The 110,535-nt window shown below is 68.1% G+C and carries 111 protein-coding genes, 2 pseudogenes and 1 riboswitch (2 of these 114 only partly in view); of the genes and pseudogenes, 62 read left to right on the forward strand and 51 right to left on the reverse strand.

Annotated features, from left to right (window positions below; genetic code table 11):
- Window positions 1–266, forward strand: the end of a protein-coding gene (locus tag AC1DBE_RS05420; protein ID WP_476969848.1) for a TspO/MBR family protein. Its footprint begins 274 nt before the window's first position; 266 of the gene's 540 nt are visible here — the last part of the coding sequence; its start codon lies beyond the left edge, outside the window; its stop codon occupies window positions 264–266.
- 72 nt (window positions 267–338) lie between these two features.
- Here the strand turns inward: AC1DBE_RS05420 and AC1DBE_RS05425 are convergent, their stop codons facing one another.
- The 5 genes from AC1DBE_RS05425 to AC1DBE_RS05445 form a co-directional block, all read right to left on the reverse strand.
- Window positions 339–836, reverse strand: a complete 498-nt coding sequence (locus tag AC1DBE_RS05425) for an SRPBCC family protein (protein ID WP_476969849.1) — start codon at window positions 834–836, stop codon at window positions 339–341.
- 12 nt (window positions 837–848) lie between these two features.
- The gene (locus AC1DBE_RS05430; protein WP_476969850.1) at window positions 849–1,238 is read right to left on the reverse strand and encodes an ArsR/SmtB family transcription factor; all 390 of its coding nucleotides are present in this window, start codon (window positions 1,236–1,238) and stop codon (window positions 849–851) included.
- 58 nt (window positions 1,239–1,296) lie between these two features.
- Complete coding sequence (locus AC1DBE_RS05435; protein WP_476969851.1) at window positions 1,297–3,255, reverse strand: ATP-binding protein; 1,959 nt, start codon at window positions 3,253–3,255, stop codon at window positions 1,297–1,299.
- Between the two features lie 68 nt (window positions 3,256–3,323).
- Window positions 3,324–3,746: a DUF7793 family protein gene (locus AC1DBE_RS05440; RefSeq protein WP_476879040.1), complete on the reverse strand. Its 423-nt coding sequence runs from the start codon at window positions 3,744–3,746 to the stop codon at window positions 3,324–3,326.
- A gap of 72 nt (window positions 3,747–3,818) precedes the next feature.
- The gene (locus AC1DBE_RS05445; protein WP_476969852.1) at window positions 3,819–6,221 is read right to left on the reverse strand and encodes a glycosyltransferase family 2 protein; all 2,403 of its coding nucleotides are present in this window, start codon (window positions 6,219–6,221) and stop codon (window positions 3,819–3,821) included.
- Window positions 6,222–6,465: 244 nt separating this feature from the next.
- Here AC1DBE_RS05445 and AC1DBE_RS05450 point away from each other — a divergent pair, with 244 nt between their 5' ends.
- Complete coding sequence (locus AC1DBE_RS05450; RefSeq protein WP_476903194.1) at window positions 6,466–7,974, forward strand: chitinase; 1,509 nt, start codon at window positions 6,466–6,468, stop codon at window positions 7,972–7,974.
- 322 nt (window positions 7,975–8,296) lie between these two features.
- Window positions 8,297–8,503: a hypothetical protein gene (locus AC1DBE_RS05455; protein ID WP_476880205.1), complete on the forward strand. Its 207-nt coding sequence runs from the start codon at window positions 8,297–8,299 to the stop codon at window positions 8,501–8,503.
- Between the two features lie 97 nt (window positions 8,504–8,600).
- Here the strand turns inward: AC1DBE_RS05455 and AC1DBE_RS05460 are convergent, their stop codons facing one another.
- A complete protein-coding gene (locus AC1DBE_RS05460) occupies window positions 8,601–8,750 on the reverse strand; it encodes a hypothetical protein (protein ID WP_476969853.1) in 150 nt (49 codons plus the stop codon).
- A 194-nt stretch (window positions 8,751–8,944) separates the two neighbouring features.
- Between AC1DBE_RS05460 and AC1DBE_RS05465 the strand changes: the two genes are divergently transcribed.
- Window positions 8,945–9,976 (forward strand): DUF6454 family protein, encoded by a 1,032-nt coding sequence (locus tag AC1DBE_RS05465; RefSeq protein ID WP_476969854.1) that lies wholly within the window; start codon window positions 8,945–8,947, stop codon window positions 9,974–9,976.
- Window positions 9,977–10,202: 226 nt separating this feature from the next.
- Complete coding sequence (locus AC1DBE_RS05470; RefSeq protein WP_476969855.1) at window positions 10,203–11,732, forward strand: phospholipase C; 1,530 nt, start codon at window positions 10,203–10,205, stop codon at window positions 11,730–11,732.
- 98 nt (window positions 11,733–11,830) lie between these two features.
- Here AC1DBE_RS05470 and AC1DBE_RS05475 read toward each other — a convergent pair whose 3' ends face one another.
- Together AC1DBE_RS05475 and AC1DBE_RS05480 are read right to left on the reverse strand one after the other, a co-directional pair.
- A complete protein-coding gene (locus AC1DBE_RS05475) occupies window positions 11,831–12,499 on the reverse strand; it encodes a response regulator (protein ID WP_476969856.1) in 669 nt (222 codons plus the stop codon).
- Window positions 12,477–14,153 (reverse strand): ATP-binding protein, encoded by a 1,677-nt coding sequence (locus tag AC1DBE_RS05480; protein ID WP_476969857.1) that lies wholly within the window; start codon window positions 14,151–14,153, stop codon window positions 12,477–12,479. Before AC1DBE_RS05480 ends, AC1DBE_RS05475 begins: the two co-directional genes overlap by 23 nt.
- A 202-nt stretch (window positions 14,154–14,355) precedes the next feature.
- Between AC1DBE_RS05480 and AC1DBE_RS05485 the strand changes: the two genes are divergently transcribed.
- The 5 genes from AC1DBE_RS05485 to AC1DBE_RS05505 all read left to right on the forward strand — a co-directional run bounded on the left by AC1DBE_RS05485 (window position 14,356) and on the right by AC1DBE_RS05505 (window position 19,537).
- Window positions 14,356–15,213: an ABC transporter ATP-binding protein gene (locus AC1DBE_RS05485; protein ID WP_476969858.1), complete on the forward strand. Its 858-nt coding sequence runs from the start codon at window positions 14,356–14,358 to the stop codon at window positions 15,211–15,213.
- Window positions 15,210–16,091 (forward strand): ABC transporter permease, encoded by an 882-nt coding sequence (locus tag AC1DBE_RS05490; protein ID WP_476969859.1) that lies wholly within the window; start codon window positions 15,210–15,212, stop codon window positions 16,089–16,091. The genes AC1DBE_RS05485 and AC1DBE_RS05490 overlap by 4 nt, the downstream gene beginning before the upstream one ends.
- A 69-nt stretch (window positions 16,092–16,160) precedes the next feature.
- Entirely contained in the window at window positions 16,161–17,267 is a 1,107-nt protein-coding gene (locus AC1DBE_RS05495) for an ABC transporter substrate-binding protein (protein WP_476969860.1), read from the forward strand.
- 237 nt (window positions 17,268–17,504) lie between these two features.
- The gene (locus AC1DBE_RS05500) at window positions 17,505–18,968 is read left to right on the forward strand and encodes an FAD-dependent oxidoreductase (protein WP_476969861.1); all 1,464 of its coding nucleotides are present in this window, start codon (window positions 17,505–17,507) and stop codon (window positions 18,966–18,968) included.
- Complete coding sequence (locus AC1DBE_RS05505) at window positions 18,965–19,537, forward strand: MOSC domain-containing protein (RefSeq protein WP_476969862.1); 573 nt, start codon at window positions 18,965–18,967, stop codon at window positions 19,535–19,537. The genes AC1DBE_RS05500 and AC1DBE_RS05505 overlap by 4 nt, the downstream gene beginning before the upstream one ends.
- Before the next feature lie 18 nt (window positions 19,538–19,555).
- Here AC1DBE_RS05505 and AC1DBE_RS05510 read toward each other — a convergent pair whose 3' ends face one another.
- The 3 genes from AC1DBE_RS05510 to AC1DBE_RS05520 all read right to left on the reverse strand — a co-directional run bounded on the left by AC1DBE_RS05510 (window position 19,556) and on the right by AC1DBE_RS05520 (window position 23,298).
- Window positions 19,556–20,359, reverse strand: a complete 804-nt coding sequence (locus AC1DBE_RS05510) for a creatininase (protein WP_476969863.1) — start codon at window positions 20,357–20,359, stop codon at window positions 19,556–19,558.
- Between the two features lie 90 nt (window positions 20,360–20,449).
- Window positions 20,450–21,706 (reverse strand): aminopeptidase P family protein, encoded by a 1,257-nt coding sequence (locus tag AC1DBE_RS05515; protein ID WP_476880562.1) that lies wholly within the window; start codon window positions 21,704–21,706, stop codon window positions 20,450–20,452.
- 44 nt (window positions 21,707–21,750) lie between these two features.
- Window positions 21,751–23,298: a purine-cytosine permease family protein gene (locus AC1DBE_RS05520; RefSeq protein ID WP_476969864.1), complete on the reverse strand. Its 1,548-nt coding sequence runs from the start codon at window positions 23,296–23,298 to the stop codon at window positions 21,751–21,753.
- Window positions 23,299–23,440: 142 nt separating this feature from the next.
- Between AC1DBE_RS05520 and AC1DBE_RS05525 the strand changes: the two genes are divergently transcribed.
- The gene (locus AC1DBE_RS05525; protein ID WP_476969865.1) at window positions 23,441–24,925 is read left to right on the forward strand and encodes a helix-turn-helix domain-containing protein; all 1,485 of its coding nucleotides are present in this window, start codon (window positions 23,441–23,443) and stop codon (window positions 24,923–24,925) included.
- Here the strand turns inward: AC1DBE_RS05525 and AC1DBE_RS05530 are convergent.
- On the reverse strand, window positions 24,922–25,485 hold the full coding sequence (locus tag AC1DBE_RS05530; RefSeq protein WP_476969866.1) for a GNAT family N-acetyltransferase: 564 nt from the start codon (window positions 25,483–25,485) through the stop codon (window positions 24,922–24,924). The two genes, AC1DBE_RS05525 and AC1DBE_RS05530, sit on opposite strands and share 4 nt — an antisense overlap.
- Before the next feature lie 122 nt (window positions 25,486–25,607).
- On the reverse strand, window positions 25,608–26,279 hold the full coding sequence (locus AC1DBE_RS05535; protein WP_476969867.1) for a GntR family transcriptional regulator: 672 nt from the start codon (window positions 26,277–26,279) through the stop codon (window positions 25,608–25,610).
- A 161-nt stretch (window positions 26,280–26,440) separates the two neighbouring features.
- Here AC1DBE_RS05535 and glyA point away from each other — a divergent pair, with 161 nt between their 5' ends.
- The 13 genes and pseudogenes from glyA (at window position 26,441) to AC1DBE_RS05600 (ending at window position 40,765) form a co-directional block, all read left to right on the forward strand.
- A complete protein-coding gene (gene glyA, locus AC1DBE_RS05540; RefSeq protein WP_476969868.1) occupies window positions 26,441–27,751 on the forward strand; it encodes a serine hydroxymethyltransferase in 1,311 nt (436 codons plus the stop codon).
- Entirely contained in the window at window positions 27,748–28,968 is a 1,221-nt protein-coding gene (locus AC1DBE_RS05545) for a sarcosine oxidase subunit beta family protein (protein ID WP_476969869.1), read from the forward strand. Before glyA ends, AC1DBE_RS05545 begins: the two co-directional genes overlap by 4 nt.
- A 30-nt stretch (window positions 28,969–28,998) precedes the next feature.
- Window positions 28,999–29,280, forward strand: a pseudogene (locus tag AC1DBE_RS05550) (sarcosine oxidase subunit delta); the annotation flags it as partial.
- Between the two features lie 20 nt (window positions 29,281–29,300).
- A complete protein-coding gene (locus tag AC1DBE_RS05555) occupies window positions 29,301–32,252 on the forward strand; it encodes a sarcosine oxidase subunit alpha family protein (protein ID WP_476969870.1) in 2,952 nt (983 codons plus the stop codon).
- A complete protein-coding gene (locus tag AC1DBE_RS05560) occupies window positions 32,245–32,874 on the forward strand; it encodes a sarcosine oxidase subunit gamma (protein WP_476969871.1) in 630 nt (209 codons plus the stop codon). Before AC1DBE_RS05555 ends, AC1DBE_RS05560 begins: the two co-directional genes overlap by 8 nt.
- Window positions 32,874–34,247, forward strand: a complete 1,374-nt coding sequence (locus tag AC1DBE_RS05565) for an L-serine ammonia-lyase (protein WP_476969872.1) — start codon at window positions 32,874–32,876, stop codon at window positions 34,245–34,247. The genes AC1DBE_RS05560 and AC1DBE_RS05565 overlap by 1 nt, the downstream gene beginning before the upstream one ends.
- A gap of 3 nt (window positions 34,248–34,250) precedes the next feature.
- Complete coding sequence (gene purU / locus AC1DBE_RS05570; protein ID WP_476969873.1) at window positions 34,251–35,147, forward strand: formyltetrahydrofolate deformylase; 897 nt, start codon at window positions 34,251–34,253, stop codon at window positions 35,145–35,147.
- Between the two features lie 154 nt (window positions 35,148–35,301).
- Complete coding sequence (locus AC1DBE_RS05575) at window positions 35,302–36,078, forward strand: electron transfer flavoprotein subunit beta/FixA family protein (protein WP_476969874.1); 777 nt, start codon at window positions 35,302–35,304, stop codon at window positions 36,076–36,078.
- Window positions 36,079–36,089: 11 nt separating this feature from the next.
- Window positions 36,090–37,073, forward strand: coding sequence for an electron transfer flavoprotein subunit alpha/FixB family protein (locus AC1DBE_RS05580; protein WP_476969875.1), 984 nt, complete (start codon window positions 36,090–36,092; stop codon window positions 37,071–37,073).
- Between the two features lie 839 nt (window positions 37,074–37,912).
- Window positions 37,913–38,773: a cytochrome b/b6 domain-containing protein gene (locus AC1DBE_RS05585; RefSeq protein WP_476969876.1), complete on the forward strand. Its 861-nt coding sequence runs from the start codon at window positions 37,913–37,915 to the stop codon at window positions 38,771–38,773.
- Window positions 38,774–38,838: 65 nt separating this feature from the next.
- On the forward strand, window positions 38,839–39,168 hold the full coding sequence (locus tag AC1DBE_RS05590) for an ArsR/SmtB family transcription factor (protein WP_476969877.1): 330 nt from the start codon (window positions 38,839–38,841) through the stop codon (window positions 39,166–39,168).
- Window positions 39,165–40,082, forward strand: coding sequence for a cation diffusion facilitator family transporter (locus AC1DBE_RS05595; protein ID WP_476969878.1), 918 nt, complete (start codon window positions 39,165–39,167; stop codon window positions 40,080–40,082). The genes AC1DBE_RS05590 and AC1DBE_RS05595 overlap by 4 nt, the downstream gene beginning before the upstream one ends.
- Window positions 40,082–40,765 (forward strand): DsbA family protein, encoded by a 684-nt coding sequence (locus AC1DBE_RS05600; protein ID WP_476969879.1) that lies wholly within the window; start codon window positions 40,082–40,084, stop codon window positions 40,763–40,765. The genes AC1DBE_RS05595 and AC1DBE_RS05600 overlap by 1 nt, the downstream gene beginning before the upstream one ends.
- Before the next feature lie 9 nt (window positions 40,766–40,774).
- Here AC1DBE_RS05600 and AC1DBE_RS05605 read toward each other — a convergent pair whose 3' ends face one another.
- The 4 genes from AC1DBE_RS05605 to AC1DBE_RS05620 form a co-directional block, all read right to left on the reverse strand.
- The gene (locus AC1DBE_RS05605; RefSeq protein ID WP_476969880.1) at window positions 40,775–42,016 is read right to left on the reverse strand and encodes an RNA polymerase sigma factor; all 1,242 of its coding nucleotides are present in this window, start codon (window positions 42,014–42,016) and stop codon (window positions 40,775–40,777) included.
- A complete protein-coding gene (locus AC1DBE_RS05610) occupies window positions 42,013–42,336 on the reverse strand; it encodes a YciI family protein (RefSeq protein ID WP_476969881.1) in 324 nt (107 codons plus the stop codon). The genes AC1DBE_RS05605 and AC1DBE_RS05610 overlap by 4 nt, the downstream gene beginning before the upstream one ends.
- A gap of 132 nt (window positions 42,337–42,468) precedes the next feature.
- Complete coding sequence (locus tag AC1DBE_RS05615; RefSeq protein ID WP_476969882.1) at window positions 42,469–44,472, reverse strand: vWA domain-containing protein; 2,004 nt, start codon at window positions 44,470–44,472, stop codon at window positions 42,469–42,471.
- 26 nt (window positions 44,473–44,498) lie between these two features.
- Entirely contained in the window at window positions 44,499–45,887 is a 1,389-nt protein-coding gene (locus AC1DBE_RS05620) for a sigma 54-interacting transcriptional regulator (RefSeq protein ID WP_476969883.1), read from the reverse strand.
- 92 nt (window positions 45,888–45,979) lie between these two features.
- On the opposite strand from AC1DBE_RS05620, the gene AC1DBE_RS05625 reads away from it, so the two are divergent.
- Together AC1DBE_RS05625 and AC1DBE_RS05630 are read left to right on the forward strand one after the other, a co-directional pair.
- Window positions 45,980–46,654 carry an MSMEG_4193 family putative phosphomutase gene (locus tag AC1DBE_RS05625; RefSeq protein ID WP_476969884.1) on the forward strand — a complete coding sequence of 225 codons (675 nt, stop codon included), beginning with the start codon at window positions 45,980–45,982 and terminating at the stop codon, window positions 46,652–46,654.
- A 27-nt stretch (window positions 46,655–46,681) separates the two neighbouring features.
- A complete protein-coding gene (locus AC1DBE_RS05630; protein ID WP_476969885.1) occupies window positions 46,682–47,383 on the forward strand; it encodes an SCO1664 family protein in 702 nt (233 codons plus the stop codon).
- A gap of 61 nt (window positions 47,384–47,444) precedes the next feature.
- Here the strand turns inward: AC1DBE_RS05630 and AC1DBE_RS05635 are convergent, their stop codons facing one another.
- The 4 genes and pseudogenes from AC1DBE_RS05635 to AC1DBE_RS05650 form a co-directional block, all read right to left on the reverse strand.
- Window positions 47,445–48,326 (reverse strand): hypothetical protein, encoded by an 882-nt coding sequence (locus AC1DBE_RS05635; protein WP_476969886.1) that lies wholly within the window; start codon window positions 48,324–48,326, stop codon window positions 47,445–47,447.
- The gene (locus tag AC1DBE_RS05640) at window positions 48,323–49,687 is read right to left on the reverse strand and encodes an AAA family ATPase (RefSeq protein ID WP_476969887.1); all 1,365 of its coding nucleotides are present in this window, start codon (window positions 49,685–49,687) and stop codon (window positions 48,323–48,325) included. The genes AC1DBE_RS05635 and AC1DBE_RS05640 overlap by 4 nt, the downstream gene beginning before the upstream one ends.
- Window positions 49,688–49,967: 280 nt before the next feature.
- Window positions 49,968–50,852: pseudogene (locus AC1DBE_RS05645) on the reverse strand (ABC transporter ATP-binding protein); the annotation flags it as partial.
- A gap of 24 nt (window positions 50,853–50,876) precedes the next feature.
- A complete protein-coding gene (locus AC1DBE_RS05650; protein WP_476969971.1) occupies window positions 50,877–51,890 on the reverse strand; it encodes an Lrp/AsnC family transcriptional regulator in 1,014 nt (337 codons plus the stop codon).
- A gap of 271 nt (window positions 51,891–52,161) precedes the next feature.
- Here AC1DBE_RS05650 and AC1DBE_RS05655 point away from each other — a divergent pair, with 271 nt between their 5' ends.
- The 7 genes from AC1DBE_RS05655 to AC1DBE_RS05685 all read left to right on the forward strand — a co-directional run bounded on the left by AC1DBE_RS05655 (window position 52,162) and on the right by AC1DBE_RS05685 (window position 58,754).
- Window positions 52,162–53,082 (forward strand): polysaccharide deacetylase family protein, encoded by a 921-nt coding sequence (locus AC1DBE_RS05655; RefSeq protein ID WP_476969888.1) that lies wholly within the window; start codon window positions 52,162–52,164, stop codon window positions 53,080–53,082.
- Complete coding sequence (locus AC1DBE_RS05660; RefSeq protein WP_476969889.1) at window positions 53,079–54,392, forward strand: MFS transporter; 1,314 nt, start codon at window positions 53,079–53,081, stop codon at window positions 54,390–54,392. Before AC1DBE_RS05655 ends, AC1DBE_RS05660 begins: the two co-directional genes overlap by 4 nt.
- A complete protein-coding gene (locus AC1DBE_RS05665; RefSeq protein WP_476969890.1) occupies window positions 54,389–55,186 on the forward strand; it encodes an SDR family NAD(P)-dependent oxidoreductase in 798 nt (265 codons plus the stop codon). Before AC1DBE_RS05660 ends, AC1DBE_RS05665 begins: the two co-directional genes overlap by 4 nt.
- A 4-nt stretch (window positions 55,187–55,190) precedes the next feature.
- Window positions 55,191–56,207: a ketopantoate reductase family protein gene (locus AC1DBE_RS05670; protein WP_476969891.1), complete on the forward strand. Its 1,017-nt coding sequence runs from the start codon at window positions 55,191–55,193 to the stop codon at window positions 56,205–56,207.
- Complete coding sequence (locus AC1DBE_RS05675; RefSeq protein WP_476969892.1) at window positions 56,204–57,403, forward strand: M20 family metallopeptidase; 1,200 nt, start codon at window positions 56,204–56,206, stop codon at window positions 57,401–57,403. Before AC1DBE_RS05670 ends, AC1DBE_RS05675 begins: the two co-directional genes overlap by 4 nt.
- 223 nt (window positions 57,404–57,626) lie before the next feature.
- Window positions 57,627–58,232: a PadR family transcriptional regulator gene (locus AC1DBE_RS05680; protein WP_476969893.1), complete on the forward strand. Its 606-nt coding sequence runs from the start codon at window positions 57,627–57,629 to the stop codon at window positions 58,230–58,232.
- Between the two features lie 57 nt (window positions 58,233–58,289).
- Window positions 58,290–58,754 carry a phage tail protein gene (locus AC1DBE_RS05685; RefSeq protein ID WP_476969894.1) on the forward strand — a complete coding sequence of 155 codons (465 nt, stop codon included), beginning with the start codon at window positions 58,290–58,292 and terminating at the stop codon, window positions 58,752–58,754.
- A gap of 13 nt (window positions 58,755–58,767) precedes the next feature.
- Here AC1DBE_RS05685 and AC1DBE_RS05690 read toward each other — a convergent pair whose 3' ends face one another.
- Window positions 58,768–58,944 carry a hypothetical protein gene (locus AC1DBE_RS05690; protein WP_476969895.1) on the reverse strand — a complete coding sequence of 59 codons (177 nt, stop codon included), beginning with the start codon at window positions 58,942–58,944 and terminating at the stop codon, window positions 58,768–58,770.
- 387 nt (window positions 58,945–59,331) lie between these two features.
- On the opposite strand from AC1DBE_RS05690, the gene AC1DBE_RS05695 reads away from it, so the two are divergent.
- The gene (locus AC1DBE_RS05695; RefSeq protein WP_476969896.1) at window positions 59,332–59,703 is read left to right on the forward strand and encodes a hypothetical protein; all 372 of its coding nucleotides are present in this window, start codon (window positions 59,332–59,334) and stop codon (window positions 59,701–59,703) included.
- 156 nt (window positions 59,704–59,859) lie between these two features.
- On the opposite strand, the gene AC1DBE_RS05700 is transcribed toward AC1DBE_RS05695, so the two are convergent.
- The 4 genes from AC1DBE_RS05700 to AC1DBE_RS05715 form a co-directional block, all read right to left on the reverse strand.
- Window positions 59,860–60,717 carry an aldo/keto reductase gene (locus AC1DBE_RS05700; RefSeq protein ID WP_476969897.1) on the reverse strand — a complete coding sequence of 286 codons (858 nt, stop codon included), beginning with the start codon at window positions 60,715–60,717 and terminating at the stop codon, window positions 59,860–59,862.
- Entirely contained in the window at window positions 60,714–61,148 is a 435-nt protein-coding gene (locus tag AC1DBE_RS05705; protein WP_476969898.1) for a cupin domain-containing protein, read from the reverse strand. The genes AC1DBE_RS05700 and AC1DBE_RS05705 overlap by 4 nt, the downstream gene beginning before the upstream one ends.
- A gap of 281 nt (window positions 61,149–61,429) precedes the next feature.
- Window positions 61,430–63,508: an ABC transporter ATP-binding protein gene (locus tag AC1DBE_RS05710; protein ID WP_476969899.1), complete on the reverse strand. Its 2,079-nt coding sequence runs from the start codon at window positions 63,506–63,508 to the stop codon at window positions 61,430–61,432.
- Window positions 63,505–65,241 carry an ABC transporter ATP-binding protein gene (locus tag AC1DBE_RS05715; RefSeq protein ID WP_476969900.1) on the reverse strand — a complete coding sequence of 579 codons (1,737 nt, stop codon included), beginning with the start codon at window positions 65,239–65,241 and terminating at the stop codon, window positions 63,505–63,507. Before AC1DBE_RS05715 ends, AC1DBE_RS05710 begins: the two co-directional genes overlap by 4 nt.
- Window positions 65,242–65,580: 339 nt before the next feature.
- Here AC1DBE_RS05715 and AC1DBE_RS05720 point away from each other — a divergent pair, with 339 nt between their 5' ends.
- Genes AC1DBE_RS05720 through AC1DBE_RS05730 form a run of 3 tightly spaced genes read left to right on the forward strand, consistent with a single transcriptional unit; the run spans window position 65,581 to window position 66,233 of the window.
- Window positions 65,581–65,787, forward strand: a complete 207-nt coding sequence (locus AC1DBE_RS05720) for a DUF4177 domain-containing protein (protein ID WP_476969901.1) — start codon at window positions 65,581–65,583, stop codon at window positions 65,785–65,787.
- A gap of 8 nt (window positions 65,788–65,795) precedes the next feature.
- On the forward strand, window positions 65,796–65,921 hold the full coding sequence (locus tag AC1DBE_RS05725) for a hypothetical protein (RefSeq protein ID WP_476969902.1): 126 nt from the start codon (window positions 65,796–65,798) through the stop codon (window positions 65,919–65,921).
- A gap of 39 nt (window positions 65,922–65,960) precedes the next feature.
- Window positions 65,961–66,233 (forward strand): VOC family protein, encoded by a 273-nt coding sequence (locus AC1DBE_RS05730; RefSeq protein WP_476969903.1) that lies wholly within the window; start codon window positions 65,961–65,963, stop codon window positions 66,231–66,233.
- Window positions 66,234–66,273: 40 nt separating this feature from the next.
- Here AC1DBE_RS05730 and AC1DBE_RS05735 read toward each other — a convergent pair whose 3' ends face one another.
- Genes AC1DBE_RS05735 through AC1DBE_RS05745 form a run of 3 tightly spaced genes read right to left on the reverse strand, consistent with a single transcriptional unit; the run spans window position 66,274 to window position 67,732 of the window.
- Window positions 66,274–66,615: a YciI family protein gene (locus AC1DBE_RS05735; protein WP_476969904.1), complete on the reverse strand. Its 342-nt coding sequence runs from the start codon at window positions 66,613–66,615 to the stop codon at window positions 66,274–66,276.
- Entirely contained in the window at window positions 66,612–67,298 is a 687-nt protein-coding gene (locus AC1DBE_RS05740; RefSeq protein WP_476969905.1) for a haloacid dehalogenase type II, read from the reverse strand. The genes AC1DBE_RS05735 and AC1DBE_RS05740 overlap by 4 nt, the downstream gene beginning before the upstream one ends.
- Window positions 67,295–67,732 carry a VOC family protein gene (locus AC1DBE_RS05745; RefSeq protein WP_476969906.1) on the reverse strand — a complete coding sequence of 146 codons (438 nt, stop codon included), beginning with the start codon at window positions 67,730–67,732 and terminating at the stop codon, window positions 67,295–67,297. Before AC1DBE_RS05745 ends, AC1DBE_RS05740 begins: the two co-directional genes overlap by 4 nt.
- Before the next feature lie 147 nt (window positions 67,733–67,879).
- On the opposite strand from AC1DBE_RS05745, the gene AC1DBE_RS05750 reads away from it, so the two are divergent.
- Window positions 67,880–68,242, forward strand: a complete 363-nt coding sequence (locus AC1DBE_RS05750) for a VOC family protein (protein ID WP_476969907.1) — start codon at window positions 67,880–67,882, stop codon at window positions 68,240–68,242.
- A gap of 24 nt (window positions 68,243–68,266) precedes the next feature.
- On the opposite strand, the gene AC1DBE_RS05755 is transcribed toward AC1DBE_RS05750, so the two are convergent.
- Window positions 68,267–69,187 carry a 2-hydroxyacid dehydrogenase gene (locus AC1DBE_RS05755; RefSeq protein WP_476969908.1) on the reverse strand — a complete coding sequence of 307 codons (921 nt, stop codon included), beginning with the start codon at window positions 69,185–69,187 and terminating at the stop codon, window positions 68,267–68,269.
- 136 nt (window positions 69,188–69,323) lie between these two features.
- Entirely contained in the window at window positions 69,324–69,485 is a 162-nt protein-coding gene (locus AC1DBE_RS05760) for a hypothetical protein (RefSeq protein WP_476969909.1), read from the reverse strand.
- Window positions 69,486–69,648: 163 nt separating this feature from the next.
- Here AC1DBE_RS05760 and AC1DBE_RS05765 point away from each other — a divergent pair, with 163 nt between their 5' ends.
- Both AC1DBE_RS05765 and AC1DBE_RS05770 read left to right on the forward strand, forming a co-directional pair.
- Window positions 69,649–70,485, forward strand: coding sequence for an alpha/beta fold hydrolase (locus AC1DBE_RS05765; RefSeq protein WP_476878565.1), 837 nt, complete (start codon window positions 69,649–69,651; stop codon window positions 70,483–70,485).
- 269 nt (window positions 70,486–70,754) lie between these two features.
- Entirely contained in the window at window positions 70,755–71,231 is a 477-nt protein-coding gene (locus AC1DBE_RS05770; protein WP_476969910.1) for a hypothetical protein, read from the forward strand.
- A gap of 139 nt (window positions 71,232–71,370) precedes the next feature.
- Here the strand turns inward: AC1DBE_RS05770 and AC1DBE_RS05775 are convergent, their stop codons facing one another.
- Both AC1DBE_RS05775 and AC1DBE_RS05780 read right to left on the reverse strand, forming a co-directional pair.
- Window positions 71,371–72,045, reverse strand: coding sequence for a uracil-DNA glycosylase (locus AC1DBE_RS05775; RefSeq protein WP_476969911.1), 675 nt, complete (start codon window positions 72,043–72,045; stop codon window positions 71,371–71,373).
- A gap of 4 nt (window positions 72,046–72,049) precedes the next feature.
- On the reverse strand, window positions 72,050–72,352 hold the full coding sequence (locus AC1DBE_RS05780; RefSeq protein WP_476969912.1) for a helix-turn-helix transcriptional regulator: 303 nt from the start codon (window positions 72,350–72,352) through the stop codon (window positions 72,050–72,052).
- 66 nt (window positions 72,353–72,418) lie between these two features.
- On the opposite strand from AC1DBE_RS05780, the gene map reads away from it, so the two are divergent.
- The 5 genes from map to AC1DBE_RS05805 all read left to right on the forward strand — a co-directional run bounded on the left by map (window position 72,419) and on the right by AC1DBE_RS05805 (window position 75,274).
- Window positions 72,419–73,204: a type I methionyl aminopeptidase gene (gene map, locus AC1DBE_RS05785; RefSeq protein ID WP_476969913.1), complete on the forward strand. Its 786-nt coding sequence runs from the start codon at window positions 72,419–72,421 to the stop codon at window positions 73,202–73,204.
- Window positions 73,205–73,208: 4 nt separating this feature from the next.
- Window positions 73,209–73,370 (forward strand): hypothetical protein, encoded by a 162-nt coding sequence (locus tag AC1DBE_RS05790; protein WP_476878570.1) that lies wholly within the window; start codon window positions 73,209–73,211, stop codon window positions 73,368–73,370.
- 31 nt (window positions 73,371–73,401) lie between these two features.
- The gene (locus AC1DBE_RS05795) at window positions 73,402–74,202 is read left to right on the forward strand and encodes a hydroxypyruvate isomerase family protein (protein ID WP_476969914.1); all 801 of its coding nucleotides are present in this window, start codon (window positions 73,402–73,404) and stop codon (window positions 74,200–74,202) included.
- Between the two features lie 78 nt (window positions 74,203–74,280).
- Window positions 74,281–74,760, forward strand: a complete 480-nt coding sequence (gene bcp, locus AC1DBE_RS05800; protein ID WP_476878572.1) for a thioredoxin-dependent thiol peroxidase — start codon at window positions 74,281–74,283, stop codon at window positions 74,758–74,760.
- A gap of 79 nt (window positions 74,761–74,839) precedes the next feature.
- Window positions 74,840–75,274 (forward strand): DUF6855 family protein, encoded by a 435-nt coding sequence (locus AC1DBE_RS05805; RefSeq protein ID WP_476878573.1) that lies wholly within the window; start codon window positions 74,840–74,842, stop codon window positions 75,272–75,274.
- A gap of 45 nt (window positions 75,275–75,319) precedes the next feature.
- Here AC1DBE_RS05805 and AC1DBE_RS05810 read toward each other — a convergent pair whose 3' ends face one another.
- Window positions 75,320–76,168 (reverse strand): class I SAM-dependent methyltransferase, encoded by an 849-nt coding sequence (locus tag AC1DBE_RS05810; RefSeq protein ID WP_476878574.1) that lies wholly within the window; start codon window positions 76,166–76,168, stop codon window positions 75,320–75,322.
- Between the two features lie 136 nt (window positions 76,169–76,304).
- Between AC1DBE_RS05810 and AC1DBE_RS05815 the strand changes: the two genes are divergently transcribed.
- The 3 genes from AC1DBE_RS05815 to purM all read left to right on the forward strand — a co-directional run bounded on the left by AC1DBE_RS05815 (window position 76,305) and on the right by purM (window position 79,551).
- Window positions 76,305–76,634 carry a hypothetical protein gene (locus tag AC1DBE_RS05815; protein ID WP_476969915.1) on the forward strand — a complete coding sequence of 110 codons (330 nt, stop codon included), beginning with the start codon at window positions 76,305–76,307 and terminating at the stop codon, window positions 76,632–76,634.
- A gap of 77 nt (window positions 76,635–76,711) precedes the next feature.
- Window positions 76,712–78,385 carry an amidophosphoribosyltransferase gene (gene purF, locus AC1DBE_RS05820; RefSeq protein WP_476903216.1) on the forward strand — a complete coding sequence of 558 codons (1,674 nt, stop codon included), beginning with the start codon at window positions 76,712–76,714 and terminating at the stop codon, window positions 78,383–78,385.
- Entirely contained in the window at window positions 78,382–79,551 is a 1,170-nt protein-coding gene (gene purM, locus AC1DBE_RS05825; protein WP_476903217.1) for a phosphoribosylformylglycinamidine cyclo-ligase, read from the forward strand. Before purF ends, purM begins: the two co-directional genes overlap by 4 nt.
- 29 nt (window positions 79,552–79,580) lie before the next feature.
- Here the strand turns inward: purM and AC1DBE_RS05830 are convergent, their stop codons facing one another.
- Together AC1DBE_RS05830 and AC1DBE_RS05835 are read right to left on the reverse strand one after the other, a co-directional pair.
- Complete coding sequence (locus AC1DBE_RS05830; protein ID WP_476969916.1) at window positions 79,581–80,360, reverse strand: VOC family protein; 780 nt, start codon at window positions 80,358–80,360, stop codon at window positions 79,581–79,583.
- A 129-nt stretch (window positions 80,361–80,489) separates the two neighbouring features.
- The gene (locus AC1DBE_RS05835) at window positions 80,490–80,723 is read right to left on the reverse strand and encodes a DUF3073 domain-containing protein (protein ID WP_476878584.1); all 234 of its coding nucleotides are present in this window, start codon (window positions 80,721–80,723) and stop codon (window positions 80,490–80,492) included.
- 337 nt (window positions 80,724–81,060) lie between these two features.
- Between AC1DBE_RS05835 and AC1DBE_RS05840 the strand changes: the two genes are divergently transcribed.
- Window positions 81,061–82,092 carry a hypothetical protein gene (locus tag AC1DBE_RS05840; protein WP_476969917.1) on the forward strand — a complete coding sequence of 344 codons (1,032 nt, stop codon included), beginning with the start codon at window positions 81,061–81,063 and terminating at the stop codon, window positions 82,090–82,092.
- A gap of 131 nt (window positions 82,093–82,223) precedes the next feature.
- Window positions 82,224–82,526 (forward strand): DUF4193 domain-containing protein, encoded by a 303-nt coding sequence (locus tag AC1DBE_RS05845; RefSeq protein ID WP_476878580.1) that lies wholly within the window; start codon window positions 82,224–82,226, stop codon window positions 82,524–82,526.
- Window positions 82,527–82,562: 36 nt separating this feature from the next.
- On the opposite strand, the gene AC1DBE_RS05850 is transcribed toward AC1DBE_RS05845, so the two are convergent.
- Window positions 82,563–82,796: a hypothetical protein gene (locus tag AC1DBE_RS05850; protein ID WP_476969918.1), complete on the reverse strand. Its 234-nt coding sequence runs from the start codon at window positions 82,794–82,796 to the stop codon at window positions 82,563–82,565.
- Window positions 82,797–82,980: 184 nt separating this feature from the next.
- Between AC1DBE_RS05850 and AC1DBE_RS05855 the strand changes: the two genes are divergently transcribed.
- Both AC1DBE_RS05855 and AC1DBE_RS05860 read left to right on the forward strand, forming a co-directional pair.
- On the forward strand, window positions 82,981–83,913 hold the full coding sequence (locus AC1DBE_RS05855) for an ABC transporter ATP-binding protein (protein ID WP_476878582.1): 933 nt from the start codon (window positions 82,981–82,983) through the stop codon (window positions 83,911–83,913).
- Window positions 83,914–83,918: 5 nt separating this feature from the next.
- Window positions 83,919–85,256: an ABC transporter permease gene (locus AC1DBE_RS05860; protein WP_476969919.1), complete on the forward strand. Its 1,338-nt coding sequence runs from the start codon at window positions 83,919–83,921 to the stop codon at window positions 85,254–85,256.
- Window positions 85,257–85,330: 74 nt separating this feature from the next.
- On the opposite strand, the gene clpB is transcribed toward AC1DBE_RS05860, so the two are convergent.
- Complete coding sequence (gene clpB / locus AC1DBE_RS05865) at window positions 85,331–88,000, reverse strand: ATP-dependent chaperone ClpB (RefSeq protein WP_476969920.1); 2,670 nt, start codon at window positions 87,998–88,000, stop codon at window positions 85,331–85,333.
- A 727-nt stretch (window positions 88,001–88,727) separates the two neighbouring features.
- On the opposite strand from clpB, the gene AC1DBE_RS05870 reads away from it, so the two are divergent.
- On the forward strand, window positions 88,728–89,237 hold the full coding sequence (locus AC1DBE_RS05870; RefSeq protein WP_476880072.1) for a carboxymuconolactone decarboxylase family protein: 510 nt from the start codon (window positions 88,728–88,730) through the stop codon (window positions 89,235–89,237).
- 39 nt (window positions 89,238–89,276) lie between these two features.
- Here the strand turns inward: AC1DBE_RS05870 and AC1DBE_RS05875 are convergent, their stop codons facing one another.
- The 5 genes from AC1DBE_RS05875 to AC1DBE_RS05895 form a co-directional block, all read right to left on the reverse strand.
- Window positions 89,277–90,359, reverse strand: a complete 1,083-nt coding sequence (locus tag AC1DBE_RS05875; RefSeq protein WP_476903222.1) for an SDR family oxidoreductase — start codon at window positions 90,357–90,359, stop codon at window positions 89,277–89,279.
- Between the two features lie 92 nt (window positions 90,360–90,451).
- Window positions 90,452–91,555, reverse strand: a complete 1,104-nt coding sequence (locus AC1DBE_RS05880; RefSeq protein WP_476880074.1) for a sulfate/molybdate ABC transporter ATP-binding protein — start codon at window positions 91,553–91,555, stop codon at window positions 90,452–90,454.
- A complete protein-coding gene (locus AC1DBE_RS05885; protein ID WP_476903223.1) occupies window positions 91,552–92,355 on the reverse strand; it encodes an ABC transporter permease in 804 nt (267 codons plus the stop codon). Before AC1DBE_RS05885 ends, AC1DBE_RS05880 begins: the two co-directional genes overlap by 4 nt.
- Window positions 92,352–93,140 (reverse strand): molybdate ABC transporter substrate-binding protein, encoded by a 789-nt coding sequence (gene modA / locus AC1DBE_RS05890; protein ID WP_476903224.1) that lies wholly within the window; start codon window positions 93,138–93,140, stop codon window positions 92,352–92,354. Before modA ends, AC1DBE_RS05885 begins: the two co-directional genes overlap by 4 nt.
- Window positions 93,137–93,547, reverse strand: coding sequence for a TOBE domain-containing protein (locus AC1DBE_RS05895; protein ID WP_476880337.1), 411 nt, complete (start codon window positions 93,545–93,547; stop codon window positions 93,137–93,139). The genes modA and AC1DBE_RS05895 overlap by 4 nt, the downstream gene beginning before the upstream one ends.
- A gap of 183 nt (window positions 93,548–93,730) precedes the next feature.
- On the opposite strand from AC1DBE_RS05895, the gene AC1DBE_RS05900 reads away from it, so the two are divergent.
- Both AC1DBE_RS05900 and AC1DBE_RS05905 read left to right on the forward strand, forming a co-directional pair.
- A complete protein-coding gene (locus AC1DBE_RS05900; RefSeq protein WP_476880338.1) occupies window positions 93,731–95,065 on the forward strand; it encodes an FAD-binding oxidoreductase in 1,335 nt (444 codons plus the stop codon).
- A 9-nt stretch (window positions 95,066–95,074) separates the two neighbouring features.
- Window positions 95,075–95,944 carry a DUF4031 domain-containing protein gene (locus AC1DBE_RS05905; protein WP_476880339.1) on the forward strand — a complete coding sequence of 290 codons (870 nt, stop codon included), beginning with the start codon at window positions 95,075–95,077 and terminating at the stop codon, window positions 95,942–95,944.
- An 8-nt stretch (window positions 95,945–95,952) separates the two neighbouring features.
- Here AC1DBE_RS05905 and AC1DBE_RS05910 read toward each other — a convergent pair whose 3' ends face one another.
- The 4 genes from AC1DBE_RS05910 to AC1DBE_RS05925 all read right to left on the reverse strand — a co-directional run bounded on the left by AC1DBE_RS05910 (window position 95,953) and on the right by AC1DBE_RS05925 (window position 98,273).
- Complete coding sequence (locus AC1DBE_RS05910; protein WP_476880340.1) at window positions 95,953–96,444, reverse strand: SRPBCC family protein; 492 nt, start codon at window positions 96,442–96,444, stop codon at window positions 95,953–95,955.
- 56 nt (window positions 96,445–96,500) lie between these two features.
- Window positions 96,501–96,902 (reverse strand): YccF domain-containing protein, encoded by a 402-nt coding sequence (locus AC1DBE_RS05915; RefSeq protein ID WP_476903225.1) that lies wholly within the window; start codon window positions 96,900–96,902, stop codon window positions 96,501–96,503.
- A 75-nt stretch (window positions 96,903–96,977) separates the two neighbouring features.
- Window positions 96,978–97,529, reverse strand: a complete 552-nt coding sequence (locus AC1DBE_RS05920; protein WP_476878602.1) for a YceI family protein — start codon at window positions 97,527–97,529, stop codon at window positions 96,978–96,980.
- Between the two features lie 144 nt (window positions 97,530–97,673).
- Window positions 97,674–98,273, reverse strand: a complete 600-nt coding sequence (locus tag AC1DBE_RS05925; RefSeq protein ID WP_476903226.1) for a phosphoribosylanthranilate isomerase — start codon at window positions 98,271–98,273, stop codon at window positions 97,674–97,676.
- Between the two features lie 86 nt (window positions 98,274–98,359).
- Between AC1DBE_RS05925 and AC1DBE_RS05930 the strand changes: the two genes are divergently transcribed.
- The 5 genes from AC1DBE_RS05930 (at window position 98,360) to AC1DBE_RS05950 (ending at window position 101,705) form a co-directional block, all read left to right on the forward strand.
- Window positions 98,360–98,974 (forward strand): HutD/Ves family protein, encoded by a 615-nt coding sequence (locus tag AC1DBE_RS05930; protein ID WP_476878600.1) that lies wholly within the window; start codon window positions 98,360–98,362, stop codon window positions 98,972–98,974.
- An 84-nt stretch (window positions 98,975–99,058) separates the two neighbouring features.
- Window positions 99,059–99,124, forward strand: a riboswitch (guanidine-III (ykkC-III) riboswitch).
- Window positions 99,125–99,133: 9 nt separating this feature from the next.
- Window positions 99,134–99,457, forward strand: coding sequence for a DMT family transporter (locus tag AC1DBE_RS05935; RefSeq protein WP_476878599.1), 324 nt, complete (start codon window positions 99,134–99,136; stop codon window positions 99,455–99,457).
- Window positions 99,457–99,831: a DMT family transporter gene (locus tag AC1DBE_RS05940; protein WP_476878598.1), complete on the forward strand. Its 375-nt coding sequence runs from the start codon at window positions 99,457–99,459 to the stop codon at window positions 99,829–99,831. The genes AC1DBE_RS05935 and AC1DBE_RS05940 overlap by 1 nt, the downstream gene beginning before the upstream one ends.
- A gap of 192 nt (window positions 99,832–100,023) precedes the next feature.
- Complete coding sequence (locus tag AC1DBE_RS05945) at window positions 100,024–101,034, forward strand: aldo/keto reductase (RefSeq protein WP_476878597.1); 1,011 nt, start codon at window positions 100,024–100,026, stop codon at window positions 101,032–101,034.
- A 20-nt stretch (window positions 101,035–101,054) separates the two neighbouring features.
- Complete coding sequence (locus AC1DBE_RS05950) at window positions 101,055–101,705, forward strand: MBL fold metallo-hydrolase (RefSeq protein WP_476878596.1); 651 nt, start codon at window positions 101,055–101,057, stop codon at window positions 101,703–101,705.
- A gap of 80 nt (window positions 101,706–101,785) precedes the next feature.
- On the opposite strand, the gene AC1DBE_RS05955 is transcribed toward AC1DBE_RS05950, so the two are convergent.
- The 3 genes from AC1DBE_RS05955 to AC1DBE_RS05965 all read right to left on the reverse strand — a co-directional run bounded on the left by AC1DBE_RS05955 (window position 101,786) and on the right by AC1DBE_RS05965 (window position 106,562).
- Window positions 101,786–103,684, reverse strand: coding sequence for a DEAD/DEAH box helicase (locus tag AC1DBE_RS05955; protein ID WP_476969921.1), 1,899 nt, complete (start codon window positions 103,682–103,684; stop codon window positions 101,786–101,788).
- Between the two features lie 341 nt (window positions 103,685–104,025).
- The gene (locus tag AC1DBE_RS05960; protein ID WP_476969922.1) at window positions 104,026–105,444 is read right to left on the reverse strand and encodes an MFS transporter; all 1,419 of its coding nucleotides are present in this window, start codon (window positions 105,442–105,444) and stop codon (window positions 104,026–104,028) included.
- Window positions 105,445–105,530: 86 nt separating this feature from the next.
- Window positions 105,531–106,562 (reverse strand): Lrp/AsnC family transcriptional regulator, encoded by a 1,032-nt coding sequence (locus tag AC1DBE_RS05965; protein WP_476969923.1) that lies wholly within the window; start codon window positions 106,560–106,562, stop codon window positions 105,531–105,533.
- 151 nt (window positions 106,563–106,713) lie between these two features.
- On the opposite strand from AC1DBE_RS05965, the gene AC1DBE_RS05970 reads away from it, so the two are divergent.
- Complete coding sequence (locus AC1DBE_RS05970) at window positions 106,714–107,973, forward strand: M20 metallopeptidase family protein (RefSeq protein WP_476969924.1); 1,260 nt, start codon at window positions 106,714–106,716, stop codon at window positions 107,971–107,973.
- Between the two features lie 24 nt (window positions 107,974–107,997).
- Window positions 107,998–109,287, forward strand: a complete 1,290-nt coding sequence (locus AC1DBE_RS05975) for an MFS transporter (RefSeq protein ID WP_476969925.1) — start codon at window positions 107,998–108,000, stop codon at window positions 109,285–109,287.
- 104 nt (window positions 109,288–109,391) lie between these two features.
- Here the strand turns inward: AC1DBE_RS05975 and AC1DBE_RS05980 are convergent, their stop codons facing one another.
- Window positions 109,392–110,535, reverse strand: the 3' portion of a protein-coding gene (locus AC1DBE_RS05980) for an MFS transporter (protein ID WP_476969972.1). 98 nt of this gene lie beyond the right edge of the window; 1,144 of the gene's 1,242 nt are visible here — the last part of the coding sequence; the start codon falls outside the window, past its right edge; its stop codon occupies window positions 109,392–109,394.

The following is a 110,535-nucleotide window of genomic DNA, read 5'->3' on the forward strand; positions in this document are numbered from 1 at the left end:
CGCGCCGGACGGCACTGAGGGTCTACGCCGGCCTGTTGCTGCTGAATCTGTCGTGGCCGCTAATGTTCTTCGGCATGTACCCGATGTTGGGGGCGGCCGCCCTGTGGCTGGCGCTGCTGGTGATCGCTGCCCACGCCGTGATTGCGACCTTCGCCGTCCTGCATTTCGGGCCGATCAGCACCGCCGCCGGGTTACTGATGCTGCCCTACGTTTCGTGGCTGGTGTTCTCGGCCAGCCTCAACCTGTACGCGGCCCTGAACAACTAGGCCGACGCCAGCGTCCTGGGCGGCGCAAGGCGACGACGACGGCGCTGCACCGCCGTCGTCGTCCGCCGCAGTTTAGGCGTTGACGTGCTCGGCAAGAATGGCGTCCACCTGGCCGAGCGCTTCCTTCATGCCTTCCTCCATGCCCATGGCGACAATCTTCTCCATCTGGTCCTCGTTTTCGAAGGTGGAAAGGACGGTCATCCGGGTCCGGTCACCGATCGGCTCGAGCGTCACGACGCCGTGGATGGTTCCCATCTCGGCCACGGGATCCCCGTTGTCATCCGAAAACCCGTCGTCGAACTCAAGGCGGTGCGGGGCCTCAACGGCGACGAAACGCCACCAGCCGCGGGCCTTCTCCCCGCCGGGCCCGGTCATGTAGTAGCTGGCCTCGCCGCCGGGAACGAAGTCGTGCTTCTCGAAAGTGGCGGGCCAGGTGGGCGGGCCCCACCAGCGCTCCAATTGGCGCGGATCCTCCCAGATCTGCCAGACGCGCTCGACGCCCGCGTCGAACTCGGCGACGATGCTGAGGCTCAATGCCTCAAGGTTCTTGACTGAACTCGTAACGGTCATGTCCAACCCTTCCTATTCCCCTGCTTCGCTGTCTTCTGCCTTCCGGGCCACTGGCTGGCCGGAATGAAGATTTCCGTCGGCGAGCAAATCGGCGATCCTATCGGTCCGCTGCCGCCAGATGACCTCGTACTCATCGAGCAGCTTGCGGGCCCTTCGCAGTCCCTCGTGGCTGGCCCGCACAATCTGCTCCCTTCCGCGCTTCTCCTTGGTCACCAGGGAAGCGCGTTCCAGCACCGCCACATGTTTCTGGACGGCGGCGAAACTCATGGCATAGAGCGCAGCAAGCCCGGAGACCGAGAACTCTGCCACGGTCACGCGGCGCACAATGTCGCGACGGGTCGTGTCGGCAAACGCCTGGAAGAGGCGGTCGACGTCTTCATCACTCCACTGATCTACAACCATTTGGTTGTAGAATATGGCCTCCGCTCAGGGGTGTCAAGGGGTCTCCGAAAGAGCCCGCTCACCCCAGGAACGAGCGGTGGATGTCGCTGCCGTACCGGCGGATGATGTCGCGTTTGGCCGCCTTGAAGGCCTCGAGATCCCCGGGCCGGCCGTGCTGCTCGGTGTGCCGCCGGGCGAGCTCGTCCGCAATGACGTCCAGGAAGAGCTCGGCCAGCAGCAGCCGGGCTGAATCCCGGAACCGCCCGCGGCCATCGACGTAGAGCTGGACGGTGGGGGCGGCGGTGTTGATGATGACCTTGCGTTCGCCCGGGCTGTAGACGGCACGGTCGGCACTGTTGTGCAGGCTGCGGAACTCGTAGCCGGTGAAGAGGTCGACGCCGTGGTCCCGGGTCGGCCTGTGTGCCTTGTGATTGTGCGCCGCCTCCCGCAGCGGCGCCGTGGCTCCCAGCGCGTCCGGTCCTCCCCCGGCTCCGTGCGGACCCTGGCCGGCACCATGGTGCGACGCGTGCTCGGCAATGACGATCTCGCACAGCGCCCAGAAGTCGCCGGCCCGGGCGGTGAGCTCACCCCGGTCCCCGGGCCGTTCCCCCGTCACCGCCCATTCGAGCCGGTCCGCTGCGCCCAGCGTGCCGACGTCGACCGGTACCGGGACCGGTTCGATCCGCACGGAGGCGGGCAGTTCGGCCTCGAAGGTCAGGGTCGCGCCGTCGGGCAGTTGGGCGGCATCAAAAAGCAGCGACACGTGGAACGGATGGCCCGGCGGGCGGTAGTAGAAGGGCGTGGTGAAGCGCAGCGCCGCGGGCTGGTCCCCCGCCGCCGGGCCCGTCCCGGGCGGCGGGGACGTTGCCAGCCCGAGGTCGACGACGGCGGCCTCGCTCATGTGCCGCAGGAGATGCTCGATCATGTCCGCGGTGCGGCCGGACGTGGTGGCCCGCTCCAGGTGCGTTAGTTTCTCCTTCTCAGCCTGGACCGCGCCGGCAATCATCGCGCTGACGGCTTCCGAGAACGCGGCGACGAAGGCGTCCCGGGGATTCAGGCCCTCCCGTTCGTCGCTGATGATCGCCCGGCCCCGCCCCAGCATCCCCGTCAGCGCATCACAGGACACCTCGCCGAACAGGTACTCGGTCCCCACCTGGTTTTCGAAGGCGAAGAGCTGGCAGTCGAGGACAGCTTTCCCGGACAGGACCACCAGGCCGTTGGTCCGTTCGTCCCCGCTGAGAGTCAGTTCGGTGTCCGCGGCCCGCTTCAGGGTCAGGGTGAAGGGGTAGTCCGCGCCGTCGAAGCTGACGGTTCCGGGCCGGTCCGGCCCGAGCAGCACCTCCGCCGGCGGTTCCAGGAAGCGGACCTGCCGGGTGTGGTGCTCCGTGGAGCCGGGCTGTCCGTGTTCCAGGTCCACTGTCCGGCGGCCCAGGACGGCGCGCAAGTAGAAGTTGGCGGACAGGGACTGCAGCAAGGTGTTGTACTGCGTGATCCGGGCGCGGGGGTTGTCCACCACCACCGTTACGCGGGTGCCGCTGCCGGCAGGGGCCTCCGGTACCCCGAGCCGGGCGTAGTCGGCGGGGTAGGCACGGCGGTCCTCCCCGCCGTCGTCGTAAAGATACCCGCCGTTATCGCCCCGGAAGACGTCGATGCGGGTGAAGCGGCCGGACTGGATGGTCTCGATCCAGCCGTGCCCCAGCCCGAAGATGGCCTGCTTGAGGCCCCGGCCGAAGTAGCCGCGGCCGTCGCCTTCACCGCGGGCCAGGGGACTGTGGGCGCCGCCGTAGCTGAGGATCCGCCGGGCCTGCCCAAAGGACATGCCCTCCGCCTGGTCGCTGACCGTCAGCACGGCCCCGGTGTGATGGCGTTCGTAGCCCACGGTGATCCGGCCCGGCACCGCGGCTCCGGCGTTTTCCGCCCGGGCGTAGCTGTCGTCGCTGTTGGTGATCAGTTCCACCAGCGCCTTCTCCACCGAGGCGAAGCGCCGTGAGTCGATTCCGATCACACGCTGGTCAACCTGGATCCGGGCAACCGTCATGCTGATTCCCTCGCCGCTACTGCCGCTTCCCCTCTTACGGGGAGACTAGCAGTCCGCCGGAAGACCGCCTAGGGCGTAGTGGAGGCAGGCTGCAGGTGGAGCGCATCCGCCGGGTTCCCGCCGCGGACAAAGGCGCCCAGCCAGGCCATGGCCGCTTCGCGGGACGTGAAGAATTCGTGCGGATACTTGGTGTCCCGGCTGGTGGCGGCCGCCACCACACGGTCCACCGCACTCGATCCGAGGACGGCGATGGCAATAACGTCTGCTGATTTGGCGAACTCGTAACGGGCCGCGGCGCTGATGACGACGTCGGTCATTTCGGAGAGCATCGGCACTTGCCTGCCCTGGCAGAGTTGTTTGGTTGCGCGCATGGCATCGCGGGCATCGCTGACGTCGACAAAGGAGCCGGGCACCCACACCGACTCGAGGATGCCGCCACTAATGCGCAGGGCGTTTTTACCGTCTGCGGCAAGGAGTGGTTCGGGCGTCATTTGGCCCATTCTAAACGTGCCAAAGCCGGGCACCTTGTCAACACGGCAGCGACCCTGTCATAAATAGGGCCGTCACTTCACCCCGGCCCTCTTACGGCGGTCTTCTTTACCGCGGAGGTCGCGGTTGAGGCGGCGGTCGCCGTGGTACAGAATCGACTCCCAGTTAATCTCCTCCGGCGCCTTCGGGATGATCTGCGGAGGTGCGGGCGCGGCGGCTTTCGGCTTGACGTAAAGCCAATTCAGCACGCCCAGGAAGATATCGACGATTGAGTTCCGGATCCCCATGTAGGCGCGGATGGCGTACGCGGCCATAACCGCGTTGAAGGCCGCGAACGCCGCGTTGGTCCAGTTTTGCTGCAGGACATCACGCCAGACCGTGAACAGCGAGAAAGCGACGATCGCGTATGGCGCGATCACATAGATCGCGGGGGCGGCCGTCCGGTCCTTGACCTTGGGCGTGCGGGCGAACGGAATCTTGTCACCGGTCAGGGCCTGCTGGAGTGATTTCAGTACTCCGGCGAGGTTCACCGGCATCAGCACCAGGTTGAACCCGTAGATCCGGAAGATGTCACTGAAGCGGTGCCCGGACTCGCGCAGATCGCTGCCCATGGCCAGGAAGTAGGGCAGCGCGGCGGCGAAGACCAGCGGGCTGAGGAGCCTGCTGTCATAGGGGTAGGCCAGCAGGAAGAGGAGCCCGAAGCTGGCCCAGGTCAGCGACGCCATGTAATTGACGCGGAGCATGATTTCTCGGGCCCTGACGTCCTTGTCGAGGCCGCGGCGGTGCCGGATGGTGTCCCAGAGTTTGGGCAGGATCAGCAGGCCGCCGTTGGCCCAACGCCGCCGCTGCACCACCAGGGAACCGAAGTCCGGTGGGGTGGCGCTGTAGCTGAGCCGTTCGGGGTAGTTGACGAGGTCCCAGCCTTCCCGGCCCAGGTCCACGCTGGATTCGGTGTCCTCAATGACGGTTCGGTCCTGGATGTAGGTCCGGACCTCGAAGCCACCCTCGGAGGAGACCTCCACAATGTCCTCGAGGGCAACCTTGCGGATCACGGCGTTGGCACCCACCCAGAACGTCGCCCCGTAGCGCGTCATGCCCTGGTGTTGGATGTGCTGCAGGTCCGTGGTGGCTCCGGCAACGCGTTCGATGCGCGTGGGGGCGCCGCGGAAGGAGGAGTACGGGGTCTGGGTCACGGCCACCCGCTCGTTGCCCGGTGATTCCAGGAAGTGGACCAGGCGCAGGCAATAGTCCCGCAACAGCAGCGAGTCGGCGTCGAGGGTCAGGACGTAGGTGCTGTCGGCGATGACCAGGTCGCCGGCGGCGGACTCCACGGCGGGTTCGACGGCGGGCCCGACGGCGGGTTTTGCGGCCTTTGCTGCGGGCTCGGCGGCGGGTTTGGCGGGCGGCTCTGCGGCTAGCCGCAGGACAGTTCCATCGGCTGTCTGTTCCTGCCGCCACCGGTGCCCCATCAGGCTCAGGTAGGAGTTGAGGTTCATGGCCTTGTTGGCCTCGTGCGACAGGCTCGCGTACTTCTTGCGCTCGAAGGTGGAGACCCGGACGTTGAAGATCCAGGTCAGCCGGGCGTAGAGCTCCCGCATGCGCGGCAATTCCGGGGCGGTCTGCTGGGCGCGGGCAGCGTAGAGCGCGGTCAGGACGAGGCGCAGTTCGCGGGCCAGGCCCATCAGCACCAGGTCAACGAAGAATTCGTCGACGTGGTCTTCCACCTGCTCGGCCTCGGCCATGCCCTCAAGCCAGCCGGCCGCGTATTCGTATTCCTCGATGAGGGCGGGCAGTTCCGCCCCTGCTGAGAGCTTGCCGGCGCGTTCGTTGAACGCCGCGCTCGCGGCGTTCAGGCGGGACGACGGCTCCTTGAGGGTTCTGGTGATGCCGGCGGCGAGGTCGCGGGTGGCCTGCAGCCGTGCCTGCTCATCGGGGTTGTCCGGGAACGGCGGGTCATCCAGGAGCAACACCACGGAAAGGTCCGGGAACTCCTGCAGGGCCGCGGACCAGAGCGTCGCCCGGACCACCTGCGGCTCTTCCGCGTAGGACGGGACAAGGACGGTGACGGCATCCGTGTAATCGGTGAAGTGACGGTCCAGTTCGCCGCGGGGAACCCTGCGGTGGTCGCGGAAGCGGTTGAGGGCGCCCTGGCGTGCCAGCAGGTACATCAGGGCCGAGAACGTCAGGAAGGTGACGACGATGACGTAGGAGACGGCTTCCGCCCGGAACCTGAATCCCGCAGTGGGGTCGTTGATCAGGGCCCTGATCACGGTGGTCACCACATAGCCAGCCCACGCAAGGACCGTCACGACGATGCCCACACGTCCGAGGATGATTTTCCGGCGGGATGGTTCGGGATGAACGATGGCCAGCGGTTCGGAGCGCCGTTCGGCTCCCCATTGCCGTTTGCGGACCTTTGTGGCCTGATCGTCGGCCGCGGAATCTTCAGGCCGCGAAACGGCCAGGAGGTCGGACATAAATCCCCATCTGCATCATGTGCACCCCCAGCGGACACACTTCAGGCCGGCCTCGTCATTAGGCGGTGCGGTCTGCCCATATAATAAGCGCACGACCCCACATATCGTGACCCCGGCTTCGTCTTAATATCGGGAATCAACATATTTGGCCGCAATTCCGCGCACAGGGCGTTGAGCAGGACTCTTGGACAAGTATTGGGGTAAATCTGTGTCGAACCGCTTTCCCGGGCGCCGCCTCTCTAAATTGCGGCTCGGAATTCTGGTAATTGTTCTTCTCGCCCTCACCGGCGGGTCGTATTTAGGCCTTCGCTCATTCCAGGACGCCAACGCGGCGTCGTCCATTCCGTCGGTCTTCTCCGGTTATGTCGACGTCACGGCCACACCGCGGTTTGCGTTCGAATCCCCGGGCAGCCCCGAAGCCAAGGGCGCCGTTCTTTCCTTCATCGTTTCGGACAAAGCTGACCCTTGTTCGCCGTCGTGGGGGGCCGCATACAGCCTCACGCAGGCAGAATCCGACTTGGACCTGGACCGCAGGATCGCCCGGCTCCGCCAGGTCGGCGGCGCCGTCTCCGTGTCCTTCGGTGGGCAGAGCAACAGCGAACTGGCCGTCGGCTGCACCGATCCGGACAGGCTCGCGGGCGCCTACCGCGACGTGGTGGAACGCTACGACCTGCGCTCCATTGACCTCGACGTCGAGGGCACGGCCCTGGCGGACACCGCGTCGATCGACCGCCGCGGCAAGGCCGTCGCGGCCCTCCAGCAGGACCGCCGGAACGGCGGGAAAAGCCTCGAGGTGTGGCTGACCCTGCCCGCGGACCCGGCGGGGCTGACGGCGGCGGGCCGCGACCTCGTGTCCCGGACCCTCCGCGCCGGCGTCGACGTGGCCGGGGTGAACATCATGACGATGGACTTTGGCGGGAGTAAAGCGCCCGGCCAGTCCATGTCCCAGGCCTCCATCTCCGCGGCCGAAGCCACCCACACGCAGCTGCAGGCACTATTCCGGCAAAACGGCGAGGACCTGGGCACCGACACCGCCTGGCGCAAGCTGGGTCTCACCCCGATGATTGGGCAGAACGATGTCCCCGGGGAAATTTTCACGCTCGACGACGCCGCATCCCTGAATGCCTACGCCAAAGCGAAGGGCGTGGGCCGGGTGTCCATGTGGTCGCTCAACCGCGACCGGACCTGCGGCAGCAACTACCCGGACGTCGCCAAGGTTTCCGACAGCTGCAGCGGCATCCAGCAGGGCGACGCCCTTTTCGCCACGGTCCTGGGCGCCGACGTCATTCCCACGGCATCGGCCGTTCCGCAGCTGACGGCCGCCTCCGCCACCCCCACGGCGACCGACGACCCGTCCACCAGCCCCTACCCCGTGTGGAGCGAGACCGCACGGTACGTCGGCGGCGACCGCACGGTGTGGCACGGCAACGTTTACGAAGCCAAGTGGTGGACGCAGGGCGACAGTCCGGACAACCCCGTCGACCAGGGCGCCACGGTCCCGTGGAAGCTCATCGGCCCGGTATTGCCCGGCGACCGCCCCAGCCCCCGGACCACGGTCGCCGCCGGCACCTACCCGGAGTGGTCTGCTGCCACCGTCTACAAGCGCGGGTCACGGATCCTGTTCGACGGCTACGCGTTCGAGGCCAAATGGTGGACGCAGTCGGACAGCCCCCAGGCCATGCTTGAGGGCGCCCCGGACTCGCCGTGGATGAAGCTGACCGCCGCCCAACTCCAGTCCCCCGCGGCCAAGTAGCGGGCCGTCGGGGGGCGGCATCCGGGCCGGCTGTGACCAGTCTCACCAGCAATAATCGTCCTCCGGCTTGAGTCGCCAGCCGCCCGCTGTGCATCATAAAAAGGCAGCCGGAAGCGAGAGCTCCCGGCCCGCACCGCCCCCAAACGAGCTTCGACGCCCCGCGCCCGAAGCCCGCGGGGGCCCATCCTGGTGGACGCAACGAGGCCAAACCGGTGAGCTCATAGAGCTGCCCATGGTCTCCGGCGTTCCCGGTGTGGACTACGGCGGCTCCGCATCGGTGCGGCAGCCGGACACCCGGATTCATGAATGGAAGCACTGAACAATGACGTTTGAAACTGCCACCCACGCTGTCACCCACAAGCTCTGGGACCGCTCCACGATGCACCACGAGCTGGACACCCTGATCCACGACCTCTCCGTCCGCCACAACACCGCGAAGTCCAACATCGCGGTGCACGCCAGCGGGCCGAACACCTTCACGCTCAGCCTGAGCAACGGCGCAGCCGATCTGGGTTCGGCCTCCGCTTAACGGCACCAACCCCCAGCAACACCACGACGACGGCGGGAGCTTCCCGCCGTCGTCGTCGCGTTTCTGGCGCCCACGGCACCCTCGCAGCCCCGGGATCCTAGCCGCCGATCTGCACCACAGTGATCTCGACGGTGCACGGCCGCGGGCCGAGGTACTGCCGGACTGCGCCGGCCACTGCCCTGGTGACGTCGGGGGCCGGGCGGCTCGCCCCGACGCCGATCCGGGCCTTCACCGTGAGGCGGCCCACCGCTGCAATGATCTGCTGGAGCTGAACCGGCCTTGGGTAAGACGGGGCCGGGAGAGGAAACGTCACGGTGAAGCCGACGTGAGCTGCGTCACATGGAGAGTGTCCCCTGCTGTTCATCTGGGAGCCACAACCGGTTAATTACCGGCCAGTAAGTTGGCGGGGTCCTATTTGACATCCCCTGAGAGGCTCCCCCCATGAGCGCGACCCGCACCCGAGGCATCCTCACGGCCGCCGCCGCCATTCTCCTGGCAGCGTCCGCAATCGGCGGCACAGCTGCCGCCCAGGCCGCCGGTACCACCGGCCAGAACGGCGGAAACGGCGCCGCCCCCACCCGCGGGACGGACTCCGCCCTGGCCGCGGCGTTCAACGGCGTGGACCGGTCCACCAACTGGCAGCAGACCAGCAAATTGAAGCTGGATTTCCCCACCTACCACACCGAGGGAATCGCCTTCAGCCAGGACCACATCTTCCTGTCGTCGGTGCAGATCATCGAGCCGACCAAGAAGTTCCCGGCCCCGCAGGGCGGCTACGACCGCACCCCCGGCAAGGGCATCGGCCACCTGTTCGTGATGGACAAGGCCGGAAAGCTGCAGAAGGACATCATCCTGGGCGAGGGCGACATGTACCACCCCGGCGGCATCGACTTCGACGGCACCAACGTCTGGGTCCCGGTGGCCCAGTACCGTCCCAACAGCAGCGCGATCGTCTACCGCGTGGACGCCAGCACCCTCGCGGTGCACAAGCAGTTCGAGGTCAAGGACCACTTCGGCGGCATCGTGATGGATAAGCAGACCGGCCACTTCGTCGGCAACACCTGGGGCTCGCGGCGCTTCGCCGAATGGGACCTGCGCGGCCGCCAGCTCTCCACGTGGCAGAACACCGACTACTTCATCGACTACCAGGACTGCCAGTACGTGCCGGCCTCCAAGATGCTCTGCGGCGGCATCACCAACCTCCCGCAGACACCGGCGGCCGGCGGCACCGGCGCCACCTACGAACTCGGCGGGATGGCCATGATCGACCTCAAGTCCCGCAGCGTGATCCGCGACGTGCCGTTCCAGCAGTGGTCCACTGCCGGCCACGTCGCCACCCGGAACCCCTTCAAAATGACCGCCGAAGGCAACCACCTCACCCTGAAGGTGGCGCCCGATAACGGCGATGAAGGCAACGGCACCGAAATCCTCACCTACGAAGCCACCGCGCCCACCGCGGCAGCCACCAAGTAACGGCCCCAGCACAGGAACGATTGGATACCCCCATGTCTCGTCCAGCCCCACGCATCACCCGGTGCCGCGTCGCCTCCGCCGCCTGCGCCACCGCCCTCGCGGCCTCAGCCCTGGCCGCCGGCCTGGTCGGCGCAGGCCCCGCGGCGCCGGCCCCGCAGCTGCCGGCCCCACAGCCGCCAGCGGCACGGACCACGCCCGCACGGCCACTCCGATCAAGCACGTGGTGGTGATCTTCCAGGAGAACGTCTCCTTCGACCACTACTTCGCCACCTACCCGAAGGCCGCCAACATCCCCGGCGAAACCCAGCAGGGCAGCGGCACGAAGGCAGCCGCCTTCACCGCGGCCAAGAACACGCCCAAGAAGATCGACACACTGGCCACCGCGGGGCTCCTGGCTCCGAACAACCCCAACGCGGTCCAGCCCTCGCGGCTCTCCCCCGCCCAGGCGGTCACCTGCGACCAGGACCACAACTACGGCGCCGAGCAGAAGGCGTACAACGGCGGCCTGATGGACAAGTTCGTCGAGTACACCAGCCGGGACGCCTGCGGCACCAACCAGTATGGCCGCAACGGGCTCACCATGGATTACTACGACGGAAACACTGTCACGGGGATCTGGAACTACGCCCAGAACTACGCCATGAGCGACAGCCACTTCAGCACCGTCTTTGGCCCCTCCACCCCCGGCGCGCTGAACCTGGTTTCCGGGCAGACCCACGGCGCCAGCGAGTTCACCGCCGCGGGGCAGCCCGTCACGCCGGCGGCCAGCGACTACACCGTGCGCCAGCCCGACGCGAACGGCGTAGGCACGGTCATCAACGATCCCGATCCGGTTTATGACGACTGCTCCAACAGCAGCCACGCCAAGACCAACAACCTGGCAGGCATGAACGGGAAGAACATCGGCGATCTGCTCAACGCGAAGGGCACCTCCTGGGGCTGGTTCCAGGGCGGCTTCACCCCCACCGCCCCCGCCACCGGCACCGCCCCGGCGTCGTGCCTGTCCAGCCACACCAACGCCGCCGGCGCCAGCGTAGTGGACTACTCCCCGCACCACCAGCCTTTCCAGTACTACGCCTCCACCGCCAACCCGCACCACCTGGCCCCGGCGTCGGACGCGGAGATCGGCCACAACGGCCAGGCGAACCACCAGTACGACCTCACCGACTTCAACAAGGTGGTCAACACGGACAACATGCCTGCGGTGTCCTTCCTGAAGGCCGGCATGTACCAGGACGGCCACGCCGCCTACTCGGACCCGGTCGATGAGCAGAACTTCGTCACCAGGACCGTGAACCAGATCCAGAAGTCCAAGAACTGGGAGGACACCGCCGTGGTGCTCGCCTACGACGACTCGGATGGCTGGTACGACCACGCCGCGGCCAAGGTGAAGAACTCCTCCAACACGGCCGACGACGCCGAGTGGGGCCAGAAGGCCGCTGCCAGCGGCGTTCCGATGGCCGGCGGCTACGCGGACCGCTGCGGCCCCGGCCCGCGCCAGCCGCTGGTGGTCATTTCCCCCTACGCCAAGAAGAACTTCGTTGACCACACTCAGACCGACCAGGCCTCCATCCTGCGCTTCATCGAGGAGAACTGGCAGACCGGCCAGATCGGCGACGCCTCCGCCGACGCCGCAGCCGGCTCGGTGAACGCGATGTTCGACTTCCATAAGCAGCGCCCGGGCAAGGTCCTGCTCAACGAACAAACCGGTGCGGTCGCCTCCATCACCAAAGAGGACGACGGCGGCCGCCACTAGCGCCGGCACCTAATCCCACACAGAAACGCCACCCGGCCGATGCCGGGTGGCGTTTTTGTGTGGAGCGCGAGCTGCGAGCGACAGGGCCGCCCTCTCGGCTACGGCACGCTGTAGGAGTTCAGCGGCCGTCCGGTGGTGCCGTACGTGAGGTCGAGGAGGAGAAGGCCCTTCCGTTCGAGGGCGCTGAGGTAGCGCTGGGCCGTCGGACGGCTGACGCCGAGCTGGTCGGCGATTTCGGCCGCGCCGATCGGGCCCCCGGCGGCCCGGACGGCGTCGAGGGCTTTCTGCATGGTCGGCTGCAGCCGGGGACCCGGGGCGGTCGCCCGCACCCCGGCCGAGCGCGCGTTGTAGAGACTGTCAACGGTGGCCTGGTTGGCGGTGGACACGGAATCGAGCTCCTGCCGCCACTTCCGGTAGGCCTCGAGTTGGGTTCGGAGCCGGTCGAAGGTGAACGGTTTGACGAGATAGTAGACCGCCCCGCTGCTCATCGCTGACTTGACCGTGGCCAGGTCCTGGGCGGCGGTCACGATGATGCAGTCAACCGGGGTCCCGGCCGCCTGCAGCGAGCGCAGCAGGGACAGCCCGTCCTCGTCCGGGAGGTGGACGTCCAGCAGGAGCAGGTCCGGGTTGAGGCGCGTGATGGCCTCCCGCGCCGCGGCCGCGCTGGTGACCTGGCCGACGCACTCGAAACCGTCCACCCGGGCAACGCGGGCGGCGTGGATCCCGGCGACCCGGAAGTCGTCGTCAACCACCAATGTTTTGATCAACGTCAGCGCTCCTGTCCTCGTCTGCAATGCTCGCCCCTGCCGGCAGCCACACCTCGAAATTGCCGCCGGGGCCGGGGAACACATCCAAGGTTCCCCCCGCCCGGTGGACGATCCTTCGCACCAGCGCCAGCCCGATGCCGCGGCGCATGCCCGGCCGCGGATCCTTGGTGGAATAGCCGTCCACCACCACCTGGTCAATCTTGTCCAGGGGGACGCCCGCGCCGTTGTCACGCACCGCGATGAACACGCCGTCGGTGTCGTCAAACTGTACCGTCACCAGGCGCGGCCGCGGTGTGTTTGCCAGCGCGTCCACGGCATTGTCCAGAAGGTTGCCGACGATGGTCAGCAGCTCCCCCTGGTCCACCTGGGGGCGCTCCAGCCGGGACTCGGCCGTCACCTCCACCAGCACATCGTGCTCGGCCGCCACCGTGATCTTGGCGAGCAGGAGGGCGGCGAGCTCCGGCGGCGCGATCCGGGCCCGCAGCCCCTCGCCGAGTGATTTGGACATCGACGAAATCTGCGAGACGTAGCTCCTTGCCTGATCCACGTCGCCCATCTCCAGCAGCCCGTCAACAATGTGGAGCCGGTTGGCGTACTCGTGCTCCAGGGCGCGCATGGCCTCCATCAAGCCCTGGATGGAGTGCAGGTCGCGGACCAGGCCCTCGATTTCCGTCCGGTCCCGCAGCGTCACCACCGACCCGATGCTCCGCCCGGCGGTCGAAACCGGCATCCGGTTGACCACCAGCAGGGACTCCTCCGTCAGTGCCACCTGGTCGGCGCCCGAGAGTTTGCCGGTGAGGAGGTCCCGCAGCCGCCCCTCCGGAACGAGGTCCGCGACCGGCCGTCCCAGCGCCGTCCCGTCGATGTGCAGCAGCCGCCGGGCCTCCCCGTTGATCACTGTCACCTTGCCGTCGTCGTCGACGCCGACGACGGCCTCGCGGATTCCGTGCAGGAGGGCCTCACGCTCCTGCAACAGGGAGGCGATCTCGGCGGGTTCAATGTTGAACGTGACGCGCTTGATCCGGCGGGACAGCAACAGGGAGCCGCCGACCCCCAGGGCCAGGACCAGCGCGGAGAACCCGACGATCAGCCAGATGTTCTGGACCTGGTTGTCCAGAACCTTGGTTTCGGCAATTCCCACGGACACCTGGCCGATGACCGAACCCGTCGGCCCGAAGATGGGGGCTTTGGCGTTGGCCGACATGCCGAGGCTTCCCGGGTCGAATCCCACGTGGGTGTCGCCGTCGAGCACGGCAACGGGCTCCTCCAGTCTCCGGCCGATGAGGCCGGGGTCGGGGTGTGAGAAGCGGACGCCGTCGCGGTCCGAAACCACCACGTAGGCCGGCTGGGCGGCCGACGCGATCTCCCGGGCCAGCCCGTCAATGACATGTTTGGGATCCCCGGCCGCCAGCGCGGAGCGGATCTCCGGCATCTGCGCCGTGGTGGTCGCAATGCCCAGGGCGCGCAACTGGTACTGCCGGTCCAGGGTCTGGTTGCTGATGAGCGTAAAAAGGAACCCGCCCAGGACCACCGTCAGCAGCAGCAGCGACAGCGAGGCCAGCAGGATCTGGGTGATCAGGGCCGAGGACCGGCCCCTGGCCCGCAGCGGAGCGGCCAGGGATGAGGGCCGCGGAAGCCTCAACGGGATCCGCATCCGGGCAGCGCCCCGCCGCTAGCGCAGAAAACGCACAAAACATGCAGTTTCGCTGTTAAGGCACACAACTTACCGAAGCCTTCTTCCATAAAAGATCACTTTCTAAGCTTCACATAGTTTCCGTGATGGAGATCACGTCAACCCCCGATATCACCCGGCTCCGCCGGTCACAAGAAACGAAAGACGAAGAGGTCTTAGCAGCATGGATGCTAACAATCCCACGCGTACCACCGCGGATGCCGAGAAAGCCGAGGTCGCGGCAGGCATTGACATTACCGGTCTGACCAAGCGGTACCTCACGCCCAAGGGTGAGACCTTCACCGCGATCCGCGACGTGACGCTGAAAGTGGAACCCGGCCAGTTCTGCGCAATCGTCGGACCCACCGGGTGCGGCAAGTCGACCACCCTGGCCCAGGTCTCCGGCCTGGAACGTCCCAGCGCCGGCACAGTGAGCGTCCACGACCAGATCGTCGACGGCATCACCAAAGGGGTCAGCTACATGTTCCAGGCGGACGCACTGTTTCCCTGGAAGACAGTCCTGGGCAACGTCTCGATCGGCCCGATCCTGCTCGGAACACCCAAGCGCGAAGCGACCCTGCTCGCCATGGACTGGCTGCGGCGCGTTGGCCTGGCCGGCTTCGAGGACCGCTATCCGCACCAGTTGTCCGGCGGTATGCGCAAGCGCGTTGCCATGGCCGCGGCGCTGATCAACAACCCGAGGATCCTGTTGATGGATGAGCCGTTCGGCGCCCTCGACGTGCAGACCAAGGCCATCATGCAGAACGAGCTCCTCCAGCTCTGGGAGGACCTGCGCCCGTCCGTCCTGTTCATCACCCACGACCTCGACGAGGCCGTGGCGCTCGCGGACAAGGTGGTCATCATGACCAGCAGCCCGGGCACCATCAAGGATGTCTTCGACATCGATCTTCCCCGCCCCCGCGGCGATGTCCAGCAGATCCGCCACGAGGGCCGCTTCCTGGAACTCCAGGGCCAGATCTGGGAATCCCTAAAGGACGAGGTCACCCGGGCCTACAACCAATCGGCAGGTGCAGCAGCATGACCACCACCACAACCACCACCCTCGGCGGCGCTTCGGCCACCGACCGGGCCGTCGAGCCCCAAGTTTCCGCCCGGCGGGCCATGACGCGCCGCACGGCGTGGGTCTGGGCCGGCCGGGCCATCCTCGCGGTGATCATCGTCGGCGGCTGGCAGTGGTTCACTGCAGCCGGCTGGGTCGACAAGTTCTTCTTCGGACAACCGACCGAAATCTGGAACAGCCTGGTCAACCTCTTCACCCAGGGCACCGCCTTCGGCACCATCTGGGAAAACCTCTGGATCACCGTGCAGGAGGCGATCTACGGGTTCCTCCTCGGCACGCTGGTCGGCGTCATCCTCGGGATCCTCCTGGGCTCCAACCGGTACCTGTCCGAAGTCGTGGGCCCCTACATCCGGATTGTGAATTCCATTCCGCGCATCGTGCTCGGCTCCATCTTCATCGTGGCCTTCGGCCTCGGAGTCTTCCCGAAGGTGCTGCTCGCCGCGGTCCTGGTCTTCTTCGTCGTGTTCTTCAACGCCTTCCAGGGCGTCCGCGAGGTGGACCAGAACCTGATCGGGAACGTGCGGGTCTTCGGTGCGTCACCGCTCCAGGTCGCCATCCACGTGACGATTCCCTCGGCCATGACCTGGATCATCGCGAGCCTGCACACGGCGTTCGGCTTCGCCATCATCGGCGCCCTCGTCGCCGAGGTTCTTGGCGCCCAGCAGGGCATCGGCCTGATCATCAGCCAGGCGCAGGGGACCTTCGATCCCAACACCGTCTTCGCCTGCATGGTGATCATCGCCGCCGTCACCCTCGGCGCGGAATACCTCATCGGGCTGCTGGAGCACTCCCTGCTCAAATGGCGGCCGCCGAACAAGTCCGAAGCCCAGACGGTCTGATGCGTCCCGCGTCCCCCTCGACCCACCCATCGCTCCAAACCTCAGAATAAGCAAAGGAAAAGTACACCCATGATGAAGAACAAGATCTACGCCGTCGGCGCTGCCGGAGTGATCGCCCTCAGCCTCGCCGCCTGCGGCACCAGCCCGGCGAGCAGCACCAGCCCGGCAAGCGGCAGCGCTGCCGCCGGCGCCGGCTCGATGCCCACCGTGAAGCTTATGGTTGGCGGCATCGACAAGCAGATCTACCTGCCCTACCAGCTGGCGCAGCAGCTCGGTTACTACCAGAAGTACGGCGTCAAGGTGGAGCTGTCCACCGAGTCGCACGGCGGCGTCGGCGCCGAGGACGCGATGGCATCCGGACAGGTCGACATGGCCGGGGCGTGGTACATCCACACCATCGATTTCCAGGCCAAGGGCAAGGCCGTCACCAACCTCGTGCAGCTCTCCGGCGCACCGGGCGAACGCATCATGTGCAGCCCCAAGGCCAACGTCCACTCTGCTGCGGATCTCCGGGGCAAAACCGTCGGCGTCACCGACCTTGGCTCGGGCACCGATGAACTCACCCAGTTCATCGCCTCGAAGGCCGGACTTTCCAAGAGCGACTACCACACCCTGGCCGTCGGCGCCGGTGCAACGGCCATCGCCGCCATCCAGCGCGGCTCCGCCGACTGTGTCATGACCACCCAGCCCACCGTCGGCGCACTGGAGAGCAAGAACCTCGCCGTTTCCGCGATCGACCTCGCCACGACCGACGGCGCCAAGGCCACGCTGGGCGGCCTCTCGCCGGCCGCCGGCCTGCTGGCCCAGTCCGACTGGGTCAAGACGCACGAGGACTCGGCCCAGAAGGTGGTCAACGCGCTGGTCGACACCATGCACTGGATCAGCAGCCACTCCGCGCAGGAAATTGCCGACAAGCTGCCCGCCTCCTACGTCCAGAACAGCACCATCAGCAAGGACCAGTACGTGTCCGCGCTGAACCAGGACAAGGGCCAGTTCCTGCCGGACGGCATCATGCCGGCCGGCGGCCCGAAGGTCATCTTCGACATGGAGAAGACCATCGGCGTCGACACCTCCAAGGTGACCATGTCCAACACCTTCAACAACAAGTACGCGCTCGCCGCGAACAAGCTGGAGGGCTACACCACCACCACGACGCCGGCCGGCAACGACGGCTGACACACCCGTCTCCCAGCGGTTGCCGGTCCGGCAGCCGCTGGGAGGCACTCCTCACGATCGGCCCGCGTGGTTCGCCACGCGGGCCGATCGTGTTTGTCCGGCCCGACGGCGTTGGGCTTTAAGTCAGCTGCGGCCAAACGCCCTTGTATTTTCAAGATATCTCCCAGGGCAGGGCTTGCGGCAAGGCCAGCCGGGTGCGGCATACTGGCCGTCGGTGCCAACAGGAGGGAGATCGACATGCACGATGTGGTGATCGTCGGGAGCGGGCCGACAGGATTGATGCTGGCCGCCGAACTGCGGCTGGCGGGGGCCGACGTCGTCGTCCTGGAGCGGCGCGAATCGCAGGAGCTGGCCGGTTCGCGGGGCGGCGGGATCCATGCCCGCACCCTCGAACTGCTGGACCAGCGCGGAATCGTCGACCGGTTCCTGGCCGAGGGCACCAAGCTCCATGCCGCGACGTTCGGCAGCACGGCGATCGACCTGGCCGGCCTTCCCACCCGCCATCCCTACACGCTGGCGCTGTTCCAGAACCACATCGAGCGGCTGCTCCTGGGCTGGGCCGAGGAACTCGCGGTCCCGATCCGGCGCGGCGTCGAGGTCACCGGCGTGAGCGCGGACGACGACGGCGCCCGGGTCCAGCTCGCGGCCGGCGGCCCCGTGCGGGCACGCTATGTGGTGGGCGCCGACGGCGGGCGCAGCGTGGTCCGGCGCTCGGCGGGGATCGGATTCGAGGGCCCGGACGCCACCCGGAGCAGCCTGATCGCGGAAGTGGAAGCCACCGGCGACCTGCCGCCGGCCGCGAAGATTGACGCGCGCGGCATCCATGGGCTGCACCGGATGCAGGACGGCATGGTGCGGGTGGTCCTCACCGAGTCCCGGCTCGGCCCCGCGGCCGAGCCCACTCTGGAAGAGCTGCGGCAGGGCCTGACCGAGGTGTTCGGGACCGACTTCGGTGTGCGCAATCCCCGCTGGCTGTCCCGCTTTACCAATGCCACCCGCCAGGCCGTGGCCTACCGCAAGGGTCCGGTGCTACTGGCCGGCGATGCGGCCCACGTGCACTCCCCCACGGGCGGGCTCGGGATCGGGCTGGGGCTGCAGGACGCCGTCAACCTCGGCTGGAAGCTCGGGCAGGTGGTGCGCGGTGTCTCCGGCGCGGAACTGCTGGACACCTACCACGCGGAACGGCACCCGGCCGGGGCGCGGGCGCTGAAGTACACCATGGCGCAGTCGCTGTTCCAGCAGGCCGATCCGAGGCAGGAGGCGCTGCGCGACCTGCTCGGCGAGGTCCTCGGCATCCCCGGCGCGGGCACGGTGGTGGCCGGGCTGATCACCGGACTGGACGTGGCATACGGTCCGGCTGCGGGGCATCCGCTGCTGGGACGCCGGATGCCGGACCTTGCCCTCACCACCCCTGAGGGACCGGTCCGGGTGTTCGAACTGTTGCGCCGGGGCCGGCCCGTGCTGCTGGAATTCGGCGGCCCGGGACTGGACGCGGGCCCCTTGACGGGCCGTGTCCAGCGGGTGGCTGCGACGTACGACGGCGCGTGGGAGCTTCCGGTGATTGGCACGGTGTCCGCGCCCACGGCTGTCCTGGTCCGGCCCGACGGGCACGTGGCCTGGGTCGGCGAAGGCAGCGCTGCCGGTCTCGACGAGGCGCTGGCCGCCTGGTGCGGCGCCGGGAGCGGTAGCGTGGATACATGACCGCCAGCCACCGCTACGACGTCGAGATTGTGCATCTGCTGGTCTCGCCGGCGCACGCCTACTTCGGCCGGGCCCGCGAGGGTGCCGCGGACGTGCCGACCACCGACGCCGCGGAAGCCGCCGTCGTCGCCGGCAAGGGAATCGTCGGTGACCGGTTCTTCGGGAAGGCCGCGCACATGGACGCCGCCGTCACCCTGTTCGCCCTTGAGGCGCTCGACGCTATCGCCGCCGAACTGGGTGCGGCCCCGTTCGATCCGCTGCTGACCCGCCGCAACGTCCATCTCCGCGGAGCCCAGCTGGCGCCGCTGCTCGGCCACGAATTCGTCATTGAATCCCGTGGCGAATCGGTGCGGTTCAGGGCCGGGCGGCCGGCCCACCCGTGCGCCTGGATGGACGCGATGCTTGCCCCCGGCGCCCACAAGGCCATGCGCGGGCGGGGCGGGGTGCGCTGCCAGGTCCTCTCCGACGGCGTCCTGCGGCGCGGACCGGGGGTGCTGGTGAGCCCAGTGCCCCTGGATCCGGCCCGGGCGGGCGAGGCGACGGCGTTGCGCCCCTCAAGGCTGCCGTAGCCCGCCCCCGCCGCTCTGCTACTGCGGGACAGCCGTCCGGGCCGTCTCGCGGACGAGCTCGCTGACGATGGTCGCCACGAGGTCCTCCACCACCTGGCCGTACAGCAGGCTGCCCTTGGCCGCACTCGATCCGGCCGCCGAGGAGAGGCAGCCGGAGGCCGGGGTGCGCTCGGGCACCACCGGTAGCCGGTCGAAGCGGGGCAGGACGGCTGCGGGTCCGTCGACCAGCCGGTCCATGGCCACCCTGGCTGGTTCGAGGTGGAGCATCAGTGAGGTCTCGAGGACGCCGCCGTGCTCGATGTCCCAGCCGGGGAAACCGTCCGGGTAGACCTGCGCAAGCGTTTCCTGGCTGACGAAGTCCCAGTAGGAGAGCAGCAGCACGCTTTGCCCGGCACCGGGTTTGATCCCCAGGTCCTCCAGGGCCAGGTCGATGCCTTCATAGAGGAACTGGTAATTCTCGAAGTGGCCGTTCACCAGGATCAGGTGCCTGACGCCCTGGCCCAGGAACGACTTGACCAGGTTGCGGACCACTCCGATGAGGGTGGTTCCGTCCAGGCTGGTGGTTCCGGGGAGGTGGTTGCCGCCGCCGGATTTCTGCTGCGACTTGTATCCGTACGCGATCGGCTGGGCCACCAGTGCCCCCAGCTGCCGGGCGATGCCCTCGGCGAAGCGGGACGAGAGGATGGTGTCCGTTCCCAGCGGGAGGTGCGGTCCGTGCTGTTCGAGGGACCCGACGGGGATGAGGACAACGCCCTCCCCGGACTCCAGGGCCTCGCGGTAGGCGAAGGCGTCCAGGTCTTCGAGGAATACTGAGGTGTTCATGCTGGTGGTGCTCCTTGGTGGGTGCGTCCGCGGGTGCGGCGCCACGGTGGCCGTGGCGCCGCACCCGCAGGGTGTGCGCAAACGCTGCTGTCAGGCGCCGATGATGTTGTATTCGGGGCCGAACGGGAACTTGGTGATGTTCTCGGCGCCGTCGTCACCGACCACCAGGATGTCGTGCTCGCGGTAGCCGCCGGCGCCGGGCTGGCCGTCCAGGACGGTGATCATCGGTTCCATGGACACCACCATGCCGGGCTCCAGCACGGTGTCGATGTCCTCGCGGAGCTCCAGTCCGGCTTCGCGGCCGTAGTAGTGGCTCAGGACGCCGAAGGAGTGACCGTAGCCGAACGTCCGGTTGGCCAGCAGCCCGTGGCCGACGTAGATTTCGTTCAGTTCCGCGGCGATGTCCTTGCAGACGGCGCCGGGCTTGATCAGTTCCAGGCCGCGCTTGTGGACCTCGACGTTGATGTTCCACAGCTCCAGGGAGCGGGCATCCGGTTCGCCGTAGAACAGGGTCCGTTCCAGGGCGGTGTAGTACCCGGAGGTCATGGGGAAGCAGTTCAGGGACAGGATGTCGTGTTCCTGGATCTTGCGGGTGGTGGCCCAGTTGTGGGCGCCGTCGGTGTTGATGCCGGACTGGAACCACACCCAGGTGTCGCGGATTTCCGAGTCGGGGAACGTGCGGGCGATCTCGTGGACCATGGCCTCGGTGCCGATCAGGGCGACCTCGTACTCGGTGATCCCGGCGGTGATGGCGTTGCGGATGGCTTCGCCGCCGAGGTCGCCGATCCGGGCACCGTGCTTGATGACCTCAATCTCCTCGGCTGACTTGATCATCCGCTGCCGCATGGCGGCCTGGGCGACGTCCACCAGGGTTGCCGAGGCAAAGGCCGCCTGGATCTTGTTCCGGTTGTCCAGAGGCAGGGAGTCGTCTTCGACGCCGAGCCGGCGGGGGCTGATGCCGCGGGTCCGCAGCGCCTCCTGGATGGCGAAGATGTAATTGTCCCGGCGCCAGTCCGTGTAGACCACGTTGTCGCCGTAGCTGCGCCGCCAGGGCATGCCGGCGTCGATGTTCGCCGTGACGGTCACGGTGTCGTCCTTGGTGACCACCATGGCGTAGGAGCGGCCGAAGTAGGTGAAGAGGAAGTCGGAGTAGTACTTGATGGAGTGGTAGCTGGTGAGGACGACGGCGTCGAGGTCCTTCTCGGCCATGATGCTGCGGAGGCCGGCCAGGCGGCGCTCAAACTCGCTGTCGGAGAACGTCAGGCTGACCTTCTGCCCGTTGTTCAAGGTCTTCAGTCGCTCCAGCTCGGAGACGTTCGAGGCGGGGGCGGAGGTTGTGATGGTCACAGGTATTCCTTTGCGTGGTGGTGGATAGTCAGGTGGCGTGGGGGTTAGGAGCCGACGGCGGCCGGTGCGGGGGCGCTGTGCTTGTCCTCGCAGGCGTCTCCGTGTTCGGCCAGGACGGCTTCTTCCTCGAGGTCGAGGCGGATGCCCAGGGGTACGCCGGCCCTGATGCGGCGGCGGAAGCGGGCGTAGCCGAGGGCGAAGTAGATGGCGGCGGAGGTGACGGTCCCGGCGAGCCAGGAGAAGTCGACGCCGCCCATGGCTGTTGCGATGGGTCCCTGCAGCGCGGGGATGCCGCCGTACATAAAGAGCCAGGTCATGAGGATTCCGGCGAAGAAGGCGACGAACGCTGCCGGGTTCACGGACTTGAGGGCGGTCTTCTTTGAGTCGAGGAAGAGGTAGGAGAAGTCCTTGTGGTGCCGCTCGAAGATGAAGTAGTGGACGGCCATGATGCCGCCCCAGGTTGCCACCCAGGCCACGATGGCGCCCAGCCAGGTGTCCAGGATCATCGCGAAGTCTTCGGCGAACATAAATCCGATGACCGCGAACATGGACAGGATCCCGACCATCACGGACAGTTTGCGCCGCGAGATCTTCACATCGAGGGCCTGGAAGGCGACGCCGAAGGTGTAGAGGTTGATGATGTTGGTGGCAATGGGCCCGTGGATGACCAGCAGGATCACCGGGATGGCCAGGGTGCCGAAGTTTGAGACGATCAGTTCGCCGGGGTCGGCCTGGCCGTTTTTCGTGGCGAGGCTCGCGCCGAGGACACCCAGCCAGACCACCGGCAGGAACTGTCCCAGGACGCTGACGATGAACAGCTTGGCGGGTTTGACCTTGCGGCTGACGAACCGGGAGTAGTCCGGTGCGTACGTGAACCAGCCGATGCCCCAGCCGATGCCGATGACGGTCATGATCGAGGACATGGCCGCCAGGCGCGGCAGCCCTTCCAGGACCGCGCCGGCCGGGCCGGCGTAGCTCCAGTTGATGTCCAGCTGCGTCCAGGCGACGATCGACATCCCCACCAGCACCAGGATGGTGGGCGGCATGGTGATCCGCTCGAACTTCGAGATGGCGCGGTAGCCGCGGTAGCAAATGGCCACCTGGACCGTCATGATGACCGCGGCGACGAGGATGCGGACCATGATGTTGGGCTGGCTGGGGTCGACCCAGCCGATCATGCCGAAGAGCGCCAGGATCAGGTCCAGGATCACCCAGGTGTTGACCGCTGACCAGCCGATGGCGATGGTGGCCTGGATGGCGGCCGGAAGGTAGGCCCCGCGGCGGCCGAAGGCACCGCGGGCCAGCAGCATGCCGGTTGCGCCGGTCCGCTGGCCGAGGATGACGAAGAAGCCGAAGCCCGCCATCCCGATGATGTTGCCGACGATCAGGACCAGGAGGGTGTCCCCCAGGCCGAGGCCGAGCTGGATGCCGAGGGCTCCGAGGATCCAGTTGATGGGGGCGACGTTGGCGCCGGCCCAGATCCAGAACTGGCCGGAAAGTTTGGTGGTCCGTGCGGACTCAGGAATGGGTTGGAGGACATCTTCAACCTCCACAGTGGCCGCTTCGTGCGTGCCGTGTTGAGCTTGGGACATGCTGTGCCTCAATTCACTTCGTTGTGATGAAGAACGGGGAGTGGATCCAGTTTATTAGTGACCCGGCCCACAAAGTAGAGTCGTTTTGATTACACTGAAGACCTATCGAGTGACAATATGACGCAACCCCAGGGGATTCACGATGCTTACGCTTGCCGACGTGCTGGCCACGACGCCGATGACTGCCGCCAGTCCGCTGGTGCGCAGCAACCTGCCCGGGACCCTGGAACGGACCGTCCGCTGGGTGCACTCGAGTGAGGTGCTGGAGATCGCCCCGCTCCTGCGCGGCGGGGAACTGCTGCTCTCCGGCGGGGAGTCGCTGCTGGCGCTGCCGGCGGAGGAGCAGGAGGCCTACGTCCGGAGCCTCGCGGCCCGGCACATTGCGGCCCTGGCCCTGCAGACCGCGGGACAGCTGGCTCCCCTGCCGGAGGCGCTGGTGGCTGCCGCCAACACCCACGGGCTGCCGCTGATCGAATTGCGCGCTGTGGCGCCCTTCGTGGACATCGCCGAGGCGGTCAACCGCATGGTGGTCAACGAGCAGGCGGCCGCCCACCTGGTGGTTGATGACCTCTCCAGGCGGATCGCGCGGCTGATCACAGACAAAGGGCCGCACCTTCCGACCATCCTTGAGCTGGTGGCAGCGGCGTTGGAGGCCGACGTCGAACTGGCCGCGCCGGACGGATCGCTGCTGGGCCGCGCGGGGGAGCCCGTCGCCGACGGCGGCTCAGCCGCCGAAGCCGGCATCGTCGTCGGCGGCCAGCACGCGGCCCAGCTGACGCTCCGCTCCCCCGGCGATCCGATGCTGCTGGAGCTTGCCGCCGAACGGCTGTCCGGAATCCTGGCAGTCGCCCTCTCGCAGGCCTTCCGTCCGACGCCCGCGCAGGTGGCCGAAGCGCGCCTGCTGGAGGCGGTGATCGAGGGCGGTGATGCCGATTCCCTCCAGCGGCTCTGGCTGCAGGCCGGGCTCCACCCCGGCCATGCGGCAATGGTGGCGGTATTCCGGACCGCCGGACGCGACACCAAATTCCCCGCCGTCGAACGGGCCCTGCAGGTCCGCGGGGTGCAGGTGAAGTCGCACCTGCGGGACGGCGAGCGCGCGGTGCTGCTGGCACTGCCGCACCAGGGCGCCCGGGCCGCCCGGGAAGTGCTCCTCCGCGCCGCCCGGGAAGCCCTGGCGGATTCCGACACCTGCGCCGCCTTCGGTCCCAACGTCGCGGACGGGGCCCGGGCGCACGACTCCTATATCGAGGCGCGGGAAGTCCTCAGGCTGGGCACGCCCGGGGCCGGCGATGCCCTGGATGCCATGGACTTCCTGGGGCGCCGGATTCTTTCCGCGGTGCCGCACCCTGCTTTTCTGGACTCCTACGTCGAATCCGCACTCGGCGAGGTGCTTGGGTGGGACCGGAAACACGGGACGGCCCTGCTGGCCACCCTCCTGTGCTGGCTCGATTCGGGGTGCAACACAACGGCCTCGGCCGTGGCGCTGAACGTTGAGCGGCAGACCATGCACAAGCGGCTCAGCAAGATCCAGGCGCTGCTGGGCGGGGACCCGCGGACCTCCGGCAGGCTCTTCAGTATCCACATTGCCGCGGCGGCGGCAGCCGCGACTCCGCCTGGCCGGAGCTAGCTCGCCGCGGCAGGCTGCACGGCAGCCCATTCGGAGCGGAGGATCGAAAAGACTACCTTGTCGTAGCGGTTTCCGTCGTAGACCCAGCTGCTGCGAAGGACCCCGTCCGAATGCATACGCAGCCGCTGCGCGACGGCGACGCTGCGGTCGTTGTCGGTGCGGCACCGCCATTCGACGCGGGACATCCCCCGCTCGGCGAAGGCCCACTCGATGAGCAGCTCCACCGAGCGCGTGATGAGGCCGCGGCCCACCGCATCGGGTTCGAGCCAGCAACCGATCTCGCAGATGCCCCAGACGGGGTCGAACGTCACAAACATCACGCCCCCAAGGATCCTGCCGTCGTCCCACAGGCCGTAGATGCGCGCTCCGTCGTTGGCGGCTGCAGTGGCATAGCGCTGCAGGGTGGCGCGGGCGCCCTCGACGGTGTCGGTGACGAATGCAGGCCCCACCCACGGGCGGATATGTTCCCGCGCCCTGCCCATGTGCTCGGCAAACTCGGCGGCATGCCAGGTCTCAAGGGGCTTCAGGACGACGCCGTCGCGCACGGCTGTTTCAAACATGGCTGCTCCGAGGGGTCTGGCCGGGACTGGCTGCCCCGGGGGTGGTGATCATGCGTGGGCGGCGGCCGGTAACCGCCTCCGAACCTGCGGGACGAATCAAGAACCCGCCCGCCTCACTGATCCTAGAGGACGCTGCGGATGGTCTTTTCGAAACTTGAGACGTGTTCGTAGGCCAGCTTTCCGGCCAGCTCCGCGTCGCCGTCGGCCACGGCCTCGAGCAGCTTCACGTGTTCGGTGATGTGGCCCTTCACCGACGGGACCTTGTCCAGGACCAGGCACCAGATCCGGGTGGCCAGGTTGTCGAAACGGACCAGGGTGTCTTCCAGGTGCGGGTTGCCGGCGGCGCGGTAGATCAGCCGGTGGACCGTGAGGTCGTACCGCATCAGGTCCCGCTTGTCATCGGGCCGGGTGTCAATGGCCGAAATTGCCTCCGCCACCTGGCGCAGCTGCCCCCGCATCTCGGTGCTGGCATTGGCCGCGGCGCGGCGGGCCGCGAGGGGTTCCAACAGCTCCCGCACGTCGGAGACATCCGCGAGTTCGGTGATATCCACAACGGTGGCGAACGTCCCCCGCCGCGGGTACGAGACCACTAGGTGGTCACCCTCGAGCCGCTTCAACGCCTCCCGCACCGGAGTGCGGCCGACGCCGAGTTCAACGGACAGCTGGCCCTCGTTGATCGCCTCGCCGGGACGGATCTCCAGCATGATCAGCCTGTCCCGCAGGTGCTGGTACGCCCGGTCAGCGAGTGACAGCTCGGGGCTTCCCGCGGGCTCGTTCTCGAGCACCATGCTCATCTGGGTTCCTTTTCCTCGGGCCGGGAGCCATATTACGGCCGGCCCGAACGCCACTGTTGACGACTTGTGATCTGCAACATACTATTCCACTACAGCTAATATATCAGTCCTAGATCAGTTGATGATCAGCATTTTTGGGCGACTGCGTAAGGAGATTTCATATGTTGGAAGCACTCACCGGTTCACTCGCTGAAGCGGACGCGGACATTGCATCCGCCATTGCCCGCGAGCTGGAGCGCCAGCAGTCCACGCTGGAAATGATCGCCTCGGAAAACTTCGCACCAACGGCGGTGATGGAGGCCCAGGGGTCGGTCCTGACCAACAAGTACGCGGAGGGCTACCCGGGCAAGCGCTACTACGGCGGCTGCGAACACGTTGACGTGATCGAACAGCTCGCCATCGACCGGGTCAAGGCCCTCTTCGGTGCCGAGGCGGCGAATGTCCAGCCGCACTCCGGGGCGCAGGCCAACGCCGCCGCCATGTTCGCGCTGCTGGAACCCGGCGACACCATCATGGGGCTGGACCTCGCCCACGGCGGGCACCTGACCCACGGAATGAAGATCAACTACTCGGGCAAGCTCTACAACGTTGTTCCGTACCACGTGCGCGAATCCGACATGACCGTGGACATGGCCGAAGTGGAGGCACTGGCGCTCGAACACCGGCCCCGGCTGATCGTGGCCGGCTGGTCCGCCTACACCCGGCAGCTCGATTTCGCCGAGTTCCGCCGCATCGCCGACGCGGTGGGCGCCTACCTGATGGTGGACATGGCGCACTTCGCCGGGCTGGTGGCCGCGGGCCTGCACCCGAACCCGGTTCCGTACGCCGACGTCGTGACAACCACCACGCACAAAACCCTCGGCGGTCCCCGCGGAGGCGTCATCCTCAGCCGCGAGGCCCTCGCCCGCAAGATCAACTCCGCCGTCTTCCCCGGCCAGCAGGGCGGCCCCCTGGAGCACGTGATCGCCGCGAAGGCCGTGTCCTTCAAGATCGCCGCCAGCGACCACTTCAAGGACCGCCAGCAGCGCACCCTCGAGGGCGCCCGGATCCTGGCCGAGCGGCTGCTCGCCCAGGACGTCGCGGACTACGGGATCTCCGTCGTCGGCGGCGGAACCGACGTCCACCTGGTCCTGGTGGACCTGCGCCGCTCGGAACTGGACGGCCAGCAGGGCGAGGACCGCCTGCACCGGATCGGCATCACCGTCAACCGCAACGCCGTCCCCTTCGACCCCCGGCCGCCGATGGTGTCCTCCGGGCTCCGGATCGGCACCCCGGCACTGGCAACCCGCGGATTCGGCCGGGCCGAATTCACCGAGGTCGCGGACATCATCGCCGAGGCCCTCAAGGGCGAACTCACCGAGGAGTCTGCCGTCCTGCTCCGCGACCGGGTCACGGTCCTGGCCGACAAATTCCCCCTCTACCCCAACCTTTCCGGCGATTCCGGAACCACCACGAACGGAGTTGCCCAGTGAGCACCCCCCACCTTCCGGAGCACCCGGACTTCCTCTGGCGCAACCCGGAGCCCAAGTCCTCCTACGACGCCGTTATTGTCGGCGGCGGCGGCCACGGCCTCGCTACCGCCTACTTCCTGGCAAAGAACCACGGCATGACCAACATCGCGGTCCTGGAAAAAGGCTGGCTGGCCGGCGGCAACATGGCCCGGAACACCACCATCATCCGCTCCAACTACCTGTGGGACGAGAGCGCGGCCATCTACGAGCACGCGCTGAAGCTCTGGGAAATCCTGCCCGAGGAACTGGAGTACGACTTCCTGTTCAGCCAGCGCGGCGTGATGAACCTGGCGCACACCCTCGGCGACGTCCGCGAGAGCATGCGCCGGGTGGGGGCGAACAAGCTCAACGGTGTGGACGCCGAATGGCTGGACCCGCAGCAGGTCAAGGAACTCTGCCCCATCCTGAACATCAGCGACAACATCCGCTACCCGGTCATGGGCGCCACCTACCAGCCCCGGGCCGGCATCGCCAAGCACGACCACGTCGCCTGGGCGTTCGCCCGCAAATGCGACGAACTGGGCGTGGACATCATCCAGAACTGCGAAGTCACCGGCTTCGTCAAGGACGGCAACCGGGTGGTGGGCGTCAAGACCAACCGCGGCACCATCCACACCGAAAAGGTGGGCCTCGCCGCGGCCGGGCACAGCTCAGTCCTGGCGGAAATGGCCGGCTTCCGGCTGCCCATCCAGTCCCACCCGCTCCAGGCCCTCGTCTCGGAGCTGCACGAGCCGGTCCACCCCACGGTGGTGATGTCCAACCACGTGCACGTCTACGTCTCCCAGGCCCACAAGGGTGAACTGGTCATGGGCGCCGGTGTCGACTCCTACAACGGCTATGGCCAGCGCGGTTCCTTCCACGTGATCGAGCACCAGATGGCCGCCGCCGTCGAACTCTTCCCCATCTTTGCCCGCGCCCACGTGCTCCGGACCTGGGGCGGGATCGTGGACACCACCCTGGACGCGTCCCCGATCGTCGGCACCACCCCGGTGGAGAACATGTTCGTCAACTGCGGCTGGGGAACCGGCGGGTTCAAGGCCACCCCGGCGGCCGGGCTCACCTTCGCCCACACCATCGCCACCGGGACCCCGCACCAGCTGAACAAGCCGTTCGCGCTGGAGCGCTTCGAAACCGGAGCCCTGATCGACGAACACGGCGCCGCCGCCGTGGCCCACTAGCCGCCGCCCCCCAGAAAGAAGAAGACGCACATGCTGCTTATTTCCTGCCCCAACTGCGGCTCCCGCGACGAGACCGAGTTCCACTACGGCGGCCAGGCCCACGTGCCCTACCCCGAGAACCCGAACGAACTCAGCGACCGTGAATGGGCCGAATTCCTGTTCTACCGCGACAACACCAAGGGCGCCTTCGCCGAGCGCTGGCTGCACAGCACCGGGTGCCGGCAGTGGTTCAACGTGCTCCGCGACACCGTCACCTACGACATCCAGGCCGTCTACCCGATGGGCGCACCCCGCCCCGGCACCAGCACCACCGCCCCGGAAGGAGCAACCAAGTGACGTCCCAGAACGCCCGACTCGCCGCCGGCGGCCGCATCGACCGCACCATCTCCTGGCGTTTCACCGTGGACGGCGAGGAATTCACGGGCCACCCCGGCGACACCCTCGCCTCGGCCCTGCTCGCCAACGGCCGGATCAGCGCCGGCAACTCGCTCTACGAGGACCGCCCCCGCGGCATCCTGTCCGCCGGGGTGGAGGAACCCAACGCCCTGGTCCGGGTGGAACCCCGGTTCCCGGGCCACGTGGCCGAGTCCATGCTCCCCGCCACCACCGTCACCCTGGTGAACGGCCTCCAAGCGCAGTGGCTCAACGGCCTGGGCCGCCTCGATCCGGCCGATGACCGGGCCGAATACGACAAGAAGTACGTCCACACCGACGTCCTGGTGGTCGGCGGCGGTCCCGCCGGGCTGGCCGCAGCCCGCGAGGCAGCCCGCACCGGGGCACGCGTGATCCTGATGGATGACCAGCCCGAGCTCGGCGGCTCGCTCCTGTCCGGCCCGGCCGCTCCCGAACTGGCCGAAACCATCGAAGGCAAGCCGGCACTGGAATGGGTCGCGGACGTCGAGGCCGAGCTCATCTCCGGCGCCGAAACCACGGTCCTGAACCGCACCACCGCCTTCGGCGCCTACGACGCGAACTACGTCATCGCCGTGCAGAACCGCACGGACCACCTCTCCAGCCCGGCCGCCCCCGGGGTCTCCCGGCAGCGCATCTGGCATATCCGTGCCGCGCAGGTGGTGCTGGCCCCCGGCGCCCACGAGCGCCCGCTGGTCTTCGAGAACAACGACCGGCCCGGCATCATGCTCGCCTCCGCCGTCCGCAGCTACCTGAACCGGTATGCCGTGGCGGCGGGGACTCGGGTGGTCATCGGCACCACCAACGACAGCGCCTACGCCCTGGCCGCGGACCTGCGCGCCGCCGGCGTCAAGGTTGCCGCCGTCGTCGACGCCCGGTCCCGGCTGAGCGACGTCGCCGCGGCCGCCGCCGAATCCGGCACCCGGGTGCTGATCGGCAGCGCCGTCGCCGACACCGGCACGGACCCCGCCACGGGCACCGGCCGGCTGGCCTCCGTTACCGTCCGCAGCATCAACGACGACGGCGAGCTCACCTCCGGCATCGAGGAGATCGCCTGCGACCTGCTGGCCGTCTCCGGCGGCTGGAGCCCGCTGGTCCACCTCCACTCCCAGCGCCAGGGCAAACTGCGCTGGGACGATGACCTCGCGGCCTTCGTTCCCAGCACCGTGGTTCCGGCCCAGCAGATCGTGGGATCCGGACGCGGCAGCTTCGAACTGGCCGACTGCCTCGCCGAGGGCGTCTCCGCCGGCGCCGCGGCCGCCATCGCCGCCGGCTTCGACTCCCCCACCGTGCCCGCTACGCTGCGCGAGCCGCAGGCTTCCGCCCCGACCCGCCAGCTGTGGCTGGTCCCCGGCCAGGCCGGCACGGCCGACGACTGGCACCACCACTTTGTGGACTTCCAGCGGGACCAGAGCGTGGCCGACGTGCTGCGCTCCACCGGGGCCGGCCTGCGGTCCGTGGAACACATCAAGCGCTACACCTCCATCAGCACCGCCAATGACCAGGGCAAGACCTCCGGCGTCAACGCGATCGGCGTGATCGCCGCAGCCCTCCGCCAGGCCGGCGAAGCGTCCAGGGGCATCGGCGACATCGGCACCACCACCTACCGGGCACCCTTCACCCCCGTGGCCTTCGCGGCCCTGGCCGGACGCCAGCGCGGCGAACTGTTCGACCCCGCCCGCAAGACCTCCATCCACCCGTGGCACGTCGCCCAGGGCGCTTTGTTCGAGGACGTCGGCCAGTGGAAGCGCCCCTGGTACTACCCACAGGCCGGCGAGGACATGGACACGGCCGTCCTGCGCGAATGCGCCGCCGTCCGGGAATCCGTGGGCTTTATGGACGCCACCACACTCGGAAAGATCGAAATCCGCGGCAAGGACGCCGGGGAGTTCCTCAACCGGGTCTACACCAACGCGTTCAAGAAACTGGCGCCGGGATCAGCCCGCTACGGGGTGATGTGCATGGCCGACGGCATGATTTTCGACGACGGCGTGACCCTGCGCCTCGACGAGGACCGGTACTTCATGACCACCACCACGGGCGGCGCCGCGAAGGTGCTCGACTGGCTCGAGGAGTGGCTGCAGACCGAATGGCCTGACCTGGATGTGCACTGCACCTCGGTGACCGAACAGTGGACCACCATCGCCGTCGTCGGGCCCAAATCCCGGGCGGTGCTCGCGAAGGTGGCGCCCGCGCTGGCCGCCGGGGGCGGACTGGACGCCGAGGCTTTCCCATTCATGACCTTCCGCGAAACCACCCTCGCCTCCGGCGTGCAGGCACGGGTCTGCCGGATCTCCTTCTCCGGCGAACTGGCCTACGAAATCAACGTCCCGGCCTGGTACGGGCTCAACACGTGGGAGGCCGTCGCGGCCGCCGGCGCCGAGTTCGGCATCACCCCCTACGGCACCGAAACCATGCACGTGCTCCGGGCCGAGAAGGGCTACCCGATCGTGGGCCAGGACACCGACGGCACCGTCACCCCGCAGGACGCGGGGATGGAGTGGGTGGTCTCCAAGGCCAAGGACTTCATCGGCAAACGCTCCTACGCCCGGGCCGATGCGCAGCGGCAGGACCGCAAGCACCTGGTCAGCGTCCTTCCGGTGGACAAGTCCCTGCGGCTTCCGGAGGGCACCCAGCTCGTCGAACAGGGAATCAGCACGAATCCCGCGTTCGGTCCGGTCCCGATGCAGGGATTCGTGACCTCGAGCTACCACAGCGCCGCGCTGGGCAGGTCATTCGCGCTGGCGCTGATCAAGAACGGCCGCAACCGCATCGGCGAGACCCTTGTGGCCGCCGCGGGCGACCAGCTGGTGGACGTCGTCGTCGCCGAAACCGTACTTTTTGACTCCGAAGGGACCCGCAAAGATGGCTAACACAGCAGCACTCACCGGCAGCAACGCGCTCCGGGAAATCCGCCGCAGCCCCGCCTCCAGCCTGGCCGCCGCCCGGGACGCCGGCTCCATCGCCGGCACCGTGTCGCTCCGGGAACTTCCGTTCCAGACCATGGCCGGGGTCCGCGTCGCCCCGCACACCGCGGATGCCGCACGGATCGCCGCCATCACCGGCGGGCTGCCGGCCGGCTGCGGCGACGTCGCCGGCAACCTGCCCGTCCAGGTCCTGTGGCTCGGCCCGTCCGAGTTCCTGGTGGTCGCCCCGGAAGAGGCCGCCCTGGACGGCGGCCTCGTGAGCTCCCTCACCGCGGCCCTGGGCGATGCCCCGGGCCAGGTGGTGGACCTCTCCGCGAACCGCACTACGTTCGAGCTCTCCGGCCCGCGGGCCCGGGCGGTGCTGGAAAAGGGCTGTGCCCTGGACCTTCATCCGCGCGCCTTCACCCCCGGGACAGCCCTGGCCACGGAGGTCGGCAACATCCCGGTGGTGCTGCTGAAGACCGCCGAGGACAGCTTCCGGCTCTTCCCCCGCGCGTCCTTCGCGGACTTCCTGGGCCGCTGGCTGCTGGACGCCATGAGGGAGTTCGCTTCCCCCGAGGTGCCCTGATGGCCCTCAGCGTCCTGGACCTGTTTTCCGTTGGCATCGGGCCGTCGTCCTCACACACGGTCGGCCCGATGCGGGCGGCGAAGCTGTTCGCCGACGGCCTCAAGGGCGACGGCCAGCTCAGCGCGACGGCCCGCGTTCAGGCCGAACTGTTCGGCTCACTCGGTGCCACCGGGCGCGGCCACGGCTCGGACAAGGCCGTGGTGCTGGGGCTGCAGGGCCTGGACCCGGAGACCGTGGACACCGCCACGGCCGATGACCAGGTGGCCGCCGCGGCCCTGGACGCCGAACTCCGGATCGGCGGGGACCACCGGGTGGACTTCAACTGGGACGAGGACGTGGTCCTGCACCGCCGCAAGTCCCTGCCGGCCCACCCGAACGGCATGACCTTCCGGGCCCTGGACCATACCGGGGCCGTGCTAAGCGAACGGAGCTTCTATTCCGTTGGGGGCGGCTTCGTTGTGGACGGCGACGCCGACGGCGCGGACAAGGTGGTCCCGGATGACACCGTGCTGCCGTATCCCTTCACCACGGCGGACGAACTCCTGGCGGTGTGCCGGCGGGAGGGCATGTCCATCTCCGAGGTAATGCTTGCCAACGAGCTCGTCTGGCACAGCGAGGCCGAAGTCCGGCAGAAGCTCCTGGCCCTCTGGGTGGTCATGCGGGAGTGCGTGGACAACGGCTGCGCCGCGGAAGGCATCCTTCCCGGCGGGCTGAACGTCCCGCGCCGTGCGCCATCGCTCTTCCGGACCCTGGCGGCGGACACCGGCACAACGGATCCGCTCCGGGCCATGGAATGGGTGAACCTCTTCGCGCTGGCCGTGAATGAGGAAAACGCGGCCGGCGGCCGGATCGTCACCGCCCCGACCAACGGCGCGGCCGGCATTGTTCCCGCGGTGCTGCACTACTACGCCAAGTTCGTCCCGGGGGCGGACGACGACGGTGTGGTCCGGTTCCTGCTGGCGTCGGCCGCCGTCGGGATCCTGTTCAAGATCAATGCCTCCATCTCCGGCGCGGAAGTGGGTTGCCAGGGCGAAGTGGGATCCGCCTGCTCGATGGCCGCCGCCGGGCTCTGCGAGGTACTGGGCGGCAGCCCCGAACAGGTGGAAATCGCCACCGAAGTCGGCATTGAACACAACCTGGGCCTGACCTGCGACCCCGTGGGCGGCCTGGTGCAGATCCCCTGCATCGAACGGAACGCGATCGCGAGCGTGAAGGCCATCAACGCCGCGAGGCTGGCGCTACACGGCGACGGCAGCCACAAGGTATCCCTGGACAAAGCCATCAAAACCATGCGCGAGACAGGAGCGGACATGAAGACCAAATACAAGGAGACCTCCCGCGGGGGCCTCGCCGTCAACGTGATCGAGTGCTGACCCATGACCGCCATCCAGATTGAAACGTTGCGTACCGGTCCCGCCACCACCGTTGAGCATGTCCTGACGCTGGACTGCCCGGAGACGCCAGGCATTGTGCACGCCGTCTCCGGCTTCCTGCTCGAACACGGCTGCGACATCATCGACAACAAACAGTTCGGTGAGCGCTCCAAGGGGCACTTCTTTATGCGCGTGCACTTCGCGTCCGACGGCGATGCCTCCACCGCCGCTGCCCTGCGGACCGCTTTCGCCCCCATGGCGGAGCGGTTCGGGATGAGCTGGCGGCTGGAGCCACAGGGATCCAAGCGCCGGGTGCTGATCATGGTCTCCAAGTTCGGGCACTGCCTCAACGACCTGTTGTTCCGGGCCCGGATCGGCGAACTCCCTGTGGACGTGGTGGCCGTGGTCTCCAACCACACGGACCATCAGGCGCTGGTGGAATGGCACGGCATCCCGTTCTTCCATGTCCCTGTCACCGCCGCCACCAAACCGGAGGCGGAGGGGCGGCTGCTGGAGCTCATCGACCACTTCGACGTCGAGCTGGTGGTCCTGGCCCGCTACATGCAGGTCCTCAGCGACGCCCTCACCCGGAAGCTGGACGGGCGGGCCATCAACATCCACCACTCGTTCCTGCCCAGCTTCAAGGGCGCCAAGCCGTACCACCAGGCCTACGCCCGCGGCGTGAAGACCGTCGGGGCCACCGCGCATTACGTCAACGCGGAGCTGGACGAGGGGCCCATCATCTCCCAGCAGGTGGTGGAGGTGGACCACACCTACGGGCCGGAGGACCTCGTTGCGGCTGGCCGGGACACGGAGTGCAAGGCGCTCAGCAACGCCGTGCGCTGGCACTGCGAGGGCCGGGTAATCCTGCAGGGGAACAGGACGGTGGTGCTGCGGTAGCTCCGCCCGGCCGGCCGGACCGCACCGGGTCCGGCCAGCCACTTTTCCCGGCGGCACGCGTCCTGCATGCCGGGACGGCTGCACTTTCGTAGACTCTATGGAGATTCGACATGTCTCCGCTATGGCGGCATGCCCGCCACAGGAAGAGCCATCGATGAAGATTGTCGTCCTAGTCAAGGAAGTCCCGGACACGTACGGAGACCGAAAACTGAGCCTCGAGACCGGCCTCGCAGACCGAGGCGCCAGCGACGCGGTCATCGACGAGATCGGTGAGCGGGCCCTGGAACTGGCGCTGACCTACGCCGACGCTCACGAGGGCACCGACGTCGCCGTCCTCTCGCTCGCACCCGAAGGCGCCACGGCGACCATCCGCAAGGGCCTGGCCATGGGCGCCGGCAGCGCCACCCATGTCACGGACGAGGCACTCCGGGGCGCGGATCTGGGGCTCACCGCCGAGACCCTGGCCGCCGCCATCCGCCGCATCGGATTCGACCTGGTGGTCACCGGCAACGTCTCCACCGACGGATCCGGCGGCATGATCCCCGCCATGCTGGCCGAACTGCTGGATGTGCCGCTCGCCTCCGGCCTGAGCGCCGTGGACATCGGCGACGGCACCGTGTCCGGGACCCGGCCCGTCGACTCCGGGGTGCAGCAGGTCTCGACACCCCTGCCTGCGGTCATTTCCATCACCGAGGCGCTTCCCGGCCCCCGCTTCCCGAACTTCAAGGGCATCATGGCCGCGAAGAAGAAGCCCCTCGAAGTCCTCACCCTGGCCGACCTGGGCGTCACCGCCGACAACCCGGACGCGGCGCGATCGATCATGCTGGCTGTCGCGGAAAAGCCCCCGCACACCGCGGGCGTCAAGATCACCGACGACGGCGACGCCGGCGAGAAACTCGCCGACTTCCTGATCGAAAACCGCCTGGCGTAAGGAGCACGGACATGACTGATTTCCCGAGTGATGCAATCCTCGTTGTCGTCGAAGCCGGGCCCTCCGGCGAACTGGAGAAGGCGGCCCCCGGACTCCTCGGCGCAGCCGCGTCGGCCGGCACACCGGTTGCCCTGGTCCTGGCCGCTCCCGGTACCGGGAGCGCCGCCGCCGCCGAAGCCGCGGGCCTCGGCGCCGCGCACGTCCTGATCGCTGAGACCCCGGACCCCGCCGCCCTGGGGACGCCGGCCGTGGACGCGCTGGCCGCCGCCGTGGAGCGGACGGGCCCGGATGCCATCCTGATCTCGCATTCCCTGAACGGACGTGACCTGGCCGGCCGGTACGCCGCCCGCACCCGTGCCGCCGTGTCGGCCGACGCCGTCGGGGTGGCCCGCGACGAGGAGGGCGTGGTGGCGCATCATTCGGTCTACGGCGGCGCCTACAACGTAACGTCCACTGCCACGTTCGGGGCGCCGGTCATCACGGTCCGGCAGGGTGCGATCGACGCACGTGCCACGGCCCAGCCGCCGGCGTCGGAGACCCTGGAGGTGCCGGCCTCCGGGAAGCCGTCCGCCCGCATTGACTCGTTCGAGGAAGCGGTCGCCGCCACCTCACGGCCCGAACTGCGCGGGGCCGCAAAGGTGGTTGCCGGCGGCCGCGGCCTCGGCTCGGTGGAGCAGTTCGCCCTCGTGGAGCAGCTGGCCGACACCCTGGGCGCCGCGATCGGAGCCTCGCGGGCCGCGGTGGACGCGGGTTACATCCCCCAGGCGCACCAGGTGGGGCAGACCGGGGTTTCGGTGTCCTCGCAGCTCTACATTGCGCTCGGGATTTCCGGTGCGATCCAGCACCGGGCCGGCATGCAGACCGCGAAGACGATCGTCGCCATCAACAAGGACCCGGACGCCCCCATCTTCGACATCGCCGACTACGGCGTGGTGGGCGACCTCTTCAAGGTGGTCCCCCAGCTGATCAGCGCCCTCGAGGCCCGGAAGAAGTAGCGATGGCAACCCAGTCCCGGTCCCTCCGGCGGGGCCTGCCGCGCGTGCCGGGCGGCGAGCCCTGGCCGCCCGCCGGCGAAGCGCCCGCACGTCTGGCCGCAGCCCCGGCTGCGGTCCCCGAAACGTCACCGGCGACGACGGCAGCGCCGGCACCGGCCGTTCCCGCGCCTGAAGCCCCCGCGTTTGGGGCCCCCGCCCCCGCGGCCGCTCCCCCAGTGGGCGCCGGCGGATCAAGGAAGCTGCGCCGCGGCCTGCCCCGTGTGCCGGGCGGCGAGCCCTGGCCGCCCGCCGGCGACGTTCCGGCAGTGGCCTCGGCACGGCCCACAGCACCGCCGGAACCGACGGGCGGAGCGGCCGCCGCGCCAGCCGCCGCGGCCAGTGCCCTGGAACCCACGCCTGCCCCCGCCGCCACAAACGAAACGGACACGGCGACGTCACCAGTTACCGTGGCTCCCCCGGCTGCAGCGACGGCGGGAGCCGGCCAGCTTCGCCGCGGACTCCCGCGTGTGCCAGGCGGAGAGCCGTGGCCGCCCGCCGGTCCCGCGCCGGCACCGGCCGTCGCTCCCGCGGCGCAGGCCGCACCAGTGACCGCGCCGACAGCTGAGCCGGCACCCGAGCCGGCACCTGAGCCGCCGGTCATAGTGGCGGCAGCCCCCGCACCGCCGTCGCCAGTCACTCCGACGCCCGAGGCTTCTCCGGCCGCACCCGCGGCACAGGCCGCTTCCTCGGCGGCGCCGCACGAACCAGCGCCCCAAAAACCTTCACGACAAAAACCAGCGCCACCGAAGGCTGAGGCCCGGCTTTACGGCTCCCGCACCCTGGGTCAGTGGATCAAACTCGTGGTGCTCCTCGCGGCCGGAGCGGTGGCCGCCGCGGGGATTCTGGTGCTGGCCGCCCGCGGCGTGACCACCCTGCCCGGCGTCCCGGCGTTCCTCGAAAGGTACCCGGGCGAGTACCGGCTGCCGGACGCCGCCGAACCGGGCTTCCCGTGGTGGGCGCAGTGGGCGCACTTCCTGAACATCTTCCTGATGGTGCTCATCATCCGTTCGGGCTACCAGGTGCGCACCCAGCAGAAACCGCCCGCGTTCTGGACCCCGAAACGTGGCGGCAAAAAGATCAGCATCACCTTGTGGCTGCACCAGTCGCTGGACATCATTTGGCTGGCCAACGGGCTGATTTTCGCGGTGCTGCTCTTCGCCTCCGGGCACTGGATGCGGATTGTGCCGACCAGCTGGGAAGTGTTTCCCAACGCGGCGTCAGCGCTCCTGCAGTACATGACCCTGGACTGGCCGGTGGAGAACGGGTGGGTCAATTACAACAGCCTGCAGCAGCTGATGTACTTCATCGTTGTGTTCATCGCGGCCCCGCTCGCCGCGGTCACCGGTGCCCGGATGAGCGAATTCTGGCCGAAGAACGCCAAGACGCTGAACCGGGTCTACCCCGTGGAGGCCGCCCGGGCCCTGCACTTCCCCACCATGCTGTTCTTTGTCCTGTTTATCGTCATCCACGTCTTCCTGGTGTTCGCCACCGGCGCCCTGCGCAACCTGAATCACATGTTCGCCGGTACCGACGCCGTGAATTGGGCCGGGTTCTGGCTGTTCGCGGCGGCCATCGCAGTCACGGCGGCCGGCTGGTACGCCGCCCGCCCGATCGTGCTCGCGCCCCTTGCCAGGCTGTTCGGCAAGGTGAGCAGCCGCTGAGGCCGTTGCCGTTGATGCCGTAATACAGAATTGCCTGAATACATCCGCGGCTGTACCTTGTAGGCATGGAAACCCTCACCCATGCCCCGGTCCTGGCGCGGTTCGGCTTCGCCGTCTCGGACCCCACCCGGGCACGGATCCTGCTGGCCCTCGCGGACGCACCGGCCTACCCATCCGGCCTGGCCGATGCCCTGGACGTGTCCCGGCAAAGCATCTCCAACCATCTGACGTGCCTTCGCGGCTGCGGCCTCGTGGTGGCTGTTCCGGACGGCCGGCGGAGCCGGTACGAGCTCGCCGACGCACGGCTGGGGCATGCGATCGGCGATCTGCTGGGAGTGGTGCTGGCCGTGGACCCGACCTGCTGCGCACCCGACGAGTCGTGGAACCAGGCATGAGCGGGCACAGCCACGACCACGGCGCGGCGGCGGAGGGCAACCGGCGCAAACTGATTCTGGTCTTCGCCATCACCTTCACGGTGATGATCGCGGAGATCGTGGGGTCCTTCCTCACGGGCAGCCTCGCGCTCCTGGCGGACGCCGGCCACATGTTCACCGACTCCACCGGGCTCCTGATCGCCCTGATCGCCGCCTCGCTGGCACTGAAGCCGGCCACCACCAAGCGGACCTGGGGCTACAAGCGGGCCGAGATCATCGCCGCGGCCGGGCAGGCCGCCCTGCTGCTCGGGGTCGGCGCGTTCGTGATCGTCGAGGGCATCCGCCGCCTCATCGAGCCACCCGAGGTGGGCGGCTCCACCATGCTCTGGTTCGGGATCATCGGCCTGGCCGGCAACGCCGTCGGCCTTGTTGTCCTGGCGTCAGGACGGAACCACAACTTCAACATGAAGGCCGCGTTTCTGGAGGTGCTCAATGACGCCCTCGGGTCGGTGGCCGTCATTGCGGCGGCAATCATCATCGCCGTCACCGGCTGGGTCCAGGCCGACGCCGTCGTGTCCCTCCTGATCGGTGTCCTGATCATCCCGCGCACCCTGAAACTGCTGCGGGACACCGTCAACGTGCTGATGGAAAACGCCCCGCAAGGGCTCGACATGGCCCAGGTCCGCGAGCACATCCTGGCCGTGCCGCACGTGATCGACGTCCACGACCTCCATGCCTCTTTGGTGGCCTCCGGCACCGCCGTCCTGTCCGCGCACGTCACCGTGGAGGACACCTGCATGACCGACGGCCACGCCGCGACCATCCTGGCCGACCTGCAGCACTGCGTGGCCAAGCACTTCGATGTCAGCGTCGAACACTCCACCTTCCAGATCGAACCGGCCGCCCACCGCGACCAGGAAAGCATCCACCACTGATGGCACACCCCTCCACCGCCCCGGCGGACCCCGCGAAAAAGGTCCGCCTGGTCCTCTGGATCCTCCTTGGGATCATCGTCGCCGGCGGCCTGGTCTGGTACGCGGTCTTCAGCGCCACCAAACCGGCTCCGCCCGCTGCGCAGCCGGCCGCCGACGCGCAACTGGTCCGCGACGACAGCCACCGCGTCACCGCCCCGGCCACGGAGAAGGCCCAGCTGGTGGAGTTCCTGGACTTCGAATGCGAATCCTGCCTCGCCGCCTACCCGCTGGTGGAAGAGCTGAAAAAGGAATTCGGGGACCGGATCACGTTCGTCAACCGCTACTTCCCGCTGCCCGGGCACCGGAACTCCGGAACCGCGGCCCTGGCTGTGGAAGCCGCCGCCCAGCAGGGTAAGTACGGGCAGATGTACGCCAAGATGTTCGACACCCAGACGCAGTGGGGCGGGAAGCAGGACTCGCAGGCGCCCCTGTTCCGCACCTACGCCCGGGACCTCGGGCTAGATCTGGCCAAGTACGACGCCGCGGTGGCCGACAACAACACCGCCGACCGGATCCGCAAGGACGTCGCGGACGGCCGCTCCCTCGGAGTGACCGGAACGCCGACATTCTTCCTCAACGGCAAGATGCTGACGCTCAACACCGAGGCGGACTTCCGCCAGCAGCTCGCCGACGCCGCCAAGTAAACCTGCCGCTTAGGGCCGGGCGGGCACCTGGTCGCGGCGGCGCTTCAGCGTGGCGGCCTCGGCGGAGTTGCCGGCCAGCGCGATGGCTTGGTCGTACGCCAGGCGGGCTTCCCCGGCGCGGCCCAGCCGCCGCAGCAGTTCAGCGCGGGTGGCATGGAACGCGTGATAGCCAGACAGTTCGTTTTCCAGGCGGTCGACGGCGGCCAGCGCCACCCCCGGGCCGTCCATTTCGGCGACGGCGACGGCCCGGTTCAGGGCGATGACCGGCGACGGGTCGCGGGCCACCAGCCGGTCGTAGAGGGCCACGATCTGTGACCAGTCGGTGTCGCGGACATCCCGGGCCGAGGTGTGCACGGCGTTGATGGCCGCAAGGATCTGGTACGGACCCGGCTCCGTCCCGGCCGCCATGGTCTCCCGGACCAGTCCGTGGCCCTCGGCGATCAGGTCCGCGTCCCACGCGAACCGGTCCTGCTCATCGAGGGTGACCAGCTCGCCGGTGGCCGAAATCCGGGCGGTCCGGCGGGCCTCGGTGAGGAGCATCAGGGCCAGCAGGCCGGCCACCTCGCCGTCGTCGGGCAGCAGGGCGCGGACCAGGCGGGTGAGCCGGATCGCCTCGGCGGTCAGGTCGGCACGGACGGGGTCGGACGCGGGGTCGGAGGCCAGATAGCCCTCGTTAAAGATCAGGTACAGCACGGACAGCACCCCGGAGACGCGCTCCGAGAGGTCCGTTACCGACGGTACGCGGTAGGGGATGCGGGCGGCTTTGATCTTGGCCTTCGCCCGGGTGATCCGTTGCGCCATTGCGGCCTCCTGGACCAGGAAGGCGCGCGCGATTTCCGGGACGGTCAGGCCGCCGAGCATCCGCAGGGTCAGCGCCACGCGGGTCTGCATGGCCAGCGCGGGGTGGCAGCACGTGAAGATCAGCCGGAGCCGGTCGTCGTCGATGGCGCCGGTGGGCTCAGGCGGGCCGTCGTCGTACATCAACTGAGCCTCCAGATGTTTGCTGTCGCGTTTGTTTTCACGTCGGATCCGGTCAATGGCTTTGCGTTTGGCCGTGGTGGTCAGCCACGCGCCGGGGTTGCCGGGCACGCCGTCGGACGGCCACCGCTCCACGGCGGTGGCAAACGCCTCGGCCGTAGCCTCCTCGGCGAGGTCCAGGTCGCCGAACCGCCGCGCCAGTGCGGCCACGATCCGCCCCCACTCCCCGCGGTAGGCCTCGTTGATCGCTCCTCCGACGTCGCTTCCACTCACAGGAACGGGCGCACCTCGACCTTGCGGTTGCACGCCTTCGACCCCTCGGTTGCCAGTTGCAGGGCGACGTCGAGGTCGGGCGCCTCGATGATCCAGAAACCGGCCAGGTATTCCTTCGACTCCACAAACGGGCCGTCGGTTACAACCGGCGCTTTGCCGCGGTTGTCGATGACGGTGGCGGTGTCGGGGAAACCGAGGCCGCCGGCGAAGACCCAGTGACCGTCGGCCTGGAGCCGGTCGTTGAACACGTCGATGGCAGCCATCTCATCCGACGGGGCGAGCTCACGCTGATCGTGAATGACGGAAAGCAAAAACTGCATGGCAACTCGTCTCCTACGGTTCGGGGCGCCCCTCCTGGGCGGCCGCTCACCATTGCTACGAACAACTCTGCACCGATCCGACAAAAATTGTGCGGATATCCGACGGCGGCGGTGTGCCCGGCTTTGGGTGCCCTACCTAGCCCAGTCCTCGTCCCCGAAGGCCCGGCCGCGGAAGTGCGCGCGGAGGTACTCCCCGACCACGGCGGCGCCCAGGTCCCCGGCGTCGGGGGCCACGACGCGGCCGTCGATCCGTCGGGCCATCCGGGCCACGAACCGCTCCAGGCCGGGGTCGCTCCCCAGGCGGAAGAACGTCGCCTGGGTGCCGGCGCGGCCCAGCCGGTCGAGCTCGGCCACTGTCACGCGGATGGTCTCAGGGTCCGGCGGCCAGTTGAACCAGGATTCGCCGTCGGCCTCGAGGTGCGCAGTGGGTTCGCCGTCGGTCACCACCAGCAGGACCGGCTGCATTGCGGGATGCTGCCGGAAAAACCGGCCGGCCAGCAGTAGCCCGTGGTGCAGGTTGGTGCCCTGTTCGCGGAGGGCCGGCAGGGCCGTGAGCTCGCCGATGTCCATGGACTGGGCGTAGCGGCCGAAGCTGATCAGCTGCAGCCGGTCGCCGCGGAACCGGGTGGACACGAGGTGGTGCAGGGCCAGCGCGGTGCGTTTCATCGGCACCCAGCGCCCCTCCGCCGCCATCGAAAACGAGACATCCACCAGCAGGGCGACGGCGGCCTGCGTGCGGGCCTCCGTTTCCGTGACCTCGATGTCGTCCACGGCAAGCCGCAGCCCGTGGCGCGGGTCGCCGCCGTCGGCAATGGTCCGGCGGATGGCGTTGGTGATGGTCCGGGTGACATCCCAGGGCTCCCCGTCGCCGAACTCCCACGGCCTGCTGGACCCTGTCTGCTCCCCCGCGGCACCGGCAACCCGGGTGTCTCGGCGGCCCTGCCGGCCGGAGAGCTGCCTGGCGGTATCCCGCAGCAACGATCTCCCCAGCCGCCGCATGGCCTGCGGGGACAGGCTCAGGCCGCCGTCGGCACCGCGCCGCAGGAAACCGCCGTCGTGCATGGCCTTCTCGATCTCCGCGAGCGTCCTCGCCGAGACGGCTGCGTCCCGGCCCAGCTGGCGGGACAGGGCATCGAGGTCGACGTCGTCCAGGCGGGAGCCGTTGTAGGACTGGGAGAGCTGCTCGGCGAGTTCGTCCAGCTCGGCCAGGTCCTGCAGCACGCCGGTGCCGTCGCCGAGCCCCAGCCCCTCCTCGCCCTCGAAGCGTTCGGAGCCGGACCAGTCCTCGCCGGGGCGCAGGGCCTGCAGGTTCGCGTCGAGTTGGCCCAGCTGTGCCATAAGCTCCGGTGAGCCGAACGCCTGGGCGGAGAGCTGCATAAGTTCCTCGCGCTGCTCGGCGGACATGGAGCGCAGCATCCGCTGGGCGGCGGCCGCGCGCTGGGCGAGCGCGTCGATCAGTTCCTCGACCGACTGCGGGTTCTCCGGGAAGAACTCGCCGTGCTTGCCCATGAAGTCCTGGAAGTCCGCGTCCGTATCCTCGCCGCGGCGGTGCTTGTCGAGCAGCTCGTTGAGGTCACCCAGCATCTCGGCGACGGCGGCGCGGTCCTCCTCGGTGGCGCCCTCGAGCGCCTGCTTCATTCCGGCGAAGCGCTGGTCGAGGATCTCGCGGCCCAGCAGGTCCTTGATCTGCTCGTAGGCGTCCCGCGCGGTGCTGGACTGCCAGTCGTAGGAGGCGAGTTCGTTGACCGCCGCGGCCGTCGACTGTGGCAGGTTCTGCAGCTGCATCTCGCGGAAGGCGCGGTCCGTGTCGTCCATCCGGACGTCGCGGGCAAGCTGCTTGCGCTCCTCCAGCACCGCGGTCTCCAGCAGTTTCTGGACCTCGTTCAGCGTGCCGTCCAGCTTGTGCCGGCCCAGCAGGTCCTTCCTCCGCTGTTGGACCCGGCGGGCGAGATCGTCCAGCCCCTCCCGGTTTCGGCCGCCGCGCCGCAGGTACTCCTGCAGGGCCTGCCGGGGCGAGTAGCCGGCCATTACGTCCTCGGCGACGGCGTCGAGCGCCTCGGCCAGGTCCACCGGCGGTGCCAGCGGATCGGGACCGCCGGCGTACCGCCCGTACCGGGACCGGTTGTGAACGCTCATCTCGCCTCCCGTGGTTCAGGCCAGCACTAGCCGTAGATGGTCGCCTCGTCGTCGGAATCCTTGGAGATCCGCCGGGCGAGGTAGAGGCCTTCGAGCGCCAGTTCGACGGCGGCGGCGCGTTGCCCGTCGTTTTCGGCGCCCAGGCGCTCACTGATGTCGTCATAGAGACTGGAGCCGTCGAGGGACGGCAGGCCGGCCAGGAACTCCTTGGCCGTGACGAGTTCGCCGGTTGTTACGGTGGCGGAGCCGTCCAGCGCGGCCACCAGCGGTCCCAGGTCAAGGCCGTGGAAGTGGGCGCGGACGGCCTCGGCTGTGGCCATGCGCAGGAGGTGGTCCAGGATGTCCTGTTCCCGGCCCTCCTCGCCGGACTCGAACTCGATCTTGCCGGCCAGGACGTCCACAGCGGAGTCGAGGTCGATAATCCGGGCTACGGCGTTGTCCTCTCCGCGCACGCTGGCGCGGCGGAGGGCCGCGGCGGCAACGGTTTCGGCGCCGGCGATCGCGAACCTGGCGGATACCCCGGAGGTCTGGTTAATCGCCGGGGATTGGCGGAGCGCCCGCGTGTAGCGGGCCAGGATCTCAAGGATGACGGGCGGGACGCCCGCAACGAGGTGACCTTCCTGTTCGATGACGGCTACCTCGTCGTCGAGCTCGATCGGGTAGTGGGTGCGGATCTCGGCGCCGAACCGGTCCCGCAGCGGGGTGATGATCCGGCCGCGGTTGGTGTAATCCTCCGGGTTCGCGGAGGCGACCACCAGCACGTCCAGCGGCAGCCGCAGCACGTAGCCGCGGATCTGGATGTCGCGTTCCTCCATCACGTTGAGCATGGAGACCTGGATCCGTTCGGCGAGGTCCGGGAGTTCGTTGATGGCGATGATGCCGCGGTTGGAGCGTGGGAACAGGCCGTAGTGGATGGTCTCCGGGTCGCCCAGGCGGCGGCCCTCGGCCACGCGCATGGGGTCGACGTCGCCGATCAGGTCCGCCACGGAGGTGTCCGGCGTCGCGAGCTTCTCGACGTACCGCTCGGAGCGGTGCCGCCACGCGATCCGCAGCCGGTCCCCGTCGGTGAGGGCGCGGGCACGGGAGTGTTCGGTGATTGGCTCGTACGGGTGTTCGTTCAGCTCCGAGTCCTCGATCACCGGCGACCACTCGTCCAGGAGCCCCGCGAGGGTGCGCAGGAGCCGGGTTTTGCCCTGCCCCCGTTCGCCGAGCAGGACGACGTCGTGCCCAGCGAGCAAGGCGCGTTCGAGCTGGGGCAGGACGGTCCGGCTGAAACCGTACATCCCGGGCCACGGGTCGCGGCCGGCCGCGAGCGCGGCCAAGAGGTTGTCGCGGATCTCGCGGCGCAGGTCCTTGAGCACGTGGCCGGAGGCACGCAGCTCACCAACAGTGAAGATTTCGGGGCGGTCACTCACTCCTCCACCGTAGACCTGCACCGGGCAGGGAATCGAGGAAAATTTCCAGATTCCTGCTGGCCGGACCCATCGCGGAATTAGGCTGGATGCTGATGGCTCCAGCACCGGCAATCGAATCCACCCCCGACCCCGCACCGGGGCATCCGGGCACGCTTGTGCTGCTGGTGCGCCACGGGCAGACGCCCACCACCGGCACCGTCCTGCCGGGCCGGGCGCCGGGGCTGCATCTGTCCGGCCACGGCCGGGAGCAGGCCGAACGGGTCGCGGAACGGCTCTCGGGGTTGACGGTGGACGCCCTCTATTCCTCACCGCTGGAGCGCGCCCGCGAGACGGCGGAGCCGACGGCGGTCCGCACCGGACTGGCGGTAACGTCCGACGACGGGCTGCTGGAGTGCGATTTCGGCGGCTGGACCGGCGCCGCGATCGCGGACCTGGCGGCATTGCCCGAGTGGCAGACCGTGCAGCATAGTCCGTCCGAGTTCCGTTTCCCGGACGGCGAGAGCTTCCCGGAGATGCAGGCCCGGATCGTCGCCGCGACGGAGGCACTGCGGGACGCGCATCCCGGCGGTGTGGTGGTGTGTTTCTCGCACGCCGATCCGATCAAGGCCGCGGTGGCGCATGCCCTGGGCACCCCGCTTGACCTCTTTCAGCGGATCTTCATCAGCCCGGGCTCGGTGTCGGCCATCTCCTATGTCGAGGGGCAGGACCCTGCGGTGCTGATGGTGAATTCGACGTCGGAACCGCTCAGCGGGCTGAGATCGCCGTGACCGATTTCCTGCGGCGGGGCTAGAACTGTGGCTGGGCGCGAACTGGCCCTGTTGACCGAGGGCAGCATCGAGCTGCTCGGGCTCATTCCGCGCAGCAGCAACCAGACGTTCTTCGTCCAGCTCACCTGCGGCGGGGACGTAGGGTACGCGGTCTACAAGCCCGAATCCGGCGAACGGCCGCTCTCTGACTTCGAGCCCGGACTCTACAAACGCGAACGCGCCGCCTACCTGCTCAGCGAGTCGCTGGGCTGGGGTTTCGTTCCGGTCACTGTCATCCGGGAGGATGCGCCACTGGGCGTCGGGTCGCTGCAGTGGTTCATCGAATGCGACTTCGAGGAGCACTACTTCACCCTGTTCGAGGACGCCCCCGAAACCCACGCCGACCTGGCCCGGATCGCCCTGTTCGACTACATCGCCAACAACACCGACCGCAAGAGCGGCCACGTACTCCGCGGCGGTGACGGCCGGATCTGGGGCATCGACCACGGGCTCTGCTTCTCCGCCGCGTTCAAACTGCGCACCGTCATCTGGGACTTCGCCGGCGACCCAGTCCCCGACGCACTGCTGGCGGACCTCGCCCCACTCGCCGGAGCCGTCCCTCCCGAGGTGGCCGACCTCCTGGACCAGGACGAGGTGGCCGCCCTGCAGCACCGGGTCCGGCGCCAACTGGCCTCCGGCGTCCTGCCGGTGGACCGGACGGGCCTGCGCTACCCGTGGCCGCTGGTTTGACGGCTAGTTTTTTGCGGGCACCGATCGAGGCGGGCACCACGACTAACATACCTATCCTTGGTCAGATGACAGTGATCGGGGAAACATTACACTTAAAGCCCGCACGGCTATTCATTGCGCACCACTTTTGAACCTTATCGAACCAGTCGGCAGCCATTAGTGACAAGCATGAGATGCCTAGAATAAAAGATCTCTGAAGAATTTGGTCACTAATTGAGACGTCGAATTTTCGTAGAACTCTAGCTAGTGCTGAAAACAGATCATGATCTCCAACCGGCGGTTCCGAATGCTGAGCAATCTCTGCATGTACTATCGAGGACTGAGAAATCACCTCCGCAAGGGAGTCAGCATCGTATCCTGAGCGAGTTAGCAGCATATTGGCAATCACGTCGACTTCGAATTGACTCACCGTCAAATTAAAAAATGAAAACCGCTTGAAATCAAGATCGAGACCACGCCGCGCGTTGACAATCCGAACCGCCGCCAGAAGAGTGGCCAGGGACCGCGCTTCTTCTTCAATAACGTGAGGCTCCGGCACCCCCCAATGAGGATTATTCGGACGCCTGCGCGCAGGGGCAGTGTGAACTTCAATTACCCGTCGAAGGATCGTCGGATCGTTGGTGACAAGGTCCATGAATATATCGTGACGCGTGCTCACGAGGACATTATCCAATTCCGTAGCCTTCGAACCAGTAAAACTGTCGTAGTCGCGATCAACGAGGAAGCGGACCCCCCCTATATTGCGCTCTTTTGCAAGCGCAGCCGCCCGCAGGACTTGCTCTCGACCCCCTAGTCCCGCCATGAGGCTGAGGTCTGTTGAACAGTGCGCTTTCAGCGCAAGATGATCGTCGTCTCCTTCAACCACAAGCAATAGAGAGTTGCTTTCTTTGATGTACATCGCGACGGTCGCAAATAGGGTGTTTTCGTTTAGGTACTCCTTCACAAAAACGCAACCTCGCGCGGTCCGAGGCGGATGGCACGATCCCATTCATCATTGATGATTTGCGGAGAATGCGTTGCAACAACAAAACGAAACCCGGCCAGCTCAGCTATGCGCTTGACATCAGGGATGAAACTCAGTTGCCAAACTATGTGGAGTGAAATTTCCGGCTCATCGATCAGGACAATCGCGCCGCTGGGCACGTTGAAGAGGAGATCGATCATCAAGATAATTACATGCTGCTCTCCAGATGAAAGAGAATCTAGGGCGATAGGTCGTTTCGTGAGCGAATGGCGAACAGAGAGTCCTTCCCCGTCAGTGACCTGGAGATGTTTGTTGAGTAATCGATCATTGATAATCTGCTCGAGAAGTTCGATCTTTTTGAGCAGCCCTTCGAAGGGCGCTAGTTTTTGGTCCGCGTCATTAAGGTAGAGATTGAGCAGCTTGAGGGCCCATCCCTCAAGCTGCCCCTCCGGCAAGGAAAGCTCGTCATCCAAAGCCACAGAGGCAACCCGACCGAGTCGACTGCGGAAATCGTTCTGCTCGTTGTAACGGGCGCGAATGGAATCGGAGTTTAAGTCCAACTCACTGGAGGTCGCCCCTAGCACCCTGTTTGGAAATGTGCGGTCAAGTTGTTGAGTGATTCTCGAGTGCTCAGTTTGAGCGCCATTTACGAGGCTTCGGATCTTCTCCGCTTGCTCCGTAATCCGAGAACGAGACCGATCAGAACTGCCCCCGGAACTGAACCGCGACTGGGGAGTCGGTGCTTTCAGCTGTTCTATTCGGAGTCGCTGCGTCTCAATGAGAAAGCTTGGGACAGCAGCTACAAAGCTCGCGAGCTCATCGGGCAACTCAATTCGACCAAGCTTCCGATCCTTGGACACGTTCCGGAACCGCCGCCGCAACTGCTCGGTGTGCACCAGTTCACCGTCTGAGGGATCCTCCCAGGTAAATTCTGAGACCTGCTGGTAGGGAAGGTGTTTGCGAACCCAGTCCTCGAAGCCGTCATCTTTATGGTCCCAGGTGACTAGATCCTTCTTGGGCCTACGCAGGGTAAACCGAACAGACAAAGGGGGCTCGCCCATTTCTTCGCCGGAATCCATATGCGCTGGATGCCGCACAGCTGATAGCTCAGAACCGTCCGAGTACGTTAACGTCGCAGATTCAAATGGAAGTTGAGATAGTGCAAATCCGCTGAGCCGAGTCAGCGCGTCAACAATCTCGAGGAATCGTGTCTTTCCAACGCCGTTGGGCCCGTAAATGATCACGAAGTCATCCTTAGACCCAATGGAGAACGAGTGGTTATATTCTCCAAGCACACGGGTCGCCGATGCGCTCACCAGCGCCAAGGCAGTCTTATTCATGGGGCTATTGTGCCAGTCTGGTGTGTCGGGGTTGGGATCGACACTCCCCGTTGCCCCCTGCGGATAAGCACCGTCATGCACCATCAAACTTTGACCTGTCCGTGGGACGAGTAGATGAGGGCCCCGATTGGCACCATCAACTAGTCGCTCTAGGAAAAGTAAATATGTGGCGGACGGACCGCTTTGACGACCTGCGAGCTTTCAGGTCTGCTTTGCGACGTTCCAAGCGAAACCAAGCTTTGCTCAGCAACCTCGACAGTATCCGATACGGGCTGGCCCCTTAAACCTCCGCCACCGGCGCCGCGAACTGGGCCTCGTACAGCCGCGCGTACGCACCGCCGGCCTCCAGCAGCGAAGCGGTTTCCCTGCTCCACGATCTAGCCGGCCTCCAACACCAGGATGAGGTCGACGTCGCGGATGGTGGAGAGCCGGTGCGCGATGACGAACGACGTCCGGTCCGACCCCAGTGCGCTCATCGCCTTCTGCACCAGCACCTCGGTCCGCGTATCCACCGACGAGGTCGCCTCGTCCAGAATCAGCACCGACGGCCGGGCCAAGAACGCCCGCGCGATGGTCAACAGCTGCTTCTCCCCCGCCGAGACGTTGCCGCCCTCGTCGTCGAGCACCGTGTCATAACCCTGCGGCAGGGACTTCACAAACCGGTCCACATACGTCGCCTTCGCCGCCTCCAGAATCTGCTCCTCGGACGCACCGGGCCGGCCGTAGGCGATGTTGTCCCGGATAGTCCCGCCGAACAGCCACGTATCCTGCAGCACCATGCCCATCCGCGAGCGCAGCCCGTGCCGCGACATCAACGCCACATCCACGCCGTCGAGGGTGGCGTGGTCTTGCCCGCCCCGGTGGGGCCCACGATCTCCACGGTCTGCCCGGGCTCGGCCACCAGCGACAGGTTAGAGATCAGTGGCTTGTCCGGCGAGTACGCGAAGGACACGTCCTCGAACACCAGCCGCCCGCGCGTCGTCTCCGGCTTCAGCGGCACATCCGGGTCGGAGAGCTGCTCGTCGGTGTCCAGCAGCTCGAACACCCGCTCGGCGGACGCTACCCCGGACTGCAGCAGGTTCGCCATCGAGCCCAGCTGGGCCAGCGGCTGGGTGAACTGCCGCGAGTACTGGATGAACGCCTGCACATCGCCGCCGTCGACCGCGCACCCCGGCAACGCCCCCGGCCCCTACCTCCTCAGCAGTCCCTCCACCTGGTCGCCGATGAACGGGCCGTTCCGGTCCATCCAGTAGCGCCGCGTGACGTCGATGGCCACCCGGGTGTCCATCGACTGGATGCCGGGAAGGGCACCGATGTCATTGGTGATGAAGTCGGCCAGGCTTCCCGGATCCCGGAAGACGCCGTGGAAGACCACGGGCGCCTGGCCCGTCACCATCGTGACCATACGGGCCGATTCGTGGCCGCCAAGCTCATCCAGCACATGGGAAATCGATTTCGGCTTGACCTGCAGCGAGACCACAGCCGTGAGCGGGAACCCCACGGCTGAGGGTTCCACCTCCACGCGGGGTGAAATCGCCCCGGTGCCCAGCAGCATCTGGATGGCGCGGTAGGCCGAGGAACTGCTCACGTTCAGGGTCCGGGCCACCTCGGCCGCAGACGCCCTGGCGTTGCGTCCCAGCTCGCACATGGTGCCGAATTCCAGGTCCGAGAGTTCATCAATGGAACTCAGTGGCGGCAGGTTGACCGGCACCACGTGCGCGGCCAGGGCATCATTCTGATCAGCGGACAGGCGCTGGATCCGCCAGCTCTGGCCCACGCGCCGCGAGTCCAGTATCAGCCGGCTCTCCACCGACCGGATCCCGGGCAGGGAGGGGATCTGGTTGCTGAGCAGATCGTTCATGTCCGTTCCCAGCAGCGGGAACACGTCGGCGTAAATGTCGCCGGTGCCTGAGGTGGTGATGACGAACTGGACCTCAGGGAAGGTCTTGAGCTGCTCCGCCACCTTGGCAGAGCGGCCCGGTTCGCAGCAGATCCACAGCTGCTGCGGGTTGCCGGAGAGGATCAGCGGCCACGCGTAGCGGCCGATCACCTTCATAAGCCGTTCGCTCTGCAACCGGTTGAGCCGGCGGGTGATGGTGCTGGTGGGCACACCTAAAATTTCGGCCAGGGCGTTGGCCGGAACCCGGGGCGCGATCTGCAAGGCCGCAATGATGTCCAGGTCCGTCTCGTCGATGAGTGAAATGGTGGCCTCCGCCGGTCCGTGTGTGCCGCTGTAATGACTCTAGAGTACCGCCAAACCACAGGTTTGAAAGAAGAAAAAACCATTTGATTGAACTTTTCTGAATGATTTTTCCATGAGCTCTTGTTCTTCGACACGATCTGCCCTACGTTTGTAACTTGAGAGCTGGATCACCCTCAGAAGGCGCCTACCCCCAAGCTGTGGTGCCGGTCGATCCCCGGCGTCGTGGAAAGAACAGTCGATCCCCCGCATCGTGAACAACAAAGGAGCGCTTGTGAACAACGCCCAGTCGTGGCAATGGCCCGAATCGGAGTGGCGAGGCCACGTCAACCGCGTCCGTGCCGGGCAGTCCCTCATTCATCCCGATCCGGCGGAACGCTGGAAAGGCGGTGCTAAGGCCGCGGTCCTGCTGTCCTTCGACTCGGACCACGAGACGCCCTCGTTGCGCGACGGCGAAACCTCGCCGGGGCGGATGGCGCAGGGAGAGTACGGCGCCCGGGCAGGGGTGCCGCGCATCCTTGACCTCCTCCGACGCTACGAGGCACCGGCGTCGTTCTACATCCCGGCCGTCTGCGCGCTGCTGCGGCCCGACGAAGTCCCCACCTACGTGGAGCAAGGCCACGAGGTGGCCGTGCACGGCTGGATCCACGAGCGGAACACGCTGCTCACCCACGAGCAGGAACTCGATCTGCTGGGACGGGCCACCGACGTGCTGCACCGCCAGGCCGGCATCCGGCCCGTCGGCATCAGGACCCCGTCGTGGGACTTCTCCGACTCCACCCTCGACGTCATCCGCGAGCTGGGGTTCATCTACGACTCATCGTTGATGGCCGACGACGAACCCTACGAGATCCTGGCCGACGGCGCCCAGACGGGCATCGTCGAGATCCCGGTGGAGTGGATCAGGGACGACGCACCGTACCTGATGATGGACCGCTTCACCGGACTGCGCCCCTACATGCCGCCCCGCCAGCTCCTTGAGATCTGGAAGGACGAGTTCGACGCGGCCTACGCGGAAGGCGGAGTCTTCCAGCTCACCATGCACCCCCACATCATCGGGCACCGGTCCCGCCTGATGATCCTGGCAGAACTTATGGACCACATCCGATCCCACAACGATGTGTGGACCACCACCCACGCCGACCTGGCAGCGCACGTTGCCACCCGGCTCACCACAAGGACGACCATCTCATGACACAGCAGCTGACCGTGGACGAGGTCCACGCCACCAAACTCTCGCCCCAGGGGCGCAAGGCAATCGTCGCCGGAAGCATCGGCAACGCCGTCGAGTGGGTGGACTGGGCCGTCTACACCACCTTCTCCTCCGTGTTCGCCCACCACTTCTTCCCCAAGGGCGATCCCATCGCGGCCCTCCTGGCCACGCTCGCCATTTTCGCCGTCGGGTTCGTGATGCGGCCCGTCGGTGCCGCGATCATGGGCGCCTACGCGGACCACCACGGACGGAAGAAGGGCCTGGTCCTCACCATCGGCCTGATGGCCGGGGCCACCGCCCTGATCGGCATCGCCCCCACCTACGACACCGTCGGCATCCTGTCGCCGATCATCCTGGTGATCGCCCGTATGGTCCAGGGCTTCGCCGCCGGCGGGGAATTCGGCTCCTCCTCGGCCTTCCTGGTCGAATCCGCCGCACCCCGCCGCCGCGCCTTCGCCGGCTCCTGGCAGCAGGTTTCGGTCGGCGCCGGCGTCCTGCTCGCCTCCGGCATGGGCGCGATCATCACCAGCACCCTGTCCAAGGACGCCCTGGACAACTGGGGCTGGCGGCTGGCCTTCATCGTCGCCGCACTCCTGGGCCTGGTGGGCCTGTGGCTGCGCTCCTCGGTTGAGGAAACCGAATCGTTCGTCAACTCCAAGAGCCGCTCCGAGGCCGCCGGTGAAACCCGCCGCAACTCCGTCTTCACCATGTTCGTCAAGCACCCCAAGGCCACCCTGCGCGTATTCGGCGTGACCATCGCCGGCACGCTGCTCTACTACATGTGGGTCTCCTACATGCCCACGTACGCGGCAGTTTCAACGGGCATCCCGCTGAGCCAGGCACTCCTCGCGAACTTCATCGCCGTCGGCCTGTTCCTGATCCTGCTCCCCTTCGCCGGCCTGCTGTCTGACAAGATCGGCCGCAAACCCACCATGACGGCCTTCGCTGCCGGGTTCCTGCTCTTCTCCTGGCCCGCCTTCGCCCTGCTGAACGGCAACTTCTGGATGCTGCTGCTCATCGAAATCATCGGCATCATCCTGCTCCTGGGCTACTCCGCCAACTGCGCCGTCATCATGGCCGAGCAGTTCCCCGCCGAGGTCCGGGCCACCGGCATCGGCCTGCCGTACGCCCTCGCGGTAGCAATCTTCGGCGGAACGGCCCCGTACATCACCACCTGGATGAACACCAGCGGCTACGGCGGGTTCGTCTGGCTCTACTGCGCGATCGCCGCGGCGATCGGCGTCGTCGTGTACCTGACCATGCCCGAGACCAAAGGCAAGGCCCTCGATTGAGCCGGCACGCACTGATCACCGGCGCAGGCAGCGGTATCGGCCGCCAGGTGGCGCACCGCTTCGCGGGACTTGGCTTCCGGATCACGCTGGTGGACATCAATCCCGAGGCCCTGGCTGCCGTGGCCGGGGAGTGCCGGGCGGCCGGCGCGGAGGACGCGACGGTCCTGGCGGCGGACCTGGCAACCCCCGCCGGGCCGGGGGACGTGGTGGCCCGGGCCTGGGCCGACGCTCCGGTGGACGTCCTGGTCAACTCGGCCGGGATCTATCCGGCCACGCCCTTCCTCTCCCTGGACGCGGCCACTTGGGACGCGGTGCAGAACCTGAACACCCGCGCTCCCCTGCTGGCCACCGTTGCCCTCGCCCAGCGGGCCATCGAGGCGGGACGGGGCGCCAGCGTGGTCAACATCTCCTCCGGCGCGGCCCTTCGGGCCCGTCCCGGCGCCGCGCCGTACTCCACCTCCAAGGCCGCGCTGGAAATGGCGACCCGGGCCTCGGCCCTGGAGCTGGGGCCGCACGGCATCCGCGTGAACGCCGTCGCCCCCGGCTTCGTGACAGTGAACAGCGACGCCAACCCGGTGACGGAGGAATACGCCGCCGCCGTATCCGGCAACCCGCTGGGGCGCCGCGGCGAACCCGACGACATTGCCCGCGCCGTCGTCTGGCTGGCCGGACCCGAGGCCGAATGGATCACGGGCGAGACCCTGCGCGTCGACGGCGGTTCCTCCGCAGGCGCCATGAACCTGCCGCTGCACTGGCCCGCCAACGCGGCGGGCGCGGCAACAACACGAAAGTAGCTCTATGACGGAAAACCCATACACAGTAGTCGGCGCCGGAGCGATCGGCGGCACCCTGGCCGCCCACCTCCACGCGCAGGGCGTCCCGGTCCAGCTGGTCGACGCCGATCCCCTCCACGTCGCGGCCATCCGTGCGAACGGACTGCAGATCAAGAGCCCCTCGGGCGTCCTGGTCGCGGATGTCCCCTGCTACGGCCTGGACGACGCCCCGGCCACCCTGGACCGCGTCCTGCTGGCCGTCAAAGCCCAGGCCACGGACAGCGCAGCGGCGTGGATCGCGCCCAGGCTCAGCAGCGTCGGCTACATCGCCTCGCTGCAGAACGGCCTCAACGAGGCCACCATCGCCCGGCATGTCGGGGCGGACCGGACCGTGATCGCCTTTGTTGATCTCTTCGCCGACGTCCTGGAACCGGGTGTCATCAACGACGGCGGCATCGGCGCCATGGCGCTCGGCGATTACGCCGGCGGCACCAGCGACCGGGTGCGGCAGCTGGCCCACGATCTGCGCCACTGGGGAACCCCGGCGGTCACGGACAACGTGGCCGGTTACCTCTGGTCCAAACTCGGGTTCGGGGCCATGCTCACCGCCACGGCCCTGGCCGACGCCGACATGAGCGAGCTGATCGACCGGCACCGGCCCGCGATGAACGAACTCGCCGCGGAGGTCTTTGATGTGGCCGCGGCCGAGGGCATCACGCTGGAAGGGTTCGATGCGTTCGACCCCGCCTGCTACACCCGCGGCGCCGACGCCGGCCGGAACGCCGGGGCCACGGACGACCTCGTCAAATGGCTCTCCACCCAGACCAAGACCCGCTCCGGCATCTGGCGCGATATCGCGGTGCGGAAACGTCCCACCGAGGTGCCCACCCAGTACCGGCCGGTCCTTGAACTGGCCGCCAAACACCAGCTGGACGTGCTCCTGATCGAGGAGCTGGTATCGCTCATCACGCAGCTTGAAACGGGTGCCATCGCCATGGACGAAGAACACCTTACCGCCCTGGACCGGAAGGCCACCCGATGACCGCGATTGAGCAACTGCCGGCCTGGGTGGCCGGACACCGTACCGCCCTCCTCGAGGACCTGACTGCCTACGTTTCCCGGGAAACCCCGTCGGATGACAAGGCGCTGCTGACAACGGGCCTGGCCTGGGTGGAGGAATGGATTACCGGCCGCATCGGCGCCCCCGCCGCCCGCCGCCACATCGACGGCGGGAGCTTCGGCGACACCGTGGTGCTGGACTACCCCTCCGACGACGGCGGCGACGGCTGGGTCACGGCCCTCTGCCACTACGACACCGTCTGGTCCGCCGGGACACTCCGGGACTGGCCCGCGTCCGTGGACGGGGACCGGTTTACCGGCCCCGGCGCCTTCGACATGAAGGCCGGCCTGGTGCAGCTGGTGTGGGCCCTGCGCGCCGGCGCCGAGCTCGGCCTGCCCCGCCCCAACGTCCGGCTGGTCCTCAACGGCGACGAGGAGGTGGGCAGCCCGGCGTCGCGCTCCGTCATCGAGGAAGAAGCCGCCCGGGGCGGCGCGGTCCTGGTGTTCGAGGCCAGCGCCAACGGTGCGTTGAAGACGGCCCGGAAGGGTGTGGGCATCTTCCGGGTCACCGCCACCGGCAAGGAGGCCCACGCGGGGCTGGATCCCCTGGTGGGCGCCAGCGCCATCGACGAGATCGCGCACGTGATCGTGCAGCTGCACGCCGAAACGGATCTGGCCAAGGGCACCACCGTCAATGTCGGGCTGGTGGGCGGCGGCACGCGGACCAACGTCAAGGCCGGCTCTGCCACCGCCGACCTCGACGTCCGCGTTACCTCCGAGGACGAGGCCGGGCGGATCAACGCCGTCCTGGATAGCCTCACGGCCCGCAGCCCGGAGGCCGCCGTCGCGGTCTCCGGCGGCTGGAACCGTCCCGTGATGCCCCGCTCGGCCGAAACCGGTCGGCTGTTCGCCGAGGCCGAGCAGGTGGCGGCCAGGCTGGGTTTCGAGCTGGCGGAGACCTCGGTGGGCGGCGCCAGTGACGGCAACTTCGCCGCCGCCTTGGGGCTTCCCGTCCTCGACGGGCTGGGCGCCGTGGGCGACGGCGCGCACGCGAGGCATGAATGGATCAGCATCGACGGCATGCTCGAGCGGACCAGCCTCGCCGCCGGCCTGCTCGCGGCGCTGCAGGAACAGGCCCGTGACGGGCAGTTCGACGCCGTGGCGGCCGCAGCCGGCTAGCGGCGCCGCATAACCCCCACCGGGCGGGGTGCTCCGTTCGCGGAGCACCCCGCCCGTCGTCGTCGCGCTCCAACCGGCAGCGCTGGTTCCATCAGCATCATGTGAGCTTCCCGGGTTTCTCTGAATCGCCTCTTGTCCTCCGACACTCGCCGATATATCGTTAAACATCGCCGATTGATCGGTGGTACCACCAGATTCAGCGAACCGAAAGGACGATGCCGCTATGAAAGGCATTCACGACGACAAATTTTCAGCCGGCGGACCCGCCGAGGGCCGGTACGGGCGCGGAAGGAGCCGTCGGGGACCCCACGGCCACGGCGGGTTCGGGCCGGGCCGCGGCTTCGGCGGAGGGTTCGGCCCCGGATTCGGCCCCGGATTCGGACCCGGCGGTTCCCGCCGCGCCAGCAGGGGGGATGTCCGTTCGGCGATCCTCTCGCTCCTGGCCGAGTCCCCTTCCAACGGCTACGGCCTGATCAAGACCATCGCGGAGAAGACCTCCGGGGCTTGGCGTCCCAGCCCGGGCTCGGTGTACCCGACGCTGCAGCAGCTCGTGGACGAGGACCTGATTGCCCCCGAGGGTGACGGCCGGCGCACCGAGTTCACCCTGACCGACGCCGGGCGCGAGTACGTCGCCGCCCACGCCGAGGAGCTGGAGAACGCCTGGAACACCGAGGGCCAGGGGTCCGGCCCGGCGTTCCACCAGAGCGTGGCGAAGCTGATGGGTGTGATCCACCAGTTCCGCTTCTCCGCCACTGAGGAACAGCGCGCCGCGGCGATGGAGAAAATCGACGAGACCCGCCGCGCCCTCTACCTCATCCTCGCCGACTAACGGCAGGGCACGGGGGCCGCGTTATCGTTGATCCACCACACCAATTCAGGAGGGCGCATGCCGTACGTAGTTGACTTCAAGGACGTTTCCACCACGGGCCTGGAATCGTCCCCCGTTGCCGATGCCCTCGCCGGGCTGCGCGCCAACGAGGCACGCTACTACAGCAACAAGTACGGCCACGCCTTCACCGTCAGCCCCGCAGCCGAGGCCCCGGAGGCGGTGGACCGGGTGACCCGCATCCTCAAGGAGGAGCGGGACATAACCATCGGTTCCCGCCCGCTCGAAGCGACCACCTTCGAGGTCGACGGCCTGCGCATGGACTACGTCTTTTACGAGTCCGGGCTGTCCATCAACGTGATGTACAGCATCGCCGACGGCGGCAAGCGCGCCGTCGGGTTCAAGCTCTCCGACGGCATGGACGTCCCCGAAGAGCTCGCAGAGAAGTTCAAGTTCGCCCGGCAGAAGTCGAAGCTGGCCGGGACCATCCGGGGATCGTACTTCGTGATCAAGGGCGAGTACTGACGGCTCTCCCAGGTCAGGTGCTGAGCTCCGGTTCGACCAGCATCACGATCGTCTCCGGGCGTACACCGTCGAATTTCATGGCGTCGGCGGCAGCCTCGGACTCCATCATTCGCTGGAACGTATCAAGGTCCGGAACGTCGACGATCAGGCCGACGCGGTTGGATTTCTCCGGGTCGACAAAGGTTCGCACGGTCATGCCTAATGGTCCGAAGACTTCCCGGCGTCGCGGTGAGCTGAGCCAGTGGTCAACATTCTCGACCTCATGGAATATCAATAAAGTTGCCATCGTAGCCTCTGCTTTCGAAAGCGGGCTCAGGGGCCGGATTCGGAAGGAATCGCGTGACGAACCCCTGATCCAAGCAGAAAGTACCACTGCCGCCCGACCTTCGATAGACCGCCGGAATAGTTGGACGAGACCTCGTTCCCTAGACCGCCGCCGGCGCCGGCCGGCGTCACCGTTGACACACGCGATGCAGTGTCCGCCCATCGCGGGCGCGCCTCCCATCTCTGCAATCTCAGCACCCAACGAATCGCGGGACTGCCCTCGACTTCAACCGCGGTTGCTAGGATCGAATCAATGAACCAAAGAAATCGAAATGGTTTTACAGGAGACGCCTACTGGGTACTTCTCAGCATTTTTTTCGCTGCAGGAGTCACTATCATCGGCCGTGCCGAGGGGTTCATTCTCCTCGGAGCGGGACTGGCACTCCTGACTGCCATTGTCATTTTGGCCTCCCTGCACGGACAGTTCAGGAAGGATGTCATTAGCAGCCTTTCGACCGCGTCACCGGGCGTCGGCATCGGGGCGGCGACCGTCGTTGCCGGTGCCGTCCTGCTGCGAGGTACTGATTCCGCTTTGTGGGCTGTCCCCTTGCTGTCGGTCAGCGCGTCGGTCGGACTTTATGTTTGGCTGCGCCACCACGGCCGCTATAGCAAATCCGCCGTCTAGCGCTAATGCGCTGGGCCGTCCAAGGACTCGCGCCAGGCGGTGACGGCCCCGCGCCACATCCACGCCGTCGAGCGTGATCTTCCCGGCGTCGAGCTCATAGAAACGCATCACCCGATTCACCAGTGAGGTGCAGAGAAGGCTACTCCGGCCCGGCCGTTACTTCCCGCTGTAGACCGGAAATTTGCTGGAATCACCGTAGTCTTGGGCCTTCAGTTCGCGAAGCGCCTCCATGTCCGCCGCCGAGATCATGAAGTCCTGCTCGGCATTGGATCGCATGTGTTCCGGGTTGCTGGTCTTCGGGAGCGACACCGTCCCCAGCTGCAGGGTGTACCGGATGCACAGCTGCGGAACGGAAACGCCGTACCTTCCGGCCATTTCCCGAACCTGGACGTTTTTCAGGATCTCGCCATGCCCGATCGGTGAATATGCCTGCACCAGGATGTCTTTGCTTTGGCAGTAGGCCAGAAGTTCGGACGGGGTGTTGCCGGCGTGGACGAGCAGCTGGTTCACCTGGGGAGCCACTGTGCAGTCCTTGAGGAGGTTCTCCAGGTCCTGCTGCTGGAAGTTGGACACACCGATCGAGCGGATTTTGCCCGCCTTGTAGGCGTCCTCGAGTGCGCGCCAGGCGGCCCGGTTTCCCTCGGCGTAGTCGCCGCCGCGGAAGTCGTTCCAGGGCTGCGGGCTGTGGATGAGCATCAGATCGATGTAGTCCAGCCCCAGCGTTTCAAGGGAGCCATCGATCGCCGCGGCCGCGGCGTCGTAGTCCTTGATTTCGGCCGCCAGCTTCGTCGAGACGAACAGCTGGTCTCGGGCCACGCCGGACGTGCGCACGCCCTCGCCGACGCCTCGTTCGTTGCCGTAGGCCTGGGCGGTGTCGATGTTCCGGTAGCCGATCCCGATGGCCGCCCGGACAGCCTCTGGGGCTTTGTCGTCGTCGATGAACCAGGTGCCAAGCCCCAGTTGCGGTGTGGTCACACCGTTGGACAGGGTGTAGGTCTCGTTCAGGATTGTCATGAGTTCTCTCCGTTCTGCGGCAGTTTGCCGTACACCTCGTCGGTGACGGGCTCGAGCCATTCGTTGCTGACGTCCCCTCCCGGGGTGATGAGTGCGATGTGGGAGAACCACGAGTCGGCCTTCGCGCCGTGCCAATGCTTCGTGCCGGACGGTACGCGGACAACCACCCCCGGCTCCAGGCTTACCGGGTCCTGACCTTCGGCCTGATACCAGCCGCTGCCTGCGGTGCACAGCAGGATCTGGTCACCGCCGCCGCCCGTACCGTGATGGATGTGCCAGTTATTGCGACAGCCCGGCTCGAAGGAAACGTTGCTGACGGGGACGCTGCCTGAGGCGAGCGGAGCGAGGTAGCTCTGACCGATGAAATACTCCGCGTACGCATCATTTTTCTCCCCGAGCGGGAAGATCTGGCTGAAGCTGTTGTCTGTCATGTGGTTGATCCTTCCCAAGCGGTTGACGTGGTTCACGTGCTCGGTGTCGTTGGCACCGCCGGTCCGCCGGGACATGTGCAAGCTGCGTGCTTAGTCCCAAGCGTTCATACGTTCAACGCTAAATGAACTATGGATCCTCAGGGAGTCCCCACTGGTACACCCTTCACGGGAGACTCCCTTGCAGTCCCCGTCGCGCAGGTGGTGCATTCTGCGCGTTGAGATCCCGCTGGCCATCACCTGCCATCTGCCACACCCCAAGGTGGCCGTCAGGATGGGCCTCGCTAAACCTCCGCCACAGGAGCCGCGAACTGGGCCTCGTAGAGTGCCGCGTACGCCCCGCCGGCCTCCAGCAGCGACGCGTGCGTCCCCTGCTCCACGATCTGGCCGGCTTCCATCACCAGGATGAGGTCGGCGTCTCGGATGGTGGAGAGCCGGTGCGCGATCACAAACGACGTCCGGTCCGAGCGCAGCGCGCTCATGGCCTTTTGCACCAGCACCTCGGTGCGGGTGTCCACAGAGGACGTCGCCTCGTCCAGGATCAGCACCGACGGCCGGGCCAGGAACGCCCGGGCGATGGTCAGCAGCTGCTTCTCCCCCGCCGAGACGTTGCCGCCCTCGTCGTCGAGCACCGTGTCGTAACCCTGCGGCAGGGACTTCACGAACCGGTCCACGTACGTCGCCTTCGCCGCCTCGAGGATCTGCTCCTCGGACGCCCCGGGCCGGCCGTAGGCGATGTTGTCCCGGATGGTCCCGCCGAACAGCCAGGTGTCCTGCAGCACCATGCCCATCCGCGAGCGCAGCTCATGCCGGGACATCAGCGCCACGTCCACGCCGTCGAGGGTGATCTTCCCGGCGTCGAGCTCGTAAAAGCGCATCATCAGGTTCACAAGCGTGGTCTTGCCCGCCCCCGTCGGCCCCACAATCGCCACCGTCTGCCCGGGCTCCGCCACGAGCGACAAATCAGTAATCAGCGGCTTGTCCGGCGAGTAGGTGAAGGACACGTCCTCGAACACCAGCCGGCCACGGGTCGCCTCAGGCTTCAGCGGAACGTCCGGGTCGGTCAGCTGTTCCTCGGTGTCCAGCAGCTCGAACACCCGCTCCGCCGAGGCCACCCCGGATTGCAGCAGGTTCGCCATCGAGCCCAGCTGGGCCAGCGGCTGGGTGAACTGCCGCGAATATTGGATGAACGCCTGCACATCGCCCAGCTGCATCGCCCCGGACGCCACCTGCAGGCCGCCCACCACGGCGATCCCCACATAGACCAGGTTCCCGATGAAGGTCATGGCCGGCATGATCAGTCCGGAAATGAACTGCGCGCCGAAGCTGGCCTGGTACAGCTCCGCGTTCTTCTGCCGGAACGTCTCCTCCACCTCGCGCTGCCGGCCGAACACCTTCACCAGCGCGTGGCCGGTGTACGTCTCCTCGATCTGGCCGTTCAGCTCGCCGGTGTTTTTCCACTGCGCCACGAACAGCTTCTGCGAGCGCTTGGCGATCACCGCCGTCGTCACCAGGGTCAGCGGGATGGTGACCAGCGCGATGACGGCCAGCGTCGGCGAGAGGATCACCATCATCACCAGCACCCCGGCGACGGTCAGCACCGAGGTGACCGCCTGGCTGATGGACTGCTGCAGGCTCTGGGAAATGTTGTCGACGTCGTTGGTGACCCGGCTGAGCAGCTCCCCGCGCTGGACGGTGTCGAAGTAGCGCAGCGGAAGGCGGTTGATCTTCGCCTCGATCCGCTCGCGCAGCCGGTACACGGTGCGCTGCACCACGCCGTTGAGGATGTACGCCTGCACCCAGCTGAACGCGGAGGCCAGCACGTACAGCGCCAGCGCCCACAGCAGCACGGAGGACAGCGCCGCGAAGTCGATCCCCGCGCCCGGCGTCAGCGCCATGGCGCTGAGCATGTCGGCCTTCTGGTTCTCCCCTGCGGCGCGCAGTTGCGCGATCAGCTGCGCTTTGGTCACCCCGGCGGGCAGCTGCTTGGACACGACGCCGGCGAAGATCAGGTTGGTGCCTTCGCCCAGCAGCCGGGGCCCGATCACCGCGAACGTCACGCTTACGACGGCGAGCGCCAGTACCAGCGTCAGCCACAGCCGCTCGGGGCGCAGTTCGCCCAGCAGCCGCCGGGCGGACGTCCCGAAGTTCATGGCTTTCTCCGCCGGGATGTTCATGCCCGCGAACGGGCCGCCGCGGCCCGGGCCTCCAGCCGGGCGGGGGATCCGCAGCGGCGCGTCTTTGCCCGCCCCGGCCCCCGGACCGCCCGCGGGCGCGCCGCCGGCCCCGGCTCCCCCGTTGCCCGAACCGCCGGGGCCGCCCGTTCCGCCCGCCGTCGGCGTCTGGGATTCGACCTTGCTCATACCGCCTCCTCCGCCGCGAGCTGGGAGTTCACGATCTCGTTGTACGTCTCCGAGCTCTCCAGCAGCTGCCCGTGCGTGCCGTGCGCCACGATCCTGCCGTCGTCGAGCACCAGGATCTGGTCCGCGTCCACAATGCTGGAGACCCGCTGGGCGATGATCACCAGGGTCGCGCCGGCGGTGTGCTGCCGGAGCGCCTGCCGGAGCCGGGCATCGGTGGCGGTGTCCAGCGAGGAGAACGAGTCGTCAAAGATGTACAGTTCGGGGCGTTTGACCAGCGCCCGGGCGATCGCGATCCGCTGCCGCTGCCCGCCGGAGACGTTGGTGCCGCCCTGCGAAATCGGCGCGTCCAGCCCGCCCTCCATGGCGCGGACAAAGTCCTCGGCCTGCGCGATCGCCAGCGCCCGCCAAAGCTCGCCCTCGGTGGCGTCCGGCTTGCCGTAGAGCAGGTTGCTGCGGACCGTGCCGGAGAACAGGTAGGGCTTCTGCGGGACCAGCCCGATATGCCCCCAGAGCAGGTCCGGGTGCAGTTCGCGCACGTCCACGCCGTCGATCCGGACCGAGCCGGCGGTCGCGTCGAAAAGCCGCGGCATCAGGTTCACCAGGGTGGTTTTGCCGGACCCGGTGGAGCCGATGATCGCCGTCGTCTGCCCCGCGCGGGCGGTGAAGCTGACGTCCTGGAGGACGGGGGCCTCGGCGCCCGGGTAGGCGAATCCGACGTCGCGCATTTCCAGTTCGCCGCGGGCGGCGCCGGACAGGCTGACCGGCTGCGCGGGCGGCCGGACGCTGGACTCGGTGCCCAGCACCGCGCCGATCCGGTCCGCGGAGACGGCGGCGCGCGGGATCATAATCGCCATAAACGTGGCCATCATGACGGACATCAGGATCTGCATCAGGTAGCTCAGGAACGCGATCATGGTGCCCACCTGCATGGAGCCGTCCTCGATCCGGAACGCCCCGAACCAGATCACGGCCACGGAGGAGACGTTCAGGACCAGCATCACGGTGGGGAACGCGAGCGCCATCAGCCGGCCGGCGCGCAGGGCGGTGTCCGTGACGTCCTCGTTGGCCCGGGCGAACCTGGCGCTCTCGACGTCCTCGCGGACGAAGGCGCGGACCACGCGGATGCCGGTGAGCTGTTCGCGGAGCACCCGGTTGACGGTGTCGATCCGGGTCTGCATTAGCCGGAACAGCGGCACCATCCGGGTCACGATCAGGCCCACGGCCACCAGCAGCACCGGCACGCTGACCGCGATCAGCCAGGACAGCTGCACGTCCTGCCGGACCGCCATGATGACCCCGCCGATGCTCAGCATGGGCGCGGTGACCATCAGCGTCGCGGACATCAGGACCAGCTGCTGGACCTGCTGGACGTCGTTGGTGGAACGGGTGATCAGGCTTGGGGCGCCGAACCGGGTGACCTCCTGCTCGGAGAACTCCGCCACCCGGCCGAAGATCGCCCCGCGCACGTCCCTGCCCATCCCCATGGCGGCCTTCGCGCCGAAGTAGACGGCGGCGATGGTGCACGCGATCTGCAGCAGCGTGACCATCAGCATCATGCCGCCGGTGCGCAGGATGTAATCGGTGTCCCCGCGCGCCACGCCCTGGTCGATGATGTCCGCGTTCAGGGTGGGCAGGTACAGCGAGGCGATGGAGGCCGCCAGCTGGAAGACGACGACGGCGAGCAGCAGCCCGCGTTGCGGCCTCAGGTATTGAACCAGCAGTTTCCAGAGCATCCGGTCTCCACTTCACACGCATTTCCCGCTTGGTGATCCGGAGGTCAGTTTACGTCCGGATGCTGGGAGCGAACGGGGTTCCTCTGAGGGCGGATTCGGGGTGGCGTGGGCGGTGGTTGGCTTGTGGGTGCGGGGGCGGCGGCAGTGGCGCCTCGTCGCGCTTTCGCGTGATCGCCGAAACCAGCGTCACGGTCGCGACGCCCTGACCGAAAGCGACAGTAGCAGTGGGCATGACCCGCCTAAACGGCCATCACCGACACCATTGAAAGCTCCGGAGGAGCGGCTGCCGCATCAAGTAGCATGACTCCCAATTGGCCAGAAACGGAAGGAAGTCGTGGCATGCAATACGTCGTCTTGCAGGTGATCCTGAAAGAGAAACTGTGGGGAACCGGGTCGGGCAATCTCACGTCCTTGGAACGGGCCATCAACGATCAGGCTGCGAAGGGCTACCGGCTCCACACCATTACCACCGCAAGTAGCGGCAGCAAGGGGCTCGGCGGCGGTGACCGCATTCAGGCAACGCTCGTCTTCGAAAGCCTTGGATAGGGACGCCTATGACAACCTCATGGGCCCTGACCATCGACTGCACCCGGCCGTCCGTCGTCGCTGCTTTCTGGATGGCAGCGCTCAGCTACGTGGAGGCCCCGCCCCCTCCCGGCTTCGCGACCTGGAGGGCCTAATACATCGCCCATGAGGTCCCCGAGCACGAATGGGATGACATGGCGAGCATCGTGGATCCGTCCGGGGCCGGCCCGCAGATCTCGATGCTCAAAGTCCCGGAGGCCAAGCTCACCAAAAACCGCCTGCACCTGGACATCAAGGTCAGTGGTGGACGGGCGGTCCCGGCAGCGGTACGGGACCCGCTCATCCGCGGCAAGGTGCGGCAGCTGACCGCCATCGGAGCCAGCGTGGTGCAGGAACACCACGTGGGAGGAGAACTCGACCACATGGTGCTCACCGACCCCGAAGGCAACGAGTTCTGCGTCGTCTAGGGGGTTGGCCCCGACGACTCCGGACGCCTGCGCCCGCGGCCTAACTGGCGGGGTCGTACTGGAAGGCGCGGACCTCCTGCGCGCAACGGCAGGCGGTGGCGATCTTCGCGGCCCACTCCAGGGCGGCCTCGTAGGACGGCAGCTCCATCACCGTATAGCCGCCTTCGATCTGGGCCGTCTGCGGGTAAGTCCCCTCGCGGACGCTCCCATCGGCGTCGACCATTACGGGCGGGATGCTTTCATCGATGCCGCCTCCGAAGACCCAGACGCCGGCGTCCTTCGCTTCCTGGACGACGGCGTGGGCCGCCTCCGCGACGGCCGGCAGTTCGTCCTCGGGGAACACCATCGCGGCGCTCGGGAATGAGATCAGGTACTTGGTCATGGCGTCCACTCCTTTAATGCCGCGGGAAGCTCGGTCAGTGCTGTGATGACGATGTCGGGTTCCTCGAAGTGGCCGGGGTAGCTGCTGCCGCTCCTGTTCAGCCACGCGGTCCGCATTCCGGCGCGGGCGGCACCGTGGATGTCCCACGGATGCACGGCCACCAGCACCATGGCCGCTGGAGGCACCCCGGCCGTCTCGGCAGCGTAGGCGTAAGAGGCCCGGGCCGGCTTCCATGCGGGCGCGTCCTCGACCGAAAGCAGCGACTCGAATGACTCCCGGATCCCGGCGTCGGCGAACAGCTTTTCCGCGATCCGGGACGCACCGTTGCTGAGGGTGATCAGCCGGAATCCTGCCGCGGCCAGTGCCGTGATCCCTTCCGGGACATCCGGGTGCACGCCGAGGCCGCTCATGCCGTTCATAATGTGCTCCACCGCCGCGTCGAGCGGGCGGTCGAGGCCGACGCCGGTCAGCAGGTCCCGGAGCACGTTGGCCCCGATGGCCGCGAACGACCCGGAATCTCCGCTGACGGCCAGCGCGAAGCCGTCGCGCAGCAGCGCGGCGAACCAGGTTTTGGCCAGGGCCGCCGGCGCGCCGACCTCTTCGAAGCGTTCCGCCATGGTCGCCATGTCTGACAGGGTCTCGTTGACGTCAAAGACAATGGCCTCGACCGGTGTGGTGTTCATGGCTTCTTCAGTTCCTGCGCGAGCATCACGAGGATACCGCTGGGGCCGCGGAGGTAGGTGAGCTTGTAGATGTCCTGATAGTTCGCGACGCCGCGCAGCGGGTGGCAGCCGTGCTTGGCGGCAATGGCCAGGGCCTCGTCGATGTCGTCGACCGAAAACGCGACGCGGTGCATGCCGATCTCATTGGGAAGGGCGGGTTCCGTTTCGATCGCTGCGGGGTGGAGGTACTCAAAGAGCTCCAGCTGGCCGTGGCCGTCGGGCGTCTGGAGCATGGCGATGTTGGCGTGGTTACCGTCGAGGCCGACGGCGGTGTCGGTCCACTCGCCGCTGACGGTGTCGCGTCCGACGACGGTGAGGCCAAGGTCCGTGAAGAAGGCGATGGCCGCCTCAAGGTCGCGCACGGCAATGCCGACGTTCTCCAGTTTGATGGTCATTCGGCCCACGCTACCGAGGGCCGGCCCCAAAGCTCTAGTGCCTGGGCACGGCAAACTCCGGTACCGCCTTCGGGAAGCGGCCGGTCATGAGCGCGCCGACAGGGCTGGAGTGGCAGTTTGATAGGCCGCCCGGTGTAGCTTGGCATCATGCTGAGCATTGGCTCGATCGTGATCAGGGTGGACAACCTCGAACGCCAGCTGGCCTTCTGGCAGGCCGCCCTGGGCTTTGAGCCGCGGCATGAGCCCGCGGACGATTTCGTCATCCTGCAACCGTCCGGCGGAACCGGAACGTGCGTCTCCCTGGACCGGGTCTCCGCCCCCGTCCAGGTTCCCCCGCGCATCCATCTGGACCTCTACACGGACCAGCAGGACGCCGAGGTGCAGAGGCTCCTGGCACTGGGGGCCACCCGTGTCGAATGGAGCAAACGGCCCGCGGACGCGGATTACGTGATCCTGGCGGATCCGGAAGGCAACCGCTTCTGCGTGGTGGACACAGCGCACGAGTGGTGACCTGCGCCCTGACCGACCACGGGTTTACCCGTTCAGGACCACGTTCACGGGCGGCTCGCCCGCCAGCATAAGGTCGATCTGGCGCTGCAGCAGCCGGCCCATCCGTGGGCGCATGGCCGCGGATGCCCCGCCGATGTGCGGGCTGATGATGACGCCGGGGGTGCCCCACAGCGGGTGGTCCTGGGGCAGCGGCTCGGGGTCCGTGACATCCAGTGCAGCGCGGATCCGGCCCGCCGAGGTGTGCTTGACCAGGGCCTCGGTGTCCGCCACCGGGCCGCGGGCGACATTGACCAGCAGGGCGCCGTCGGGCATGGCGGCAAGGAACGCGTCGTCAATGAGGTGGCGGGTGGAATCACTCAGCGGCACCACAACCACAACGATGTCGTGCTCCGGCAGCAGGCCGTGGAGCTCGTCGATGCCGTGGACGGGGCCGCGGGAATCGGTCCGGGCGCGGCTCGCCACCCGGGTGACAGTGGTCTCGAACGGCAGGAGCCGGTCCTCGATTGCCTTGCCGACGCCGCCGTACCCGACAATCAGCACCCGCTGGTCGGCGAGGCTGGCCGTCGGGCGGCTCTCCCAGCGGCCGTCCCGCTGGTTCTGCAGCATCCGCGGAAACTCGCGCTGGCTCGCCAGGATGAGGGCCAGGGTCAGTTCGGCCGTGGACGTTTCGTGGACGGTCGCGGCGTTGGCGAAGACGCGGCCCGCCGGCAAAACGTCGGTCACGCCGTCGTAGCCGATGGACTGGCTCTGCACCAGCGCGGTCTCAACGTCCTTTAGCGCGCCGAGCGGCCGTGTCCCGGCCATGTAGGGCGGAACAACAATGTCGATACTTTCCAGCGGCGGCTCCCCGGACATGTCCCATTCGAGGATGGTGACGTCCGGGTGGGGCTGGAGGTACTCACGCAGGGAGGCGTCCGGCAGGCTGACAGTGATCTTCTTCGGCATAGCTGCCAGCCTAATCGTCTCCACACGCACGACGGCGGACGCGGCGGTCCGCCGTCGTCGTATTACGGAGCCGGCGCCGGCGCCCGCAACCGGAACGCACCACCGGCGCCGGCGCCGGCGCCGGCGCCGTCGCCGCCTAGCGGCTGAACAACTTGGCGAAGAAGCCGGTCTTCGGCTCGTCCTCGTGGCCCTTGCAGCGGTCCGCCGCCTTCACACCGCGCATGACGTGGTCGACGTGCTGGCCGCAGCCGGCCCAGGTGGTTTTTCCGCACTTCTTGCATGCAACTGCCTGGCACATTGTGGGCTCCTTTTATCGGGGGTTCGTTGCTCAACTATACCCCTGGGGGTATTGGTGGCAAATTCGTGGAACACCCTGTCCGCCGGCGGCGTTGGTTCCTTACAGTGGGTCCCACCGCCGGGACGCATGTACTGACGTCAGACCGTACCGAGAGGACCGCTTCATGGCACACATCAAGGTTGGAACCGAAAACAGCACCGACGTCGAGCTTTACTACGAGGACCACGGCGCCGGCCAGCCCGTGGTGCTGATCCACGGCTATCCGCTGGACGGGTCATCCTGGGAGAAGCAGACCACCGCACTCCTGGCCGCCGGCTACCGCGTGATCACGTACGACCGGCGCGGGTTCGGCCGCTCCAGCAAACCCACCGACGGCTACGACTACGACACCTTTGCCGCCGACCTGAACACCCTGATGACGGACCTGGACCTCAACGACGCCGTGCTGGTCGGATTCTCGATGGGCACCGGCGAAGTGGGCCGCTACCTGGGCACCTACGGCTCGCAGCGGGTGGCGAAGGCCGCGTTCCTGGGCTCACTGGAGCCCTACCTCCTGCAGACCGAGGACAACCCGGACGGCGTTCCGCAGTCCGTGTTCGATGGGCTGCTCGAAGCGGTCACGGCAGACCGCTACGCCTTCTTTACCGACTTCTTCAAGAACTTCTACAACAGCGACACCTTCCTGGGCACGCCCCGGCTCAGCGAGGAAGTCATGCGCGCCGGCTGGAACCTCGCCACCGCCGGCGGCCCGACGGCGTCCGTGGCCGCGCAGCCCACCTGGCTGACCGACTTCCGCGGGGACATCCCGAAGATCGACGTCCCGGCACTGATTGTGCACGGCACCGCCGACAATATCCTCCCGATCGACGTCACCGGCCGGCGCTTCGCCAAGGCCCTGCCGGACGCCGACTACGTGGAGATCGACGGCGCCCCTCACGGGATGCTCTGGACCCACGCCGCGGAGGTCAACGAGGCCCTGCTCGGGTTCCTGGCGAAGTAGCGAACCGGCGCTCCGGACCCGGTCCGGCCATCCCGCGGCGCTATTCCGAATGCGCCGCGGGGGCTGGCGCGCGGGCGCGGTCAGGCGCACGATTAACGTACCGGGAGTGCCTGGAGCACCCGGACCTGCACCCGCATTTAGCACGGGTGAGCTAATCGATTCTGGACGGTGGTGCCGCCGCGGCTGCGGCGTCCCTTCGGCGTGATCGTGACCGGCGCACGCCGTCCGACACTGAAGCACCGCATCCTCCAGTAGGAGCACCAAAGGAAATGTCCACCACTACCCCAACAGCAAGAAAATCCCGGCCCCGATCGGCCAGGTTTGCCCTGGCTTCGGCCCTCACCCTGGGTCTCATCGGAGGACCGGTAGCCCTAGCAGCACCGGCCGACGCCTCGACCGACTTCCGTGGCTGCACCGTGGATCCGCTGACGCCTACCGAGCGCCACCACTGGGTCGATTTCCGCATCGAGGTTGACTGCAAGGACCACAGGAGCGTTCAGATCAGGCAGCTGCGCTTTGAGGAAGAGCATGGCCGCCGGCACGACGACTTCCTGGGCCGGTCCGTCTTCTGGGAGTCCTTCAACCGCCGCGACGACTCGGTCACCATCCACAGCTACGACCGCGTCCATGACCGCCGTGGCAGCGAAAAGGTGTACCAGCTCGTCTCGTTCCGCGTCCGCAGCGGAGACCACTGGTCCAACTGGACCCACTGGGAAATGAGCGAGGTGGCAACAATCGGGCACTGAGGAACCGTCCGACGTCGGGCCACCGGTCCGGCGGCTGCCATCGCGCACCGGCAAGCCGGGGAATCCCCCGGCTTGCCTGCGTGTGCCCGGTTGCCGCGTCCCCGAGCTAGCGGGCCTGCCCCCGGCCCGCCGGACCGGCCTATCTCGCCGCGCCTGCCGCCATCAGTTCCTCCAGGCCCCGCTTGAACCCGGACCGTCCGCCATGGGCCGGGTGCCTGATCTTCGGCACGTTCAGGCCGTTGCGCTGCAGGCTGCGGTGCGCCACGTTTCCCACCGCCACCACCGTCTCGATCCCGAACAGCTCCCGCAGCGCCTGCCAGAACGGGGCGCCGAGCGCCGCCTCGGCCGCCGTGGGGGTGCGGTTGGACAGCGGCCGGCCGGGGACGTGGGTGTGCCAGGGGCAGGCGCTCCAGAGAAGCGGCAGGATGCCCACCTCGGCCAGGACCTCCCACATCACGGTGGCAGTGGGCTCCGCCGCGATCCCGGCAGCGTCCGCCGGCAGCACGTAGCCCCTGCCCGGACCGAACAGGCCCAGCGGATTGACCGGGCCGGCCAGGATGGTGCGGCTGGTAAAGGGAACCCCGGTAATCCTCATGCCCCTGAACCCGGGGGCCTCTCCCAGCAGGAGCACGGTGGGCGCGCGGTCCAGCATTTCCTGCAGGTAGAGGGCCAGGTTCCGCCGGCGCAGCGCGTTCGCGGCAGAGGTGTGGTCGAAGAAGTTGGTACAGCCGGGGCCCGTCTTCACCGCGGCGAGACGGCGGACAAAGTCCTCGATCGAGGGCGCGATCACGCCGTGCCCGGACTCTAAGTCCACCGGATCAGGAAGCCAGCCGGTCATGCCCGCCGCGGGGGCCGCAGGCCGCGTCGGCAGCCCGTCCGGGACCGTTGACCTCGGCCCACACCGCGTCCAGGGAAAGCCCCAGGACCTCGGCAATCGCGGCGATGGTCGGGAACGCGGGGGTCGCCACCCGGCCGGTCTCGATCTTGCGGAGGGTTTCCGGTGAAACCCCGGCGTCGAGCGCGGTCCGGAGCATGGAACGCTGGCCCCTGGCCCGGCGCAGCAGAACCCCGAGGCGCTCTCCGCGCTCAACCTCTTCGGATGTGAGTGGCAATCTGACCATGGACCCAATTGTAGTACCGGGATAATATGGCCGGGATAGTTATTGGAGAAATGAAGCGAGGCGCGCATGATCGAGATCCTGAACCAAACCGAACTGGACCGGGCCAGGGACTCCGGGGCGCTGGTCGCCACCATCCTGCAGACGCTGAAGAACCGCACCTTGGTGGGCACGAACCTCCTCGAGATCGACCGCTGGGCCCGGGAAATAATCGCCGGCGCCGGCGCCGACTCCTGCTACGTCGACTACGCGCCCTCCTTCGGCCGCGGGCCGTTCGGCCACTACATCTGCACGGCCGTCAACGACGCCGTCCTGCACGGGCTCCCCCACGACTACGCGCTGGCCGACGGGGACCTGCTGACCCTCGACCTCGCCGTCTCCAAAAAAGGCATCGCCGCGGATTCCGCCATCAGCTTCCTGGTAGGCGGCTCACGGCCCGCGGCCAGCGTCGCCATGATCGACGCGACCGAACGCGCCCTGCAAGCCGGGATCGCCGCGGCCACGCCCGGGGCCCGCATCGGCGACATCGCGCACGCCATCGGCACGGTCCTCACGGAGGCGGGGTACCCGATCAACACCGAGTTCGGCGGCCACGGCATCGGATCGACCATGCACCAGGACCCGCACGTGCCCAACACCGGGCGGCCGGGACGCGGATTCCAGCTGCGCCCGGGGCTGCTGCTGGCGCTCGAGCCGTGGGTCATGGCGGACACGGCCAAACTCGTTACGGACGCCGACGGCTGGACACTCCGCAGCGCCACCGGCTGCCGGACCGCCCACAGCGAGCACACCATCGCCATCACGGACGGCGCCGCCGAAATTCTCACCCTCCCGGCCCCGGGGTTGCTAGCCTGAGGCTGTGAAGTACGAGTCGCTGTGGATCGGGATGCTGGTTGGCGCTGCCATCGGCTTCGCCGTCGGCGTGGCCACCGTCGACAAACCGTTTACCGGGCTGCTGATCGGCCTGGGAATCGGCGCCCTGGTGGGACTTGCGGCCCGGAAAGATCCCCGAAAACGGTAGGGCTTCCCCGCTCGCCCGGAAGGAACCCGCTATGACCTATGCCGTGAACTGCTCCATCATGCTGGACGAGCTGCCGCTGCTGGAACGGCCCGCAGCGGCGAAAGCAGCCGGGTTCGACGCCGTCGAATTCTGGTGGCCCTTCGAGGCTTCCGTCCCGGGCGACGCCGAAATCACCCGGTTCGAACGCGCGGTCACCGACGCCGGCGTCCAGCTCTCCGGCCTGAACTTCAACGCCGGGAACATGCCGGGAGGCGACCGCGGCCTGGTCTCCTGGATCGGGCGCTCGGCCGAGTTCCGGGACAACATCGACGTCGTTGCCGGGATCGGCGGCCGGCTCGGCTGCACGTCCTTCAACGCCCTCTACGGAAACCGCCTTCGCGGACACGCCCCGGAGGCCCAGGACGAACTCGCCGTCCAGAACCTCGCGGCCGCGGCCGCCGGCGTTGCCCCGATCGGCGGAACCGTGCTGCTCGAACCCGTCAGCGGCGCCCCCGATTACCCGCTGCTTACCGCCCACGACGCCGTCCGGGTCATCGACCGCGTCCGGCAGGAAACCGGCGCGGCCAACATCAAACTGCTCGCCGACTTCTACCACCTCGCCGTCAACGGCGACGACGTCGGCGCCGTCATCGACAGGCATGCCGCGGACTTCGGCCACGTCCAGATCGCCGACGCGCCCGGCCGCGGCGCCCCCGGAACAGGGACCCTGCCGCTGGAACGGTGGATCGCCCGCAGCCGTGAACTCGGTTACCGGGGCAGGATCGGCCTGGAGTACAAGGCCTCCGCCGCGACGGCCTTCGACTGGGCACTGCGCCAGCCGACACCCCGCTGACCGCGGACGGAATACGGCATCCGCGCCCGGTGTTGTGCACCACAGACACGTTTCCATCAGCCCCGCGAAGGACCTCCCATGAGCCAGAACCTCACTGTTAAGCTTCAGCCCGGAACGCCGGCCCCCGATTTCACGCTGCCGGACGCCGAGGGCAAGCCGGTGGCGCTGGCTGACTACCGCGGCAAGAACGTCATCGTCTACTTCTACCCGCAGGCCGCCACCCCGGGCTGCACCACCGAAGCCTGCGATTTCCGCGACAGCTTGTCCTCCCTGCAGGGCTCCGGCTATGAGGTCCTGGGGATCTCCCCGGATGCCCCCGAGGCCCTGGCGCACTTCACCGGCGACTTCGCACTGACCTTCCCACTGCTCGCCGACGAGGACCACGCCGTGGCCCTCGCGTACGGTGCGTGGGGCGAGAAACTGGTCCGCGGCGAGATCACCGAGGGCATCGTCCGCTCCACCGTGGTCCTGGACCCGGAGGGCAAGGTCAAGCTGGCGCAGTACCAGGTCAAGGCCGACGGGCACGTCGCTGCGCTGAAGGAAGAGCTGGGCGTCTAGGCCCTCGCGCCCGAGAGGGTGCAGTGGGTAGGCTCGGTCCCATCAGCCGGCAAAGGACCCTACCGAAGGCGGTCAGCACGTGGCATCTGGAACCAAGCAGGATCCCTGGGAGCTCAAGACGGCCTCGGGAACGTCCGAATACACGATGTACAAGGATGAACAGGCCGATCCCCCGGCCCTCGTCTGCCAGGTGGGCTCCACCACGCTGAAGTACCACCTGCGCGCCATCGAAGACCTGCAGCTGTGGCTGATGGAAAAGGACGACTGGGTCCCTCTGGGCGCCTCGGACGAGAACAAACCGGCCACCGACGGCACCGTCGAGGCGTGGGGACGCGATCCGGAAAACCCCGTCGGCGGGTGGTACGGGCTGCGGAAGGGATACCGCGGCCGCTTCGGGATGTACCTGCCGCCGCTGCTGGAGGCGCTGGGCCTCGCGGAACTCACCCATGAGGCCCGCAACAACTCCGTGCGGGCCATCATCGCCGACGCCTCCGGGCCGGCGGTCCCGGCCTAGCCGTTCCGCCCTAGAAACCCCGACGCTCCTGCCAGGGAGCCTGAGTCACCCGCGGGTGCCGGTGACGATGGTCGCCGTCGAGCGCATCCTGACTGCGCCCTGGTGCTCGTACCGGCCCAGCATATGGAACACGTCGGACCGGATCAGCGCCCGGGCCTCCCTGTCCGCCTTGGCCAGGCCTGTCGCGACCGTGGTGGCGATGTCGATCATGAACTCCCAGTAACTCTCCGGGGAGGCATGCACCAGATCGGTGCTGACCGTCCGCTCCGTCACCTGCCCCAGGCCTGCGTCCTGGAACATCCGGGTCATAAACCCCGGCGCGGCGCACCGGAACAGGCCCGGCAACTCCGCCGCCGGGCGGGGCAGTTCCGTGTGCTGGGCGAGGGTGCCCAGAATGAGGCTCGCCCACGGGTTGGCGGCGGCCCGGCCCCACACGGCGGCGCTGATCCGGGCGCCCGGCCTGGCCGTCCGCACCATCTCTCCGAGGGCGGTCCGCATCTCCGGGAAGAACATCAGGCCGAAACGGCACAGGACGGCGTCGAAGCTCCCGTCCTCGAACGGCAGGTCGGCGGCATCGCACACCCGGAAACTGACGTTGGTGACGCCACGGGCCGCTGCCTTCTCCTCTGCGACGTGCAGCATGCCGGCGGAAATGTCGGCCAGGACCACGTCCCCGCCGGGAACCAGGGCCGCGGCGCTGAGCCCGGGCTCGCCGGAACCGGCGGCGACATCCAGCACCCGGAAATCCGGCCTGAGCGCGGCGTCCTCGAGCATGGCCTCGCCGAACGGGCTGTGCCAGTCCAGCAGTTCCGCATCCCATTTTTTCCAGCCGGCCGCGAACTGGTCCCAGATGATGCGCTGCCGGTCACGGAGGCTGTCCGCTGCAACTGACATGGTGTGTCCTCATAAGTCCGGACCGCACCCTCCCCCACCACATAGTGTGCTCCGCGCCGTGCATTCCCGCTAGGGGTTTTCCGGGCCTACGGTGGCGGCGGAAGTCCGTGCTCCGCGGGGCAGTAGGCTTAACGGCATGGCTCCTGAAGACACCCCCGTTGCGCCCGAACGCCGCTCCGTCACCGTCCGCCGCGCTCCGAAGTACGTGCCGTTCCTGATCCTAGGCGGACTGCTGGGCGTGGTTGTGGCCGCCGTCATCGCATACGGCGTGCCCAGCAGCGACGAGGGCTACGACGCCAACTCCGTCTTCGGCTTCTTCCTGACATTCTGCATCGCGGGCGGCGCGATCCTGGGCGCCGTCGTCGCGCTGGTGCTGGACCGGCTGAGCGTCCGCCGCGCCGAGCACGCCGTCGTTGAATCCGTCCCGGATTCCGAGCCGGACACCGACGACGGGAACCCCGCCTGACCCAACAGGCAACCGGCCGGAAGGTCACAATCGGGCGGCCGGAAAAGTCCTAGCGCACAACGTGAGATAATCGACCAGTGGCACGCGGCGATGGAAAACTTTCTCATGATCTTCTCTCTGGCGAAAAAGGCCCGCAGGACGCATGTGGCGTCTTCGGGGTCTGGGCTCCCGGCGAAGAAGTAGCAAAACTCACCTACTACGGGCTGTACGCGCTGCAGCACCGCGGTCAGGAGTCGGCTGGTATTGCCACCAGCGACGGCAAGCGGATCAACGTCTACAAAGACATGGGCCTCGTGTCCCAGGTCTTCGACGAGACCACGCTGAACACCCTGACCGGGCACCTGGCCGTCGGCCACTGTCGCTACTCCACTACAGGCGCGAGCCACTGGGCCAACGCCCAGCCCACCCTCGGCGCGACCGCCACGGGCACCGTCGCCCTGGCGCACAACGGCAACCTCACCAACACCGCCGAGCTCAAGGGCATGATCGAGGAGCGCAACGGCGGCCAGCTCAGCGGCGAAATGAAGCAGGGCAACACCTCTGACACCGCCCTGGTCACCGCTCTCCTGGAGGGCGAGGAGGGCAAGTCCCTCGAACAGACCGCCCTGGAACTGCTGCCCGTCATCAAGGGCGGCTTCTGCTTCGTCTTTATGGACGAGGGCACCCTGTACGCCGCCCGCGACACCTACGGCATCCGCCCGCTGGTTCTGGGCCGGCTGGAACGCGGCTGGGTGGTCGCCTCCGAACAGTCCGCCCTCGCCACGGTGGGCGCGAGCTTCATCCGTGAGATTGAGCCCGGCGAATTCATCGCCATTGACGAGCACGGCGTCCGCTCGCAGCGCTTCGCCGAGCCGACGCCGGCCGGCTGCGTGTTCGAATACGTCTACCTCGCCCGGCCGGACGCCGCGATCGCCGGCCGTTCCGTCTACGAATCCCGCGTGGAAATGGGCCGCCAGCTGGCCCGGGAGAACACCCAGGAAGCGGACATCGTCATTCCGGTGCCCGAGTCCGGCACCCCGGCCGCCGTGGGCTACGCCGAGGAATCCGGCATCCCCTTCGCGCACGGCTTCGTCAAGAACGCCTACGTGGGCCGGACGTTCATCCAGCCCTCCCAGACCCTGCGCCAGCTCGGCATCCGGCTCAAGCTCAACGCCCTGGAGTCCGTGATCCGCGGCAAGCGTGTGGTGGTGGTGGACGACTCGATCGTCCGCGGCAACACCCAGCGCGCCATTGTCCGGATGCTCCGCGAAGCCGGGGCCGCCGCCGTGCACGTGAAGATCTCCTCCCCGCCGGTGAAGTGGCCCTGCTTCTACGGCATCGACTTCGCCTCCCGCGCCGAGCTGATCGCCAACGGCGCCACCATCGACGAGATCTCCCAGGCCATCGGCGCCGACTCGCTGGCCTACATCTCCGAGGACGGCATGATCGGCGCCACCCGGCAGCCGCGCGAACGCCTGTGCACCGCGTGCTTCACCGGCCAGTACCCGATCGAGCTCCCCGGCGCGGACAAGCTCGGCAAGAACCTGCTGGAACGCACCGACCTCGGCGGCCTGCCCGCTGCCCGTTCCGCGGCGCCCGGCGCCTCGGCTGCCGCTGCGGACGCCGCCATCCCCGCCGACGAGGACCCTGCCGAGAAGGCCGGTGCCACCGGCTGCGATCCGGGACCCGACGCCGAATTCGAACAACTGCTCACCGACGCCGACCGCGTACCCGCCGACAAGCTTGATGCCGACAAGAAAGAGCCAGTATGACTTCCGCCTCCCCGGCCGCTGACACGAACAACGCCCCGAACACCGGCATCACGTACGCCTCCGCCGGCGTCGACGTCGAAGCAGGCGACCGCGCCGTCGAACTGATGAAGGACGCCGTCAAGGCAACCCACAACTCCTCCGTGATCGGCGGCGTCGGCGGGTTCGCCGGCCTCTACGATGTCTCGAAGCTGCTGACCTACAAGCGGCCGCTGCTGGCCACCTCCACCGACGGCGTGGGCACCAAGGTCGCCATCGCCCAGGCCATGGACATCCACGACACCATCGGGTTTGACCTGGTGGGCATGGTGGTGGACGACATCGTGGTGGTGGGCGCCGAGCCGCTGTACATGACCGACTACATCGCCTGCGGCAAGGTGGTCCCGGAGCGGATCGCCGACATTGTCCGCGGCATCGCGGCCGCCTGCTCGGTGGCCGGCACCGCCCTGGTGGGCGGCGAGACCGCCGAACACCCCGGCCTGCTGGGCGAACACGAGTACGACGTCGCCGGTGCCGCCACCGGTGTGGTCGAGGCCGACGCCCTGCTCGGCCCGGAGCGGGTCCGCGCCGGCGATGTGGTGATTGGTATGGCCTCCTCCGGCCTGCACTCCAACGGCTACTCGCTGGTCCGCCGCGTGGTCAACCACGCCGGCTGGGCGCTGGACCGCCACGTCTCCGAGTTCGAGCGCACCCTGGGCGAGGAACTCCTGGAACCCACCCGCGTCTACGCCGCTGACTGCCTGGACCTGGCGCGCGCCTTCCCGGTGGACGGCTCCGCCGCCGGCCGTGCCGTCCACGGCTTCAGCCACGTCACCGGCGGCGGCCTGGCCGCCAACCTGGCCCGCGTCCTGCCGCAGGGCCTGCTGGCCACCGTGGACCGCGGCACGTGGGAGCTTCCCCCCATCTTCAAGCTGGTCTCCGAGCTGGGCAACGTCCCGCTGGCCGACCTCGAGCGCACCCTCAACGTGGGCGTGGGCATGGTCGCGATCGTCTCACCGGAAGCCGCCGACGCCGCCGTGAACCACCTCAATGCCCGCGGCCTGCCCTCCTGGGTCATGGGAACCGTCGGCGAGAACTCGGATTCGGTTGTGAAGACCGGCCCGGATTACGTGCAGGGCGCCAAGGGCGTCGACGGCGGTGCCGTCCGGATGGTCAACGCCTACGCATAAGCGCCTGCTACACCCGATCGAGTGCTGAATCAGGCCTCGAGCAGGCTGAACACGCCGCCCTGCGGGTCCCGGAGGGTGGCGATGCTGCCGCCGTCGTCGCTGCCGTCCGGTTCGACCAGGACCTCGGCGCCGGCGGACCGCGCGGCCGCCACGGCTTCGGCGACGTCGGCGACACCGAAGTACACCTGCCAGCCCGGTTCGAGGTTCCGTTCCGCCGTGGGAACGGTGGCAATGCCGGCCACCTCGGCGCCGTCCACCATCAGGGTCGTGTACGTGCCGCCGTCGTCCTGGGGGTATTCGGTGACCTCGTGGCGGAACAGCTGCTGGAAGAAGCCGACGGCGGCCTGCGGCTCGGGCGTCAGCAGCTCCACCCAGGCCAGGGCGCCGGACTCCTCGCTGCGTGCGGTCCCGAAGTGGCTGCGTGCCTGCCAGGCGCCGGTGGTCCCCCCGCCGGGAGGCGCGAAGAAGACCATCACGCCGGTGTCCCCGATGCTCTCCGGGCCGAACTCCAGCGCCCCGCCGGCGTGCGGCACTTCGGCGGCCAGGTCCGCGGCGTCGTCAACGGCGAAGTAGACGTTCCACTGGCCCGGTGCACCGGCCTCCTGCTGCCGGGGGTTCTGCGGCGCGATCACCGCCACCAGGTCCTGGCCCAGGAACGCCTGCGCGTAGCTGCGGCCGTCAGGGGTGGGCAGGTCCTCGTACCGCCAGCCGAGGACGGCCGCGTAGAACTCCTTGGCCGCAGCCACGTCCGCTGTCTGGAGGTCCGTCCAGCAGACCTCCCCTTCGGCAAACCCCGTTCGAATGGCCATGGGCGTCCTTCACACTAGGTTGGATGCAAAAAACCCGCCGGGCACACCCCAAAGAGGATGTGGCCGGCGGGCCTGAAATCGTGTGGTTGGCAATCCGTGCACTGGGCACCCTGCCGGAAGAAGCGTCGACTAACCTATCCGACGCGAGTCAACCTCGTCGTCGTCCTCTTCCACATCGTCCGCGTACTTGTCCACGTAGGCCGAATAATCCGGCTCCGCCGGCTCACTCGAAAAACGACTCGGCGCACGACCTTCGGAGCTCTTGAGCTCACGCTGAAGTGCGGTGTAGTCAGTGTTCGGGGAATAGTACTTAATATCCCGAGCCTGCTTGGTAGCTTTTGCCTTTTGACGGCCGCGCCCCATGGCGTGACCCCCTTTTGTACTCGGACCGGAGGTGGTCACCATTGGCGTTAGTGAGGCCCCGGAATGTTTGGTCAATTTGTCGTACACCTAGATTACATGCTTTCGGCAATCACTGCTTGCCAGTAGGGCGTCTGTGGACAGTGTCAAGGGTCGCATCCGGACCGCCCTGCCGCCGGTTTCGCCCCGGGCTCTCACCCGCCCGGCGCGCGGGGCACCGTACCGTCCGCATGCGGTCCGGCCCGCTTCTTCGATAGAGTCTCATGATGGGCTCACGGAAACGGCGCCCGACGCCGGACCTTCACCCCGGCCCAGACGCACGGAAGAGGTGCATTCCCGAGTGACCGACAAGCCTGAAGGCGACCAGAACGCCAGGCTCGGCGATGCCGGAATGCCTGACGCCCGGCACCCGGACGCGGCCGGCGAACGGCCCGCCCAGCCCGCCCCGCCGCACGCGCCTTCCTTCTATATCCCGCCGCGCCCCACGGCTCCGCCGACGTCGGCCGTGCCGGTAGTCCCGAGCACGGATTCCCCGGTTGCCGGCGAGGCAGCACCGGCAGCCCGCCGGGAGGCCACGCAAACCCGGACTGCCGATTCGACGCCGGCACCGGCGCAAACCCGGACCCGCCCCGACAGCGGGCGGCCGCCGTCGGACGCGCCCGCTGGTAGGCCGACCGTCAAACCGTCGAACCGCAAGAGCCCTTCGGGCGCCTCGCAGCTCGGCAAACTCTTCGCGGCCCGGGCTGCCCAGCTCAAGACCGGTGACCTCGGGCCCCGTGCCCGGAGGCTGGGCGGCAGGGTGGGCGCCGGAACGCAGCAACTGGGACGCACAGCCCTGGCGGGAGCCCAGCGGCTGGGTCCTGCGAAAGTGGTGGCCGCGCTGGCCGCCGTCGTGGTCCTGGGCCTGCTGATCTGGTGGCTGACGTCGCTGGGCGGCACCACCCAACAGTCCGACGCCGCCGCGCCGGCCTCCGCCTCCGCAGGGGCCTCATCCGCCGCAACCCGCGGCCCGCTGCCGCTGGAAGGCGTCAACCCGATGGACTTCCGGCTGGGTGACTGCTTCAAGGACTTCGACGCGAGCGCCCCGACCTCCACCGTGGTGCCCTGCACCACCGGGCACTCCGCGCAGCTGGTGGCCGTGGAGCGTTACGCTGACGGCGACTCCTATCCCGGCCGCGAATCGCTGAAGAAGAAGGCCCTCGACACCTGCAAGGCCGCGCCGCTGACCGACAAGTCCAGCGACTACCAGTTCAGCTACAAACTCGCGTATCCCAGCTCCTCCAGCTGGGGCACAGGCGACCGGCGGGTGGACTGCTATTTCGTCGCCGACGGCGGGAACCTCATCAAGGAATCCCTGATCCCGCGCCTGTAGGGGCTGCTACGCCGGGACCTGTGGCTGCGGAAGCGCAGGCACACCGGCGCGCCCGCCCCATCTGACAATGCCCGGCGCCCCAATGTCCGGTAGGGTCCAGTCCGAACCATCGTCCAGAGAGAGAAGTTACCGTGGCAGCTGACTACGACGAAGTGAAACCCGACGTCGCGGAATCCCGCAACGCCTCCCTCGAGGCCCTGAAGGAAGCCAACTCCCCCGACGCGCGGAGCGTGGTCCTCGAACTTGAGGAAACGGACACGGTCGACGGCGTCGAACTCCCGGGTGCCGACCTCTCCAACGAAGAGCTCATCATCCACGTTGTTCCCCAGGCCGAGGACGAGTTCACCTGCTACTCCTGTTTCCTGGTCCGGCACCGCTCACAGATCGCCCGGGAGAAGAACGGCCACGCCTACTGCGTGGACTGCGAGGCCTGAGACTCTTCGGGGCTGCCCCGTCGCTGCCTGACGGAATCAGGGGCTGCCCGCGTTTTTGCCGGCGGTCCGTAGCAGGCGTTCCAGCAGGACCAGCCGTGCGGCCCAAAAAATCAGTAGTCCGGCGCCAGCGGCCAGCAGCAGCACGTCGGGCCAGCTGAAGCCCCGCTCAGCGAGCCGGAACCACGCCGGGCCGCCGACCGTGGTCGCAATAAACATGCCCAGCCATGCCGACAGTCGCGTGCCGTAACGTTCGGTTGGCGTCTTCCCCATCAGTTCCCCCAGCATCGGCGATATGGCCAGTGCTTCCACCCTAGGGCACGGGCCGGACGGCCGCACCGGCATTGGTCGGGCACCGGTTTTGGTCGGCGGTCGCGCGGGCGCGCGTCCGACACCCCGCGCAGCACGCGTCTATCCCCTAAGCCCGGGAACGCGGACCTGCGGTTAGGCTGGTGCCATGACGTTGGGGGACGCGGCCTCGGAGCCGCTTGTGCACATACAAGACTTCCGGATGGACTTCGGGGACAAGACCGTCATCAAGGATCTGTCCTTCGATGTCCGCGCCGGGGAAACGTTCGGGTTCCTCGGCAGCAACGGCTCCGGCAAAACCACCACGCTCCGGGCCCTGCTGGGCATCTACCAGCCCACCGCCGGGACCCTGCACATCGGCGGCAAGGTCTTCGCCCCGCGCGACGGCGCCCGCCTGGGCTACCTGCCCGAGGAGCGCGGCCTCTACAAGAAGGAAGCCGTCCTGGACGTAATGGTCTACTTCGGCCGGCTCAAGGGCCTCACCAAGGCCCACGCCAAGGCCTGGTCCCGGGACTACCTGGAGCGCGTGGACCTGGGCGACAAGGCGGCCACCCGGTTGGACAAACTTTCCGGCGGCCAGCAGCAGAAGGTGCAGCTGGGCGTGACCATCATGAACGATCCCGAGCTGCTGATCCTGGACGAACCCACCAAGGGCTTCGACCCGGTCAACCGGCGCCTGCTGATGGACATCATCGAGGAACAAAAACTCGCCGGCGCCACCGTCATCATGGTCACCCACCAGATGGAAGAGGTGGAGCGCCTCTGCGACCGGGTCATCCTGCTCAAGGACGGCACCGCCCGCGCCTACGGCACGGTCGCCGAGGTCCAGGAACAGTTCGGCGGGACCCTGTACCGGCTGTCCTACTCCGGCGCACTGCCCTCCTCCCCGCTGTATGACATCGTCACCGACGACGGCGGCAGCGCCGAGCTCTCGCCCCGACCCGGCGGCGACGAGGCGACCGTCCTGCGCCACCTGATCGACGTCGGCGTCGCCGTACGATCCTTCACCACCGCGCGCACCTCCCTCGAGGAAGTCTTCATCAAGGTCTACGGCGAACACCACGAACTGGCAGGGGTCTGAATCCGATGACGCAGCACAGCCCGGCACCCCAGCACACCCCGGCCCCGGAAGCCTCCGGCCCATCCGCCGCCCAGGACACCCCGGTGGCCGTTCCGAAGCGTCCCTTCGCCCGGCACAACCTCGGCACGGTCGTGGAGTTCGAATTCACCCGCACCCTGAAGAAGCGCGGCTTCTGGATTGCCACCCTGGCCATCCCGGTGGTGATCGCGATCGTGTTCGCCCTGGTCTACCTGAGCAACTCCTCGTCCTCGGCCAGCGCCGATGCTCAGAAGACCGCTTCCATGTCCTTCACCTACACCGACGACTCCGGACTGATCGTCCCGGAGATCGCCAAGGCCATGGGCGGGAAGAAAACTTCGGATCCCGGCCAGGCGCTGCAGGACGTGAAAAAGGGCCTGAGCGACGCCTACTTCGTGTATCCCGCCGAGCCGGCCAAGCACGCCGTGAAGGCCTTCGGCTCGGACAGGGGGATCTTCGAGAACAACAAGTACGACGCCGTTGCCAAGCAGCTCCTGACCGCTTCGGCGCAGGCCAAAGTCGGCTCGCCGCAGCTAACGGCCGCGGCCAGCGGGGACGTCAAGACCGAGACGAAGACCTACAAGGACGGCCAGCTCACCGGCGGTTTCGGTTCCGCGGTGCCGCCCCTGCTGTTCTTGGTCATCTTCTACGTCTCGATCATCCTGCTTTCGAACCAGATGCTCAGCAGCACCCTGGAAGAGAAGGAAAACCGGGTCACGGAGATGATCCTGACCACCCTGAACCCCACCACCCTGATCCTCGGGAAGGTCGCCGCCCTGTTTATGGTCGGCCTCGTCCAGATCCTGGTCTTCCTCACCCCGATCGTCGTCGGGTTCGTCTTCTTCCGGGACAAACTCGCCATTCCCGACCTTGACCTGTCCACCATCAGTTTCGAGCCCGGAACCATGATCGTGGGCGCCCTCCTGCTGTTGGGCGGCTTCACGGTCTTCACCGGCGTCCTCGTTGCGATCGGCGCCGTTATGCCCACCACCAAAGAAGCCGGCACGATTTTCGGGCCGTTGATGGGGCTGATCTTTGTGCCGTTCTACGCGATCAGCCTGATCATCTCCGACCCCCATGCGCCGATCGTGCAGATCTTCACGTACTTCCCGCTCTCCTCACCGATCACGGCCCTGCTGCGCAACGCGTTCGGCACCCTCAGCCCGGTCGAATCCGCGGTGATCATCGCGGAGCTGTTCATCACCGGGTTCCTGGTCCTCCGGCTGGCCGCGCACCTGTTCCGGTTCGGCTCCATCCACTACTCCGGCAAACTCTCCATCGCCGGGACGTTCCGGAAGCGCAGCAGCACCGCACCCGCCAAGTAGCCGGCTCCGGCCGGATGCAACGAAGGGCTGCCCGCCGGCACAATCCGGTGGGCAGCCCTTCGGCGTCGTTGGTGTTAGTCCTTGCGGCGGACGGAGAGTCCACTGCCGGTGGCGGCCCCGCCGTTGGGCCGGGCCGAGGCGTCCGGGCCGCCCATGGTCAGCTCCAGAAGGTCAGGCGCGGTGTCCACCAGGACCGTGTCGCCGTCGGCGATCTCGCCGGCGAGAATGGCCTTGGCCAGCCGGTCGCCGATCTCCCGCTGCACCAGGCGGCGCAGCGGACGGGCGCCGTAGGCGGGGTCGAAGCCCGTCACGGCCAGCCAGGCGCGGGCGCCCTCGGTAACCTCCAGGGTGAGCCTGCGGCCCTTGAGCCGGTCGGCCAGTTCCTTGACCTGCAGCTCCACGATCTCGGCCAGCTCCTCGACACTGAGTGGATCGAAGAGCACCACCTCGTCGAGCCGGTTGAGGAACTCCGGCTTGAACGAGGCGTGCACGGTGGCCATCACCGCGTCGCGCTTGGCCGCGGAGTCCAGGTGCGGGTCCACGAGGAACTGGCTGCCCAGGTTGGAGGTCAGGACCAGGATCACGTTGCGGAAGTCCACGGTGCGGCCCTGGCCGTCGGTGAGGCGGCCGTCGTCGAGCACCTGCAGGAGGATGTCAAAGACCTCCGGGTGGGCCTTCTCCACCTCGTCCAGCAGGAGCACGGAATACGGACGACGGCGGACGGCCTCGGTCAGCTGGCCGCCTTCCTCGTAGCCGACGTAGCCCGGGGGCGCACCCACGAGCCGCGCCACGGAGTGCTTCTCCGAGTATTCGGACATGTCGATCCGGACCATCGCCCGCTCGTCGTCGAACAGGAAGTCCGCCAGGGACTTGGCGAGCTCGGTTTTGCCGACGCCGGTGGGGCCCAGGAACAGGAAGGACCCGGTGGGCCGGTTGGGGTCGCTGATTCCGGCCCGGGCGCGGCGCACGGCGTCGGACACCGCGGTGACGGCCTTGGCCTGGCCGATGAGCCGCTCGCCGAGGACATGCTCCATCTCGAGCAGTTTCTGGCTCTCGCCCTGCAGCATGCGGCCGGCGGGAATGCCGGTCCAGGCGGAGATCACCTCGGCGATGTCATCCGCGGTGACCTCATCGGCCACCATCAGGTCCTGCTTCGCGCCGCCGCCGGCGACCCGCGCCGATTCGGCCTCGGCGGCCGCGTTGAGTTCGCGTTCCAGGGCCGGGATCTCGCCGTAGAGCACGCGCGACGCCGTTTCCAGGTCGCCCTCGCGCTGGGCCTTGTCCGCCGCGGAGCGCAGCTCGTCCAGCTTGGCTTTGAGGTCACCGACGTGGTTCAGGCCAGCCTTTTCCGCTTCCCAGCGGGCGTTGAGCCCGGCCAGCTCTTCCTTCTTGTCGGCCATGTCGGCCCGCAGCGCGGCCAGACGCTCCACGGCTGCGGCGTCGGTCTCGCCGGCCAGGGCGAGCTCCTCCATGGTCAGCCGGTCCACCTGGCGCCGGAGCTGGTCGATCTCCTCCGGCGCGGAATCGATCTCCATCCGCAGCCGGGACGCGGCTTCGTCGACGAGGTCGATCGCCTTGTCCGGCAGCTGCCGCCCGGTGATGTACCGGTTGGACAGGGCCGCGGCCGCAACGAGCGCGGAGTCCGCAATGGCGACCTTGTGGTGCGCCTCGTAGCGCTCCTTGAGGCCGCGCAGGATGCCGATAGTGTCGTCCACGCTGGGCTCGCCGACGAAGACCTGCTGGAAGCGGCGTTCCAGGGCTGGGTCCTTTTCGATGTTTTCGCGGTATTCGTCCAAGGTGGTGGCGCCGATCAGCCGGAGCTCGCCGCGGGCCAGCATGGGCTTGAGCATGTTGCCGGCGTCCATGGAGCTGTCACCGGAGGCGCCCGCCCCCACCACGGTGTGGATCTCGTCAATGAAGGTGACGATCTGGCCCTCGGAGCTCTTGATTTCCTCCAGGACGGCCTTGAGCCGCTCCTCGAATTCACCGCGGTACTTGGCGCCGGCCACCATCGAGGCCAGATCCAGCGCGATCAGGGTTTTGCCGCGCAGGCTCTCCGGGACATCGCCGGCGACGATCCGCTGGGCCAGTCCCTCGACGACGGCGGTCTTCCCGACGCCGGGCTCTCCGATGATCACGGGGTTGTTCTTGGTGCGGCGGCTGAGGACCTGGATGATGCGGCGGATCTCGGCGTCGCGCCCGATCACCGGATCCAGTTTCCCGGAGCGGGCGATCGCGGTCAGGTCGGTGCCGAATTTCTCCAGCGCCTGGAAGGTGTTTTCGGGATCGGCGCTGTCCACCTTGCGGTCTCCGCGCACGCCCGGCAGCGCCGCGACGAGCGCCTCGTGGGAGGCGCCGGCCTCGCGCAGGAGGTGTCCGACGTCGTCGTTGCCCGAAGCCAGGCCCAGGAGCAGGTGCTCGGTGGAGACGAAGCTGTCGCCGAGGCGCTCCGCCTCGTTCTGGGCGTTCTTGATTGCCTGCAGTCCGCTGCGGGAGAGCTGGGCCTGCTGCACGCTGCCCCCGGAGCTGGAAGGGAGGGCCTTGATGGCGGTGCTCGCCTGGACGCTGACGGCGTCGGGGTCGGTGCCGGTGGCCCGCAGAAGCGCGACGGCCACGCCCTCGCGCTGGTCCATGAGCGCTTTGAGCAGATGCGCGGGTTCGAGCTGCGGGTTGCCAGCGGTCGAGGCGTTCATGGCGGCCGCGGCGAGAGCCTCCTGGCTCTTGGTGGTGAATTTGGCGTCCAAAGAGGGCTCCTTCCGGGATGAGACTAGCGTCAAAGTTGAGTGTATCTCGCTCAACTTTGGATTTGACCTCTTTTGCACCATGTTTGCCCACGGCGAAACTGCTGTCTAGGGGCGGGGGGTGGAGGGGGTGCGGGGGGTGGGGCCGGGGTGGGGCCGGGCGTGCGTCGCAAATTGCACATGTCCCGGGATGAACCCTGACGGACATGCCCATCCTTCGGACGCCCCTATGGACATGTCCACTCGCGGGACCGAGTGAAGTGCATGCCCTGCGGCCGCCCAAATCGCGTCCGGACATGCCCGTCGCTGATCCCACCGGATGGACATGCCCATCCTTGGCGCCAGCCGATGGACATGACGAGTACCTACTGGGTTCCCCGATGGACATGCCCATTCTTCGCCCGGAGCAGTGGACATATTCCAGATATGTCCACTGGCCGAACCCTGGACCGGGCATGTCCGTCAAGGGCCCTGAACGATGAGCGTGTGCGACGAGGCTGCCCGCTAAGAATGAGCCTGTCCATCCCGGGGCGGTGAAGATGGGCCTGTCCGTCTGGGGCCCAGGAAAATGGGCATGTCCGGCATAAAAGAAGCGATCCGGCGGTCGGCTCCCCCAAGGAACCGACCGCCGGATCGAATAATAGCTACGGGTAAAGTCTGTCACAGATTTGACAAGTTTGTCACACGACGCGCTGCCGGGGGCGTCGTCGGACCTCTGTACTGTGGACTCATGACTGAGAACTCGGCCCCCGAGCACGGCCCGCGCAGCGTTTTCCTGGACAAAGAGCACCCCGCGGCGTGGCGCGCACTGAACGGCCTCGGGCTCAAAGCCAAGGAGTCCGCGACCGAGGCCGGCCTGGACCAGACCCTGATCGAACTGCTGAATGTCCGCATCTCGCAGATCAACGGCTGCGCCTTCTGCCTGGACCTGCACGTGGGCGACGCCGTGAAGAACGGCGAGTCGGCACAGCGGCTGGCTGTGCTGCCGGCATGGCGCGACACCACACTCTTCACCGACAAGGAACGCGCGGCCCTCACACTGGCCGAGGCGATCACCAACATCTCCGACGCCGTGGCACGCGAGCACGAAGGACGCGCGGCGCGCAGGCACCTCAGCGACGCCGAGTTTTCAGCAGTCAGCTGGCTCGCTATCACAATGAACGCCTTCAACCGCGTCTCGATCGTCAGCCAGCACCCGGTCCGGAACAAGGCGCAGGGCAACCCCGGGTCAAAGGACTAGGCCCGGGCAGCACGCCCGGCTGCCGGCAAGGGCTAGGTGTCAGGGGATGAGCCGGTCGGCCCTCAGCCGGTCAAACAACCCCGTGAAGGAATCCAGGGTCCGGCGGTACCCGGTGAAGCCTGCCAGGCGGCTCTTGCTCATGTCGGCCAGGACCTCGATGTTGCGGCCCAAATCGCCGTCGGTGTGCCACCACGAGGAGACGCGCGCGAGGTCCGTTTCGGCGAGTCCGTGCCGTGCAGCCATGTCCGCCCAGACGGATTCCATGCCCTGCATCTGCACTTCCAATGGCCTGGGTTCGCCCTCAAACCCGACGGCCTCGACGCCGAAGTAGGCGGCCAGACGCGGCCACATCCAGCGCCAGCGGAAGACGTCGCCGTTGACGATGTTGTAGGCCTGGTCCCCCGCGCTGTCCGCCGTCGCCGCCCAGAGCATGTGTTCCGCCAGGAGCCCGCTGTCCGTCATGTCGGTGAGGCTGTTCCACTGCGTCTCTGAACCCGGGAAAATGAACGGCTGGTGCAGTTCCTTGCAGATGGACGCCTGCACCGCCAGCGTGAGCCCCATGTTCATGGCGTTCCCCACCGCGTGTCCGATCACCGTATGGGCGCGGTGAACCGACCAGCTGAAGCCCTGCCGTCCCGCCGCCGCCCACAATTCGTCCTCCTGGGCGTAGTAGAAGTTGGGAACAGGCAGGCGGGGCTCGTCCTCGTGGAAGGGGGTGTCCGGCATCTCGCCCGCCGCGTACGCCTCAAAAGGGCCAAGGTAGTGCTTCAGCCCGGTCATCAGGGCCACGTGTTCCACGGGGCTGTCGCGCAGGGCATTGAGCAGGTTCCCCAGCAGCGCGGCGTTGACCTCAATGTTTTCCCGTTCCGTGCTCTGCCGCGACCATGCCGTAAAGAACACGTGCGTCGGTTTTTCGCCGGCGAGCGCCGCCGCGAGGCTCGCCGGCGAGGTGAGGTCCGCGCTGACGGACCGGACACCCGGCCGCGATACCCCGCCGCGGGTCAGCGCCAGGACGTCCCATCCCGTCTCGGCGAGGAGGGTGACGAGGGCGGAGCCGGCGATGCCGCTGGCTCCCACCACCAGTGCGGTGCGTCCGTGGGCCGGGGCTGAGCTGTTGTGCACTGAATTCCTTCTGTTCGCGGGAGGGGCCTCTCTCCACCCTAGGCCGTGCGGCCCGACGTCGTCCCCGGCCCCCGCCCGAGGCGTCCCACCCCCTACGCCGGGTAGATCGACACCGCGGCGGCCTTGACCACGAAGTACACGGACACCCCGGGGGCCAGGCCAAGGTCCGCGGACGCGGCCGGCGTGACATCCGCGGACAGCTCCCCGGCCCGGACCCGGATCTGGTCGCCGTGCTGCTCCAGGTCGGTCACCGTCACCCGGAAGCTGTTGCGCGGGCTGCCGTGCGCCTCGCTGAGGAAGACAGAGACGGCCGACGGCGGGAAGGCGGCCACTCCGCTTTGGCCCAGGACGGGCGGGTCCTCGTGCCGGCCGGCGAGTTCCTGTCCCCCGGCGGTCAGGATTCCGCCCGGGGTGAGCGTCCCTGCCACGAGGTTCAGCCCGGCCAGCCCGGCGGCAAAGCGGCTGCGTGGCCGCTGGAGGACGTCACGGGTGGGGCCGTCCTCGGTGATCCGTCCTTCTTCCAGCACGATCACGCGGTCGGCCAGCATGTAGGCGTCCAGGACATCATGGGTGACGATGATGGCGCGGCGCCCGGCCAGCACCCGCTTCAGCAGACGCCGCAGCAGCGGGGCAGCGTGAACATCCAAGGCGGCCATCGGCTCGTCCAGCAGGAGCAGGTCGGGGTCGGCAGCCAGTGCCCGGGCCACCGCCACGCGCTGGGCCTGGCCGCCGGACAGCTCCCCCGGCCGCCGTCCGGCTAGCTCCGAGGCCTCGACCTCCGCCAGCCAGTGCCGGGCGGTTTCGCGGGCCCGGGCGCGGCCGGCACCGGCGCTGCGGGGACCGAACGCCACGTTGTCGAGCGCGCTCAGATGTGGAAACAGCAAGGGTTCCTGGGCCAGCAGCGCCGTGCCGCGCCGATGCGGAGCGGTCCAGGCGCGCGGAGCGGTCCAGGCGCGCGGAGCGGTTCCGGCGTGCGGAGCGGTCCAGGCATGCGGGCCTCCGCCGAGGTCAAAGAGCACACGCCCGTCGAGCTTGGCCCGGCCGGCGTCGGGGCGGAGCAGGCCGGCGACGACCGAGAGCAGGGTGGATTTCCCCGCACCGTTCGGTCCCAGCACCGCCACCGTCTCGGCCGGCCCCAGGCTCAGGGAGACGTCGAATCCGCGTGCGGCCACGGCGGCGTCGAGTGTAAAGGTCATGCCCGCCCCCAACCGTCAGGCGACGGCCGCCGGTAACTGAGCCCGACGACGATGACCGCCACCGCGACGAGAAGCAGCGACAGGGCGACGGCGGCGTCGGCGTCGGTCTCGCGCTGGAGGTAGATCTCCAGCGGGAGCGTCCGGGTGACGCCCTGCAGGCTGCCGGCGAAGGTCAGGGTCGCGCCGAATTCGCCGAGGCTGCGGGCGAAAGAGAGGACCGCGCCGGAGGCCAGCCCGGGAAGCACCAGCGGAAGGGTGACGCGCCGCAGCACCGTGGTGGGTCCGGCGCCGAGGGTGGCCGCGACCGCCTCGTACCGGCTTCCGGCGGAGCGCAGGGCACCCTCGAGGCTGACCACCAGGAACGGCAGGGCCACGAAGGTCTGCGCCAGCACCACCGCCGTCGTCGAAAACGCGATCTGGATGCCCGCCACCTCAAGGCTCCGGCCCAGCAGGCCCTGCCGGCCAAAGGTGTACAGCAGGGCGATGCCGCCCACAACCGGGGGCAGCACCAAGGGCAGCAGCACAAAGGAGCGGAGCAGCCGCTGGCCCCGGAAGTCCTCGCGGGCCAGCACCAGGGCCAGCGGAATGCCGAGCAGCACACAGAGCACGGTGCTCGCCGCGGCGGTGCGGAGGCTGAGCCCCAGGGCGGTCAGCGAGGCGTCCGAGGTGAGCAGCGGGACGAAGTTGGGCCAGTCCACCCTGGCCACCATCGCGGCTAGCGGCAGCAGGACAAACAGCGCCCCGACGGCGGCGACGGCCAGCACCCAGCGCGGGATGCCGCTGTAGCCGTGCCGTGTCACGGTTTGCCGAACCCCGCGTCGGCCAGCACCTGCCGGCCCTGCGTCCCGGTGACCAGCGCAATGAACGCGGCCGCGAGGTCCTTGCCTTTACTGGTTTTCACGCCGGCGATCGGATACCGGTTGACTGCGGAGGCCGACTCGGGGAACGGGATGCCGGTGACCTTGGTCCCTGCGGCCCGGACGTCGGTGACATAGACGAGCCCGGCGTCGGCCTCGCCGGAGGTGACCTTGCCCAGCACGTCGGTCACGGACGATTCCTCGCTCACCGGCGTCAGCCGCACCCCGGACTTACCCTCGATCGACTTTGCGGCGGCCCCACAGGGGACCTGCGCGGCGCACATCACCACCTTGACCCCGGGCCGGGCGAGGTCGGCGAAGGATCCGATTTTCGCGGGGTTTGACGGCGGCACGGCAATCTCCAGGACGTTGCTCGCGAAGTTCGCGGGGGTACCGTCCACCAGGCCTGCGCCGGCGACCTTGTTCATGTTTTTCACATCCGCCGAGGCGAATACATCGGCGGGCGCACCCTGGTCCAGCTGGGTGGCGAGGTCAGCGGATCCGGCGAAGCTCAGGGCCACTTTGGTCCCGGGGTGGCTGGCCTCGAAGTCCTTGGCCAGCGCGGTGAACGGTGCTTTGAGCGAGGCCGCCGCGAAGACCGTGAGGGTGTTGGCCGCCTGTCCCCCGCCGACCGCACCACTTCCGCCGGCCGGGGCGGCGCAGGCCGCGGCACCGGCGGCCAGGATTCCGGCCAGCACGAGCGAAGCCACTTTCAGGTGCAGTCTCATGCCAGGGCCTTCCCGTGCGGGCTTTCGATGATCACCGTGGTGGCTTTGACGACGGCGGTGGCCACGGATCCGAGTTCCAGGCCAAGGTCGCGGACCGCCTCGCTGCTCATCAGCGAGACCACCCGGAACGGCCCGCACTGCAGTTCCACCTGCGCCATCACCGTGTCCGTGGTGATGGCCGTGACCAGCCCGACGAAGCGGTTCCGGGCCGAACTCCCGGTCCGGGCCGGGTCCTCGGGCAGTTTGGACTGTTCCCGCGCGAGAGTGGCGAGCTCCAAACCGTCGACGGCGAGCCGGCCCGCCTCATCCTTCAGCGGCGTCAGGCTTCCGCTTTCGGTCCAGCGCCGGACGGTATCGTCGCTGACGCCCAGGAACCGGGCCGCTTCGGAAACGCGAAAAGTAGGCATGGGTTCACTCTAACCCGCATTTGCGGACAAATTGCCCCAATAGTGCCCGCATCATCGGAAGTCGACGACAGCCGGGGCAGAACCTGCTGCCGCGGCGGCAAACGGCCGGCTGTAGCCCTGCCCCGGCCATCCGCCGTACGATTCGGGGGTGGGGGGAGCCGCGGTCGGCTAGGGAGCACTGCCATGAAATGGGTCAGGCCAGAGAGCCCGGACTATGACGAAACTCGAAAACTCTTCAACGCGATGATCGACCGGCGCCCGGCCGTCATCGCCCAGTGCGCGGACCCTGCCGACGTGGCCGACGCGCTGTCCTACGCCCGGGACAACAACCTCGACGTCGCGGTCCGCGCCGGCGGCCACTCCGTGGCCGGGATGTCCACCAACGATGACGGGCTGGTGGTGGACGTCCGCCCGATGAAATCCATCAGCGTGGACCGGGAGAACCGCACGGTCACAGTCGGGGCCGGGGTGAACTGGGGCGAATTCGACCGCGCCACCCAGGAACACGGCCTGGCCAGCACCGGCGGCCGCGCCTCCACGACCGGGGTGGCCGGGTTTACGCTCGGCGGCGGTTCGGGGTGGCTGGAGCGCTCGTTCGGTTTCGCCTGCGACAACCTGCTCTCGGTGGATCTCGTGACGGCGGCCGGCGACCGCGTGACGGCCAGCGCGGATCAGAATCCTGAGCTGTTCTGGGCACTGCACGGCGGCGGCGGGAACTTCGGCGTCGCCACCGGCTTCACCTTCCGGCTGCACCCACTGGGGCCCACAGTGCAGGCCGGTCTTATGCTCTGGCCGGGGGCGGCCTCCGCGGACCTCGCACGAGCGTACCGGAACCTCTCGCTGGCCGCTCCGGACGCCGTCGGCAGCGCGCTGGTGTTCCTCACGGCTCCGCCGGAGCCCTTTGTCCCCGCGGACATGGTGGGCAAACAGGCCGCGGGACTCGCCTACCTGTACGCCGGCGATCCGGCGGACGGTGCCGAGCACGCGGCTCCGTTCCGCGAACTGGGACCGGCCGTGGACCTGGTGGGCGACATGAACTACGCCAACTTCCAGTCGATGATCGATGACCCGCCCAACCTCTACAACTACTGGAGCGCCGACTACCACGACGAGCTTCCGGACGACGCGCTGGACGTGATCGTGGACTCCGCCCGGCACCTTCCCGGACCCCACTCCCAGCAGCTGGTGGCCCGCTGGGGCGGCGCAGTCGCGGGGCCGGCGGCCGCCAAGACGCCGCTGCAGAACCGAGGCGCCAAGTGGGTCACGCACCCGTTCGGCATCGAGGAAACCCCCGCGGGCGGCCAGGAGGCCAAAGCATGGGTGAAGAGGTTCCGCGAGGACATCGCGCCCTACGCAAACGGCGGCGTCTGGCTGAACTTTGTGGGCGACGAGGGCCGGGACCGGGTCAGGGCGGCCTTCGGTGAGGAAAATTATGACCGGCTGGCGCGGGTGAAGCGGGACTTCGATCCCGGCAACGTCTTCCGCGGAAACCAGAACATCCTGCCGGCGTCCTCGTAGACTGCCTGCATGGCCGTCTACCTCGATCCGCCGCTCTGGCCCGCCCATGGAACCTATTTCTCACACCTTGTCTCGGACACCTCCCTCGCGGAGCTGCACGCCTTCGCGCGGGCCGCGGAGATCCCGGAGCGGGCGTTCGACGGCGACCACTACGACGTCGCCGAAGCCCGCTACGATGCCCTGGTCGCGGCGGGCGCCATCCCCGTGGAGGGCCGCGTCCTGGTCCGGAAACTGATCGCGAGCGGGCTCCGGATCCCGGCGCGCAGGCGCAGCGGTTCGCTGAAACTTCCGCTCCTGACCCGCTGGAACGAGGTCCTTCCGGGCAAGGACGCGTTGTTCCTGGACCTCCTGGACCGCTGGGGCGAGGAGCACCGGAAGTACCACGGCCGCACGCACCTGCTGGCCGTCCTGGAGGCCCTGGACCGGCTGAGCGCACCGGCGCAGCCGCCCCGGACCGTGCTGCTCGCGGCCTGGTTCCACGACGCCGTGTACCGCGGCATCGCCGGTGAGGACGAGGAGGAGTCGGCCCGGCTCGCTGAGGAGCGGCTGGAACGTGCCGGCCTCCCGGCGGACGAGGTGGACGAGGTGGCACGGCTGGTGCGGATGACGGCGGACCACCGGCCGGACCCCGACGACGGCCCCGCCGCCCTGCTCAGCGACGCGGACCTTTCCGTCCTCGGCGGGGACTCCGCCGCCTACGCACGGTACCTGGCGGCCGTCCGCGAAGACTTCGCGCACATCGGCGACGCCGACTTTGCTGCCGGGCGCGCCGCCGTCGTACGCCACCTGCTGGAGTCGGACCCGCTTTTCCACACCGACCGCGGCCGCGAGCTGTGGGAGGACACCGCCCGGCGGAACCTGCAGGGCGAACTGGCCTGACCCCTTGCCTATCCGGCCGTCCGGCGGAGGTGCTCGGCGAGGCGGTCGAAGGACTCCCGCCAGCCGGTGCCGTTGTTGTCGCGGTTTTCGGCTGTGTCGAAGGGGCCCTGGGTGAAGGTCATGCGGGTGCCGCCGTCGATCTCCTCCAGCCTGAACGCCACCTCCGTCTCGAAGCCCCGGGTGCCGTCGGATTTGTCCCAGGCGTGGGTGAAGACAAACAGGGTGGGCGGTTCGATGTCCGTGTGGATGCCGCTCCACCAGTACTCCTGCCCGGTGGCGTCCTGGATCATGCAGGCCCGGTAGAGGCCACCGATTTCAAGGTCGGCGTCGATGCTTTCCCGGGGCGTGTGGAAGCCGCGCGGACCCCACCAGGCGGGGGCCTGGTCCGGATCGGTCAGGGCGGCCCAGACCGTAGCTACCGGCAACTGGAACTCGCGGGTGATGACCAGCATCAGTTCACTATCGCTGGTCACGGCCTCCGGGATTGTTGACTCCGTCATGGCGGTTCCCTCGGCTTCCTGATTGTTCTCCGGCTTGTTCTCCGGCCCGGTAGTCCCTAGCGGTAGGTGCTCACGAAGGGCCTGTTTGTTGGCACAATCTGCTTGCCCAGCGGCATCAGGGAGACCGGGATGAGCTTGAGGTTGGCGATCGCCAACGGGATGCCGATGATGGTGACGGCCATCGCGAAGGCCGTCACGACGTGGCCGATGGCGATCCAGATGCCGGCCACCAACAGCCAAATGACGTTGCCGAACAGCGTGAACAAGCCGTTTCCGCCCGGCCGGTCCACCACCATCCGGCCGAAAGGCCACAGGGTGTAGGACGCGATGCGGAAGGAGGCGAGCCCCCACGGGATGGTGACGATCAGCAGGCAGCAGACGACGCCCGCAATAAAGTACCCGACGGCCAGCCAGAGGCCGCCGAAAACCAGCCAGATGATGTTGAGCAGTGTCTTCATGGCTTCATTCTCCCCCGCGGGCGCCGGTTCCGGACCAGGGGTTCGCCCTGATCAACCCCTGATCCGGACCGTTGCTTAGGCGTCGGCCTGTTTGACCAGCGCCGCTTCGACGTTGATCTTGACCTTGTCGCTGACCAGCAGGCCGCCCGCCTCGAGGGCGGCGTTCCAGGTCAGGCCGAATTCTTTGCGGCTGATATCGGTTTCGGCGCTGAATCCGGCGCGGGTTGCACCGAACGGGTCCACCACGACGCCGGTGAACTCCACTTCCAGGTCCACGGGTTTGGTGACGCCGCGGATGGTGAGGTCGCCGGTGAGCACGTAGTCACCGCCGTCGCCCCTGGCGGACGTTGCGCGGAAGGTCATCTCGGGGAAGTTCTCGACGTCGAAGAAGTCCGGGCCGCGCACATGGCCGTCCCGGTTGGCGTCGCCGGAATCGAAGCTCGCCGTCTTGACGGTGGCGTGCAGGCTGGCGTCGGCCAGGGACTCCCGGACGCGTGCCTCTGCACTGGCTTCGTTGAAGCGGCCCCGGACCTTGCTGATTCCGGCATGCCGAACGCTGAATCCGATCTCGCTGTGCGACATGTCGAGCGTCCAGACGCCGGGGGTCAATCCTTCGGGCAGGGTCATAACCGGTTCTCCTTCACGTAGGTGACGAGCGGGGCCGCCGGGGTTCGGAGGCCCTACCAAGCATGCTAACGAGGAAGCCCGCACGGCGGTAGGTGCGTCCGGCCGGCGGTCCGCCGACCAGCGGGCGTGGAGTCCTGCCGCGGGTTAGTGCCCCTTGGCCGCCTGCACAAAGGCCCGGATTTTCGCGGGGTCCTTGACCCCGCGGGATAGCTCGACGCCGGAGGAGACGTCCACACCCCAGGCGCCGGCCGCGGTGGCCGCCGCTGCCACATTCTCCGGATCCAGGCCGCCGGCCAGCAGCCACTGACGTCCTTCCAGCCCCAGGGCACGGACCGACGCGTAGTCCCAGGCTTCGCCGGAGCCGGGCACCGCGGCGTCGATCAGCAACAGCTCTTCACCCCAGTCCGCGAAGGACTCCGGGGCCGCGGACATGGTGACGGCGCGGATGATCTTCAGGCCGGCGTCGTGCACCTCGTGTACGTCCGCCGGAGTGCGGGGGCCGTGGAGCTGCACCCACTCCAGCCCCGCCGCACGGGCCAGGGCCACGGCCTCCGCCACGGTCTCGTGCCGGAAAACGCCCACGGCGGGCACCCCCTCCGGCACCTCGGCGAGCAGGTCCCGGACCACAGCCGGGGCCACCTCGCGGGGACTGCGGGTCAGCACAAAACCGATCGCGTCGGCCCCGGCACCCACCGCAGTCCGTACCGACTCGATGGTGCTCAGGCCGCACACTTTGACGAACATTCCGGCTCACTCCTCAGCGTTTGTCCTACCTTGACGGTAGCAAGCCCGGGGCGGTCGCCGCGCCGGGCTGCGGCTAGGCTGGGTCGATGCAGATCATCCGCTACGCCGAGCTCAAACCCGTCCCTTGGCGCAACGGCGGCGGGGTGACCCGCGAACTCGCCAGGCACCCGGAGGCAGCGGGCCGGGGCGCAGCGGCCGGTGATGGCTGGGACTGGCGCGTCAGCATCGCGGAGGTCACCCGCGCCGGGGCCTTCTCGCAGTACTCCGGGATGGAACGGGTGTTGACGGTGGTCGAGGGCGAACTGCTGCTGCTCACCGTGGACGGCGCCGAGCATCCGCTGGAGAAATACCGGCCGTTCCGGTTCTCCGGCGACGCCGAGGCCGCCGGGGAACTGCCCACGGGCGACCTTCGCGACCTGAATGTCATCACCCGCCACGGTGCCTTCAAGGGCTACACCTCCATCATCGAGCTCTCCAAGAAGCGGGCCCATCCGGTCTTCGAAGGCCAGTTCGGCATCTTCCTGCAAGGCCAGGCCACCGTGAGCGCGGGGACTCGGGACGCTGGTCCCGACGCAGGCTCAGCTCCTGAGCCCGTGACGCTGGAACGGTACGACGCCGTCGTCGGTTCGGACACCGCTCCCCCGGAGATCCTGGGCCGGGGCTTCCTCGCCGTCGTGTCGATCGATCCGGCCACGGACTAGCGGGCCCACCCCCTCCCCTCCCATCGCCAGAAGCGGCGGCCGAACACCGGCTCGCCCCTCCCGTAAGGCGTTGCTAGGCTGGCAGCAAGGCCCCTTCTGGCGGCCTCCGGACGACGGTTCAGTACCCGGCACGCGACAAGACTGGCCACAGGAGCTGTTATGTCGTGGTTAATCCTTGTTTTCTCGGGCGCCCTGGAAGCCGTGTGGGCCGCCGCCCTCCACCGGTTGTCGCAGGCCACCGGCCGCCGCCGGATTGCTCCGGCCGCGGTGTTCCTCATCTCGGTCGTTGCCAGCACCGGCGGCCTGGCCGTCGCCATGCAATCCATCCCGACCGGTACCGCCTATGCCGTCTGGGTGGGCGCCGGCGTCGTCCTGACCGCCGTGTACGCGATGATCACCAAAGCCGAACCTGCAACACGCGGCCGGATCCTGCTGCTTGGCGGCATCGCGGCGTGCGTGGTTGGCCTGAAGGTGGTGGCGTAATGGCAGCGGCACGCCCGGCAACCCCGGCGTGGCTGGTCCTGCTGGCCTCCGCAGTGCTCGAGGCGGTCTGGGCCACGGCGCTCGGCGAATCCGACGGCTTCACCCGGCTGCTGCCCACCCTTATCTTCGCCGTGGCCGCGGCCCTGAGCATGGTGGGCTTGGGCATGGCCGTGAAACGCATCCCGCTGGGCACCGCCTACGCCGTCTGGGTGGGGATCGGCGCGGCCCTGACCGTGGGCTGGGCCATGGCCGCCGGCGTCGAACCCGCCAGCCCGCTGAAGCTGCTCTTCATCGCGGGAATTGTGGCCTGCGCGGCCGGACTGAAACTGCTGCCCGGGACGAAAGAGGCGGCTGAACCGGCGTCGGGGCCCTAGCAACCGCCGCTCCCCCGCGGAATCTCCCCACGGTTGGGGCAGTACGACGGCGTGTCCCGGCGGCGCGCCGTCGTACTGCCCGCGCAACAGTCAAAGGTGGGGAGATCCCTCCGGCGGACGTCCGGAATACTCCCGCGCCGGGTGAGGTTCTTGGCTGGGACGGCACTTCCGGCAGCGAACAGGAGACCCAAGATGACGGCAGCATCAGTCCAGCTCGGCGACGGCCTCAGCGTCAGCCCCCTGGGGTTCGGCGGCATGGCCCTGACCCCCGTATATGGCGAGGTAGATCCGGCCGAGGCGCTGGCCACCCTGCACCACGCGGTGGACGCGGGCGTGAGCTTCATCGACACAGCTGATATCTATGGCGGCGGCAGCAATGAGGAGCTGATCGCCCAGCTCCTCAAGGAGCGCCGGGGTGAGGTCCAGCTGGCCACCAAGTTCGCCCTCGTGGGGACGCCGTCCACCGGGTACTCGGACATCCGGGGCGACGCCGCCTACGTCCGGCAGGCCGTGGACCGCAGCCTGGCGCGCCTCGGCACTGACACCATCGACCTGTACTACATGCACCGCCGTGACGTCCGCGTTCCGATTGTGGAAACCGTGGAGGCCATGGCAGGGCTGGTGCAGGCCGGAAAGGTGAAGCACCTTGGGCTGTCCGAGGTGACGGCCGAGGAACTGCGCGAGGCCAACAGCGTCCACCCGATCGCCGCCGTCCAGAGCGAGTGGTCCATCTGGAGCCGCGATGTGGAACGCAACGTGGTTCCGGCGGCGGCCGAACTCGGCGTGGGGTTTGTGCCGTACTCGCCGCTGGGCCGGGGCTTCCTCACCGGCACCGTCGACGCCTCGAAGCTGGGCAGCAACGACTTCCGCCGAAACATTCCGCGCTTCGCCGAAACCGCGCTGGACGCCAACCAGGCTGTGGTGGCCGCGGTCCGGTCCGTCGCGGCCGAGCTCGGCAGCCCCGGACACCCCGCGACGCCGGCCCAGGTGGCGCTGGCGTGGCTGCTTGTGCAGGGCCGCAGGCTCGGGTTGCCCGTGGTCCCGATCCCCGGCACGCGCAAGGCGGACCGGATCGACGAGAACCTGGGCGCCCTGGCTTTGGACCTGAGCCCGGCGCAACTGGAGAGGCTCGACGCCGCGGCGGACGCCGTCGTCGGATCCCGGGCCGCAGACCCGAGCTGGGTCTCCCAGGGCCGCGAATAGACAGTCCTAGACTGAAGCCCATGGACTCGCTTATTCACTCGTTACGTGACATCACCATCCGACGGATTTCCGTCAGCGAGATGGACAACAACGTGTACCTGCTGACCGCGAAGGCCTCCGGCGCGCAGCTCCTGATCGACGCGGCGGATGACCTGGCCGCCATCCAGGGGCTGCTTGCCGACGCCGCCGCGGACACGGCCGCGACGCCGAAGCTGGCGCTGATCGCCACCACCCACCAGCACTGGGACCATGTCCGTGCGCTGCCGGGCCTCGCGGCGGCCACCGGCGCGAAGACGGCGGCCGGCACCGACGACGCCCCCGAACTGCCGGTGACGGTGGATGTGCTGCTGGACCACGGCGACGTCGGCAACTTCGACGGTTTCGACGTCACCGCGGTGCACCTGCGGGGCCACACCCCGGGGTCCGTGGCGTTGGTGTACCAGGATCCGGAAGGGCCGGCCCACATCTTCTCCGGCGACTCGTTGTTCCCGGGCGGTGTGGGCAACACGCAGCAGGATCCCAAACGGTTTGCCCAGCTGATCCGGGACGTCAGCGAGCGGCTGTTCGAGGTGTATCCGGACGACACCGTGGTGCATCCCGGCCACGGCAAGCCCACCACCCTGGGTGCGGAGCGCCCGCACCTGGAGGAGTGGCGCGCCCGCGGCTGGTAGGGCCCGAACCTCATCGAGTGCTCCCCACCGGCCCCCTCGCCTCGCAAGCTCGGCTTGCGAGGTTAGGGAGCGGTTGGGGATTAGCGGCTGCGGCGTTCGTTCGACGCCGGGGCCGACGCGCGGCGGGGACCGCCGCTGCGTGCCGGACGGCCTTCGCCGGAGCGGCCGTTGCCGCCGCCTGCGTAGGATCCGCCGGAGGTGCCGCCGGTGTTGGAGGACCACACTGCTGCGGAACCGCCGGACTTGGCGCCTGCCGCGGCACGCTGGCCGGTGGCCGGGCGTCCGTTGCGCTGGCCGCCGGAGGTGGTGCCGGTGCGGCCGGAGCCACTGCGGGGAGCAGAGCCGCCACGGCCTGCGGAAGCTCCACGGCCCGCCGAAGCCCCGCGGGCGTCGCGGCCCTCGGAAACACGGGCGTCCGCACCACGGCCGGCTGAGGCGCGGCCGCCGGCGGCGGGAACATCGTTGTGGTGTGCGTAGGCAGTGGTGCGGCCACGGCCCCGGGCGTTGCGGCGCTCGGCGCGCTCGGCGTCGGCCCGGTCCTGGTTCTTTTCGGCAACACGCTCGGCGGCGTTGCGGGCAGCGGCCTGGCCTTCGTAAGCCACGGCGCGTCGCTCAGCGCGGGGAAGATCGGTGCGGGGCGCCTCGGCGGAGACCCGGCCCCGGCCACCGCGTCCGCCGCGGCCACCGGCTGTGGGTGCAGCCTGGCGGCGGGCGCGCTTGCGCTCGGCGTTGGCACCGGTGGAGGTGCCGCCGCCCTGCTGCTTCGCCTTGGTGGCCAGAAGTGCGGCGCGGGTGCGCGGATCGATCTTGTCGGCCATTTCGCCCACCAGTTCGGCGACCAGCGGGGAGTTGGCGGTGACGCGCTCGAAGTTGACCTCCACGCCGGCAGCCTTCATCAGCTTCTTGACGTCGGACTGCTGCTCCGGCAGGGTCAGCGTGACCACGGTGCCGTCGGAACCGGCGCGGGCGGTGCGGCCCGAGCGGTGCAGGTACGCCTTGTGCTCGGTGGGCGGATCCACGTGGATGACCAGTTCGACGTCGTCGACGTGGACACCGCGGGCGGCGACGTCGGTGGCCACCAGGACGCGGACGTCGCCGGAGGAGAACTCGGCGAGGTTGCGGTCACGGGCGTTCTGCGACAGGTTGCCGTGCAGGTCGACGGCGGGGATGCCGGCGTCGGTCAGGGTCTTGGCAAGCTTGCGGGCGTGGTGCTTGGTGCGCATGAAAAGCACCCGGCGGCCGGCGCCGGAGGCGAGCTCAACGATCAACTGCTTCTTGACCGTCTGGTCGTTGACCACCAGGACGTGGTGCTCCATGGTGGTGACCGCGGCCTGCGGGTCGTCCACGGAGTGGGTCAGCGGGTTGGACAGGTAGCGCTGGACGATCTTGTCCACGCCGTTGTCCAGGGTGGCGGAGAACAGCAGGCGCTGGCCCTGGCTGGGGGTCATGTCCATCAGCTTCTTGACCACCGGGAGGAAGCCGAGGTCGGCCATGTGGTCGGCCTCGTCCAGGACGGTGATCTCGACGGCTTCGAGGGTCAGGATGCGCTGGCGGATCAGGTCCTCGAGGCGGCCGGGGCAGGCGATGACAATGTCGACGCCGGCGCGGAGGGCCTTCTCCTGGCGTGCCTGGGAGATTCCGCCGTAGATCACGGTGGTGGTCAGGCCCATGGCCTTGGCCATCGGCTCGATCGTGGCGTTGATCTGGGTGGCCAGTTCACGGGTGGGTGCAAGGACCAGGCCCATGGGGCGGCCGGGCTTGCGGAAGTGCGCCGCTTCCCGCTCCGCGAGACGTGCGACGAGCGGGATAGCGAAAGCAATGGTCTTACCGGAGCCGGTGCGGCCGCGGCCCAGGACGTCGCGTCCGGCCAGGGTGTCCGGGAGGGTCTTGACCTGGATGGGGAACGGGGTTTCGATCCCCTGGGAGGTGAGGGTGTCGGCAAGGGCCTTGGGCGTGCCGAGGGCAGCAAAAGTAGTCATATGTTTCAAAGGTCTTTCAGGCGGTATCCGTACGGATATCGGCCCCCGGTGCCGGTTGGCCCAGGGGTTCGCCGAAGAAAAGTCAGGTGGTCAACCGGGCTGCTCGCAGGCTTCCGCAGGCGGCCGGGACCAAATAGAACGCGTTCATCGACGCAGGATGTGCCTCTCACATGAATAAAGCCCACCGCCTGCGGCCGGAGTCCCGGAGGAATCCTGCAGGGGATCCGGCCGGCGAATTGGAACTGGCCAACCGAATCCAAAGTGGGCATCACTGCACATCAAGTCCGTCCAGTCTATCATCTGCGGGCCGGCTCCCGTTTCCGGGCACCCCCGCAGGGCGCCTAGACCGGGCCGGTGGCGGCGACGCGGGGCGCCACCACCACTCCGACGACGCCGATCACGGCGGTGAGCGCGAAGACCCCGGCGAACGGCGCGGCGCCGTGGCCCGCCGCCGTCGTAAACGCCGCGAAGACAATCCCCGTGGCAGCCAGCGCCAGGGCGCCGCCAAGGGAATCGGAGATGGACATCGCGGAGCTGTTGAAGCCCTCGGTGTCCTTGGTGGACAGGGCCAGGGTCATCACGCTGAGGCGCGGGTACATCAGCCCCATCCCGCCGCCGGCGAAAATCCAGCCCGTGATCGCAACCGCCGGCGGCCAGCCCAGCAGGGTGGTTGCCAGCGCGAGCACGACGGCGCCCAGCACCAGCGCCGATCCGATCCTGATCGCACGGCGGTGCTGCAGCCGTGCGCCGAGCCGGCCCTGGATGGCGGACGCTCCGGCCCAGGCGAGGGCTCCGCCGGTGAGGGTCAGGCCGGCGAAGGTGGGCGAGAACTGGTAGCGGTCCACGAGGAGGTACGGCAGGTAGACCTCGGCGCCGAAAAAGGCGGCCGAGGCGAGTCCGCGGGCGAGGATGACCGCGGGCAGCCCGCGGCGGGCCGTCAGCGTCCCCCGGGGAACCAGGGGGCGGACGGCCGCGAGGGCAACAGCCACGGCGGCGGCGGCCAGGGCCCAGCCGCCGGCCGGGAGCTCGACGGACAGGTTCAGGCCCAGCACCGCAAGGGCGGCGAGCGCGGCCCAGGCCAGACGCCTGTAGTCCCACGGCTTGCGGGGCGCGGCGGCCGGCTCGGCGGCGGCGTCGCCGTTGGCGGCCAGCCCGCGCACCGCCGGGACAACCATCAGCAGGGCGGGAACCACGAGGCCGACGACGCCGAGGAAGACCCAGTGCCAGCTCAGTAGCTGCGCCACGAGCCCGGCCGCGAACGGGCCCACGAGCGAGGGTATGACCCAGGCCGCGGCGAAGGCGGCGAAGATCTTGGGGTGCAGGACGGGCGGGTAGACGCGGGCCACCACCACGTACAGGGCCACGGTCATGGCGCCGCCGCCCAGCCCCTGGACCAGCCGGCCGGCGAGGAGCGCGGCCATGGTCCCGGCCAATCCGGCGATCAGCAGGCCCAGCACGAACAACGCCACGGACGCGTACAGCGGGCCCACCGGGCCACGCCGGTCCGACCAGTTGCCGGCGGCCACCATCCCGATCACCCCGGTGGCCAGCGGGCCCGCGAAGGCCAGGGCGTAGAGGCTGGCACCGTCGAGCTCACGGCTGACCAGCGGCATGATGGTGGTGACCGCCAGGGACTCGAAGGCCGCCAGGAAGACGAGGGCCAGGGCACCCAGCGTCACCAGCAGGTAGCTGCGGTGGAAGATGCCGGCAGCCTCGGTCGCTGGGTCAGCGCGCGGCACGGGCGGGTCAGTTCGGGACACGTGCCACAGCCTACAAGAGCGGCGCCCTCGCGGCGTGGGCGCCGGGACGGCTCAAGCCCGGGCGCCTTGGCACCTGCCCCGCGGACCTAGCCCACGCCGTCGAGCCCCTGGGCCGGAACCACCACGGCGCCGCTGGCCCGCGAATCCGGGGCCAGCATCCACCCCACCCGCTTGACGGTGCTGAGCATGATCACACTTTCCACCAGCTCGATCCCGGGAACCTTCTGCTGCAGCGCGAGCTCGATGCCCATCACGTCCGCCAGGGACTGCAGCCACATGATGATCACGAAGTTCGTCGGGCCCGTGGTGGACGCACTCAACCGCACGTTCCGCATGGTCTTGAGCTCGGCGGCCGCGGCGTCGTGCCGGCCGGCCGGGACGTTGACGAACCACTGGCAGGTCACGGGGAAGGCGGAGAGCTTCTGGGCCACCTCGCAGCGGAAGGACAGGATCCCGCTGGCCAGCACCCGGTTGAGCTGCCGCTGCACCGTGGCGGGGTGACGCCCCAGCCCGCGGGCGATGTCCGCGGCGGTGGCCCGGCCGTCGCGGGCCAGGTACGGCAGCAGCGCCAGGTGGCTGGCGGGCAGCTCGTCCCGGGCCGCGGACGGGGCAATCCCGGTGGCCGCCGGTCCGGCCAGGGCGCGCACGGCGGCCTGCTGCGCCCTGCTCAGCACATTGAGCCGCCACGAGCCGCCGCTGGCGTGCAGCCGCGTGCACAGGGCGGTCTGGTACTTGAGCAGGCCGTCAATTTCCTTCAGCCGCGAGATCACCTTCGAACTGAAGTCGTCCAGGGAGGGCGTAATAACCGTCAGCATCAGGTCCCGGTGGCTGGCGGCCTCCTCCACGGTCACGATTTCCGGCATGCCGGCGAGCTCGGCGGTGACCTCCGCGCGCCGGTGCATTTCGCAGTCCACCGCGACGAACGCCAAGCACATCTGGTGCGGGTCGCCGATCAGGTGCGCGGTGATCCAGGAGACGCCCGCGGCCTGCAGCCGTTCCCACCGCGCGGCGAGCGTGGTGGCGTGGACCCCCAGCACCTCCGCCGCGTCCGCCCAGCTCAGGCGCGGCGCGATCTGCAGGACGTTGATCAGCGCAAGGTCCTCCTCGCTCAGTTCCATCAGTTCCCCTCTGGTGGTGCACAAAATCTGCAGGAAGACTCATTTTTTGCATTTTTTCAGGGCTTTCCGCCTCTGTGAGTCAGGTCACTTCAGAATAGACGAAAGCCTACGCCGGGCCGAACCCGGCAGGACAGACCACAGAGGAGAACTTGTGCCGATCACCGCAGACGCCCGGGAAATGCACGCGGACCTCGCCCGCTTCCGCCACGAACTGCACCGCGAACCGGAGATCGGCCTGACACTTCCCCGGACCCAGGAGAAGGTCCTGCAGGCCCTCGACGGGCTCGGGTACGAGATCACGCTCGGCCGGGATACGACGTCGGTCACCGCGGTCCTGCGTGGAGAGGCTGCCGGCGCCGATACCCGACCGGCCGTGCTGCTGCGTGCGGACATGGACGGGCTGCCGGTCCAGGAAAAGACGGGCGTGGACTACACCTCGCGGATCGACGGGGCCATGCACGCCTGCGGCCACGACCTGCACACCGCCATGCTCACCGGGGCGGCGACCCTGCTGTCCGAACGCCGGCACCGGCTGGCCGGCGACGTCGTCCTGATGTTCCAGCCCGGGGAGGAAGGGTTCGACGGCGCCAGCTACATGATCCGCGAAGGCGTCCTGGACGCCCCGGGCCGGCGTGTGGATGCGGCCTACGGCATGCACGTCTTTTCCGCCCTCGAACCGCACGGCACGTTCTGCACCAAGCCCGGCGTGATGCTGAGCGCCTCCGACGGCCTGACGGTCACGGTCCTCGGCGCCGGCGGCCACGGTTCGGCCCCGCACTCGGCCAAGGACCCCGTCACCGCTGCCGCCGAAATGGTCACCGCGCTGCAGGTGATGGTCACGCGCCAGTTCAACATGTTCGACCCCGTCGTCCTGTCCGTCGGGGTGCTCCAGGCCGGCACCAAACGCAACATCATCCCGGAGACCGCCCGCATCGAGGCGACCATCCGGACCTTCTCCGAAGAATCCCGGCAGAAGATGATGGACACCGTGCCGCGCCTGCTCAAAGGCATCGCGGCGGCCCACGGGCTCGACGTCGACGTCGACTACCAGCAGGAATACCCGCTCACCATCACCGACGAGGATGAGACCCGCACCGCGGAGAACGTCATAGAGAACCTGTTCGGCGATTCCCGGGTCGCCCGCTGGGCCACCCCGCTCAGCGGCTCCGAGGACTTCTCGCGGGTCCTCGCCGAGGTCCCCGGCACGTTCATCGGCCTCAGCGCTGTTCCCCGGGACGCGGACCACAAGTCCACGGCGTTCAACCACTCCCCCTACGCCACGTTCGACGACGGCGTGCTGGCCGACGGCGCCGCCCTCTACGCCGAGCTCGCCTTTTCCCGGCTGGCCACGCTTGCCGCCGCCGCCCCTTCCGGCCCGGGCAGCACCGCCGCCGCCCCGGCCCTTTCCTAGCCCACCCCTCAAGGGAGAAACCCCATGACTGCAACCACGTCCCCGCCCACGGCACCCCGGACCTCCACCCGCAAGACACTCATCGGCACCGGCATCGGCAACGCCGTCGAATGGTATGACTGGGCGATTTACGCCACGTTCACGCCGTTCATCGCCAGCCAGCTCTTCAGCAAGGCCGATCCGGCGTCGGCCGTCCTGTCCACCCTGGCGATTTTCGCCGTCGGCTTCGTCGCCCGCCCCTTCGGCGGCTTCCTGTTCGGCTGGATCGGTGACCGGATCGGCCGTAAAGCGTCCATGACCCTGGCCGTCGGCCTCGCGTCGGTGGGCAGCCTGATGATCGGCATCGCCCCGACCTTCGCCGCGGTGGGAGCCTGGGCCTCCTTGATGCTCCTCGTGGCACGCCTGGTGCAGGGCCTGGCGCACGGCGGGGAGCTGCCGTCCTCCCAGACGTACCTCTCGGAGATGGCGCCCCGGGAGCACCGCGGCTTCTGGGCCACCCTGATCTACACCTCGGGCACCGTGGGCATCCTGTTCGGGACCCTCCTCGGCGCCGTCCTGAACATGGCCCTGAGCACGGAGATGATGAACGCGTGGGGCTGGCGCATTCCGTTCCTGATCGGTGCCGCCATGGGCCTGTACGCCCTGATCATGCGGTCCCGGCTGCACGAAACGGACGTCTTCGCAGGCGAGGCCTCGGCCGAGAAGCGGGCGCCGATCTGGCCGCAGATTGTCCGGCACCGCAAGCAGGCCATGCAGGTAATTGGGCTGACGGTGGGCCTCACGGTGATCTACTACATCTGGGGCGTCGTCGCCCCCAGCTACGCCACCACCGCTTTGAAGATCGACCGCGGCGAAGCCCTGTGGGCCGGCGTGATCGGGAACATCGTCTTCATCGCCGCACTCCCGTTCTGGGGCAAGCTGTCCGACCGCATCGGCCGCAAAAAAGTGCTGTGGTCCGGGGCGATCGGCGCAGGCATCATGCACTTCCCGATGACGGCGCTGCTGAAGGATTCCGCCTGGCAGCTGGCCGTCAGCATGTCCGTCATGCTGATCTTCATCGCCGCGAGCGCCGCAATCGTCCCGGCCGTCTACGCCGAGCTGTTCCCCACCAGCATCCGCACCGTGGGCGTCGGGGTGCCCTACTCCATCTGCGTGGCACTGTTCGGCGGCACGGCACCGTACCTCCAGCAGTGGCTGGGCACCACCGTGCAGATGCCGCAGCTGTTCAACGTCTACGCGGTGATCCTGCTGGTCATTTCCGCCCTCTGCGTCTTCACCATCCCGGAGACGAAGGCCAAGGACCTTACCGCCTGAACCACATCCACACCAAGCCCCACCCCGGTTGCGCTATCACTTCTGGCTGTTCTGGACGCCCCGGAACAACCACAAGTGATAGCGCATCGGGGTTTGCGGGTTAGTCAGCCGACGTAGCGGTTCCGGCCGGCCCGGTAACCGAACACGCCGGCCAGGGATCCGACCACCAGGAAGAGGACACCCGCCGCGGCGAAAGATCCGGTCGCCTGGTGCAGTTGGCCCACCAGCAGCGTGCCGGCGGACCCGACGCCGTAGCCCACGCCCTGCATCATCCCGGACAGGTGCGCGGCGGTATGGCCGTCCCGGGTGCGGAGCATGATCATGGTCAGGGCCACCGCCGTCAGGCTGCCCTGGCCCAGGCCCAGCAGCCCGGTCCACACCCAGACCAGGTCCAGGGGTCCGAAGATGCTCAGGGCGAACCCGCCGCCGGTCATCAGCGCCACCACCGTGTTGATGGCGCGCTGGTCCCGGAGCCGGGCGGCGAGCGCGGGCGCAAACAGGGAGCCCAGCATCTGCAGCACGATCGAGCCGGACACGATGAGCCCCGCGGTGCCGCCGTCGACGCCGCGCTCACGCAGGATGGGCGCGAGCCACGCGAAGACGCTGAAGGACATCATGGCCTGAAGCACCATAAAGCCGGTCACCTGCCAGGCGACGGCCGAGCGCCAGACGTTGACGCCGCCGGCGGCGGCCTGGTGCCGTCCGTGCCGCTGGCTGAGGGCAAGGGGCAGGAACAGCAGGAGAACGACGCCGGCGGGCAGCGCCCAGAACCACAGCGCCGCCGTCCACTGGCCGGTTGCGCTGAACACCGGGTACGTGAAGCCTGCGCCGAGCGCCGCGGACGCGCAGATCGCCGTGGTGTACAGGCCGCCCATCAGTCCCAGCCGGTGCGGGAAGTCGCGTTTCACCAGGCCGGGCAGCAGGACATTGCAGAGCGAAATCGCCGCGCCGCAGGCCGCCGTACCGAGCAGGAGGGCGGGCAGGTGGCCGGCGCCGGGCGCGTCCAGCGGCCGCAGCAGCAGACCCGCGGTCAGCACGGCCATCGCCCCTAGGAGCACCCGTTCGGCCCCGAACCGTCTGGCCAGCACGGGCGCGAGCGGGGCGAAGAGGCCCAGCAGCGTCACCGGTGCGGTGGTCAGTGCCACGACCGCCCAGCCCGGCAGGCCGGCGTCGACCCTCACCTCGGGGAGCACCGCCGCGAAACTGGAAAACACAGTGCGGAGGTTCAACCCGATCAGCACCAGGCAC

Source organism: Arthrobacter sp. 10T416, assembly GCF_056394165.1.

What these genes read in the sequence shown, in the direction of transcription:
- AC1DBE_RS05425 (WP_476969849.1), bottom strand. Translation starts at nt 836, where the DNA reads ATGACCGTTACGAGTTCAGTCAAGAACCTTGAGGCATTGAGCCTCAGC.
- AC1DBE_RS05430 (WP_476969850.1), bottom strand. Translation starts at nt 1,238, where the DNA reads ATGGTTGTAGATCAGTGGAGTGATGAAGACGTCGACCGCCTCTTCCAG.
- AC1DBE_RS05435 (WP_476969851.1), bottom strand. Translation starts at nt 3,255, where the DNA reads ATGACGGTTGCCCGGATCCAGGTTGACCAGCGTGTGATCGGAATCGAC.
- AC1DBE_RS05440 (WP_476879040.1), bottom strand. Translation starts at nt 3,746, where the DNA reads ATGACGCCCGAACCACTCCTTGCCGCAGACGGTAAAAACGCCCTGCGC.
- AC1DBE_RS05445 (WP_476969852.1), bottom strand. Translation starts at nt 6,221, where the DNA reads ATGTCCGACCTCCTGGCCGTTTCGCGGCCTGAAGATTCCGCGGCCGAC.
- AC1DBE_RS05455 (WP_476880205.1), top strand. Translation starts at nt 8,297, where the DNA reads ATGACGTTTGAAACTGCCACCCACGCTGTCACCCACAAGCTCTGGGAC.
- AC1DBE_RS05465 (WP_476969854.1), top strand. Translation starts at nt 8,945, where the DNA reads ATGAGCGCGACCCGCACCCGAGGCATCCTCACGGCCGCCGCCGCCATT.
- AC1DBE_RS05480 (WP_476969857.1), bottom strand. Translation starts at nt 14,153, where the DNA reads ATGCGGATCCCGTTGAGGCTTCCGCGGCCCTCATCCCTGGCCGCTCCG.
- AC1DBE_RS05485 (WP_476969858.1), top strand. Translation starts at nt 14,356, where the DNA reads ATGGATGCTAACAATCCCACGCGTACCACCGCGGATGCCGAGAAAGCC.
- AC1DBE_RS05490 (WP_476969859.1), top strand. Translation starts at nt 15,210, where the DNA reads ATGACCACCACCACAACCACCACCCTCGGCGGCGCTTCGGCCACCGAC.
- AC1DBE_RS05495 (WP_476969860.1), top strand. Translation starts at nt 16,161, where the DNA reads ATGATGAAGAACAAGATCTACGCCGTCGGCGCTGCCGGAGTGATCGCC.
- AC1DBE_RS05500 (WP_476969861.1), top strand. Translation starts at nt 17,505, where the DNA reads ATGCACGATGTGGTGATCGTCGGGAGCGGGCCGACAGGATTGATGCTG.
- AC1DBE_RS05505 (WP_476969862.1), top strand. Translation starts at nt 18,965, where the DNA reads ATGACCGCCAGCCACCGCTACGACGTCGAGATTGTGCATCTGCTGGTC.
- AC1DBE_RS05510 (WP_476969863.1), bottom strand. Translation starts at nt 20,359, where the DNA reads ATGAACACCTCAGTATTCCTCGAAGACCTGGACGCCTTCGCCTACCGC.
- AC1DBE_RS05520 (WP_476969864.1), bottom strand. Translation starts at nt 23,298, where the DNA reads ATGTCCCAAGCTCAACACGGCACGCACGAAGCGGCCACTGTGGAGGTT.
- AC1DBE_RS05525 (WP_476969865.1), top strand. Translation starts at nt 23,441, where the DNA reads ATGCTTACGCTTGCCGACGTGCTGGCCACGACGCCGATGACTGCCGCC.
- AC1DBE_RS05530 (WP_476969866.1), bottom strand. Translation starts at nt 25,485, where the DNA reads ATGTTTGAAACAGCCGTGCGCGACGGCGTCGTCCTGAAGCCCCTTGAG.
- AC1DBE_RS05535 (WP_476969867.1), bottom strand. Translation starts at nt 26,279, where the DNA reads ATGAGCATGGTGCTCGAGAACGAGCCCGCGGGAAGCCCCGAGCTGTCA.
- glyA (WP_476969868.1), top strand. Translation starts at nt 26,441, where the DNA reads ATGTTGGAAGCACTCACCGGTTCACTCGCTGAAGCGGACGCGGACATT.
- AC1DBE_RS05560 (WP_476969871.1), top strand. Translation starts at nt 32,245, where the DNA reads ATGGCTAACACAGCAGCACTCACCGGCAGCAACGCGCTCCGGGAAATC.
- AC1DBE_RS05565 (WP_476969872.1), top strand. Translation starts at nt 32,874, where the DNA reads ATGGCCCTCAGCGTCCTGGACCTGTTTTCCGTTGGCATCGGGCCGTCG.
- purU (WP_476969873.1), top strand. Translation starts at nt 34,251, where the DNA reads ATGACCGCCATCCAGATTGAAACGTTGCGTACCGGTCCCGCCACCACC.
- AC1DBE_RS05575 (WP_476969874.1), top strand. Translation starts at nt 35,302, where the DNA reads ATGAAGATTGTCGTCCTAGTCAAGGAAGTCCCGGACACGTACGGAGAC.
- AC1DBE_RS05580 (WP_476969875.1), top strand. Translation starts at nt 36,090, where the DNA reads ATGACTGATTTCCCGAGTGATGCAATCCTCGTTGTCGTCGAAGCCGGG.
- AC1DBE_RS05590 (WP_476969877.1), top strand. Translation starts at nt 38,839, where the DNA reads ATGGAAACCCTCACCCATGCCCCGGTCCTGGCGCGGTTCGGCTTCGCC.
- AC1DBE_RS05595 (WP_476969878.1), top strand. Translation starts at nt 39,165, where the DNA reads ATGAGCGGGCACAGCCACGACCACGGCGCGGCGGCGGAGGGCAACCGG.
- AC1DBE_RS05600 (WP_476969879.1), top strand. Translation starts at nt 40,082, where the DNA reads ATGGCACACCCCTCCACCGCCCCGGCGGACCCCGCGAAAAAGGTCCGC.
- AC1DBE_RS05610 (WP_476969881.1), bottom strand. Translation starts at nt 42,336, where the DNA reads ATGCAGTTTTTGCTTTCCGTCATTCACGATCAGCGTGAGCTCGCCCCG.
- AC1DBE_RS05615 (WP_476969882.1), bottom strand. Translation starts at nt 44,472, where the DNA reads ATGAGCGTTCACAACCGGTCCCGGTACGGGCGGTACGCCGGCGGTCCC.
- AC1DBE_RS05625 (WP_476969884.1), top strand. Translation starts at nt 45,980, where the DNA reads ATGGCTCCAGCACCGGCAATCGAATCCACCCCCGACCCCGCACCGGGG.
- AC1DBE_RS05640 (WP_476969887.1), bottom strand. Translation starts at nt 49,687, where the DNA reads ATGAATAAGACTGCCTTGGCGCTGGTGAGCGCATCGGCGACCCGTGTG.
- AC1DBE_RS05660 (WP_476969889.1), top strand. Translation starts at nt 53,079, where the DNA reads ATGACACAGCAGCTGACCGTGGACGAGGTCCACGCCACCAAACTCTCG.
- AC1DBE_RS05670 (WP_476969891.1), top strand. Translation starts at nt 55,191, where the DNA reads ATGACGGAAAACCCATACACAGTAGTCGGCGCCGGAGCGATCGGCGGC.
- AC1DBE_RS05675 (WP_476969892.1), top strand. Translation starts at nt 56,204, where the DNA reads ATGACCGCGATTGAGCAACTGCCGGCCTGGGTGGCCGGACACCGTACC.
- AC1DBE_RS05680 (WP_476969893.1), top strand. Translation starts at nt 57,627, where the DNA reads ATGAAAGGCATTCACGACGACAAATTTTCAGCCGGCGGACCCGCCGAG.
- AC1DBE_RS05685 (WP_476969894.1), top strand. Translation starts at nt 58,290, where the DNA reads ATGCCGTACGTAGTTGACTTCAAGGACGTTTCCACCACGGGCCTGGAA.
- AC1DBE_RS05695 (WP_476969896.1), top strand. Translation starts at nt 59,332, where the DNA reads ATGAACCAAAGAAATCGAAATGGTTTTACAGGAGACGCCTACTGGGTA.
- AC1DBE_RS05700 (WP_476969897.1), bottom strand. Translation starts at nt 60,717, where the DNA reads ATGACAATCCTGAACGAGACCTACACCCTGTCCAACGGTGTGACCACA.
- AC1DBE_RS05705 (WP_476969898.1), bottom strand. Translation starts at nt 61,148, where the DNA reads ATGACAGACAACAGCTTCAGCCAGATCTTCCCGCTCGGGGAGAAAAAT.
- AC1DBE_RS05710 (WP_476969899.1), bottom strand. Translation starts at nt 63,508, where the DNA reads ATGAGCAAGGTCGAATCCCAGACGCCGACGGCGGGCGGAACGGGCGGC.
- AC1DBE_RS05715 (WP_476969900.1), bottom strand. Translation starts at nt 65,241, where the DNA reads ATGCTCTGGAAACTGCTGGTTCAATACCTGAGGCCGCAACGCGGGCTG.
- AC1DBE_RS05720 (WP_476969901.1), top strand. Translation starts at nt 65,581, where the DNA reads ATGCAATACGTCGTCTTGCAGGTGATCCTGAAAGAGAAACTGTGGGGA.
- AC1DBE_RS05725 (WP_476969902.1), top strand. Translation starts at nt 65,796, where the DNA reads ATGACAACCTCATGGGCCCTGACCATCGACTGCACCCGGCCGTCCGTC.
- AC1DBE_RS05730 (WP_476969903.1), top strand. Translation starts at nt 65,961, where the DNA reads ATGGCGAGCATCGTGGATCCGTCCGGGGCCGGCCCGCAGATCTCGATG.
- AC1DBE_RS05735 (WP_476969904.1), bottom strand. Translation starts at nt 66,615, where the DNA reads ATGACCAAGTACCTGATCTCATTCCCGAGCGCCGCGATGGTGTTCCCC.
- AC1DBE_RS05740 (WP_476969905.1), bottom strand. Translation starts at nt 67,298, where the DNA reads ATGAACACCACACCGGTCGAGGCCATTGTCTTTGACGTCAACGAGACC.
- AC1DBE_RS05745 (WP_476969906.1), bottom strand. Translation starts at nt 67,732, where the DNA reads ATGACCATCAAACTGGAGAACGTCGGCATTGCCGTGCGCGACCTTGAG.
- AC1DBE_RS05750 (WP_476969907.1), top strand. Translation starts at nt 67,880, where the DNA reads ATGCTGAGCATTGGCTCGATCGTGATCAGGGTGGACAACCTCGAACGC.
- AC1DBE_RS05755 (WP_476969908.1), bottom strand. Translation starts at nt 69,187, where the DNA reads ATGCCGAAGAAGATCACTGTCAGCCTGCCGGACGCCTCCCTGCGTGAG.
- AC1DBE_RS05760 (WP_476969909.1), bottom strand. Translation starts at nt 69,485, where the DNA reads ATGTGCCAGGCAGTTGCATGCAAGAAGTGCGGAAAAACCACCTGGGCC.
- AC1DBE_RS05765 (WP_476878565.1), top strand. Translation starts at nt 69,649, where the DNA reads ATGGCACACATCAAGGTTGGAACCGAAAACAGCACCGACGTCGAGCTT.
- AC1DBE_RS05770 (WP_476969910.1), top strand. Translation starts at nt 70,755, where the DNA reads ATGTCCACCACTACCCCAACAGCAAGAAAATCCCGGCCCCGATCGGCC.
- AC1DBE_RS05780 (WP_476969912.1), bottom strand. Translation starts at nt 72,352, where the DNA reads ATGGTCAGATTGCCACTCACATCCGAAGAGGTTGAGCGCGGAGAGCGC.
- map (WP_476969913.1), top strand. Translation starts at nt 72,419, where the DNA reads ATGATCGAGATCCTGAACCAAACCGAACTGGACCGGGCCAGGGACTCC.
- AC1DBE_RS05795 (WP_476969914.1), top strand. Translation starts at nt 73,402, where the DNA reads ATGACCTATGCCGTGAACTGCTCCATCATGCTGGACGAGCTGCCGCTG.
- bcp (WP_476878572.1), top strand. Translation starts at nt 74,281, where the DNA reads ATGAGCCAGAACCTCACTGTTAAGCTTCAGCCCGGAACGCCGGCCCCC.
- AC1DBE_RS05810 (WP_476878574.1), bottom strand. Translation starts at nt 76,168, where the DNA reads ATGTCAGTTGCAGCGGACAGCCTCCGTGACCGGCAGCGCATCATCTGG.
- AC1DBE_RS05815 (WP_476969915.1), top strand. Translation starts at nt 76,305, where the DNA reads ATGGCTCCTGAAGACACCCCCGTTGCGCCCGAACGCCGCTCCGTCACC.
- purM (WP_476903217.1), top strand. Translation starts at nt 78,382, where the DNA reads ATGACTTCCGCCTCCCCGGCCGCTGACACGAACAACGCCCCGAACACC.
- AC1DBE_RS05830 (WP_476969916.1), bottom strand. Translation starts at nt 80,360, where the DNA reads ATGGCCATTCGAACGGGGTTTGCCGAAGGGGAGGTCTGCTGGACGGAC.
- AC1DBE_RS05835 (WP_476878584.1), bottom strand. Translation starts at nt 80,723, where the DNA reads ATGGGGCGCGGCCGTCAAAAGGCAAAAGCTACCAAGCAGGCTCGGGAT.
- AC1DBE_RS05850 (WP_476969918.1), bottom strand. Translation starts at nt 82,796, where the DNA reads ATGGGGAAGACGCCAACCGAACGTTACGGCACGCGACTGTCGGCATGG.
- AC1DBE_RS05855 (WP_476878582.1), top strand. Translation starts at nt 82,981, where the DNA reads ATGACGTTGGGGGACGCGGCCTCGGAGCCGCTTGTGCACATACAAGAC.
- AC1DBE_RS05860 (WP_476969919.1), top strand. Translation starts at nt 83,919, where the DNA reads ATGACGCAGCACAGCCCGGCACCCCAGCACACCCCGGCCCCGGAAGCC.
- AC1DBE_RS05870 (WP_476880072.1), top strand. Translation starts at nt 88,728, where the DNA reads ATGACTGAGAACTCGGCCCCCGAGCACGGCCCGCGCAGCGTTTTCCTG.
- AC1DBE_RS05880 (WP_476880074.1), bottom strand. Translation starts at nt 91,555, where the DNA reads ATGACCTTTACACTCGACGCCGCCGTGGCCGCACGCGGATTCGACGTC.
- modA (WP_476903224.1), bottom strand. Translation starts at nt 93,140, where the DNA reads ATGAGACTGCACCTGAAAGTGGCTTCGCTCGTGCTGGCCGGAATCCTG.
- AC1DBE_RS05895 (WP_476880337.1), bottom strand. Translation starts at nt 93,547, where the DNA reads ATGCCTACTTTTCGCGTTTCCGAAGCGGCCCGGTTCCTGGGCGTCAGC.
- AC1DBE_RS05900 (WP_476880338.1), top strand. Translation starts at nt 93,731, where the DNA reads ATGAAATGGGTCAGGCCAGAGAGCCCGGACTATGACGAAACTCGAAAA.
- AC1DBE_RS05905 (WP_476880339.1), top strand. Translation starts at nt 95,075, where the DNA reads ATGGCCGTCTACCTCGATCCGCCGCTCTGGCCCGCCCATGGAACCTAT.
- AC1DBE_RS05910 (WP_476880340.1), bottom strand. Translation starts at nt 96,444, where the DNA reads ATGACGGAGTCAACAATCCCGGAGGCCGTGACCAGCGATAGTGAACTG.
- AC1DBE_RS05915 (WP_476903225.1), bottom strand. Translation starts at nt 96,902, where the DNA reads ATGAAGACACTGCTCAACATCATCTGGCTGGTTTTCGGCGGCCTCTGG.
- AC1DBE_RS05920 (WP_476878602.1), bottom strand. Translation starts at nt 97,529, where the DNA reads ATGACCCTGCCCGAAGGATTGACCCCCGGCGTCTGGACGCTCGACATG.
- AC1DBE_RS05925 (WP_476903226.1), bottom strand. Translation starts at nt 98,273, where the DNA reads ATGTTCGTCAAAGTGTGCGGCCTGAGCACCATCGAGTCGGTACGGACT.
- AC1DBE_RS05930 (WP_476878600.1), top strand. Translation starts at nt 98,360, where the DNA reads ATGCAGATCATCCGCTACGCCGAGCTCAAACCCGTCCCTTGGCGCAAC.
- AC1DBE_RS05935 (WP_476878599.1), top strand. Translation starts at nt 99,134, where the DNA reads ATGTCGTGGTTAATCCTTGTTTTCTCGGGCGCCCTGGAAGCCGTGTGG.
- AC1DBE_RS05940 (WP_476878598.1), top strand. Translation starts at nt 99,457, where the DNA reads ATGGCAGCGGCACGCCCGGCAACCCCGGCGTGGCTGGTCCTGCTGGCC.
- AC1DBE_RS05945 (WP_476878597.1), top strand. Translation starts at nt 100,024, where the DNA reads ATGACGGCAGCATCAGTCCAGCTCGGCGACGGCCTCAGCGTCAGCCCC.
- AC1DBE_RS05950 (WP_476878596.1), top strand. Translation starts at nt 101,055, where the DNA reads ATGGACTCGCTTATTCACTCGTTACGTGACATCACCATCCGACGGATT.
- AC1DBE_RS05955 (WP_476969921.1), bottom strand. Translation starts at nt 103,684, where the DNA reads ATGACTACTTTTGCTGCCCTCGGCACGCCCAAGGCCCTTGCCGACACC.
- AC1DBE_RS05965 (WP_476969923.1), bottom strand. Translation starts at nt 106,562, where the DNA reads ATGGAACTGAGCGAGGAGGACCTTGCGCTGATCAACGTCCTGCAGATC.
- AC1DBE_RS05975 (WP_476969925.1), top strand. Translation starts at nt 107,998, where the DNA reads ATGACTGCAACCACGTCCCCGCCCACGGCACCCCGGACCTCCACCCGC.